This is a genomic window from Microbacterium sp. UBA3486, assembly GCF_002377845.1.
GTDB lineage: Bacteria > Actinomycetota > Actinomycetes > Actinomycetales > Microbacteriaceae > Microbacterium > Microbacterium maritypicum_A.
Genome location: NZ_DFQP01000071.1, coordinates 2612 through 84329, shown reverse-complemented (window position 1 = coordinate 84329; position 81718 = coordinate 2612). Strand labels below are relative to the sequence as shown.

At 65.6% G+C, this 81718-nt stretch carries 89 protein-coding genes and 3 pseudogenes; 50 read left to right on the top strand and 42 right to left on the bottom strand.

Annotation, left to right across the window (positions count from 1 at the left end; genetic code table 11):
- Window positions 1–308 (top strand): substrate-binding domain-containing protein (locus B2869_RS10510; RefSeq protein WP_292766024.1); only part of this gene is annotated, 308 nt, incomplete at its 5' end.
- Window positions 309–323: 15 nt separating this feature from the next.
- On the opposite strand, the gene B2869_RS10505 is transcribed toward B2869_RS10510, so the two are convergent.
- Window positions 324–569, bottom strand: coding sequence for a hypothetical protein (locus B2869_RS10505; RefSeq protein WP_292766021.1), 246 nt, complete (start codon window positions 567–569; stop codon window positions 324–326).
- A 420-nt stretch (window positions 570–989) separates the two neighbouring features.
- On the opposite strand from B2869_RS10505, the gene B2869_RS10500 reads away from it, so the two are divergent.
- The 4 genes from B2869_RS10500 to B2869_RS10485 all read left to right on the top strand — a co-directional run bounded on the left by B2869_RS10500 (window position 990) and on the right by B2869_RS10485 (window position 4924).
- Entirely contained in the window at window positions 990–1766 is a 777-nt protein-coding gene (locus tag B2869_RS10500; protein ID WP_292766018.1) for a Rossmann-like and DUF2520 domain-containing protein, read from the top strand.
- Window positions 1763–2662, top strand: coding sequence for a pantoate--beta-alanine ligase (panC, locus tag B2869_RS10495; RefSeq protein ID WP_292766015.1), 900 nt, complete (start codon window positions 1763–1765; stop codon window positions 2660–2662). Before B2869_RS10500 ends, panC begins: the two co-directional genes overlap by 4 nt.
- Window positions 2659–3528 (top strand): 3-methyl-2-oxobutanoate hydroxymethyltransferase, encoded by an 870-nt coding sequence (gene panB / locus B2869_RS10490; protein ID WP_292766012.1) that lies wholly within the window; start codon window positions 2659–2661, stop codon window positions 3526–3528. Before panC ends, panB begins: the two co-directional genes overlap by 4 nt.
- Before the next feature lie 127 nt (window positions 3529–3655).
- Window positions 3656–4924, top strand: a complete 1269-nt coding sequence (locus tag B2869_RS10485) for a hypothetical protein (RefSeq protein ID WP_292766009.1) — start codon at window positions 3656–3658, stop codon at window positions 4922–4924.
- 82 nt (window positions 4925–5006) lie between these two features.
- Here B2869_RS10485 and B2869_RS10480 read toward each other — a convergent pair whose 3' ends face one another.
- Both B2869_RS10480 and B2869_RS10475 read right to left on the bottom strand, forming a co-directional pair.
- Window positions 5007–6701, bottom strand: a complete 1695-nt coding sequence (locus B2869_RS10480) for a glycosyltransferase family 2 protein (RefSeq protein WP_292766006.1) — start codon at window positions 6699–6701, stop codon at window positions 5007–5009.
- A gap of 143 nt (window positions 6702–6844) precedes the next feature.
- Window positions 6845–7123: a helix-turn-helix domain-containing protein gene (locus tag B2869_RS10475; RefSeq protein ID WP_292766034.1), complete on the bottom strand. Its 279-nt coding sequence runs from the start codon at window positions 7121–7123 to the stop codon at window positions 6845–6847.
- An 88-nt stretch (window positions 7124–7211) separates the two neighbouring features.
- On the opposite strand from B2869_RS10475, the gene map reads away from it, so the two are divergent.
- The 5 genes from map to B2869_RS10450 all read left to right on the top strand — a co-directional run bounded on the left by map (window position 7212) and on the right by B2869_RS10450 (window position 13163).
- On the top strand, window positions 7212–7985 hold the full coding sequence (gene map, locus B2869_RS10470; protein ID WP_292766004.1) for a type I methionyl aminopeptidase: 774 nt from the start codon (window positions 7212–7214) through the stop codon (window positions 7983–7985).
- A 44-nt stretch (window positions 7986–8029) separates the two neighbouring features.
- The gene (locus B2869_RS10465; protein WP_292766001.1) at window positions 8030–8548 is read left to right on the top strand and encodes a hypothetical protein; all 519 of its coding nucleotides are present in this window, start codon (window positions 8030–8032) and stop codon (window positions 8546–8548) included.
- Window positions 8549–8591: 43 nt separating this feature from the next.
- Window positions 8592–9227, top strand: a complete 636-nt coding sequence (locus B2869_RS10460; protein WP_292765998.1) for a PadR family transcriptional regulator — start codon at window positions 8592–8594, stop codon at window positions 9225–9227.
- Window positions 9228–9272: 45 nt separating this feature from the next.
- Window positions 9273–10976 (top strand): ABC1 kinase family protein, encoded by a 1704-nt coding sequence (locus B2869_RS10455; RefSeq protein ID WP_292765995.1) that lies wholly within the window; start codon window positions 9273–9275, stop codon window positions 10974–10976.
- 186 nt (window positions 10977–11162) lie between these two features.
- Window positions 11163–13163, top strand: coding sequence for a BCCT family transporter (locus B2869_RS10450; protein WP_021198427.1), 2001 nt, complete (start codon window positions 11163–11165; stop codon window positions 13161–13163).
- A gap of 26 nt (window positions 13164–13189) precedes the next feature.
- On the opposite strand, the gene B2869_RS10445 is transcribed toward B2869_RS10450, so the two are convergent.
- Window positions 13190–14806 (bottom strand): SDR family oxidoreductase, encoded by a 1617-nt coding sequence (locus B2869_RS10445; protein ID WP_292765991.1) that lies wholly within the window; start codon window positions 14804–14806, stop codon window positions 13190–13192.
- A 158-nt stretch (window positions 14807–14964) separates the two neighbouring features.
- Here B2869_RS10445 and B2869_RS10440 point away from each other — a divergent pair, with 158 nt between their 5' ends.
- The 3 genes from B2869_RS10440 (at window position 14965) to B2869_RS10430 (ending at window position 17208) form a co-directional block, all read left to right on the top strand.
- Window positions 14965–16188, top strand: a complete 1224-nt coding sequence (locus B2869_RS10440; RefSeq protein WP_292765988.1) for an MFS transporter — start codon at window positions 14965–14967, stop codon at window positions 16186–16188.
- Window positions 16189–16390: 202 nt separating this feature from the next.
- On the top strand, window positions 16391–16894 hold the full coding sequence (locus tag B2869_RS10435; RefSeq protein WP_292765985.1) for an SRPBCC domain-containing protein: 504 nt from the start codon (window positions 16391–16393) through the stop codon (window positions 16892–16894).
- Entirely contained in the window at window positions 16891–17208 is a 318-nt protein-coding gene (locus B2869_RS10430; protein ID WP_021198423.1) for an ArsR/SmtB family transcription factor, read from the top strand. Before B2869_RS10435 ends, B2869_RS10430 begins: the two co-directional genes overlap by 4 nt.
- A gap of 4 nt (window positions 17209–17212) precedes the next feature.
- Here the strand turns inward: B2869_RS10430 and B2869_RS10425 are convergent, their stop codons facing one another.
- On the bottom strand, window positions 17213–17767 hold the full coding sequence (locus B2869_RS10425; RefSeq protein WP_021198422.1) for a MarR family winged helix-turn-helix transcriptional regulator: 555 nt from the start codon (window positions 17765–17767) through the stop codon (window positions 17213–17215).
- The gene (locus B2869_RS10420; RefSeq protein ID WP_021198421.1) at window positions 17767–18009 is read right to left on the bottom strand and encodes a hypothetical protein; all 243 of its coding nucleotides are present in this window, start codon (window positions 18007–18009) and stop codon (window positions 17767–17769) included. The genes B2869_RS10425 and B2869_RS10420 overlap by 1 nt, the downstream gene beginning before the upstream one ends.
- Window positions 18010–18137: 128 nt before the next feature.
- Between B2869_RS10420 and B2869_RS10415 the strand changes: the two genes are divergently transcribed.
- A complete protein-coding gene (locus B2869_RS10415) occupies window positions 18138–18581 on the top strand; it encodes a MarR family winged helix-turn-helix transcriptional regulator (protein WP_029260137.1) in 444 nt (147 codons plus the stop codon).
- Between the two features lie 66 nt (window positions 18582–18647).
- Entirely contained in the window at window positions 18648–18974 is a 327-nt protein-coding gene (locus tag B2869_RS10410) for a hypothetical protein (protein WP_021198419.1), read from the top strand.
- Window positions 18975–19129: 155 nt separating this feature from the next.
- Here B2869_RS10410 and B2869_RS10405 read toward each other — a convergent pair whose 3' ends face one another.
- Window positions 19130–19882 (bottom strand): SDR family NAD(P)-dependent oxidoreductase, encoded by a 753-nt coding sequence (locus B2869_RS10405; RefSeq protein WP_029265225.1) that lies wholly within the window; start codon window positions 19880–19882, stop codon window positions 19130–19132.
- A gap of 394 nt (window positions 19883–20276) precedes the next feature.
- On the opposite strand from B2869_RS10405, the gene B2869_RS10400 reads away from it, so the two are divergent.
- Genes B2869_RS10400 through B2869_RS10360 form a run of 9 tightly spaced genes read left to right on the top strand, consistent with a single transcriptional unit; the run spans window position 20277 to window position 28896 of the window.
- Complete coding sequence (locus tag B2869_RS10400; protein WP_292765975.1) at window positions 20277–21128, top strand: GrpB family protein; 852 nt, start codon at window positions 20277–20279, stop codon at window positions 21126–21128.
- The gene (locus tag B2869_RS10395) at window positions 21125–21883 is read left to right on the top strand and encodes an SDR family NAD(P)-dependent oxidoreductase (protein WP_292765973.1); all 759 of its coding nucleotides are present in this window, start codon (window positions 21125–21127) and stop codon (window positions 21881–21883) included. The genes B2869_RS10400 and B2869_RS10395 overlap by 4 nt, the downstream gene beginning before the upstream one ends.
- Entirely contained in the window at window positions 21868–22713 is an 846-nt protein-coding gene (locus B2869_RS10390) for a glycosyltransferase family 8 protein (RefSeq protein ID WP_292765970.1), read from the top strand. Before B2869_RS10395 ends, B2869_RS10390 begins: the two co-directional genes overlap by 16 nt.
- Window positions 22710–23777, top strand: a complete 1068-nt coding sequence (locus B2869_RS10385) for an alkaline phosphatase family protein (RefSeq protein WP_292765967.1) — start codon at window positions 22710–22712, stop codon at window positions 23775–23777. Before B2869_RS10390 ends, B2869_RS10385 begins: the two co-directional genes overlap by 4 nt.
- A complete protein-coding gene (locus B2869_RS10380; protein ID WP_292765964.1) occupies window positions 23774–25078 on the top strand; it encodes a glycosyltransferase family 4 protein in 1305 nt (434 codons plus the stop codon). Before B2869_RS10385 ends, B2869_RS10380 begins: the two co-directional genes overlap by 4 nt.
- Window positions 25079–25083: 5 nt before the next feature.
- A complete protein-coding gene (locus B2869_RS10375; protein WP_292765961.1) occupies window positions 25084–25935 on the top strand; it encodes a TauD/TfdA family dioxygenase in 852 nt (283 codons plus the stop codon).
- Complete coding sequence (locus tag B2869_RS10370; protein WP_292765958.1) at window positions 25932–26714, top strand: hypothetical protein; 783 nt, start codon at window positions 25932–25934, stop codon at window positions 26712–26714. The genes B2869_RS10375 and B2869_RS10370 overlap by 4 nt, the downstream gene beginning before the upstream one ends.
- A gap of 20 nt (window positions 26715–26734) precedes the next feature.
- The gene (locus B2869_RS10365) at window positions 26735–27949 is read left to right on the top strand and encodes an MFS transporter (RefSeq protein ID WP_292765955.1); all 1215 of its coding nucleotides are present in this window, start codon (window positions 26735–26737) and stop codon (window positions 27947–27949) included.
- Entirely contained in the window at window positions 27946–28896 is a 951-nt protein-coding gene (locus tag B2869_RS10360) for an aldo/keto reductase (protein ID WP_292765952.1), read from the top strand. The genes B2869_RS10365 and B2869_RS10360 overlap by 4 nt, the downstream gene beginning before the upstream one ends.
- A gap of 195 nt (window positions 28897–29091) precedes the next feature.
- On the opposite strand, the gene B2869_RS10355 is transcribed toward B2869_RS10360, so the two are convergent.
- Window positions 29092–29475: an alpha/beta fold hydrolase gene (locus tag B2869_RS10355; RefSeq protein ID WP_292765949.1), complete on the bottom strand. Its 384-nt coding sequence runs from the start codon at window positions 29473–29475 to the stop codon at window positions 29092–29094.
- A gap of 57 nt (window positions 29476–29532) precedes the next feature.
- On the opposite strand from B2869_RS10355, the gene B2869_RS10350 reads away from it, so the two are divergent.
- Window positions 29533–29820 (top strand): DoxX family protein, encoded by a 288-nt coding sequence (locus B2869_RS10350; RefSeq protein WP_292765945.1) that lies wholly within the window; start codon window positions 29533–29535, stop codon window positions 29818–29820.
- A gap of 98 nt (window positions 29821–29918) precedes the next feature.
- Here the strand turns inward: B2869_RS10350 and B2869_RS10345 are convergent, their stop codons facing one another.
- The 3 genes from B2869_RS10345 to B2869_RS10335 are packed head-to-tail and all read right to left on the bottom strand — an operon-like array spanning window position 29919 to window position 32222.
- Window positions 29919–31154 (bottom strand): RNA polymerase sigma factor, encoded by a 1236-nt coding sequence (locus B2869_RS10345; RefSeq protein WP_292765942.1) that lies wholly within the window; start codon window positions 31152–31154, stop codon window positions 29919–29921.
- Window positions 31151–31519, bottom strand: coding sequence for a YciI family protein (locus B2869_RS10340; RefSeq protein ID WP_136023887.1), 369 nt, complete (start codon window positions 31517–31519; stop codon window positions 31151–31153). Before B2869_RS10340 ends, B2869_RS10345 begins: the two co-directional genes overlap by 4 nt.
- A gap of 4 nt (window positions 31520–31523) precedes the next feature.
- Window positions 31524–32222, bottom strand: a complete 699-nt coding sequence (locus tag B2869_RS10335; RefSeq protein WP_292765936.1) for a DUF998 domain-containing protein — start codon at window positions 32220–32222, stop codon at window positions 31524–31526.
- Window positions 32223–32390: 168 nt separating this feature from the next.
- Here B2869_RS10335 and B2869_RS10330 point away from each other — a divergent pair, with 168 nt between their 5' ends.
- The 3 genes from B2869_RS10330 to B2869_RS10320 are packed head-to-tail and all read left to right on the top strand — an operon-like array spanning window position 32391 to window position 34106.
- On the top strand, window positions 32391–32870 hold the full coding sequence (locus B2869_RS10330; protein ID WP_292765933.1) for a hypothetical protein: 480 nt from the start codon (window positions 32391–32393) through the stop codon (window positions 32868–32870).
- A gap of 32 nt (window positions 32871–32902) precedes the next feature.
- Window positions 32903–33745: an alpha/beta fold hydrolase gene (locus B2869_RS10325; RefSeq protein ID WP_292765930.1), complete on the top strand. Its 843-nt coding sequence runs from the start codon at window positions 32903–32905 to the stop codon at window positions 33743–33745.
- A 34-nt stretch (window positions 33746–33779) separates the two neighbouring features.
- Complete coding sequence (locus tag B2869_RS10320; RefSeq protein ID WP_318391115.1) at window positions 33780–34106, top strand: ArsR/SmtB family transcription factor; 327 nt, start codon at window positions 33780–33782, stop codon at window positions 34104–34106.
- 177 nt (window positions 34107–34283) lie between these two features.
- On the opposite strand, the gene B2869_RS10315 is transcribed toward B2869_RS10320, so the two are convergent.
- From B2869_RS10315 to B2869_RS10305, 3 genes are all read right to left on the bottom strand, one after another.
- Entirely contained in the window at window positions 34284–34916 is a 633-nt protein-coding gene (locus tag B2869_RS10315; RefSeq protein WP_275093348.1) for a hypothetical protein, read from the bottom strand.
- Window positions 34917–35008: 92 nt separating this feature from the next.
- Window positions 35009–35647 (bottom strand): RES domain-containing protein, encoded by a 639-nt coding sequence (locus B2869_RS10310; RefSeq protein WP_275093349.1) that lies wholly within the window; start codon window positions 35645–35647, stop codon window positions 35009–35011.
- The gene (locus B2869_RS10305; RefSeq protein ID WP_275093350.1) at window positions 35644–36417 is read right to left on the bottom strand and encodes a hypothetical protein; all 774 of its coding nucleotides are present in this window, start codon (window positions 36415–36417) and stop codon (window positions 35644–35646) included. Before B2869_RS10305 ends, B2869_RS10310 begins: the two co-directional genes overlap by 4 nt.
- Window positions 36418–36734: 317 nt before the next feature.
- On the opposite strand from B2869_RS10305, the gene B2869_RS10300 reads away from it, so the two are divergent.
- Window positions 36735–40436, top strand: a complete 3702-nt coding sequence (locus tag B2869_RS10300; protein WP_275093351.1) for a hypothetical protein — start codon at window positions 36735–36737, stop codon at window positions 40434–40436.
- Window positions 40437–40482: 46 nt separating this feature from the next.
- On the opposite strand, the gene B2869_RS10295 is transcribed toward B2869_RS10300, so the two are convergent.
- Complete coding sequence (locus tag B2869_RS10295; RefSeq protein ID WP_275093352.1) at window positions 40483–41133, bottom strand: hypothetical protein; 651 nt, start codon at window positions 41131–41133, stop codon at window positions 40483–40485.
- 638 nt (window positions 41134–41771) lie between these two features.
- Complete coding sequence (locus tag B2869_RS10290) at window positions 41772–41996, bottom strand: low molecular weight phosphatase family protein (protein ID WP_275093820.1); 225 nt, start codon at window positions 41994–41996, stop codon at window positions 41772–41774.
- A gap of 152 nt (window positions 41997–42148) precedes the next feature.
- On the opposite strand from B2869_RS10290, the gene trxB reads away from it, so the two are divergent.
- From trxB to B2869_RS10265, 5 genes are read left to right on the top strand one after another with little or no spacing between them, the layout of a single operon-like run.
- On the top strand, window positions 42149–43126 hold the full coding sequence (trxB, locus tag B2869_RS10285; RefSeq protein WP_275093353.1) for a thioredoxin-disulfide reductase: 978 nt from the start codon (window positions 42149–42151) through the stop codon (window positions 43124–43126).
- The gene (trxA, locus tag B2869_RS10280; protein ID WP_292765925.1) at window positions 43123–43449 is read left to right on the top strand and encodes a thioredoxin; all 327 of its coding nucleotides are present in this window, start codon (window positions 43123–43125) and stop codon (window positions 43447–43449) included. The genes trxB and trxA (B2869_RS10280) overlap by 4 nt, the downstream gene beginning before the upstream one ends.
- The gene (arsB, locus tag B2869_RS10275) at window positions 43446–44540 is read left to right on the top strand and encodes an ACR3 family arsenite efflux transporter (RefSeq protein WP_275093355.1); all 1095 of its coding nucleotides are present in this window, start codon (window positions 43446–43448) and stop codon (window positions 44538–44540) included. The genes trxA (B2869_RS10280) and arsB overlap by 4 nt, the downstream gene beginning before the upstream one ends.
- Before the next feature lie 2 nt (window positions 44541–44542).
- Window positions 44543–45535, top strand: a complete 993-nt coding sequence (locus tag B2869_RS10270) for a metalloregulator ArsR/SmtB family transcription factor (RefSeq protein ID WP_275093356.1) — start codon at window positions 44543–44545, stop codon at window positions 45533–45535.
- Between the two features lie 25 nt (window positions 45536–45560).
- Window positions 45561–45968 carry an arsenate reductase ArsC gene (locus tag B2869_RS10265; protein ID WP_029264080.1) on the top strand — a complete coding sequence of 136 codons (408 nt, stop codon included), beginning with the start codon at window positions 45561–45563 and terminating at the stop codon, window positions 45966–45968.
- Between the two features lie 187 nt (window positions 45969–46155).
- On the opposite strand, the gene B2869_RS10260 is transcribed toward B2869_RS10265, so the two are convergent.
- Genes B2869_RS10260 through B2869_RS10245 form a run of 4 tightly spaced genes read right to left on the bottom strand, consistent with a single transcriptional unit; the run spans window position 46156 to window position 52370 of the window.
- Window positions 46156–48483, bottom strand: coding sequence for a zinc-ribbon domain-containing protein (locus tag B2869_RS10260; RefSeq protein WP_292765916.1), 2328 nt, complete (start codon window positions 48481–48483; stop codon window positions 46156–46158).
- Window positions 48480–49523: a TniB family NTP-binding protein gene (locus tag B2869_RS10255; protein ID WP_275093358.1), complete on the bottom strand. Its 1044-nt coding sequence runs from the start codon at window positions 49521–49523 to the stop codon at window positions 48480–48482. The genes B2869_RS10260 and B2869_RS10255 overlap by 4 nt, the downstream gene beginning before the upstream one ends.
- Window positions 49520–51556: a Mu transposase C-terminal domain-containing protein gene (locus B2869_RS10250; RefSeq protein WP_275093359.1), complete on the bottom strand. Its 2037-nt coding sequence runs from the start codon at window positions 51554–51556 to the stop codon at window positions 49520–49522. The genes B2869_RS10255 and B2869_RS10250 overlap by 4 nt, the downstream gene beginning before the upstream one ends.
- Window positions 51549–52370 (bottom strand): TnsA-like heteromeric transposase endonuclease subunit, encoded by an 822-nt coding sequence (locus B2869_RS10245; protein ID WP_292765913.1) that lies wholly within the window; start codon window positions 52368–52370, stop codon window positions 51549–51551. Before B2869_RS10245 ends, B2869_RS10250 begins: the two co-directional genes overlap by 8 nt.
- A gap of 334 nt (window positions 52371–52704) precedes the next feature.
- Between B2869_RS10245 and B2869_RS10240 the strand changes: the two genes are divergently transcribed.
- Window positions 52705–52866, top strand: coding sequence for a hypothetical protein (locus B2869_RS10240; RefSeq protein ID WP_275093361.1), 162 nt, complete (start codon window positions 52705–52707; stop codon window positions 52864–52866).
- Between the two features lie 81 nt (window positions 52867–52947).
- Here the strand turns inward: B2869_RS10240 and B2869_RS10235 are convergent, their stop codons facing one another.
- From B2869_RS10235 to B2869_RS10205, 7 genes are all read right to left on the bottom strand, one after another.
- Window positions 52948–53154, bottom strand: coding sequence for an ABC transporter ATP-binding protein (locus B2869_RS10235; protein WP_275093362.1), 207 nt, complete (start codon window positions 53152–53154; stop codon window positions 52948–52950).
- A 182-nt stretch (window positions 53155–53336) separates the two neighbouring features.
- Complete coding sequence (locus tag B2869_RS10230; protein WP_275093363.1) at window positions 53337–54203, bottom strand: WD40/YVTN/BNR-like repeat-containing protein; 867 nt, start codon at window positions 54201–54203, stop codon at window positions 53337–53339.
- A gap of 60 nt (window positions 54204–54263) precedes the next feature.
- Window positions 54264–54854 (bottom strand): DUF305 domain-containing protein, encoded by a 591-nt coding sequence (locus B2869_RS10225; protein ID WP_275093364.1) that lies wholly within the window; start codon window positions 54852–54854, stop codon window positions 54264–54266.
- 82 nt (window positions 54855–54936) lie between these two features.
- The gene (locus B2869_RS10220; RefSeq protein ID WP_275093821.1) at window positions 54937–55398 is read right to left on the bottom strand and encodes a DUF6153 family protein; all 462 of its coding nucleotides are present in this window, start codon (window positions 55396–55398) and stop codon (window positions 54937–54939) included.
- Window positions 55399–55449: 51 nt separating this feature from the next.
- A complete protein-coding gene (locus tag B2869_RS10215; protein WP_292765905.1) occupies window positions 55450–57570 on the bottom strand; it encodes a heavy metal translocating P-type ATPase in 2121 nt (706 codons plus the stop codon).
- A 54-nt stretch (window positions 57571–57624) separates the two neighbouring features.
- On the bottom strand, window positions 57625–57948 hold the full coding sequence (locus tag B2869_RS10210) for a heavy-metal-associated domain-containing protein (protein WP_275093366.1): 324 nt from the start codon (window positions 57946–57948) through the stop codon (window positions 57625–57627).
- Between the two features lie 31 nt (window positions 57949–57979).
- Window positions 57980–58261 (bottom strand): metal-sensitive transcriptional regulator, encoded by a 282-nt coding sequence (locus tag B2869_RS10205; RefSeq protein ID WP_275093367.1) that lies wholly within the window; start codon window positions 58259–58261, stop codon window positions 57980–57982.
- Window positions 58262–58547: 286 nt separating this feature from the next.
- On the opposite strand from B2869_RS10205, the gene cmtR reads away from it, so the two are divergent.
- The 4 genes from cmtR to B2869_RS10185 are packed head-to-tail and all read left to right on the top strand — an operon-like array spanning window position 58548 to window position 61967.
- On the top strand, window positions 58548–58907 hold the full coding sequence (cmtR, locus tag B2869_RS10200) for a Cd(II)/Pb(II)-sensing metalloregulatory transcriptional regulator CmtR (RefSeq protein ID WP_036275916.1): 360 nt from the start codon (window positions 58548–58550) through the stop codon (window positions 58905–58907).
- Window positions 58904–60829, top strand: coding sequence for a heavy metal translocating P-type ATPase (locus B2869_RS10195; protein WP_275093822.1), 1926 nt, complete (start codon window positions 58904–58906; stop codon window positions 60827–60829). Before cmtR ends, B2869_RS10195 begins: the two co-directional genes overlap by 4 nt.
- A complete protein-coding gene (locus tag B2869_RS10190; RefSeq protein WP_275093368.1) occupies window positions 60829–61437 on the top strand; it encodes a cadmium resistance transporter in 609 nt (202 codons plus the stop codon). The genes B2869_RS10195 and B2869_RS10190 overlap by 1 nt, the downstream gene beginning before the upstream one ends.
- Entirely contained in the window at window positions 61434–61967 is a 534-nt protein-coding gene (locus tag B2869_RS10185; protein ID WP_141880416.1) for a signal peptidase II, read from the top strand. Before B2869_RS10190 ends, B2869_RS10185 begins: the two co-directional genes overlap by 4 nt.
- Before the next feature lie 41 nt (window positions 61968–62008).
- On the opposite strand, the gene B2869_RS10180 is transcribed toward B2869_RS10185, so the two are convergent.
- Window positions 62009–62914, bottom strand: a complete 906-nt coding sequence (locus tag B2869_RS10180) for a LysR family transcriptional regulator (protein ID WP_016996892.1) — start codon at window positions 62912–62914, stop codon at window positions 62009–62011.
- 87 nt (window positions 62915–63001) lie between these two features.
- On the opposite strand from B2869_RS10180, the gene B2869_RS10175 reads away from it, so the two are divergent.
- Complete coding sequence (locus B2869_RS10175; RefSeq protein WP_196383414.1) at window positions 63002–64063, top strand: YeiH family protein; 1062 nt, start codon at window positions 63002–63004, stop codon at window positions 64061–64063.
- A gap of 246 nt (window positions 64064–64309) precedes the next feature.
- On the opposite strand, the gene B2869_RS10170 is transcribed toward B2869_RS10175, so the two are convergent.
- Complete coding sequence (locus B2869_RS10170; RefSeq protein WP_292765877.1) at window positions 64310–65827, bottom strand: SulP family inorganic anion transporter; 1518 nt, start codon at window positions 65825–65827, stop codon at window positions 64310–64312.
- A gap of 164 nt (window positions 65828–65991) precedes the next feature.
- On the opposite strand from B2869_RS10170, the gene B2869_RS10165 reads away from it, so the two are divergent.
- Entirely contained in the window at window positions 65992–66375 is a 384-nt protein-coding gene (locus tag B2869_RS10165) for a MerR family transcriptional regulator (protein WP_275093370.1), read from the top strand.
- A 106-nt stretch (window positions 66376–66481) separates the two neighbouring features.
- A pseudogene (locus B2869_RS10160) lies at window positions 66482–67501 on the top strand (cytochrome c oxidase subunit I); the annotation flags it as partial.
- 60 nt (window positions 67502–67561) lie between these two features.
- Here the strand turns inward: B2869_RS10160 and lgt are convergent.
- The gene (gene lgt / locus B2869_RS10155; protein ID WP_275093371.1) at window positions 67562–68476 is read right to left on the bottom strand and encodes a prolipoprotein diacylglyceryl transferase; all 915 of its coding nucleotides are present in this window, start codon (window positions 68474–68476) and stop codon (window positions 67562–67564) included.
- Between the two features lie 128 nt (window positions 68477–68604).
- Here lgt and B2869_RS10150 point away from each other — a divergent pair, with 128 nt between their 5' ends.
- Window positions 68605–68910 (top strand): metal-sensitive transcriptional regulator, encoded by a 306-nt coding sequence (locus tag B2869_RS10150; protein WP_373695387.1) that lies wholly within the window; start codon window positions 68605–68607, stop codon window positions 68908–68910.
- Between the two features lie 192 nt (window positions 68911–69102).
- On the opposite strand, the gene B2869_RS10145 is transcribed toward B2869_RS10150, so the two are convergent.
- Together B2869_RS10145 and trxA (B2869_RS10140) are read right to left on the bottom strand one after the other, a co-directional pair.
- Window positions 69103–69405 carry a metal-sensitive transcriptional regulator gene (locus tag B2869_RS10145; protein WP_275093372.1) on the bottom strand — a complete coding sequence of 101 codons (303 nt, stop codon included), beginning with the start codon at window positions 69403–69405 and terminating at the stop codon, window positions 69103–69105.
- Window positions 69402–69776 carry a thioredoxin gene (trxA, locus tag B2869_RS10140; protein WP_275093373.1) on the bottom strand — a complete coding sequence of 125 codons (375 nt, stop codon included), beginning with the start codon at window positions 69774–69776 and terminating at the stop codon, window positions 69402–69404. Before trxA (B2869_RS10140) ends, B2869_RS10145 begins: the two co-directional genes overlap by 4 nt.
- A gap of 199 nt (window positions 69777–69975) precedes the next feature.
- On the opposite strand from trxA (B2869_RS10140), the gene B2869_RS10135 reads away from it, so the two are divergent.
- Window positions 69976–70542: a DUF4395 family protein gene (locus B2869_RS10135; protein WP_275093374.1), complete on the top strand. Its 567-nt coding sequence runs from the start codon at window positions 69976–69978 to the stop codon at window positions 70540–70542.
- 6 nt (window positions 70543–70548) lie between these two features.
- Here B2869_RS10135 and B2869_RS10130 read toward each other — a convergent pair whose 3' ends face one another.
- From B2869_RS10130 to B2869_RS10085, 10 genes and pseudogenes are all read right to left on the bottom strand, one after another.
- Window positions 70549–71301, bottom strand: a complete 753-nt coding sequence (locus B2869_RS10130; RefSeq protein ID WP_275093375.1) for a sulfite exporter TauE/SafE family protein — start codon at window positions 71299–71301, stop codon at window positions 70549–70551.
- A 1-nt stretch (window position 71302) separates the two neighbouring features.
- On the bottom strand, window positions 71303–71647 hold the full coding sequence (locus B2869_RS10125) for a DsrE family protein (RefSeq protein WP_292765870.1): 345 nt from the start codon (window positions 71645–71647) through the stop codon (window positions 71303–71305).
- Window positions 71644–71940, bottom strand: coding sequence for a rhodanese-like domain-containing protein (locus B2869_RS10120; RefSeq protein WP_275093377.1), 297 nt, complete (start codon window positions 71938–71940; stop codon window positions 71644–71646). The genes B2869_RS10125 and B2869_RS10120 overlap by 4 nt, the downstream gene beginning before the upstream one ends.
- Before the next feature lie 30 nt (window positions 71941–71970).
- Window positions 71971–73380, bottom strand: coding sequence for an MBL fold metallo-hydrolase (locus tag B2869_RS10115; RefSeq protein WP_275093378.1), 1410 nt, complete (start codon window positions 73378–73380; stop codon window positions 71971–71973).
- 50 nt (window positions 73381–73430) lie between these two features.
- Window positions 73431–74552, bottom strand: a complete 1122-nt coding sequence (locus tag B2869_RS10110) for a hypothetical protein (RefSeq protein ID WP_275093379.1) — start codon at window positions 74550–74552, stop codon at window positions 73431–73433.
- A gap of 383 nt (window positions 74553–74935) precedes the next feature.
- Window positions 74936–75094, bottom strand: a complete 159-nt coding sequence (locus B2869_RS10105) for a hypothetical protein (RefSeq protein ID WP_292766037.1) — start codon at window positions 75092–75094, stop codon at window positions 74936–74938.
- 27 nt (window positions 75095–75121) lie between these two features.
- Window positions 75122–75577: pseudogene (locus tag B2869_RS10100) on the bottom strand (class I SAM-dependent methyltransferase); the annotation flags it as partial.
- A 56-nt stretch (window positions 75578–75633) separates the two neighbouring features.
- Window positions 75634–75990: a hypothetical protein gene (locus B2869_RS10095; RefSeq protein ID WP_275093381.1), complete on the bottom strand. Its 357-nt coding sequence runs from the start codon at window positions 75988–75990 to the stop codon at window positions 75634–75636.
- Complete coding sequence (locus B2869_RS10090) at window positions 75987–76835, bottom strand: cytochrome c biogenesis CcdA family protein (RefSeq protein WP_275093382.1); 849 nt, start codon at window positions 76833–76835, stop codon at window positions 75987–75989. The genes B2869_RS10095 and B2869_RS10090 overlap by 4 nt, the downstream gene beginning before the upstream one ends.
- 7 nt (window positions 76836–76842) lie before the next feature.
- The gene (locus tag B2869_RS10085; protein ID WP_292765864.1) at window positions 76843–77496 is read right to left on the bottom strand and encodes a DsbA family protein; all 654 of its coding nucleotides are present in this window, start codon (window positions 77494–77496) and stop codon (window positions 76843–76845) included.
- A gap of 175 nt (window positions 77497–77671) precedes the next feature.
- Here B2869_RS10085 and B2869_RS10080 point away from each other — a divergent pair, with 175 nt between their 5' ends.
- From B2869_RS10080 to B2869_RS10055, 6 genes and pseudogenes are all read left to right on the top strand, one after another.
- Window positions 77672–78238, top strand: coding sequence for a hypothetical protein (locus B2869_RS10080; RefSeq protein ID WP_275093383.1), 567 nt, complete (start codon window positions 77672–77674; stop codon window positions 78236–78238).
- Complete coding sequence (locus B2869_RS10075) at window positions 78199–78624, top strand: BlaI/MecI/CopY family transcriptional regulator (RefSeq protein WP_318391114.1); 426 nt, start codon at window positions 78199–78201, stop codon at window positions 78622–78624. The genes B2869_RS10080 and B2869_RS10075 overlap by 40 nt, the downstream gene beginning before the upstream one ends.
- A complete protein-coding gene (locus B2869_RS10070) occupies window positions 78624–79598 on the top strand; it encodes a M56 family metallopeptidase (protein ID WP_275093824.1) in 975 nt (324 codons plus the stop codon). Before B2869_RS10075 ends, B2869_RS10070 begins: the two co-directional genes overlap by 1 nt.
- Before the next feature lie 396 nt (window positions 79599–79994).
- Window positions 79995–80384, top strand: a complete 390-nt coding sequence (locus B2869_RS10065) for an ArsR/SmtB family transcription factor (RefSeq protein ID WP_292765859.1) — start codon at window positions 79995–79997, stop codon at window positions 80382–80384.
- A 2-nt stretch (window positions 80385–80386) separates the two neighbouring features.
- Entirely contained in the window at window positions 80387–81364 is a 978-nt protein-coding gene (locus tag B2869_RS10060) for an SRPBCC family protein (protein WP_292765856.1), read from the top strand.
- 162 nt (window positions 81365–81526) lie between these two features.
- A pseudogene (locus B2869_RS10055) lies at window positions 81527–81718 on the top strand (hypothetical protein); the annotation flags it as partial.

Here is an 81718-nt window from a genome sequence, read left to right as displayed (position 1 = left end):
GCACCGTCGTCGATGCGGCGCTCGCCGCGGGGCCGGCACCGGATGCCCTGGTGTGCGCCAGCGACTCGCTCGCCGTGGGGGCGCTGCTGGCGGTCGCCGCCGCGGGGCTCTCGCTGCCGGTGATCGGCTTCGACAACACGCCGACCGCCGAGGCGCTGGGCTTCTCGAGCGTCGAGCAGCGTCCGGAGGATGTGGCGACGGCGGTCCTCGAACTCCTCATGGGTCCGACGGGCGAGATCGTCGCCCCGCGCACCCTGCAGGCGGGGTCGGCGCACGCACTGATCACCCCCGAGCTCGTCGTGCGCTGAGCGGCGCCCGTGCGTCTATGCCGCGCGGCGCATACGCAGCGTGAAGGCGATCCCGGCCAGGGCGATCACGACGATCCCGTAGCCCACACACACCGTTTCGAGGCCGACGACTCCGACCAGCGAGCCGGCGATGACCGCCGGTACTCCGAACGCGAGGTACGCCAGCAGGTAGATCACGGCGAACGTGTCGGCGCGCTGCGTCGCCGGGATCCGCGGTGCCAGCGATGCCACGACTCCCGAGAACGCCGTGCCGAATCCCATGCCCGTCACGGCAGCCGCGACGAGATAGAACGGCAGGGATCGGCCGGATGCTAACGCTGCGGCGCGACGATCTCGACGCGCTCTTCCCCGGGTTGCTCGACTCGGTGCCGCGCGATTGAGAGGCGTGCGTATGGTGGAACCGTGGAAATCATGTGGTTCACGCTGATCTTTCTCGCGGTGCTCAGTGCCATCTCCATCGTCATGAGGCGAAGGAGCCGGAAGTAGCGATCGCTCTTCCTGCGCCTCTGGGGCCGTCGATCCCACGGAGGGCGAAAAGCCAATCTTCGAGCGAATTGATCGCGCAGATGAACAACCTTCCTCCGTGAAAGTGTTGTCGTTCTGCTCCCCGATTTGGATTGGATGCTGCGCGAGGCGGATACTTCTGGCACCCGAACCGCGTGATCCGGCCGGGGAATCGACATGCACACATCCGCCTCTCTCGCACCAGGGACGACCATCGCCATCGTCGGCGCCGGCCGTCTCGGACGCGTACTCGTGCGGGCTCTGCGGGCGGCGGAGATCGAGGTGCTCGGCCCGATCGGACGCGACGGACGGATCCCGGATGCGGACATCGTGCTCCTGTGCGTCCCTGATGCGGTCATTGCCGAGGCTGCGGCCGTCGCCCGGTCCCACACGCGCTTCCTCGGACATGTCTCCGGCGCGACTGCGCTCACGGATGTGGACTTCAGCCTCCATCCGCTGCAGACCTTCACCGGCGCGGAGGGCCCCGAGGCGTTCCGTGGCATCGGTGCCGCGATCGCCGGCCGCACACCAGAAGCGCGTCACATCGGGGAGCAGCTCGCCGTCGCCCTCGGCGCGCGTCCCTTCGCGGTCGACGACGCGCAGCGCGCGAGCTATCACGCGGCCGCGTCCTACGCCTCGAACTTCATCCTCACCGTGCTCGACGCCGCGGAAGGCCTGGCCTCGGCGGCAGGCATCCCCCACGACGAAGCACGGGCGCTCCTGGCCCCGCTGGTCCGCCGGACGGTCGAGAACTGGGCGACGAACGGCGCGGCACCTGTCCTGACCGGACCCATCGCCCGCGGCGACGAGGCGACGGTCGCGCGTCAACGCGTTGCCGCCGAAGAGCTCGATCTCTCCGATCTGTTCGACGCGCTCGCTGCAGCCACCCGTGCGATCGCCGCACGCCCTGCTGCCACCACCCTCATCACGAAAACCGGGGAGGCATCCGCATGAGAATCCTCCGCACGATCCCCGAGGTCCGGGCCGCGATCCGCGACGCCAGATCCGAGAGCAAGACGGTCGGCCTCGTTCCCACCATGGGCGCCTTCCACGACGGTCATCTCTCCCTCATGCGCACCGCGCGCGAAGGATCTGACCTCGTCGTCGTCTCGCTCTTCGTCAACCCGACCCAGTTCAGCGCCACCGAAGACCTCGGTGCGTATCCGCGCGATGAGGCTCGCGATGCCGCGCTCGCCGAAGCCGAGGGGGTCGACATCCTCTTCGCTCCGGACGCGTCCGAGATCTATCCCGACGGGTTCGCGACGAACATCCACGTCGCAGGTCTCACCGACGTTCTCGACGGCGCGAGCCGTGGGGCGCACCACTTCGACGGCGTCGCCACGGTCGTCACGAAGCTGTTCGGCATCGTCCGTCCCGACACCGCCTACTTCGGGCAGAAGGATGCGCAGCAGGTGCTCGTCGTGCGCCGCGTGGTGCGCGACCTCGATCTCGATGTGCGGATCGTGGCGTGTCCCATCGTGCGGGAGACGGACGGACTCGCCATGAGCTCGCGGAACGTCTACCTCGACTCCGCCGCTCGTGCACAGGCGGTGGCGCTGAACCGCGCCCTCGACGCCGGGCTCGCGATACTCGAGGCGGGTGACCGCGACGCGGGCAGCATCCTCTCCGCCGCGCGCGACGTGCTCGGCGAGGCGGAGATCGACCCCGAGTACCTCGAACTCCGAGACGCCTTGACGCTCCGCCCCCTCGCCCGTGTCGACCGTGACGCCCTTCTCGCGGTCGCCGCGCACGTGGGCGCCGCCCGTCTGATCGACAATCACGTCCTGCGCGTCGCCGATGCCTCGGGCTCCATCGACACGAATCCCACCGATACGGAGACTCGCGCATGAGCGCTCACGCCGATTCCCGCCCCCGCGTCACCCTGGCCGCCCTCGCCGCGAAGAAGGAGGCGCACGAGCCGATCGTCATGGTCACCGCCTACGACCACCCGAGTGCGCAGATCGTCGAGGCCGGCGGCGTCGATGTCGTGCTCGTGGGCGACTCCGCGGCGATGACCGTGCTCGGCTACGACAGCACGGTGCCGGTCACGATCGACGAGATGCTCATGCTGACCGCGGCGGTGAGGCGCGGACTCACTGCTCCGCTGCTCGTCGGCGATCTGCCGTTCGGATCGTACGAGGCCTCCGACGAGATCGCCATCGCGACCGCGCAGCGCTTCGTCAAAGAGGCCGGCTGCGACCTCGTCAAGATCGAACGTGGTGGCACGACCGTCGACCGGGCGCGTGCGCTCGTGCAGGCGGGGATCCCGGTCGTCGGACATGTCGGGCTCACGCCGCAGACCGCCACCGCGCTCGGTGGATACCGTGCTCAGGGGCGCACCGCCGATGCCGCGCTGACCGTGATCGACGACGCCCTCGCGCTGCAGGCGGCCGGGTGCTCGATGCTCGTGGTCGAGGCGGTGCCCTCCGAGGTGACCGCCGCCCTCGTGCCGCTGCTCGACATCCCGGTGATCGGCATCGGCGCCGGTGCGGATGCCGATGGGCAGGTACTCGTCTTCCACGACCTGCTCGGTCTCTACGACGGCGGGGCGGCCAAGTTCGTGAAGCGCTACGCCGATCTGCGCGCTGCCGCGATCACGGGTGTCGAGGCGTATACGGCCGAGGTGCGCGCTGGCGTCTACCCGGCAACGGAGCACGGGTACCGGATGCCGGAGGGCGAGGCGGCGCGTCTCGCGGAACTGCTCGCCGAACGGTAGATCGCGTGGGGCCACGCGGCTGCTCGTCGTTGCGGCTCTCCTGCACAGCCTCCGAGTTCGACGAGTTGTCGACACCTCGTGCTTCCGGGGCGGGGAGTGCAGTCGGTGGCGCTCTAGCGTTGCGCGGATGAACCTCTCAGAGCATGTGCACGTGACGTGGGCACTTCACGTCGGGTTGTCTGTCGCCGATCGTCCTGAACTCACCCGAGTCATCCGCGTGCCACGCGACGCCCCCTCCTACTGGGTCGTGGAGGCGTACCGCCTCAGTCTCGGGCTCGAACCCGACGTCCCGGAGAGCGAGGAGGAATCCGACCCGCCACCCCTTATCGATCTCCTGCCCTGGCGATGTCGCACGCAGCAGGTGTCGATCCCCGGCGTCGCCGAGTCGGTCGACGTGACGATCACCGGTCCGTTCGAGACCCGTATGGGCGATCCGCGGGTCACCGTCGTCGATGCGGGCCCTGCTGACGAGGATGAGCGGGTTCCGGGGGGCTGGCAGACGCGACGACCGCCGTTCCGGGCGGAACATCTGGAGTTCGAGCTCGCACAGCGCTTCGGACTCGTGCAGCCGCGCCTCGACCCGTCGATGGGGGGAGCGGTCGGCGACGCCCTGCGCGACCCCTCACCGCTGGCGTCGCTGTGCGAGTCGTTGAGTCCGGTGCGTCGACTGGCTCTTCTCGCGCACCTCGAAGACACAGGGCTGATCGACGCCGCACCGCCCGATTCGGTGACGGGTGATTCGGTGATGGCTGGTTCGACGACGGTGGAGACCGTGACGGAGGGGGTGCGGGCGCTGATGGCGCAGATCGGTGCCGACGGGGTCGAGCAGGATACGGCGGACGGATGGCTGCCCCGCACGGTCGCAGCCCGCGCCGTCGAGGCCCTCGGCTGGCCGGACGCGGCGACTTCCGGCCGGCCCGACCCCGCGGAGTCCCTGGTGCTGCTCGCACGTCGCACGAAGGCGGTCCGCCGGTTTCGCGGGCGCGTCGTGGTCACTCACCGCGGGCAGGCACTGGCGAAGGGCGGGCTGGGTGCATTCGCGCGGATCGTCGAGGCCGTACGCGCGATCGGAAGAGAGGCGATGTTCCCCAGCGGGCAGCTGCGCACGGTGACCCTGGCGCTGTTGGCCGTCGCCGATGGCTCGGTCGCGACGTTCGATGAGCTTCCCGAGTTCATCGAACGCGGTGAGGCGGCCGTGGCGGAGGGGCGACGAGGCGGAGCACGGGGTTTCGAATGGTCGCTGCGATCGCGTCAGGAGGATGGCGCGGACCGCCGTTTCGGTCACCGAGACGCGGCGGGGCGGGTGATCGAGATCCTGTGCGCACTCTCATCGCCGGGAGCGTTCGGCTCGATCACTCCAGCGATGCGCGTCGTCGCACGAGCGGCTCTGCGGTGACTCCGCTGGTGGCGGGCAGGGCTGGCGGTGGGCAGGCGCGCCGATGCGGGGTGGTGAAGGAGAGTGCCGGAGTGGGGTGGCGTCAGCGGCGCCGCGCGAGTGCTCGGACCCGACGGACCGCGCGTCCGGCGAAGTCCCTGAGGCGACCGCCCGGCCATTCGCGGCGAAGCTCGACCATGCCGTCATCCCTGGCCGCGAGCGTGCAGGTTCGGCCGGCGAGCAGAGGCGACTTTCCCGCGCGAGCGAGAACCGCCGGGGCCGCGACGAGTGGCGTCTCGAAGGTCCATCCCGCGCGCCGGACCTTCACGGTCAGAGCGCCTCCACGCGATTCGTCGTCCGGGCCGAAGACCTTCACAGGGTCGATCGATACGCGGGCGGCGTCGAGGTTGCGGGGGTGGCGGCCTCCGATGCGGCGCTCGGCACCGGTCTCACCGTCGGTGAGGAAGAGGTCGACCCGATCATTGCGAAGCTCGCGGTCGGCGACGAGAAGGGTCTCCGGAAGGCCGTCGATCGTCGAGACGGGAAGCGAGATCAGGCGCGTCACCTTCTTCTTCTTGGAGACGGAGTTCCGGGGGACGGAGTTCTGGGAGACGGATGCCCGGGGGTCCGGGTCCGGGGATTCCGCCACAGGAACCTCGATGACCGTGGTTTCGAAGACGAAGGCATCATGCCCTTCGCTCGTGAGGGTCACCCGGAGCGTCAGGTGCAGGCCGCCTCCACGAGACCAGCGTGCCTCGGTCACCACCGCGCGACAGGTGATCCCGGCCTCGAACTGCGCAAGGGCCAACAGGTCTTCGCGTCGGCCGGCCCGGAGCAGGCCCGCGCGGATCCGGTGCGGCAGGCCGAGACCGGCATCGACGCCCGGCCCGAACTTCTTCTGCACCAGGGGAGTGACGACGTCGAGCAGGCGGTCGCGGTAGTCGTCGGGGTAGCGGGCCATCTGTCGACCGGAGAGCCGCTTCAGGATCTTGCCTCGGAACCAGTGCCGCAGAAGCCGATCGCGTAGCTTTCCAGGCTCGGTGTGCGCCTCGACGAGGTCGAGCACCGTCTCGAGATGGGGGAAGTACGATTCCGGGTCGATGCGAGAAGAGCTCGCGCTGCCCGGTTCTTTGACCCAGGCGTAGCAGGGTTCGCTCGCGAGGATCGAGATCGTCGACGCGGCGAAGTACGCCTGCATCACGAACAGGTGATCCTCGAGGCGCACCTTTCCTTCGGGGAAGCGGATGCCGTTCGCCCGGAGGAAGGAGGTGCGGAACATCTTGTGCGGGGTGAGCATCTCCAGGAGCGGGTCGGTTCCGAGGACCGCGTCGGGGACGTCGTGGCTGAAGATCCGGCTCGGCAGACGACGGCCGATGCCCACCTCCTTGCCCACGATCACATCGGACGAGTGCTGGTCGGCATAATCGCACAGCTTCTCGAGCGCACCGTCGAACAGGTAGTCGTCCTGGTCGACGAACTGCACATACGTTCCGCGAGCAGCGTCGACGCCGTGGTTGCGAGGCATGCCGGGCCAGCCGGAGTGCTCCAGCGACAGCACCCGCACATGGGGGCGGTCGCGGGCGATGGCTGCCAGACGTGCACCGGTGGGCTCGCCCGAGCCGTCGTCGCACAGGAGCACCTCGAGCGAGGCTGTGCCGATGGTCTGTCGATCGAGCGACGCGATGAGGTCGTCGAACGAGGGCCCGGGCCGGTACACCGGGACGATCACGCTCACGCGGATGTTGTCCGCGGATGCCTTGCTCTTCTCCGGCCGATCACTCTGTGACAAACGTCTCACTCCCCCAAGTCGACAATCCCCCGAGCTAAACACGACTTCCTGTGTGCGTCACCGGGCTTGCGCGACGCCCGGGCGTGTGCGCGGTTCACGCGGCACGAGGAAGGGGGATCGAACGACGGGCTGCCGCGACGGAGAGCCGGAGCTCAGGAGGCGATTCGCTGCGCGCCCGAGTCTGCGGAGCGCGAGCCGACCTCGGTCCACACCGCATCCAACGAGAGGCCCAGCACATCGGCCACTGCCGCGATGGTCGAGAAGGCCGGCGTGGCCACGCGGCCGGACTCGATCTTCCGCAGCGTCTCGGGGGAGATGCCGGCATCCAGTGCGACGCCCAGCATCGATCGTTCACCGCGTGCGCGGCGCAGCAACGCTCCCAGACGCTCGCCGCGTTCGACGTCGGCCGGGCTCAGAGGCATGCGGACCATCATGACGCCCATTCTAATACCGGGATAGTATTACCGGGATAGTTATTGGATCAGCGAAGCCGCATCGAACGACACGGAGGAACACCCCATGATCGAGATCCTGAACGCCGAGGAGCTCGTCCGCGCCAGGGCTGCCGGTGCGCTCGTCGGCGACATCCTGCAGGCGCTGAAGACCCGCGCCGAGGTCGGCGTGAACCTGCTCGACCTCGACCGATGGACCCGCGAGATGATCGAGGAGGCCGGCGCCGTATCCTGCTACGTCGACTACGCGCCGTCGTTCGGGCGGGGCCCCTTCGGGCACTACGTCTGCACGGCTGTGAACGACGCCGTTCTGCACGGCATGCCTCACGACTATCGACTCGCCGACGGCGACCTGCTCACGCTCGACCTGGCCCTCACGCTCCGTGGAGTCTCCGCCGATGCCGCCGTCAGCTTCGTGGTCGGCGATAGCCCCGCAGTCGAAGACCTCGCGATGATCGCGACGACCGAGCGCGCGCTCGCCGCAGCCATCGCCGCCGCACGCCCGGGGGCGCGCATCGGCGACCTCTCGTACGCCATCGGCTCGGTCCTGAGTGCCGAGGGCTACCCGATCAACCTCGAGTTCGGAGGTCACGGCATCGGCTCCACCATGCATCAGGATCCGCACGTCGCGAACGATGGGCGTCCGGGCCGCGGCTACAGGCTCCGCCCGGGGCTCCTGCTCGCCCTCGAGCCCTGGGTGATGGCCGACACCGACGAACTCCGCACGGATGCGGACGGGTGGACTCTGCGCAGTGCGACCGGATGCCGCACGGCCCACAGCGAGCACACGATCGCGATCACCGAGCACGGCGCGGAGATCCTCACCCTCCCCTCGCGCTGACCGGCCGTCGCGCTGACGGGGGCCCGGCCCCTACAGTGGGTGCCATGCGCGACGCGGCGTCTCTCGACTGGACTCAGGTGGATCTCGCGAGCCGTCGCGGCGCCTGGGGTCAGCGCATCACGGCCGGCCTGCTGGTCGCGTCGGGAGTGATCGGCTTCGCTCTGAGCTTCCCCTCACTGTCTGCGTGGTGGTGGGAGCTGGCCCTCCTCGGCTTCGGGTGCCTGCTCATGGTGCTGCTGGGCATCGGGCTCTGGATCAACGCGAGAGTGAACGCGGACGAGACCGTCACGCTGAAGGAGTCGGGGGTCCGTGTCGAGCTGCCGGTCGTCGGGGCGTTCGAGACGACCGACGAAGCTGTGCGGTACCAGCTGCAGCTGCGTCTTCCGGAGCCCGAGCAGGGCCGCGAATACCTGGTGCACGCGTGCGGCGACCGCCGATGCGTCGCCGCCGGGCGTGCAGCGCCGAACGCCGAGCTGCCCGTTCTCATCGATGCGAAGACGAAGACATGGGGTGTCATCCACGGGGTCGACGCATCGGAAACTCCCACCCCACCCTCAGAGTGAACGATATATCGTTGAGTATCGTTCACCACAGCAGGAGGTCATCATGAACAACGCATTCCCCTCCAACCCGTTCGGCGGCAACAGCGGCCCCGGGAGCAACGGCGGACCCGGCGGACTCTTCGGCGGATCCGGCTTCGGCACGGGCCCCGGCGGCCCGGCATCCGCGATCTTCGAAGCCATGGACCAGCTCCGCAAGTCGTTCGAGTCCCGCCCCTCCGGCGGCTCGCGCATGGCCCGCGGCGATGTCCGCGCGGCGGTGCTCTCCCTGCTCGGCGAGAAGCCGATGCACGGTTACCAGATCATCAACGAGATCGCCGAGCGCAGCGGCGGCACCTGGAAGCCGAGCGCCGGTTCCGTGTACCCCACGTTGCAGCTGCTCGCCGATGAAGGACTCATCGAGGCCGAAGAGCAGAACGGTCGAAAGACATACTCCCTCACCGAGGCCGGCCGTGCCGTGTCCGAGGAGAACTCCGAGTCCCCTGCTCCGTGGGAGTCGTCGTCCGGCAAGGACGGGCACCGCGACAGCGCCCGTTTCAACGCTCTGCCGAAGGCGGGCGTCGACCTCGCCGCCGCCGCAGCCCAGGTCGGCCGGAGCGGTTCGCCCGAGCAGGTGCAGCAGACGATCGAGGTCCTCGACGAGGCCCGCCGTAGGCTGTACTCGATCCTCGCGCAGGACTGACCGCGCAGTGCGGCATCGAGCGGGGACCTGCGAAGGAGCCACGCGATGACGGATGCTGCGGCACAGGGCGTTCACCGCGCCAGGTACCGCCGCATCCTGTCGTTCGCGGGCCGGGAATTCCTCAAGATCTGGTGGTTCGAGCTCGTCCTCCCGCGTTTCGGGATGAGCAGGATCGCGGAGCGCACCCGTGGCCAGCGGATGCAGACCTTCGCACGGCGCTTCCATGTGCTCGCGGTCGAGCTCGGCGGGCTCATGATCAAGGTCGGCCAGTTCATGTCGTCGCGCCTCGATGTGCTGCCGCCCGAGATCACGAAGGAACTCGAAGGGCTGCAGGACGAGGTCCCACCCGTGCCCACGCCGGCGATCCGCGCTCTCGCCGAAGCCGAACTGGGCATCCCTCTCGAGCGCGCGTATGCCTGGTTCGATGACACGCCGCTCGCCGCCGCCTCGCTCGGGCAGGTGCACCGCGCCAGGCTCTCGGCCCTCGACGCCGCCGACACCGGTCTCGAAGCGGTCGTGGTCAAGGTGCAGCGGCCGGGTATCGACGAGATCGTCGCTGTCGACCTCGCGGCGCTGCGGCGCGTCGCTCGCTGGTTGACCCGCGTGCGCATCGTCGCCGACCGGGTGGACGCCCCGGCGCTCGTCGAGGAGTTCGCCGAGACCAGCCTCGAGGAGATCGACTACCTGCACGAGGCGGCGAGTGCCGAGCGCTTCCGCGAGAACTTCGCCGACGACCCGCGCGTCGATACCCCGGAGATCGTGTGGGAGCGGTCGACCCGTCGGGTGCTCACGCTGTCGGATGTCACGGCCATCAAGATCAACGACACCGACGCCCTCCGCGCGGCCGGCATCGACCCGGCGGAGGTCGCCGCCGCGTTCGCCGAGGTCATGTTCGACCAGGTGTTCACGCACAGCTTCGTGCACGCCGATCCCCACCCGGGCAACATCTTCGTCACTCCGGCGCCGTCGATCGACGGAGAGCCGGGGCCGGGATTCCGCCTCACGTTCATCGACTTCGGCATGATGGCCGAGATCCCGGCGAGTCTCCGCGACGGGCTGCGCACACTCCTGATCGCGGTCGCCGGGCGTGACAGTCGCGGCCTCGTCGCCGCGGCTCAGGAGATCGGCGTGCTGCTGCCCTCCGCCGACACCGCCGAACTCGAACGGGCTCTGAGCACGCTGTTCGCCCGCTTCGGCGGCATGGGCTTCGCCGAGCTGAGCAAGGTCGATCCGCGCGAGTTCCGCGATTTCGCGGAGGAGTTCGGCGACATGGTGCGCTCGCTCCCGCTGCAGCTCCCCGAGAACATGCTGCTGTTGATCCGTGCCGTCTCGCTGACGTCGGGCATGTGCAGCGGGCTCGATCCCGCCTTCAACGTCTGGGATGCCGCCGAACCCTATGCCGGTCGTCTGCTACGCGACGAGAGCGGGAACATCGTGCAGGCCTTCGCGAACCAGGCGATGGGCACGATGGCCACCACGTGGAATCTGCCCGGCCGCATCGACAAGATCATCACGCGCATCGACGACGGCAATGTCACGTTCGACACCTCCCGACTGGAACGCCGCCTCGATCGGCTCGAGGGCATCGCCCGCCGTATCGCGTCGGGAGTGCTCTTCGCGGCGATGCTCATCGGCGGAGCGCTGCTCGTCCCCTCCGTCGCGCCGTTGGGCATCACCCTGATCTGCGTCTCGGTGCTCCCGCTGCTGCACTCGCTGTTCGCCGGGGTCGGCCGCCGCGGCCCTCGATAGTCAGCGGGGCGCTCGGACGCAGTCCGGGAGGACAGGCGATCACGTCGGATCAGGCGCGTTTCGGCGGATCGGCCTGATTCGACGCGATCGCCTGATCTCCCGCGGTGCAGTCCGCCACGCCCGAGGCCGAGCTGCCTCGCGTTCGAGCACCACGGTCGGACACCTCACGTGACAGGATGGGATGCCATGGAGACCCCTGACGAGAAGCCCGACGAACGCTCCGCAGGACACAATCCTCCGCGCCCCCGCACGGATGCCGTCGGTACGGGAGCGAACCGCCTCCCCGCCAAGGCCACCGAGACGGCACGGAAGATCGTCCGCGACATCGCCGCCGTCCCACCCCGCAGCGTGCACCCGGCGCTCGTGCCCGGTGTCTCGGTCGAGGAGACCGGGCGCACCTATCGCACCGACCCGCTCGTGTTCGGCGTCGCGGTCGCCCTCACCCTCGCCTTCATCGCGTGGGGAGTCTTCGCGGGCGACAACCTCGCCGGCACGACCCGCACCGTGCTCGACTGGGTGGTGGAGTACTTCGGCTTCTTCTTCACGACCATCGCCACGGTCATCCTGGTCTTCATGCTGTTCGTCGGCTTCAGCCGCTACGGACGCATCCCGCTCGGTCGTGACGACGAAGAGCCCGAGTTCTCGATGTTCTCGTGGATCTCGATGCTGTTCGCCGCGGGCATGGGGATCGGTCTCGTCTTCTGGGGCGCCGCAGAGCCGCTGAACTTCTTCGAGAACCCGCCGCCCGGCACCGTCGAGGCGAACACCCTCGACGCGATGCACACGGCCCAGACCCAGGTGCTCTACCACTGGGGCCCGCAGGCATGGGCGTTCTACGCGCTCGTCGGCGGCGCCATCGCGTACGGGGCCTTCCGTCGCGGTCGCACCCCGCTCATCTCCTCGATCTTCGCCCCGCTGCTCGGCGAAGGACGCACGACCGGGCCCCTCGGACGCACGATCGACATCTTCTCGATCATCGTGACGCTGTTCGGCACCGCCGCATCGCTCGGACTCGGCGCCCTGCAGATCGGACACGGTGTCGAGATCGTCAGCGGCGCGGGGCCGCTCGGCAACGGCGTGCTGATCGCGGCGATCGCCGTGCTCACCGCCTGCTTCATCGCCTCCGCCGTGTCGGGCGTCTCGAAGGGCATCCGTGCGCTGTCGAACATCAACGCCGTCGTGGCGCTCCTGCTGGCGTTCTTCGTCTTCTTCGTCGGACCGACCCTCCTCATCCTGAACGTGATCCCCTCGGTGGCCGTGCAGTTCATCGGCGACCTTCCGCAGATGATCGGTCGCTCGGCCTCGCAGGGCGAGGCTGCTCAGACGTTCCTGTCGAGCTGGACGATCTTCTACTGGGCCTGGTGGATCTCGTGGTCGCCCTTCGTGGGCATGTTCATCGCAAAGATCTCGCGCGGACGCACACTGCGCCAGTTCGTTTCGGTCGTCATCGTGGTCCCGTCCGCCATCTCGCTCGTCTGGTTCGCGATCTTCGGAACCACGGCGATCCAGCAGCAGATGGGCGGAGCGAACCTCACGGTCGATCCGCCGGAAGAGGTGCTGTTCGGCGTGCTCGAGAACCTCCCGTTCTCGATGATCACCAGCGTCGTGCTCATCCTGCTGATCGCGATCTTCTTCGTCACCGGGGCGGACTCCGCGTCGCTCGTGATGGGCACCCTTTCGCAGCAGGGGAGGCCGGAGCCGGCGCGTTGGGTCGCAGTGGTCTGGGGTGTGCTGGTGGGTGTGATCGCCGCCGTGCTGCTCGTGACCGGCGAGGAGGGGAGCGGTCTGAAGTCTCTGCAGAACGTGACCATCATCGCCGCGCTGCCGTTCGCGATCATCATGGCCTTCATGATGGTCGCGTTCATGAAGGACCTGCGGCGTGATCCTCTGATCCTGCGCGAGCGCTACGCCAAGGCCGCGGTGCGGCACAGCGTCATGGCGGGACTCGAGGAGTACGGCGACGACTTCGCGCTGGTGCCCGTCGCGTACGACCACTCCGAGGACGATCTCGACTGGATCGACGAGTCCACCGTCGACGATTCGCTCGCCGAGGTGTACGAGGCCGCGACCGAGGCCATCGACATCATCCCGCCGGCCGAGGTGGATGCGGTCGTCGACGCGGCGCTGGAGGACGGCCCCGTCTCTCCGGATGCCGCGGTCGATCCGGAGCAGCGTCGCGCGGACTGAAGCGGAGCGGCGCGGAGATCAGGCGATCACGCCGGACCAGGCACCTTCTCCGAGGGTCGGCCGGAATCGGCGGGGTCGCCGGTCGCCGCGACGGATGCCTGCGCCTCTTTCGCCTCTTCGGCAGCGGCCGTGATGCGTGCGGCCATGCCGGCGAAGATGGCGCCGTGGAACGGCAGGACGGCGAGCCAGTACAGCCGACCCGTCAGGCCGCGGGGGAAGAAGATCGCGCGCTGCTCGTAGCGGGCGCCTTCGTCGTCGGGCACGGCACGCAACTCCAGCCACGCCTCGCCCGGCACCTTCATCTCGGCGCGCAGGCGCAGGAGCGATCCGGCATCCGTCGTCTCGACGGCCTCGACGCGCCAGAAGTCGATCGCGTCACCCACGCGGGCGGCGGTGCGGCTCCGGCGTCCGCGGCTGAGGCCCACGCCGCCGACGATGCGGTCCATCCATCCCCGCACCGCCCACAGCAGCGGTGAGGAGTACCAGCCGTTCTCGCCGCCGATGCCGAGGATCACGCGCCACAGCTCCGCCGGGGAGGCGCTCGTGGTGACCGAGCGGGAGTCGGTGAAGACCGTGCGTCCGGCCCATTCCGGATCGCTCGGCAGGGGGTCGCTGGGCGCGCCGGAGACCTCGGAGTCCTGCCAGCTCGTCTCGATCGTGTCTCCCCGGACTCGACCGAGCGCCAGATCGACCGCGCGGCGGTAGGGAGTCAGCCCGCCTGCCGGGCGGGGGATGAGCTCGTCGACCTCGTGGTCCTTCATGATGCACTCGTTCTGCAGTGACGCGACGAGCGGGCGGGCGATCGACCGCGGCACCGGGGTCACCAGATTCACCCAGTGCGATGCGAGGCCGGGGGTCAGCACCGGGAGGGGTGCGATCGCACGCTGCCGGAGCCCGGCCTCGACCGCATAGCCGTTCATCATCTGTCCGTAGCGCAGCACATCGGGGCCTCCGATGTCGACCGCGCGATTCACGTCGGTGTCGACCCGCGCCGCCCCGAGCAGGTAGTGCAGCACGTCGCGCACAGCGATCGGCTGGATGCGGTTGCGCACCCACTTCGGCGCGGGCATATACGGCAGCACGTCGGTGAGATGACGGATCATCTCGAAGGACGCCGAGCCCGATCCGATAACGACGCCCGCTTGCAGCACGAGCGTCGGCACGCCGGATCGCAGGAAGATCTCGCCCACGTGCACGCGCGAGCGCAGGTGCGGTGAGAGCTTCGCGTCGTCCGGATGCAGGCCGCCGAGGTAGACGATCCGGCGCACGCCCGCGCGGGCCGCCGCCTCGGCGACCGTCGTCGCGGCTCGCTCGTCGCTCTCCTCGAAGCCCTTGCCCGCAGACATCGAGTGGATCAGGTAGTACACGACGTCGACGTCGTCCATGGCCGTGGCGACGGCGTCCGCGTCATCCGCCGACCCCTCGACGATCTCGCAGTCCGGACCCCAGGGGAAGGATGCCGCCCGCGCCGCATCCCGTACCAGCGCGCGCACGCGGTATCCGGCGTTCAGCAGGCGCGGGGTCAGCCGCCCTCCGATGTATCCGGTCGCACCGAGGACGAGGGCGCGCGGCGCGGAGCCGTCGTCGCGGGGGATGGCGCGCAGCGTCTCTTCGCGACCGGTGGGCTGGGTGAGTTCGGGCATGTCCTGAGCGTAGGCCGGGCGTCCGACGCGCGGAAAGGGGTTGCGGGGTGCGGCGGCCGTCTGTAGGAGGGCAGCGCGCAGGCGGCCGTCGGCGTCCGTGGAGCCGGGTGCGGATTCCGTGTGGGCAGAGCCCCTCGTCGCCCCGTACGATCGTAGACATGGCTTCAATCGAATCGATTCGACGATCCGTGCCGGATCAGGCGTCCCGGCGCGCCCGCATCGCCGTCTCCGCGCTGTTCCTCACGAACGGGGCCCTGTTCGCGAACATCCTGCCGCGTTACCCGGAGATCAAGTCCGCGCTCGGGTTGGACAACCTCGGCTACGGCTTCGCGATCGCCGCCTTCCCTGCCGGCGCCATCGCTGCCGGGCTCTTCGCGGCGGTGCTGATCCGGCGCTTCGGGTCGTCGCGCATCGCCGTCATCGGCACCGTGCTCACGAGCCTCGGGTTGCTGTCGGCGGCTCTCGCGCCGTCCGGGGTGCTGTTCGCCGTCGCGCTCTTCCTCGGTGGAGCATCCGACGCCATCACCGACGTCGCGCAGAACGCCCATGGCCTGCGGGTGCAGCGGCGCTACGGGCGCTCGATCATCAACGGCTTCCACGCGATCTGGTCGATCGGTGCGGTCCTGGGCGGCGCGATGGCCGCAGTCGCGATCGCGTTGCAGCTGCCGCTCGGTGTGCACCTGGGCATCTCCACGGTCGTCTTCGCCACGGTCGCTCTCGTCGCCCTGCGGTTCTGCCTCCCTGGCCGTGACGACGAGGTCGCCGATGAGGCGGCAGTGGAGCCCGTCGACCTCGCTGGTGCGGTGCGCCGCGGCGTGACCCCGCGCACCGTGATCGCGATCATCGCGCTGACCCTCATCGCGATGGCGGGTGCCGTCGCCGAGGATGCGGGGAACTCGTGGGCGACGCTGTACCTCGCCGATTCGCTCGGGGCTGCCGCGGCGATCGCGCCGCTCGGCTTCATCGCCCTGGTCGGCGCGCAGTTCGTCGGCCGGATCATCGGCGATCCGCTCACGGATCGCTTCGGGCAGCGGTGGGTCGCCAGGGTCGGCGGTCTCATCGCCGCGGCCGGCATGACGCTTGCGCTCGCGTTCCCCACCGTGCCCGGTACGATCCTGGGTTTCGCTGCCGTCGGATTCGGCATCGCCACTCTGATCCCCGCGGCCATGCATGCCGCGGACGAGCTGCCGGGGCTGCGGCCCGGCGTGGGGCTCACGGTCGTCTCGTGGCTGCTGCGCCTCGGTTTCCTGCTGTCCCCGCCGTTCGTGGGATACATCGCCGAGAACGAGAGCCTGCGCGCCGGGCTCCTCGTCGCCCCGGTCGCCGCTCTCGTCGCCGTGTTGCTGGCGGGGTTCCTGGAGAAGCGCCGACCGCGCAGCTGACCTCCGTCTCTGAGATGCGGGTGTCGTTTGGATGTCGGGAGGGCGGGTGCAGGGTGTTCTCGCAGCGATTCGTCCTGCATTCGGGAACACTCCCGCCGCCTGGTGCGGCTGGGGATCTTGCGTGCAACCCGAGGGTTGCACAAGAGGATCGCATGTGCAACTCTAGAGTTGCAGCTGGCTGATCGGCCGGCGAAGCATGCAGGTGACCACGAAAGGACCCATCATGGTGAACATGACCCACAACGAGGCATCCGTCGTCGATGAGGAGACCTTCTCCGTTCGGCGGAGCATCCAGATCGCAGCCCCCGTCGACAAGGTGTGGCGAGCGGTGGCCGAGCCTGAGCACATCTCCCGCTGGTTCGGGCGCACCGCGCTGGAGGGTGCGGGCGTCGGAGCCACCGGCACGATGACCTTCCCCGACTACGACGTGATCCCTTTGCGCGTGGAGGAGTACGACGAACCGCGACGCATCACCTACCGCTGGAACAACGACGATGCGCTCGGGAAGCTGCCGGAGAGCATCGACGAGTCGACCTCGACCGTGTTCACCTTCACCCTCGAAGAGGCCGACGGCGGCACCAGGCTCACGGTCGTGGAGAGCGGATTCGAGCGCACGTCGGATCCGCTCTCGAACCTCGAGTCCCACCGCACCGGCTGGGACCTGGAGCTCGACAAGATGGTCGCACTTGTGGAAGGCGAAGCGTGACCACGGAGACTCTGCTGCCCATGTTCGCGGCGCTCGCGGACGAGACGCGCTGGAGCATCCTGACGGCTCTCGGCGAGGGCGATGCGTCGGCATCCGCCCTCGCCGGGCGCCTTCCGGTGTCTCGGCAGGCGATCGCGAAGCACCTCGCCGTCCTGCAGGAGGTGGGTCTCGTCGAGCCGGTGCCGGTGGGGCGCGAGGTGCGTTTCCGTGTGGTCGGCGCCGAGCTCTCCGCCACGGCCGCGAGGCTCGATGTGATCGGGCGCGAGTGGGACCGCCGCCTCGCCGCGATCAAGCAGATCGCAGAGGGGCTGTAGGGCGTCATTCCGCGGCTTCGGAGCCTTCCTGGTCGCGGATCACGTCGCGAAGCTCCTGGTCGAGGTCGGACGCCTCCTCGATCGCGGCCGTCATCCCGGCGAGGAACCGGGTGACCACGGCACGTTCCTGATCGGAGAGCTCGTCGACGAGGGTCAGCATGCGGCGATGCATCGCGCCGAGGGTGGCGCGCACCTCTTCGTCGCTGCTCACCGTCGGGACCACGACGCCCGCGCGGCGATCGGTGGGGTGCGCCTCTCGGCGGACGTGGCCGCCCTTCTCCAGGCGGTCGATGAGCGTGGTCGTCGATGCGGTCGAGATGTTGAGCATCCTGGCGATGTCGATCGGTCGGACGATCCGCCCGGCGCGCTGTTCCCTGAGCAGGAATCGCAGCGCCATGAGGTCGGTCTCGTTCATGCCCATCGAGGAGCGAGTGCGTGCGCGCATGGCGGTCTCGGCTGCGCGGTAGCGTCGCAGCATGTTGAGCACGTCGACGGTGCTGGCGCTCTCTCCGTCCGGGTACCAGTAGCCCGAACGTGCGTACTCCTGGGAGTCGTTCATCAGGCGACCACCTCTCCGCCGTCTGCGCTGAGCGCCGTCTCGCGTTCGAGCATCTCGACAGCCCCTGTTGCGACCTCGGCGGGGACGACGAGCAGGAACCCGCCCGTGATCGCATCGTTCTCCGCGGTGATGATGCGCGCGATCCGCTCGCGACCGGCTGTGGGGAACTGCTGGTGCAGCTGGTCGAGCAGGTCGGCGTAGCGGACGTATCTCTCATCCTTGAGGTCTATTGGATCGACCATGACGTCCCTTCTCGTCGTGATTCCATCCTCTCACCGTCGGAAGCGCCTGATGATCGCCCATTTTGCTAGACAGTCCAGTAATCAGCTCGTCGAGGTAACATGGGGCGGCGGAGATGGGGAGTGGTGACATGGGGCAGAGGCTGGAGATCGCGACACCGGAACTCGCGCGGGAGGTGGATGCGCTTCGCCGTGCCGACGCGCGGCTCGGGCGCCGGCTCGCTGCGGGGCGCCAGCCGAACGAGACCGATCGTGCCGCCATGCGTCTGATCGCGGAAGCGCCCGCCGATCGTCCGGTGACGCCGCGGGACCTGGCCGGGCATCTGGGCGTGAGCACCGCCGCCGTCACATCGGTGCTCCGTCGACTCGCGGAAAGGGGTCAGGTGGTCGTCTCCACCCATCCCCAGGACGCGCGTTCGAAGATCGTGCGCCCGTCGTTGCGTGACCTGCATTCTCCCGCCGACGAGATCTCGCGGCGGGTCGAGGGGATCGAGAGCGAGTTCACACCCGACCAGCTCGCGGTGATCTCACGGTTCCTGCGACGTCTCACCGAGGAGATCTCGGACCTGACCTGAGCCGACTTCCAATTAGCTAGCTAAACTAGTAATCTATTTTCCGAGAGATAAATCGGAGGAGGAGTCATGGGTCAGCTCAGCTATGCCGGAGAGTCGCAGACGTTCGAGGTCGACGACGAGGTGCTCTCTCACCTCCGTCTCGTGGCGGTCACCAAGCTTCGCCGCGGCGAGTCGTTCCCGCTCACGCTGCGTGTGTCGGACTCGCGCACCGAGACGCTGTGGATGCACGCCTCGATCCCGGTCCGCTTCACGATCGACGCCGACGTGGAGTTGCAGCGGCCGGTGCTGGTCAAGATGATGGCGGCGGCGAGCGGCGCCGGGGGCCTCGACCTCACCGACATCGACTTCACGCCGCTGAGCTCCTCCGCGAGGGTGATGCACGCCGTCGCCTGACGACAAGCTCGCCTCCCTCGCCGATGCACTCCTGGGCAAAGCAGTGCAGCTCGCGGGCGGGGAGGTGCGCGGCCACGCAACCGGGGGGGTTCGCGTCGCCGCTTCTGACGCTCGGCCATCGAGAATCGGGTCCCGATGGCCGAGCGTCGATTCTGTCAGAGCGCGGTGTATCCGCCGTCGACGAGGTGGTAGCTGCCGGTGATGAAGCTCGCCGCATCGCTGGCGAGGAAGGCGATGAGGTTCGCGACCTCGTCGGCCTGGCCCAGGCGTCCGATCGGGTGCTTGCTCACGAGGAAGTCCTTCGCCTCGTCGCCCATGTTCGCGAGCAGCGGGGTGTCGATGAAACCGGGACCCACGGAGTTCACACGCACGCCCTTGGCGGAGTACTCGAGCGCCGCCGACTTGGTCATGCCGACCACGCCGTGCTTGGCGGTGACGTAGGCGGGGGAGCCGGCGAAGCCGACGCTGCCGAGGATCGAGGCGATGTTCACGACCGAGCCGCCGCCGTTCGCGAGGATCGAGGGGATCTGTGCCTTCATGTTGCGGAAGACCGCGTTGAGGTTGATCGCGATGACCTTGTCCCACGCCTCGTCCTCGTACTCGGCCGTCGGAGCGCTGGCGCCGCCGATGCCCGCGTTGTTGACGCCGATGCGCAACGGGGCGAGCGAGTTGGCGAGTTCGATGGAAGAAGCGATCCAGGCCGCATCCGTCGCATCGCCGACTGAGGCCTCTGCCGTGCCGCCGGCCGCGCGGATCTCTTCGACGACCGCGTTCGCATGCTCCGCGTTCAGGTCGTTCACGACGACGGATGCGCCGTTCTTCGCCAGCAGTAGGGCGGTCGAGCGTCCGATTCCACTGCCTGCTCCCGTCACGATCGCCGAGCGGTTCGAGACGTCGTACTGAGCCACGAGTGACTCCACTTCCGGGCGGGCGCGGTGCCGGGAGATCTTCTCGGACGGTCCGTCCTTCACTCCAGCCTACGCCTGAAAATGTGGGGTGGATTCACGTGAATGGACATACGTCTGTCCCCCGAGGTGACGTCGGTCTGTCCACCGAAGAGGGGACAGACAGAAGGCGCGCGACCTATTTACGGTTGTTGAACGCAGGCCAAATTGATGGAGTAAATCTCCGCATGGCACCTGCGGGAAAGTGCGAGTCAGAGTGGCTCGTCGCCGTTCATGGGGGAAATTCTTGACCAGCCCACACTCTTCCGCGACTCAGCGGGGGACGGATCACGTGGCCGCTGGCCTCTCGCCACTTGCGATCGTCGTCGTCGGGGAAGAGGCCGGAACATCGTTGCGCATGCTTGAGAGAGCTGTGCCGAGCCTGGCGCTCACCGTGCTCGGACGCGTCGATAGGGAGGTTCTGTCTGACGCATCCACCAGAGCGCATTTCGTCCTCGGCGTCGGCGACGTGCAACAGCTCGGCTCCGCGCGAGAACTGTGCGATGCCGTCGTCGAGAAGAGCGAGGACGTGTCGCGCTTCAGCGAGCGAGCGAGGGAGTTCGATCGACGTCGGATCGCGCATCTGCTGCCGCCCGACATGGCGCCCGTCATCGAGCCGTGGTCACCTCTCTGGGCGGAGACGGCCACGAGGGTCGGTGCGCGGGTTCTCGCCGCGTTCGACGGGCGACCGGCGAGCGTCGATCACATCGGTTCGACGTCAGTCCCGGGGTTGCCGGCCAAGGAGATCATCGATCTGCAGGTCGCGGTGGCCCACCTGGTGGACTGCGACTCTGTGGACACGCGCTTGAGGGACGCAGGATTCGTGAATGTTCAGGCGGTCGTTCCGGACGCGCCCGGAGTTCGCAGCGATAACGCCCGTGGAGACGGATGGACTGATGCGGACGGGGCGAAACGTATTTACGCGAGTGCCGACGCAGGGCAGAGGGTCATCGTGCACGTTCGCAAGGCCGGCGCAGCGAACTGGAGGTACGCCCTCCTCTTCCGAGACTGGCTGCGTGCGAGTCCCCGGCCATGTGAGGAGTATGCCGCGCTGAAGACGAAGCTCGCCGCTGCTCATGGGGCCGACGCCCATTTCGACGACTACGCCCGCGCGAAGGACCACTGGTTCGACCGTGCGCACGCCGACATGGAGGAGTGGGCTCAGTCGACGGGGTGGAGTCCTGCATCCCTTGCGGAGGTTGAGCGGTGAGTCGTGAGCGGTTCGCCGGGCTGAACATCCTCGTCGTGGGCGGCACGTCGGACATCGGCGCTGCTTGTGCGGTGATCGCTCGCGCAGAGGGGGGTCGCGTCATGGCCACCAGCCGCAATCCGCGAGGTGACGGCGATGTCGTGCAACAGGCCTCGTTCAACGCTCCTCACGTGATCGACCTCGACCTCGACCTTGCCGACGCTGCGGACATCGCCGCCTTCCCCGATCGGTTGCGCACTCACGCGACGCACCTCGATGTCCTGATCATCGCGAGTGGACGTACGGCCGTCGACACGGCAACCGCCGCTGATTCGTTCGACTCGCTCATGTCAGTGAACGCGAAGGGCCCATATCTGCTCATCGAGGCGCTCCGGCCTCTCATGCGTCGAGGAGGAAGCGTGATCTGCGTATCCAGTGCGGTGGCGAGGCGAAGGGGCGTGGGAATGACGGCGTACGCTGCATCGAAAGCCGCACTCGAGGCGATCGTGCGAACACTCGGACTCGAGTTCACCGTCGACGGCGTCAGGGTGAACGCCGTCGCGCCGGGGCCTACTGCCACGTCGGGGCTGATGCGTCCCCTGCACGACGATGACGATCCGCAGCTCAGAGCGGCACGCATCGCGTCATCTCTCCCGCTCGGCAGGTTGGGCCAGCCGAGCGAAGTGGCTCACACCGTGATGTTCCTGGCGAGCGCGGAAGCGAGCAACATCAACGCGCTTACTGTCCTCGTCGATGGCGGATGGGACGCGGCGTGATGGGTTCGGCCCAGCTGAACATCGCTATCTGCCTGGACGAGAACTATCTCGACCCGGCGCGGACGCTTCTCGAGTCTCTGAGGGCGCATCACGGGGCCCACAGACTCGTCATCTGGATGCTCCACGATGGTCTGAGCCAGGGGTCGATCGATGCTGTTGCCGCTCAGTGCGCGGGGTGGGCGAGCGTGCGGTCGGTGCCGGTCGATTTCGATCTCGCGCCCTACTTCGGCGCAGGAGACGACTGGCTGCCGTATCAGAACAAGAGCGTGTTGTTTCGCATCCTGCTCCCGGAACAACTCCGCGCGCACGGGATCCGACGCATCCTCTACCTCGACTGCGACATCATCTGCGTCGGCTCGCTGGAGCCCCTTGTCAGTGCCGACCTGCAGGGAGCAACCGTTGGGGCTGTTTCCGACGCGTTCACGCCGCGCCTCTCGAGCGGGGGTGGAATTCCCGGTCACGTCGTGACGAGAGATGCAGAGTACTTCAACTCCGGCGTTCTGCTGATCGACGTCGAAGCCTGGCACGAACGCAAGACCGAGCAGCGTTGTCTCGAATACCTCCGGTCTGTTCGAGGTGCCCAGCGCTTCTACGATCAGGACGCGTTGAACGTGGCATGCGAAGGGCAGTGGCATCGGTTGAGTGACCGATTCAACACGATGATCACGGATCCGTTCGAGGGAGACCTGGGATCAGCACTCCGGACGGCCCGGCTGCTGCACTTCGTGGGCCCGCACAAGCCTTGGCACGACGACTACTTCCCCGGCAACCGCCGTACCGCCTATGAGCTGTATCGCCACGCGTGGCGCACGCGGGAGGTGCAGGGATGAACCCGGCACCGCTGCTTCTGCGTGACCTCATTCCCGATCTGCTCCGCGAGGAGCGAGCGGGGGCGCTCACGCTATTTCTCGTCGACGGCCTGGGGGAGCTTCAGCTTCAGCGACACGCGGAGCACGCGCCTGTACTCGCGCATCAGGGCACCTCTCGCGAGGTCCGCTCCGTCGAGTACCCGTCGTCTACGCCCGCCTCGGTGGTGTCGTTGCTGACGTCGAGCCCCTCGACCCGGCACGGCGTGATCGGTTGCGAATATCCCGTTGGGGTCGACGGACCGCTTTTTAACCCTCTCCTCAGCACAGCGGAATCGTATGGCCAGGGGACTCTGGACGCCACCACCATCTTCGAACGGTTGCGCGCGGAAGGAGTCGAGTGCCGGTATCTCGTCCCGCAGGAGTACACGGGCTCGGGGTTCACGCAGATGACCAGCGCGGGTGCGCTCGTTCAGGGATACGCATCCGAGGTGCAACTGCTCGATCACCTCGAGACGGCGTTCGGGTTCACCTACGTCTACGTCCCTCACATCGACCGAGCAGGACATCTGAGCGGAGTCGGGTCCGTTGAATGGCTCTCAGCGCTGGCACTGGTCGACGCACTCCTCGGAGAGGTCACAGCCCTCAGCAAAAGACAGGGCCGTGAGCTGTATGTGACGAGCGACCACGGCATGGTCTCTGTCGCTGTCGATTCCCCTTCCCGTCACGACTTGCGGGATTCGCCAGAACTCGCGCAGGGTGTCCGGAGCATGGGCGGCGATCCCAGGGCGCCCCTCCTGTACTGCGAGGCGGGGGCTGCCGGCGACGTTCGTGCCCGCTGGACTGCTCGTTTCGGAGCGGATGCGGTGTGTGGGGCCGATGAGGCCGTGAAGCGCGGGTGGGTAGCCGGGCCGATCGATGCCGTGCGCGATCGCATCGGTGACCTGGTCGTGGCGCTGCCTCCCGACACTGTCGTCTTCGATTCCCGACTCATGGAACGGCCCACCTCGAACCGGGGTTTCCACGGCGGTCTCACGCCCGAAGAGGTGCTTGTGCCGGTGATCCATCTAACCAGGGGAGAACGATGAAGACGACGGTCATCTACGCAACATTCGATGGAGTCACCACGATGCAGCATGGGATCGGTACTCAGGCGCGCGCGTTCGTCAGCGCTCTCGCCGAGATCGAGCTGGCTGGGGAGATCGAGGTCACCGTCGCGTATCCGGAACCCCTCTCCGACTGCGTCGGCTATGTGCGGAGCGCGGACGTCCACGCCGCGACGGTGGAGGCCTGCCGGGCGGCCGGAGTCGGTCTGACACCGCTGCGGTTCGAGAACGCGCGGCTCTGGCAGCAGGGTGCGTGGTTGGAAATCTGTACTTCCCTGGTTCGAGTGATCGGCGAGCTTCGGGAGCAAGGTCGGCGTGTCGTCGTGCTGGCGGTAGATGCGGTTTTCACGCCCTTGTCGACCTTGACTGCAGCCGCCTTCGGACGAGACGAACAGCTCGACCTGGTTCACGTCCTGTACTCCTCGGCTCGCGTCGAGGGGGCGAAGCGCGACCCGATGAGGGAAGCCTGGGAGCAGATCGCTATCACTTCGGTGAACGACCGCGAGGGCAACCACATCGCCGGTATCGGTTCTTCCTTCACCGCGCATCTCCGTGACGCGTACGGGCTCCTCGCCGACCCGATCCCGTTCAGGCAGTCCGTCGCGCTCAGTGATCCAGAACTTGCGCCCTTGGACACGGAGTCTGCGTCTGGAATCCTCCAGCGGGCGCACATACCGCAGGAAAGACCACTTGTGGTCGCGGCAGCGCGATCAGATCCGATCAAGGGCCTTCAGGACATGGCCGATGCGCTCCATCTGGTCGATTCGGACGTGCTCTTCGTCGTGATCGCTGTTCCCTATCACGAGGAAGATCCTCATCTCGCAGCCCTCGCGTCGAAGCTTGAGGCATCCGGGCGCGACTACGTCCTGATCAGCCATTTCGACCGCGCCCTGCTACGGGCTCTCTCCTCGACGGCATTGACGAAAGCGCTGGTCGTCCCCTCCCGCGGCGAGCCCGTGGGAATGGCGCCGCAGGAGGTCGCGCTTTGGGCGCACCGCTTCGGCCCTGTTGTCGTCGCTTCTGACTGCGACGGGCTTGCGGAGCAGATCGACCATGGCGCCGACGGATTCCTCTTCGCCCCTGGCGACGCCGAAGCGATGGCCGCGGCTATCGACCTCGCGGTCACGCTCGATGAGGAGCATCACAGCAGGATGCGGCGACAACTGGCGCAACGCGTAGCGCGCGAACGCGACTTCGTCGAGAACTTGAGCGGTCTCTTCGAGGCCCTCGATATCCGTGGGCGACGACGCTCACCCCGAGAAGATGAGGAGACAATTCGATGACATCGATGACCCAGCTGTCCTTTGCGGAGGCCTGCAATGAGGTGGTTGAGATTTCTGATCCCACGAACTTGAGGGACGCTGAGAAGCACACACTGGAAGATCTCTTCCTCGAGCATGGCATCGCCGTCTTCCGGGGGCCGTTGAGCGATGCAGCGACCGTGATCCACGGGCTTCGGGATGCACTCGACCTGGGAGACCCCTTCTCGCCGCCACTCTATTCAGGTACGGCAGCCGTTCGTGCCGATGGGCTCAGCCAGCTGAACGTCGACTCCGCCTCTGCAGCAGGGGGCGCGCATCCGTCCTTCGGCACGACGGACGGACAGAGGCTTCACACCGACGGCACGTTGCAACCCATCGGGCTCATCCGAACCACGATCCTCTATTGCGAGCAGGCGGCGGCCGACGGAGGTGGAACCTACTTCTTCAACTCCAACGGGGTCTTCTCGCGGCTTCGTCGTGAGGATCCCGACGCTGCCGAGCAGCTTTCGCGTGAGGGCGTCCTCCGACGGATCAGCAACATCGGCGATGATCGCCACATCGCCGACGGCCCGGCGTTCGCGGATTCGGATGAAGCAGGCCTGCAGACCAGGTTTGCGCTCAGCTCCACGGACTACTGGAACATCCCGGACGGTGAGGACGGCCGTGCGCTGCTTCGCGGCCTCTCGTTCCTGCTCGAGGCTCAAACGGAAGGGTCCCCCGACTTCGTCGAGCTCAACTTCGAGCCAGGGATGGGTGTGCTCTTCGCCAACGATCGCCTCTCTCACGGGCGCCGATCGTTCGTCAATCACGCGGGTGCGCCCCGAAGCGTACAGCGGGGGTTGTACACCCGCGTCCCGAAAAGGAGAGCCCGAGCGTGACGTATCACCGGATAGCTGAGATTCCTGACGGGTTCGACTCACCTTTCGCGTACTCGTCGCTGAGCCATGTTCTCTCCCTCTGGCTGTGCGACGCGGACAAGGTGGAGGCGTCGCAGCGGCCCGCGCTCGACGACTTCACCCTCGTCGGGAATCAGCGTCACGCGCTTGTCGCCGTGTCGTACCAGTCGTACCTCGCCGACTACGGGCGCGCTTCTCTCATCTCCCATGAACTGGAGATCGGGCCGGTTGTGGTGCCTCCGGGCTTCGAACCGCCCACGATGGAGGACTTCCTTTCCGGGGCGGACCAGAGGGGCCTCGTCGGGATCTGGCCTTCCGCGGTCTACTGCGATTGCGAGCCTGCGATCGCGGCGGGTCGTGCCATCTACGGGGAACCGAAGTTCCCCGCAGATTTCATGATCGACGTCCCCGCTCCCAACGCGGAAGGCTCGCGATGGCAGGTGGGCGCTACGTCAGAGAACAGTCGTTGCGACCTGGCGATCGAACTCGACGGCGCGTCGGCGTCCCGGCCGGGGCAGCCGATCATCAATTACGGGCGACGAGAGTCCGGCGAGGTCGTCTCGAGTCGTTGGGACATCTTCGTGGGTGGTCGCTGGTGGGACCAGGGGTCGATCTCCGTGGCGCAGTGGGCGGAAACGCTCTCCGAGGGTGGAACGGCGCGACACCCTGAGCTCTCGGGAGGGCAATGCATCCAGGTTCGCGAGCACAGGTCGCCGGTGGTCGCGCAGAGAAGCCGGCCGTTCTTCACGGCAACTTCATGAGGCGCAAGCCTGCGCGAGTCGTGGGTGCAGCCCTTGCGCTGGACAATGTCGGGACGGGGCTCTACCTTCCCGTGGCGGCGCTCTTCCTCATCCAGATCCGGAATCTATCGGTCGCGGATGCCGGAATCGTGCTGGGGGTCGGAACGGCAGTCGGTCTTGCCGTTCCGGCCCTGGCCGGGGTGCTCGTGGATCGGGTCGGCGCCAGGTACGTGCTCTCGGTCGGGCAGGCGTTGCAAGCCGGGGCGATGGCGGGGTACCTGGCCTTGCCGGGGTGGGGAGGCGCTTTGGTGGCGAGCGCGGTCTACGCTGCCGGGACTCAGCTCTTCTACGGCTCGCTCTTCGCGCTCCTGTCGGGCTTGAAGAAGTCTCAGGGCTCGCTCGACAAGAGCTTCGCTGCAATGGACATGCTACGGGCGGCCGCGTTCGGCGGCGGTGCGCTTCTCGGCGCGGGGTTTCTCGCTTTCGGGGGCACGTCGACCGGTTGGTTGCTCGTCGGCAACATGATTCTCTCGGCGTCGGCAGCGCTGATGATTCTGGCCGTTCCGATACCAGGAGCGAATACGGATGCGCGGTCGACGGCCGGGACGCAGGTGCTTCGAGACCGTCCGTTCATGGGACTGATTCTGCTCTGCTTTCTCGTCTCGGTTATCGGTGACTTCTTTCCGCTCGCGTTCCCCGTCGTCGCTGTCGAACAGCTATCCGCTCCGACATGGCTACCGAGCCTGTGTCTGGCGATTCTCACCATTACGGGCAGCACGCTGACATTGTCCGCCGTCCATCTGACGAGGCGTCGCAGCCGGGCTTTCGCTGTGGCGCTCGGCCTCGGAGTGCTGATCGGATGGGTGGGCCTTTCGGTTACGGCTTACTTCGTGTCTTCCGATTACGTCATTCCTCTGTTGCTGACCTCGACCCTCGTGTTCGCTGCCGGCTCCGTTCTCGTCGGAACACGACTGCACGCCGCTGCGCGTGATGCGGCTCCTTCTCAGTCCGTAGGGAGGTATCTCGCCGCGTTCCAGTATGCGTTCAGCCTGGCGGGCCTCACCGCACCTCTTCTGTTGGCGGCGTTCGATATCGGCTATTGGCTGCCATGGTCCCTGCTGGCACTCGCCGCAATAGGAGCTCTGGGACTTCTGCGGCCACTGGGTCGCGTCCTGCCACCTGGCGTGCTCGACGCCGATGTGCGCGGAGCGCAGCGTGCTCTCTCAGATCGAACGGCCAAGGAGGAAACACAATGAAGTATGAACAGCTCGGAAGAAGCGGCTTGCAGGCCTCGCGTCTCGTGCTGGGGACGATGAATTTCGGGACCCACGCGGATGAGCGGGATTCCTTCGAGATCATGGATCGCGCCATCGAAGCGGGGTTCAACTTCTTCGACACGGCAGATGTCTACGGCGGTGCCGCGCATCCGGGACTCACCGAGGAGATCGTGGGTCGTTGGTTGCAGAAGTCCGGTCATCGGGATCGTGTGATTCTCGCGACCAAAGTCTTCGGCAGAATGTCGCCGGACATCAACGACAGGGGTCTCTCGGCGTTCCACATCCGTCGCGCGGTCGAGGCGTCCCTTCGGCGGCTCGGCACGGACCATATCGATCTGTATCAGATGCACCACATCGACCGCAGTGCTCCGTTCGAGGAGATCTGGCAGGCGTTCGATACCCTCATCGGACAGGGCAAGATCACCTACATCGGATCGTCGAACTTTGCGGGTTGGCATATCGCGAGTGCGGCAGAGGCCGCCCGAGAGCGACACATGCTGGGGCCGATCTCGGAGCAATCTCACTACAACCTGCTGACCCGGGCGGTCGAATCGGAAGTCCTTCCGGCGGCACAGCACTATGGGGTCGGAGTCATCGCGTGGTCACCGCTCGCGGGCGGAGCGCTCGCGGGTGGCGACGGAGTTCGGCGCCGGGAGGCGACCGGCGAGAGCGAGCCTCTCGCCCATGCTTTGCGGCAGTGGTTCGAGTTCTGTCGGGCGCTGGGGCGGGAGCCGGGCCACGTCGCACTCGCTTGGCTGCTTCAGCGTCCGGGGGTGCACGGCCCGATCATCGGCCCTCGAACTCCTGCCCAGCTGGACTCTGCCGTGCGTGCGCTCGAGATCGAATTCTCAGAAGCTGAACTCGCGAGGCTCGATGACATCTTCCCGGGTCCGGGAGGGCCCGCGACAGAGTCGTACGCCTGGTAACCGCTGGAGAAGTCGAAGGGTCGAGATCCGGTCGTCGTCCTCGATCTCCAGATCGTGATCGCTCGTCTCGCCCGTTCCGTCCGTCCGGGAACTCCCAGTGCTGTGGGACGTGCGGTGAGGGGAGAGGAGTGCGTCGACGGGGTCGATGCGGTGATCGACGGCCGCGGCACTGTGTTCAGCGATGGGGAGGCGGATTCACCCCGGGGATGCATGCGGCAGTGCGCCTGCGAATGCGGCGATGTCGTCGGCGAGCAGGGCCGGCTCCTCATGCGGTGCGAAATGGCCCCTGCGCGGCATCCGGGTGTAGCGCACGAGGTTGTACGTGCGTTCGATCCAACTCCGCGGCGGCGACGCGAGGTCGTGCGGGAACAGGGTGACGGCAGTCGGCACCTCCACGCGTGCTATGCGTGAGGTCAATCCCGCTGCGTGCTCGTAGTAGGGGCGGAACGACGTGCCGATGGAGTTCGTGAACCAATACGCGGATGCCAGCGTTAGTAGGTAGTCGTCGCTGAAACGGGAGGAGACGTCGCCACCGCAGTCGCTCCACGATCGATGCTTCTCCAGGATCCACGACAGCAATCCGGCAGGGGAGTCTGAGACGGCGGGCGCCAACGTGAGCGGCCGGGTCTGCTGCTGATGCTCCAAGAACGGCTCACGAGCCTGCCCTGGACGAAGGAATACAGCGCCGGCACCGTAAAGTTCATCGGCGTGGTCGAGCTTCTCGGCGGGCTAGGCCTTGTGCTGCCGTGGCTGACCGGTATCACCCCCGCCCTCACACCACTGGCAGCGTCCGGCCTCGTCCTCGTGCAGATCCTGGCGATGGTCCATCACCTCCGCCACAACGAGGCGAAGTCGGTGCCGATCAACATCGTCCTGCTGTTGCTCGCCCTGTTCTTCGCCGTGTTCCGGTTCATCAGCCTCTAGAGGGAGGGTGCCGAGACTCGTGAGTACGACAACAGGCGGAAGCATCGGTCCGCGACTCCTTCGCGGCCGCGCTCGCGGAGTGCTGTACCGAGGCGGCGTCAGCCGCCGAGGGCCTTCCGGGAGAGGTAGCGGGATTCGGGTTCGTTCGTCGTCATCTCGGCGGCGGCGAGAAAGTCCTCTCTCGCCTTCGGATCCCCCTCCGCTTCGCGCAGGTGTGCGCGGATCGCGTGGGCACGGTGCCGGGTCAAGGGATGCTGGAGCAGCCCGTGGTCGCGATCCAGTTCCTCGAGCAGGGCGATGGCCCGCGCGGGTCCGAAGGCGTGTGCCACGGCGACGACTCGTGCGAGCCTGACGGGGCCGCTGGGTTCGACCTGTTCGAGCGCCAGGTAGAGAGCCGCGACCTGTGTCCAGTCGGTCTGCTCGGCGAGGGGCGCGGAGGCATGGATGGCGGCGATCGCGGCCTGCAGCCGGTACGTGCCCACGGTCCCTCGAGACCACGCTGCACGGATGAGGTCTGATCCCTCCCTGATGGATTCCTGGTCCCATCGCGTGCGGTCCTGGTCCTGGAGCGGGATAAGGTCACCGTTCGAGGTGGAGCGCGTCGCGCGTCGCGAATCGATCAGCAGCATGAGGGCGAGAAGGCCCGTCGGCTCCGGATCACCGGGGACGAGTTCGTGAAGGAGCCGCGCGAGTCGGATCGCCTCACCCGTCAGGTCGGTTCGGGTGAGCTCTGTGCCGGTCGTCACGGTGTACCCCTCGTTGAAGACCAGGTACAGCACCCGCATGACCGCGGAGAGGCGGCTGGGGAAGTCGTCATCGGACGTGAACTCGAATCGGGCACCGCTCTTGCGGATCTGCTGCTTCGCGCGGCTGATCCGCACGGCCATCGTCTGCTCCGTCACCCCGTAGGCGTGCGCGATCTCCGCGGTGGTCAACCCGCCCACGGCACGCAGGGTCAACGCGATGCGGGAGGCGGACGACAGGGAGGGATGGCAGCACAGCAACAGGAGGTTCAAGCTGTCGTCGTGTTCGGCCAGGGTCGGGTGCGACGAGGGCGGGTTCGGCTCGGAAGCCACGTACTGCTCTTCGCGGCGACGGTCAGCCGACTCGGCGCGCAGCGTGTCGATCATGCGGCGGTAGGCGACGCGGATCAGCCAGGATCGGGGCTGATCGGGGATCGCGCCCGGACGCCACTGCCGGCTTGCGGCGAGCAGCGCGTCCTGTGTGGCTTCCTCGGCGATGTCGAAGTGACCGAAGCGACGCACCAGAGCCCCGAGGACCTGCGGCGCCTCCGTGCGCAGCAGGTCCTCGATGGCATCAGGCCGGGCAGTCACGCGAAGTCGTCACCCATGATGGGACGGATCTCCATCGGCTCGCCGAGCATGTCGACCATACGTGCGACGATGTCCCGCGCACGCTCCACGCCCGACACCTCGATGACGGCGAACGATGCGAGGACCTCCTTGAGCTCGGCGAACGGACCGTCGGTCATGACGATTCCTCCGTCGACCTTGCGGACGGTCGTCGACATGGCCGGGTGCCCGAGCCCTTCGGTGCTGACGAACTCCCCGCTGGCACGCAACTCGGCTTCGAACTTCTGATACGCGGCGAACGCGGCAAGCGCGTCCTCGGTGGGGGCATCCGCGGTGGCGGCGTCCCAACTGCTGCTCGGCGTGTAGCCGAGAATGAGGAACTTCACGATCTCATCTCCTCGAGTCGGTGGGAGTCCAGGCTAGCGAGGCACGCGACGAACACAGCAGGGAGACCGCCGTCGCGGTGCACCATCCGAAGGCGAAGAGTCCCGTGACCGCCACTTGGATGCTCGCGATGTCGGGAACGACAGGAGCGAGGAGGGCGATCGCCACGATGCCGCTCCCGATCGCTGCGGCCACACGCCGTTCGCGGATGGCGCGGATGAGCGCGACGATGGCTGCCACCGCCAGGGCGGTGAACGCGAGGATCGCCGCCGCCATGTGAACGACAGCAGCCGCCGTGGGCTCGGCCGCGGGGCCGTCGGCGGCCCCGAGCGGGAAGCCGTTCGCGGGGTCTTGCGGGAAGAGACCGGCGGCGATGAACCCCACTCCGCTGATCGCGACGAGGATCGGGATGGCGGCGCGGCCGAGGCCGACGGTCACGGCCCTTCGATGACCGAGCGCCAGACAGATCAGACCCAGTCCCGCCAGGACGAAGGTGAGGATCTGGATCCAGCCGAGGTCTCCCGTGGAGAGCTGGCTGATCGGGTGGAGGCGGATATCGAAGCCGGGACGCGTCAGCATCTGCGCGAGAGCGGAGGCATAGAACAGCGGCCCGGCGGCCGCCCCCGCGAGCAGGAGGCGTCGGGTCGAACGAGGCAGGGTGCGGACCTCGCTGTGTGCAAGGCGTGGGGCTGAGTTCGTGGTCACGGTGTCCTCCTCGGTGGATTGGGTGTTTCTTCACGGGTACGTCGGAGCCATGCGGCAGGTCTTGACATCGTGTCGCCAGCGAGTTCGCGCGCAGGTGTCAATCCGCGGCGCTCGGCTCCGAGGTTTCTGAAGATGCGGCCCGCCAGGCGGCAGACGAAAGGACACCTGATGAACGAGAACCTGCAGAACAACTTCACCGCCGAGCAGATCGACGCGTACGGTCTCGGTGAGGCCCCCACTCCCAGCAGCACCGTGACAGCACTCGACCGGCTCGTCGGCGAATGGACGGTCACGGGTGGCGCGGAAGGCGTCATCCGGTACGAGTGGATGGGCGGACGATTCTTCCTGCTCCAGCACGTCGAGCTCGAACAGTTCGGCCAGACGATCACCGGCATCGAGGTCATCGGCCAGCTGCACCCGTTCGGTGAGCCCGCCGGTACCGACGTCGTCTCCCGGTTCTACGACTCGATGGGCAACACGCTCGACTACGTCTACGAGCTGGAGGGAGACACACTGACCATCTGGGCGGGCTCGAAGGGGAGTCCTGCCTACTTCTCCGGCACGTTCAGTGACGACGATCGTGTGCTCGACGGCGCCTGGGTGTACCCCGGCGACGGCGGCTATCCGTCCACCATGACTCGCCGTTGACCGGGTCACGTTTCGAAGAGAGCGGAACCAGCATGCCGAAGAAGTCCTCCTCCGATCGCTCGCTGCACCAGGTCATCTCTGCGGATGGCACGGAGATCTCGTATGAACGGCACGGGGAGGGGCGGGTCCTCATCCTGGTCGCGCAGGCCCTCTCCGATCTCCGGGACAATCGTCGTCTCGCCGGGCTGCTCGCCGACGGTCACACGGTCGTGAATCACGACCGTCGTGGCCGCGGTGGCAGCGGCGACGCCGGAGCATGGAGCGTGGCTCGCGAGATCGAAGACATCGAGGCGCTCGTCGACGCCCATGGCGGCAGGGCGTCACTTCTCGGCGCCTCATCCGGTGCGGTTCTCGCATTGGATGCCGCCGTCGCTCTTCCCGACAAGGTCGAGGCCGTCATCGCCTTCGAGCCGCCGGTGATCGTGGACGATCGCCGCGCCCCCGTCCCCCGTGACCTCGCCGACCGTCTCGGGAAGCTCGTCGATGAGGGGAGGGGATCAGACGCGGTTCGCGAGTTCACCCGCGTCGCCCTGGGTGCATCCCCGCTCATGATCGGTGCGATGCGCCTCATGATCGGCCCGTGGCGGAACATGGTCGCGATGGCGAGGACGACGGTCTACGACACGCGTCTCTGCGCGGGCCTGCAGGACGGAACGTCTCTCACCGGCGAACGGTGGAGCGGGCTCCTGGCGCCTTCCCTCGTGCTCGTCGGGAGCAAGAGTGAACCGTTCGTGCAGAGTGGCACCCGGGAGCTTTCGTCGCTGATCGGGGCCCGCTCCGAGTCGATCGAAGGGGCGCATCACGCGACGCCGATGATGAAGCCGGCCGCGCTGATCCCGTCCATCGTGTCGTTCCTCGGCGAGGTGCGCTCTTGATCGCCACCGGTGCTGAGCCCGTCGCAAAGGGTCGATGTCCGTGATTCCCGACGGGCTCAGCCCCGGAGACGCGGACAGGGTCTTCCGAGCGCTGGGCGATGCCACACGTCGCGACATCCTCGCACGCACGGTTCTCGAGAAGCAGTCGGTGACGGAGCTCGCGCGCCGCTACGACATGAGTCATACGGCGGTGCAGAAGCATGTCGCCGTGCTTGAACGTGCGGGACTCATCGTCAGGCACGCGCGTGGGCGGGAGCGCGTCGTGCGCGCAGACCGGGAGAGGATCCGGAGTGCGTCTCGGGTTCTTCGTAATCTGGGCGGCTGTCGGAATCGCGATGAAATCGGACTAAATCCGATGTAAAGCGCGAACGGGGTGTTCCCGCCCCTCGTATGCCCCGGTGTTGAGATCATACGGGCGGGGTCTGACATTCACTATCGTTACCCCGCTTGCCCGGAGCTCCTGCGGTTTCGCCCAAACGTCGTGACAGGTGCGGACTCGAAACCGGCCGTTCAACGGCCATCGATGCGCTCCGGTTCATCACCAGTCGCTCTCGTTCTCCGGCTGCGGACCGGCGGCGTACATCTCGGTGATCCCATCGAGCATGCCTCCCAGGAGTTCGAACTCGGTGTCGAGCATGGCGACTAAGTCGACGAAGTCGAGGCTCTCCTGGATGTCGGGCATCTGCCCGGAGTAGCGAAAGGAGGTTCCTGTTCTGTCCGCCTCGTGCAGAAGAAGCAACAGCTCTTTGATCGACTCTCGAAACGGCTCATCCGTTTCCAGGGCGTTGTAGTGACCTATCAACTCGTTCATCAAAGCGTCAAGGTTGTGACCCAGGATGCGAGACGTTCGAAGTCGCTGCTCGATTTTCGCTGTCGCGAGGTCCGGGTTGCCCGACTCATGGAAACGGCGACGCAATGACGCAAATTCTCGGATCATGACCTTCAGTCGGAGTTCGAACGCCTGCCGATAGAGCGTCAAGAATGGTAGAAGCATGGTGTCATCGATCGGCTCCGCTTTGAAAGTCCCCGCAAGGCGCCCGGCAGCCTGCTGGAAGCTCGCCGCGAGGACCGAATCGTCCTGGTACGGATAGCGGAAGATCAAGCGGTCGTACCGGTTGCCGGGAACCTTAAGAAATAGGGACGTGGGCTCGCTCTTGCCGCTCTTGCGCATCCTCGATCGTCGCATCGCGTACGTGGTCGACGCCACTGCTAGAAGTAGAACTGCACAGCCGCATGCGCCCTGGCAGCAGCGACCGTGTACTCCTACTTCTTGATCCGGTAGCCCAGTTTTCTTGCGGCTTGCGCTAGGTAGATGTTCGCACTCGAGGAGTCCAGGCGAGTGTGCACCAACGGAAGTAGAGGGAACGAGTCGTCGGCGCGGGTGAATAGGGTCACCATCGGACCGAAGTCAGTCGAGGACATGTGGTACAGGCCATCGATGGCCGCGCCGAGCTGGTCCTGGATCGCGTTTGCCCAGGTCTGGGTATACCGTTTAGGCCCCATCTGAATCGAGGCTGTCGTGCCGTTGACCACGGGCCAGTTGCTGGTGAGATCCAGCAGCTTCAGTTCGCGCGTCGGTTGCCAGGCAGCGAGGGTGTTCCCACGAGCGTGCCTGTTGATGAGTCGGCGCCTCTGAAATACCTCGCCGAGAGCTGTGGTGGATCCAGCGGCTGTATACATCACGCCGTACTTCGCGTGGTGCTGCTGCGGCTCGGGATGCGGGTCGAACCGCATGGTTTCGACCGGCCCGAAGTGCCGTAGCTCATCCCATGCCTGCGGGTGAGCGCCCTTCGTGGCGAAGACACGCCAGAGGACCCCTTCGTAGGTCTTCAGGTGCTCGCTAGCGTCGAGGTTGAGCTTCGCTGGTGGCGTGGCTGGGACCTTTGCGTGCGCCCGGCTCACGTGATGTCGGCGTCTTCAAGAATCCCCACCACGGGTGCGGGGTCCTTTGCGGCAGCCAGCCACTCGATTGGTGTCATCCATTCGTTGCGATCGTTGGCGTCGTCTGATGGCCGCAATTCATCTTGCGGTGTCGTCATGAAGCCCTCGACGTCGGCCGGATCCCAGTCGGATGGGATCGCTCGGACGAGCAAGGGGAGGTGGGGGATCGTCGAGGCCTTTTCGCCGAGAATGAACTGCCATCGAGGGTAGAGGCGGACCCTTCCGGCCCGGAAGCCGTACAGGGTGTTCTTGCTTTGGCGGTGACGCACACTGGAGGCATCGATGCCGAGTAGCGCTGCGACTTCAGATGCGGTGTACGTGTTGGTTAGGGCGCGCACGTGAGTCTCGCGTTCTAGCTTGGCGAGCCCACCGCTGGTGACGAATGCGGCTGCCTCGGCGAACTCCTCCGGAGTGAAATCGCCGGACTCGATCAGGAAGCTGGCTTCGTGCTCTGTGAGGCCCAGCTCGGTCGATTGACGGTCGGTCATGGCTTCGGCGAGCTGGTCGATGAGTGCGTTGAACACGGACACGTCGACGTTTGACGTCTTCGCCACCTGCGCAAGGCGTTCGACACCGGCTTGTACGTCGGTCTTTGCCGGGGCTTTGGTCGCCACGACGAGCTTCGGTTTCCCGTCGCGGAATCGACCTGTCACAGTGCCGCGGCCCACAGGGATTTCGCGACCGGCGACGCGATTCGAGGCGGCACGGGGGCGACTCTTCTTCGCGGCCATCTGGGCTCCTCGCGTCGTCATCTGATTAGCGCGTACACGCATTATCTTACTCGCGCTCTTGCGTGTATTCATCGTCGGGAAGCGTCAAGGTGTGAGCGGTCACTGCGCTCCCTGGCGAGGACGCGGCGGCGCTGACAGAGGCATATCGCCCGCGCATTCAAAGCGGCGCCCACCCCTTGGCCACCTTGGTCCCTGGCGGGCGACGTCTTCAACGCCCAACAATCAGCGAGAATGTCGCCGGCCTACGCTTGAATGCTTGCGTGGGGAAGAGCAAAAAAACTCGTAGGAACAGTCGGCCTCGATCTCAATGGCGCGCGGTGAGCGCCACGCAACGGGAGCCAGACGCACTCGAACAGGCCTTTTCAGCGTACGATCCGGACGAGCTCTGGACGCTGATTTTCGCCGCCGCCACGTCCCCCGGCAACAGGCATCGGTCGGTGACATTGGGAAGCAGCTTCGCGGCTGCGATACGAGCCTCCGCCGCTCCGGCACCAGACGAATACCGGCCGCTGCCGTCGATCCAAGTACTGTCCGATCTAGCGGCTACAACCTATGGGATCGGCCCGGCGCGTGAAGATTTCATCGCCACCGACCCGACCCGGACTGCCTTCCTCGCCGTGGGCTCTGAGCCGCTGCGCGCAGTGCCTGGCCTCACCGAACGGCCGGTCGCCGACCTCACGCGTGCGCTCAGAATGGCGGAAGCGGTAGACGGTCGGCTTCACAGACGATTTCATTTCGGCATCGAAAACGTGGTGAACGTGGCAATGAAGTACGGCGACTTCTGTGCCCGCCAACTTGCAGACGCATGGGTACCAGCCCCGGACCTCGAGCTCAACGACGAGGTCTTCCTGCCGGACGCGGAGTACGAAGCGACACGGGCCTTCCTCAACCTGAACCCCCTCGACCACATCGAACTCGGTGAGGCTGACAAAAGCGCGTTGGAATGGATGACGAACTCCGCGAGTCTGGCCACGTTCGACGCGGAGAGTCTTTCCAGCCCGTTCGGGAGGTACCTTCGCTTTGCTGACTCGGCGGGTGCACATCGATGGGTGCCGCCACTTTTCATCCCAGAGATCATGGCCCATGCCGTGCGAGAACTGGTGTCTGCGCTCGACCGGGACGGGCAAGCACGACGGGCCCTCCGGAGTTCTTGCCTGAACCAGATCCGCCAGTCCCTATGGCGCTTCTCCAACAGCGTGATCGAAGCTCCTCCCCGCAGTGAAGGCGTCGATTCCCCGCTTCGCGGGATTGACGTTCAGTGGCTGGTGCCGGTGAACCCATCCACATTCATCGCCGTCTCAGTCATCTACGTCCCCGACCTGGGAGCCGCGCCGCCGCCATACATCGGCTCAGTGGAGCTGGCGAAACAGGTGAGGTCGCAATCAGGCCCTGTGCCGGTGCGGATGGCGGGCGGGCGACAAGGAACCATCAGGCCGGGCGCGGAGGTCATTCCGCTGACGGTGTTCGCTGCACCCGGCCACATCGCTGTGCCCCAGGCGGTGGGCGAAGCAAAACTCGCGCTCGAAGACCTGACCTGGATCGCGGATACGGCTACGTCCGACGATGATCTCTACGCATTCGCGCGGGATCTGAGCGCTCCCGATTTCCCTGAGAGTTTCGGCTGGGAGGCGATCAACTACTGGGAGCCATGGAAAGCGAATGGCAAGTCGTTTTTCAAGGGTGGCGTGGTACCCAATGCCGTCTACTTTGAAGCGCACGCGGGCGAGGCCGAGTGGGATCGAGCGGTAGAGCTATCCGATCTCGAAGTGGCGCTCCTCAGGGTCGGGCTTCCCCCGATTCGAGACCTCCGAGCGGCAGAAGTCGCTCCGGGGGCCGTCGCAAACGTCGCGATGATCGCAGGTGACCCCACGTACGACGCCACCCGCGGTGTCAACATCGCGCCGAGTGTTGACGGGTGGTCCCTCGCTCTCACCGAACCTCCCGTTGCCGTGGCACGGGCGAGCCTGGAGGAAGCATCTGCGGACCACCGGCGGTTCTTCTTCGACTTCTGCGGCGGGCTAATCTACGGCTTCGCTGCGCTTGGTGATCGATGGCGTTTCGCGCACCAGGAGATCGATGTGCCCGGATACGTCCTTCACCTCCACGCATCGGAAACGGTCTCGGGTGAACCGTCCGGCGTGGTCACGCCGTACCTCGACCCGCACGCGCGTGCCGTCGACGAACCAGTCAACTTCTTGTGGCGCATCGATGTCGAGGGATTCGCAGACTCGGCGAATGGAGATCCGCACGCGGCGAATCTCCTAACAGCGGATGCAGTGTTCGATCTGCTCCGCGCGGCAGGCATGGATATCGAAACCGCAGCGGCGCTCCGCGACCAGTGGCGCACAGCTAGACCCTTTCTCATCTTGGAGATGAAGCAGGCCCGGACCACTCTCAATCACCTGCCTGATCCGTGGCGTCTACGACCCTCTGATGAGAGCCGCATGGTTGCGGCTTTGGGACGACGACTCCACGATGCCGGCGTTCAACCGGGAGAGTACCGAGCGGACGACGCTAATCGACTTATCCGCGAGCAACTTGCGCCCCTTGCTCTCGAGACCCTGACTGAAGGAATCAAGAGACACGACGTGAGCGAGGTGGTGCTTACGGGGATGGAGCAGCTGGCGAGGGTGATGGACAGTGCCATTCATCAGCAAGACGATCTATCCCGAGTCGCAGCGAATCTCGCGACCGAATGGGATCCGCTCACCCGCACGGCCGAGCTCTCGGCGGAGACACTTCAGCTTCGTCAGTGTAACGAGATCGTGGTGGAGGCTGCCTTGCGCATCCTGGACAATCCGGCGGCGGTGAAGCCGATCACTCCTCAGGCGTGGAGCGGTCTTCTTGCCGCCGCAGATGCGTACCTCACCGCGACCACATTGAGTGAGCGGATGTATCACCAAGTCGCGCCCGCAGTCATCGACCTCAGCCCGATGTACGAGCTCAACGTCGACGATGATCCGCATCCCGACGCATCGGCTTGGGGCCTTCGAAACGACGAACTGAGCCGTGCGGCTGCAAGCGTTCGGCTGCATGGCACTCAAGATGACGACTCGCTGCAACAGGCGAACGAAGGAGACGACGTCGAGGGCGCTTTCCAGCAGGCATGGGGAGCGACGTCGCAGGACATGCTCTTCGCCCTCGCCGCGCTCGCAAACTGGGAGACGTTCGAGCCAGGCAGGACGACTGCCCACGTCACCGCGGCCGAGGCAACAGCTTGGGTCTGTGATGCGCTGGGCTGGGGCGCGAATGAGACTCAGAGAACGCGTGTCGAAGCCGCTATCGGGATGCTCACGAGCACCGCCGTCCAGATGCGAGCCGTGGAGTGGAAGCCCTGGCTAACGCGCACTCGGCGTCACCGGCTCCTCGTGCAACCGCTGGTGCAAGACTCGAATGGACGACTCATTGTCAGTCCCCAGTACTTACTGACCTCCTTTCAGGTCTACTACCGCCACCTCCTCCAAGGCGTTCTTCCCTGGGCGGGAGACGTTCCTCAGCCGGTCAGCAACGCGCTTGCGGAACGCCGTGCGCGCCGCAACATTCGGTTCGAAAGATTTCTCCAAGCTCAGCTAGAGGAACTCGGATACATCACGATCACCCGCGTGAAACCCAACGACCACGCGCGACTCGGCGTTCCGACTCTCACAACCGAAGTTGACCTCGTGTGCGGACGCCCTGGCGATAGCACCATCTGGTTGATCGAAGCGAAGGACCCTGCGTCGGTTCACGGATTCGCTGAGACGGCACGCCAACTGCGCACCTTCTTCCGGGACCAGGTAGGAGGCCGCGGGACCAAGCCCTGCTATGCAACGCAGCTCGCCCGCAAGGAGAGCGAACTAGCGCCCCACGTCGCGAGCATAGCGACGCGTCTCGGACTCGGCGACTCGCCTGACGGCGAGCAGTTCCGCCTCAGCACCCTCTTCGTAACCCGAAACCTCACACCGGCAAGTTACGTCGACGAGCAGTATCCAGTTGAGACGGCGACGGAGTTTCTCGCAGCTCGAGGCCACACTCCTTAGACGACATGTGAACGGCGCCCACTGTGCCGTTGCATTGCCACGATCGCTATCGCCACTTCTGACCCTCGATGATCCGGGCCAGAGCTTCCACATCGCCGCCACGCCTGAACCATTCCACAGGGCTGTGCTGCCCGTCGGTGACCATGGTTGACTGTGGCGTCGCCATCAGAGCAGATACCGACATCCATCCCTTGTCTTTCACGATGTCGATGATCTCGGTTAGGTGCGGCAGGAGTTTCCCCGGCGAGGAGAGGCTGAACTGCCACGACGGAAAACGCCGGGACTGCGCAACATCGACCATATACAACTCGCCACGGTCGGCAGCGGCGAAGAGTGATTCCTCATCCATATTCAAGAAGGCAGCGGCTGCGGATGCGGACATGGTTTGAAGCACGCTTGTCAGAAGAGTGCTCGCTGCACTCACTACAAGACCCCCGCGAGCAACCAGAGTCGATGTCTTCTCGAGCGACTCTGGCGTGAAGGCCTTGGACCAGATGAGATAGCTGATCTCCTGCGGCGTCAGCTCTTCCTGATCCGCGATCGGTCGCTCTGCGAGAAGCTGGTCAGTCAGCGCCCGAACAATGAAGTCCCCGTCGGCGTTCAATCTGGTGACGGCGACAGTGAACGCTGCGATCACATCGGTGGATGGCTGTGCTTGCCATGGGCGGGGCCGTGGCTGGCCATCGGTTTCATCCATGAGCGGCAGCATAGATGAGGCTTTGCCGGAAGGGTAGGCCTCCCTCGGCGTCGACATCGCGGATGCCACAGAGTCGATGTCAGGCGACTAGATCCAGACGTAGTCCTGCTCGATCCAGATGATCCTGCCGCGAATCTGGTCGGAGTCATCATTTTGTCGTTGCCGGAAGCGCCCCACACCGTCTAACGCGGTTGCTGGCCGGTCACCCCGAACAGGACCCCGAGGAATGTCGCGTGCAGCAGCAGGCGGAGTCGGAACTGATGGCGAATACGAGCGGGTGCGCTGCACCCGAGCCCAGCATGCCTAACGCGACACCCGCGACGATCACGGCGACGTACAGAGCGATCTGAGGACGTTCCCACCAGGTGACGAGGTCGTGCACGCTCCCAGCGTGTCGAGTCACATGCACGTGCGCGAATCGGCTGGATCGGAAGCGGATAGGTGGTTTCCGCTCCGGCGAGAACGCCGCAGACAATCGATACAAGACGTTAGCCGACGAGAACAGCTGCCAGACCACGTACCTTCGCGTCGATGGCGTCGCGGAGTTCGCGGACGCCGTCGGCATCCCAGTTGGAGGGGTCGGGGAATGACCACTCGACCAGCTCTCCGTGCACCGCGCCCGGCAGCGGGAGGCCCGGTTACATCAAGACCACGACATCGGACGTGTTGAGATCATCCACTGTCACGGCCCGGGGCGTGGCCGCTGACGTGTCGATTCCGAGCTCGTGCAGCGTTGCCGCGACGGCTGGGTTGATCGTCTCGGAGGGGGTGATTCCCGCACTCGTCGCGACAAGTCGCCCATCGCCGATGTGTGTCAGGAGATGGGCGCCGAGCTGGGAGCGCCCCGCATTGTGCTTGCATATGAACAGAACTGTCTTGGGCAGGGGTATCTGGGGTCCTCTGGTTCATGACTGTCTCGAATGCTCCACCGGCATGATCTGTTCGCCAGGCGAAGAGCAGGTGAACTCCGTCATCAGCGGTTGCACGCAGTATCGACGGATGTCAATATAGACACATGTCGATTCAAGAGGTTGAGCTAGTTATCATCGGGTCCGGGCCTGCGGGCTACACCGCCGCGGTCTACGCCGCGCGTGCAGGTCTTGCTCCTGTGGTCCTCGCCGGTTCTGTGACGGCAGGCGGCGCGCTGATGACCACGACCGAGGTGGAGAACTTCCCCGGTTTCGTCGACGGCGTGCAGGGGCCTGACCTGATGGAGTCGATGCGCGCTCAGGCTGAGCGCTTCGGTGCCCGGATCCTCCTTGACGACGCCGTCCGCGTCGACCTCGACGCGACCATCAAAACGGTCGAGACCGGAGCTGGGGAGACCTTCCTCGCCCGTGCCGTCGTGCTCACGATGGGCTCCGCCTATCGCAAGCTCGGCTTGCCGGACGAGGATCGACTCACCGGTCACGGCGTCTCCTGGTGCGCCACCTGTGACGGCTTCTTCTTCCGTGAGCAGGAGATCGTCGTCGTCGGCGGCGGAGACTCTGCGATGGAGGAGGCACTGTTCCTCACCCGCTTCGCGTCGAAGGTCACCGTCGTGCACCGCCGTGACGAGTTCCGGGCCTCGAAGATCATGGCGCAGCGTGTGCTCGACCATCCCAAGATCGAGGTCGCCTGGAACAGCGAGGTCGCCGGCCTCGTGGGCGCCGAGAAGGTCGAAGCCGTCACGCTACGCGACACCGTCACAGGCGCCGAGCGGACGATCTCGGCCACTGGAGTCTTCGTCGCCATCGGCCATGACCCGCGCTCCGAGATCGTCGCCGGCCTCGTCGATACGGATTCCGACGGCTACGTGCTCGTCGAGCATCCGTCCACGCGCACGAACCTCGCGGGGGTCTTCGCCGCGGGTGATCTGGTCGACCACACCTACCGTCAGGCAATCACCGCCGCAGGCACCGGATGCGCCGCAGCACAAGACGCCCAGCACTACCTCGCGTCGCTCGACGAGACCGCATCGGTACAGACCGAGACCGAGGAGGTCTTCGCATGAGCGCGCCCATCACTGTCACCGATGCCACCTTCCAGGCCGAGGTCATCGACTCCGAGATCCCCGTCGTCGTCGACATTTGGGCCACCTGGTGCGGGCCGTGCAAGCAGGTCGCACCCCTTCTGGATCAGCTTGCCGCCGAGTACGACGGCCGTGTGAAGATCGTCAAGCTCGACGCCGACCAGAACCCTGAGACGGTGACCGCAGTCGGTGTCACGTCCATTCCCACACTCGGGTTCTATACAGGAGGCACGCGGGTCGACACACTCATCGGCGCCCACCCGAAGCCCATCATCGCCACGAAGATGGAGGCTCTCCTCGCATGAGCACCGCCACCGCACCCACTACCGTCCCGACCGCCACGCGTCGTCTGTCGACCCTCGACCGCTGGTTGCCGCTCTGGATCGGTCTCGCCATGGTCGGCGGCATCGTCATCGGTCGCTTCGTCCCCGGAGTCTCCGGTCTCCTAGCCGACCTCGAGGTCGGTGGAATCTCGATTCCCATCGCCCTCGGCCTACTGGTGATGATGTACCCGGTTCTCGCCAAGGTCCGCTACGACAAGGTCGCCGCTGTCACCGGAGACAAGAAGCTGCTCATCTCCTCTTTGGTGCTCAACTGGCTCGTCGGACCAGCGCTCATGTTCGTTCTCGCCTGGGCTCTCCTCCCGGACCTACCTGAGTACCGCACCGGGCTCATCATCGTCGGCCTCGCCCGCTGCATCGCCATGGTCGTGATCTGGAACGACCTCGCATGTGGCGACCGCGAGGCCGCGGCAGTGCTCGTCGCCATCAACTCGGTGTTCCAGGTCTTCGCCTTCTCGCTGCTCGGCTGGTTCTACCTGACGGTTCTCCCGGGCTGGCTCGGCCTCGACTCCCAAGGGCTCGAGATCTCGGTCTGGCAGATCGCGCTGAACGTGCTGATCTTCCTCGGCATACCCCTCGTCGCCGGATTCGCTTCCCGCTTCATCGGGGAGCGGACGAAGGGACGCGACTGGTACGAAGACCGCTTCATCCCGAAGATCGGCCCCTGGGCCCTCTACGGTCTCCTCTTCACCATCGTGCTGCTGTTCGCGCTCCAGGGCGAACAGGTCACCAGCCGCCCCTGGGACGTCGCTCGGATCGCACTCCCGTTGCTGGCGTACTTCGGGATCATGTGGTTTATCGGCCTCTTCACGGGCAAGGCGCTGGGGCTCGGATACGCCCGCTCGTCGACGCTGGCCTTCACTGCAGCGGGCAACAACTTCGAGCTCGCCATCGCCGTCGCCATCGGCACCTTCGGCGCGACCTCCGGCCAGGCCCTTGCCGGGGTCGTCGGCCCGCTCATCGAAGTGCCTGTTCTCGTCGGACTGGTCTATGTCTCGCTCTGGGCAGCCCGACGCTGGTTCCACACCGATCCATTCACCGCTGAAAGGATGTAGACATGAACGCCGTGCTGACCACCCAGGGTGACACCTGCAGTCCCGTCGCCAGCCACGCCATTGGCGTCGATGCGGCCACCTCGGTCGCCTCTACTCTGAAGGCGCTGTCGGATCCGCTCCGTCTTCGGATGCTGTCTGCCATCGCATCCGACCCTCGAGGGGAGTCGTGCGTCTGCGATCTCGCCGAGCTCGCCGAGGTTTCCCAGCCGACGGTCTCTCACCATCTGAAGGTGCTCAAGGACGTCGATGTCCTCACCTCGGAGCGGCGTGGAACCTGGGTCTGGTATCGGATCAACCCGAACCGGCGCAGCGCCGTTACGGCACTGCTGGAATCCTTCGCGCCCGCGACGCTCGCACCGTGGAGTGTCTCTGACGGCCGCGATGAGCCGCGGCCCGACTTCGACGCGCGGGTGACCCATCTCGCAGATGAACTCGCGGCAGAGGTCCCCGAGCTCGACCCCAATGTCGTGCTCACCATCGTCCGCGAGTCCTACACCGCCCTCGCCCGCACCGCGCGAGTCACCTCAGCACTCGTGCCACTGACCGAACGCTTCGCACGTCAGCGACTCGCCGACCTCACACGGGACCGCGACTCTGCTGTGCCCCAGGTGCTCTTCGTCTGTGTCGCCAACGCGGGGCGTTCGCAGCTCGCCGCCGCGCTCGTCAACAAGCTGGCGGGCGGCAAGGTCGTGGCTCGCTCGGCAGGATCGGCTCCTGCCGACGTCATCCATCCTCACGTCCGGTCGATTCTCGCCGAGATCGAAGGTGACGCTGCCGTCGAGCGCTTTCCGAAGCCGCTCACCGATGATGCCGTCCGTGCGGCGGACGTCGTCATCACGATGGGCTGCGGAGATGTCTGCCCGATCATCCCCGGCGTCCGTTACGACGACTGGGCAGTCGGCGATCCTGCTCTCGCATCGCGTGACGGTGTCGAAGCCATCCGTGACGACATCGCCGGCCGCGTGCGCGCGCTCGTCGAAGACCTTCTCCCTTGACCAACCCCTCGCACCAGGAGCAACCATGACTGACACGACCACCAAGCCCTCCGTTCTCTTCGTCTGCGTCCACAACGCCGGACGCTCGCAGATGGCCGCAGGCTTTCTCCGCGATATCGCCGGCGACCGCATCGAAGTCCGCTCCGCCGGCTCCATGCCCGCCGACCAGATCAACCCGACCGCCGTCGAAGCGATGAATGAACTCGGGATCGACATCACCGCCGAGCAGCCCAAGATCCTGACGACCGAGGCCGTGCAGGCCTCCGACGTCGTCATCACGATGGGATGCGGCGACGCTTGCCCGTTCTTCCCCGGCAAGCGCTACGAGGACTGGAAGCTCGACGACCCCGCCGGCCAGGGCATCGACGCTGTGCGCCCCATCCGTGACGACATCAAGGCGCGAATCGAGCAGCTGGTGAGTGAGCTCGTCTAACGAGGGGAACGTGCTCGCCGATCCGGGGTGCTTTCGTCAGTGATCGAATCGGGAGCTCGAGTCTCTCGATCTATCCCGATTCGCTCGCGTCAGCGTCAGCGTCAGACTGTGAGCTAGCGCTGTGTTCGAGGAGGACTCAGCGCCACAGGTCAATAAGCCCAGACGAGGTTCGCATCGGGTCCTGTTGCTACTTGCGACATTCGGGGCAGTGGGCGTGAGGTCTGCGGGTTCTGGTCTGAATCTTGGACGGCCACGAATATCCGCACGCACAGATCCACATGACTTTTCGACCCGACCCGACGGTGACCTCGGTAGGAGAGAGGGTGTTCGCTGGGTCCCATTGCTTGGCGAGGTCGGGGCGCAGAGTCGCAAGGTCGTTCTCGCCAGGGATGGGCAGCTTTCCTGCGCAGTAGGGGCAGCCGTGGCCGCACGTTCGATTCTTGACGGTCGCCGGCCACGAGTGGTTGCGATGGCAGATCCATGACACCTTCACGTGGGATGAGACTGTGACCTGATTCGGTGAGCAGTCGTTGCTGGGATCCCATTGAGCGGCGATGTCTGGCCGAAGCGTTGCGAGGTCGGTTGTACCCGGGATGGCAACGCGGCCGGAGCATGAGGGGCAACCTGAGCCGGCGTGTCGGTTGGCGACTGTCGCTGGCCAGGTGTGACCCTTCACGCAGCTCCATCGGGCTTCGTATTGGCTGCTGACGGTCACTTCGGACGGTGTCCGGTCGTTCGCGCCTGGTTTGTGGTCCCATTCCGAAGCCAAGTGAGGGTCGAGAGTTCCCAGGTCATTGAATCCTGCCAAGACGACGCGATTCGCGCACACGGGGCAGCCCGTCTTGTCCGTCGTGCGGCCCCAGACGGGGAGTTCCCACGTGTGACCCAGCGCGCAACGCCATACTGCGGGGAAATCCGAACCCGCGGTGACCTCGCAAGGAGTCTTGGAGTTCACGTGGTCCCACTGTTCGGCGAGTTGAGGGTGGGTGGTGGCGAGGTCGTTGAAGCCGGCGAGGGTGCGTTGGTTGGAGCAGTACGGGCACCCGTGTCCTGAGCAGCGGTTGCCGACAGCCGCGTCCCAGCTGTGGTCGCAGGGGCCGTGCCACCAGACGACACGGTCTGATCCGGGGGTGACTGTCTCCGGAGTGATGGAACTGTCGTTGCGTTGGTAGTCCCATTCTGTTGCAAGGCCTGGGTGAAGTGTGGCTAAGTCTGTTTCGCCCGGTATCGCCCGGCTACCGGCGCAATAGGGGCAGCCGCTTTCTAACGTGGTGCGGGAGCGCACCTGGGCAGGCCAAGTGTGCTCCCGAGCCGCACACCGCCAGTTGATTTTTCGGGCGGAGGTGACGCTGACGTGATGGGGGTCCCCGCGGTTGGCTCCTAGGGTGGTGTCCCATTCCGCGGCGATGTCTGGCCGCAGGGTGCCGAGGTCGGTATGTCCAGGCCAGAAGTCCATGCCGATGCAGTATGAGCAGTTCGTCTCGGCAAAGCCTCGCACGTGGGGGCTTGCTTCCCAGGAGTGCCCCTCTTCGCATAACCACCAGGCTTTGTGGGAGACATCGACTCCGGACCAGGGGTCTCGGGTGGGCGGGTTGCGATCCCAGTCCCATTCGGAGATGGCTTTCGGGTGTCGGAGGATCCATAGCGGGTAGTTGGCGGTGGCGTCGAGGATGCGGGGGACGTCGACGGTGTCGCGGGCGGCTTCCAGGGGGCGGAACTTCGTGGGGATGGTGTGGCGGCGGAGGGGTCGGAGCCAGAGAATCACCCGTTCGACGAGGATGTCGCTGTTGGCGAGGCCCAACGTTGTGTTGATGTCGAGTCGTAGATCTGCCGCCGTCTGAGTGCGCCATCGTGCGCAGTGCGAACGATTGGACAAGATCTGCAGAACGCGCACCGTCGCGCGGTACAAATGTGCGCGGCGATCGATCTCGCGTACCGCGCTCATCAAGGACGGATTCTGCCTGGTCTCTCCGTTCTGGGCGGAGAGCGTGTCGTTGTCGCGCACCATGGCCCACACTTGACTGTGCAGTTGCGTGGTGACCCGACCAGTAACGACGAGTCGACGGAAGGAGAGTTCCGCTTTCCGAAGCGTGGGATCGAAGGGAACGATCACCTGGGTATCGAGTTCGGTTCCGGGACCGACCCACACCATCTGCCCCGGGTGTCGGAGACAGAAGTTTTCCCGATCGTGGGGAATCTGCTCGATCGTCTCCCCGGCGCTGCATAGGCGGCACAGGAAGCGCTGCGGGTAGGCCCGTGTGGAGTCCGGTTGCGCTAGACGTTTCATGCGGAGGTAATGACCGCCCGGGCGCCCTGCCGTCGCCTCGACCGTCCGAGCGGCCGCTTCATCGTCGATCCAGACGCGGTGGATGTTCGGTTGCGCTCGGCTGGTCAATGCCCTCTCGGCGAAATCGAACGGCACTCCTGCGGCGTGGCATTGCCGCTGCGCGTAGGAGCGTGGCGTCTCAAGATGATGCCACTTGGGTCGTTTCGCCCACGCCTGCGTGCTGATCATGCGGCGTCCACCAAGTCGTCAAGGGTGACGTTGTGTGTGTTGAGCGTGGTGCGCCGGAGAGTGTCGAGAACCCCGAAGAGTCGCTCGCGGGTTACGGTCTCCGAGGTGCGCGATTCGTCGCGCAAGATGGACGCGACTAGGCGGTCCACGATCATCGCGAGAACGGCGAGTTTCCCGTCGGCGGCGTGGACTAGCGTGCCGGCGTTACGGGTGAGAAGGCCGTGGACGTGCCCGCATAGTGGTAGGAAGCTGTCGAAGGTGGCGACCCATTTGATCCATTGTTCGAAGTCCTTCTGGACGGCGGGGTCGATCTTGTCGAGTGTGACGAAGTCGCAGCGTGCGCTGACTTGCAGGCCGTCGCCCGTCTTGAATGCTTGGTCGAGATTGATTCCAACCAGGACGACGGTCGCACAGGACTCATTCTGGAGAGCCTTGATGACACTGGAGGGTTCAGTCCCGCCAAGCTTGTGCGCTTCGTCGATCACCAGCAGCTTCGTGTTATGTCGATGGAGGGCTTCGACGGCAAGCTTCCGCAGCCGGTCGGTGGCAATCTGTTTGGGGAGAACGATCGTGGGGGCGAGAAACTCCACGATCTGGGCAAGGAGAGCTTTCCCGGTCGAGTGTTCGGTCATCTCCACCCAGACGACCGGTGCGTCTCCGTCTCTGAGGTAGTCGGGGTGTTGGGCTGCGTGTCTGCGTTCCACGGATCGAGCCAACAGGAGAGCGAGCTCTGTCTTGCCGTAGAACATCGGCGCGGATATCATCAGCCCGCGCCGCGAGTTCTTCAGCCGAGGGTTGATTCGGATGAGGTCCTCCAGAATGCGAGCGCAGACCGCTTGCTCGCGTGTCTTCACCCTCAACGTCAGCCGGAGAAAATCTTCGCGAGCTTGGTCGTATAGCTCTCGGGCTTCACTGTCCAGATCTGCGTACTGCCGGAAGGTGATCTTCGGCGGCGATGCGGGCTCGGCGTCGAATGCTTCTCGAAGCCCTGCAAGGCTGGTCTTGCGGTCATGGTGGAGGACGAGTGGGGTGATCTTCATGAATCAAGCTCCTCTGCTTGCGCGAGATGTATGTCGGGGGACGTCCAATCGATGGTGCTGATGTCGACGGGTTTGGCCCATTGCCGTAATGGGATCGGTGTCGTTGTCGAGGGGCCTGACTCGCGTTGAGCTTCGACCTTGAGGCGCTGTTGCTCTCGCTTGTGCTGCGTGCGTTTCCGTTTGTCTCCTCGTTCCCGACTTTCGACACGATCAATCCACTCGCGACGGCGGTCGGGATCGTCGATCGCGGCGTCGGGGTATCGGGCAAGAAGTTTCATGTCGATCTCGGCGACCATCGGTGCTGTCTTCTCCCGCAGAGCGATGTCCCAGCACTCGATCCACACACCGGTTTCTGGGTGACGCACCCAGACGGCATTGGCGTTGTAGGGGTCGAAGCTCACTGGGAATTTCCTGGCTTTCGCGGATCCCGGTTCAGCGCCCGTGAGGGAGCGATTGCGCAGATCTTCCAGATGGGGTGAGTCGTAGCGGCGATTGTGGAGTTCGATCCCTGCACGGCCGATCATGCGTCGTTCGGTGGGCAAGAGCGCGAGGTACTCCTCAACTCCGAAAGGCACCGGAACGCCGGGTCCTACAACGAACAGTTCGGCGTACATCTGATTCGGGGTGAAGATGCGCCCTGGATGCCTCACCGACTTCAAGCCACGGTGAGGCCTGTTCAGGTAGATATTCGTTATCCAGCTGTCGAAAATGAGGCGAAGCGAATCCAGGGTGAGCGTGGGGTCGTCTTTGGCGGCCCGATGGGCGACGGAATTCCCCACGAATCCAGCCAGCCATGCGGCGAAGTCTGTCGAGAGCGTGCCGAAGTTGCGTTCAACGTGTGGTTTTACCGTCGGTGTTCTCGAGGGGGCAAGTTCCCTGTGGATTCCGTACGCACTGCAGGCATCTCTGAACGTGCGGGACCGAAAATCTGCTCCACCATCGATAGTGATCGATCGCGGGAAGATCCAAGGGACAGCCAGAGAATCGTCGGTGAGGAAGGGGTTCACCTGCTTCATCAGGTCGGACGGCAACGTGGCTGACCCTGCGAGGGTGGCTGCTCCTGAACCAGGTACGGCTTTGCGCCCGATGACAGCCCGGGCGAGCAGGAGCGCATGGTCGAATCCACCGGGGCTGTCCGCGTGAATCGCCCAAGCGATCGGTACCCGGCTTGCGACATCGAGAAGCACGGTGAGTGTCGGCCGGAACTCACTGTTCTCATCCCAGACGAGAACGTCGAGTTTCGTTGAATCGATCTCGCATCGCTCCCCAAGTTGATAGGCAGCCCCGGAGTAGTACTGACGCTTGGGGCTGTTGTCGGTGTTTCGCCGGGTGGTCGCTTTGTCGAAGCTGTAACGGCCGGCAGCCCGCTCGTTGATGTAGCCCTGGAGGGTGCGAGCCTTGATCTCACATAAAGGATCGCCGGGGTAGGTGGTCTCGAGCGCTCGCCTCACCAAGACAGCGCACCGGCGTTTGCTGCTCGTCGACTTGTCCGTCTGACGATCGAGGAATCGATCGATGATTGTCACCAGCCGTGGATCTGCCCGGCTGATGGCGAGTCGCTGCTCGCCCTTGCGATGCATGCGGGCATTCAGTCCGGCTGCACCGCCTTGCTGGTACGTCTTCCACAGGAGGTGAAAGGTGCTGCGCGCTCGCCCAAGTGAAGTGCCTTTTAGCTCGAGCAGCTTCGCGTCAACGCGTGCGTTCTGAGTTGTCAGCGCAGGGTCATATTGTGCCCGAGGAGCGGAGGCCAACGGATTCATCGGCTTGCCCGTGAACGCCTCAAGGAGATGAGCTTCCATATCGCAAACGTCGGTCGGCCATGCATCCCCGTCCGGCCGAAGAGATACGATGCGATCCCGTTGGGCTGTTCCGGCCTGGAGCAGGAACTCGTCTACGGACATGATCAGGTGTCGGTGGGGTGCGGTCTCAGATCGGAGCTTCACCTCTAGGCCAGGGATGATGTGGACCCAGACCCAGCTCTCTCCGTCAATGTCGAAAGTGTCTCCGAGCTTCAGCTTCTTCTCGTCAGACACCGATCGCGTCCGTTCTCTCCCGATGGGCGCTAGTCAGTAGCGTGTTGCTGTTGAAGACCGCCGAAAGATCGAGCTCGAGCAGCCTGCGCCAGGCGAGGTTGTCAATCCAAGCGCAAGCAAGAGGTGGGCAATCTGGTGATGCCAGCTCGCATAACTCCCGGCGAGTCTTGCCGAGAGTTGCCGCCTCGAGGATCCTGTCTTCGAAGGCAGCAGGCGGCCTGCAGCGGTCATGACGCGACGCCGACAACCATTCGACCACGCGGGTCGCATGAAGGCTGTGGCCGGAAAGCACCTGATAGTGCCAGCCGAGCGTTGCCGAAACTCGCGCCGTCTCATCGAACTGCAGTTGCGCATACTCGTCGATGAGTTCCTCTGGCCTCACGTCCCGAACGGCATAAGAGCCGTCCGACATCTGCAACAGGAAATCCGGCACATGCCAATGACCGGCCATCGGCGAGCGGACGCCGAACACCACGCCAAACGGCTGCGACCACACCCTTTCGACCTGTCCGCCAAAATCGAGCCACATCAGCTCGTCGCGCTCGAACTGAGACTCGCACCAGACGTGACTGCGGGTGCGGGTCCAGAAGTACTCAGATCCCGTGAAGAAGTGGCTGGCGCCCTTCGATACTCGAACCTTCATGGGGTCGATGATCGACCAATCCAAACGGCCGAGACTTCGGTCGACCGGTGCGAACGAGGTGTTGTTCGCATAGCCAGTCTCCGAACGATGATCACGCGGCACCCAGTGCAGCTCCGACTCTTTCGAGAACCGTCGACGAGCGATCATCCGTGCGATCTCAGCTGGCTTCATCATCACTCCCGGAGGGAGGCGGAGTGCCGGTAGGCACATCTTCGTCGCCTGCGCCCAGGATCAGCCCGGTCGGCTTCGACGGGCTTCCGACACACCGGCGCGGACCGGATATCGTTCGATCTGATCACGAGTGGCCCGACGTGAAGCGAAAACCGCATCGTTGGTCGCCCGGCGTCACTCGGGACTCCACCGGCTTCCGTCGCACGGTCTAGGCAACGCAAGGCCAGACTTGAACAAACGATGGGAAAGCTCCCCCACTAGCCTTGGGTGAACAGTACTCGCCGCCGGGTTCCGGGTGAACATTGCCGGCTCCGGCGCTGCGGCAGACATTGAGATGCCGGTCGGCGTTGCCGTCCCGGGCGCTCACGCCCTGGCGGCCGCGGAGACCGTTGCGGACGCCGACCTCGCGAGACTGACCATCCCGCTCCCCAGTGTCGGACCCGTCCCGCACGAGATGCTCGACGGGAACCTCGTCATCGACAAGGTGAACTACTGACCGCCATCGACGGGGTTCTGCAGGCCCTCGCCTCACACAACGAGGGCCTGCACGTGTGCACGTGCAGGCCCTCAGGTTCGATTAGACGCGCTGGCTGATCGTGCCGCCCAGGTTGCGGTTGGCGGTCGATTCGGTGACGAACCGGCCCGACGACGCGGAGCGGTGCACCGTGGTCGAGTTGCTCGTGCCGGAACCGACACGTTCGGTGGTGGTCTTTCCGGGCCAGCGGGCCGCAGCGGCCTTGGAGACGAAACGACCGGTGGATGCAGAGCGACGAACGGTTCCCATCGGAACTCCTTCACTTTCACCGAACTAAGAAGACACCCGCCGAAAACGATCGTTTGCGGCAGCAGCAGTTAGTCGGCGCTTGAGGCGTGCCGCTATGGTTCGCCGAAACCTCGTATCGGCAGACAGTTTCGGCGTGTAGCGGGACAGGTGAGCGTCTTTCGCTGGAGATATCGTCCTCTCGTTTACTTGGCTATTGCCGCCAGGCCGCTGTCATCGAAGACCAAGATGTCACCGTCGTTCGTGGTCGCGAGCGCTTGCGCGGAGCCATGAGTGACGCCGGCTGGAACCCACTCGGCTTTGGATCCTGTGCTGGCCCAGATCTGTCCGCCGCGACCGACACCGACAAGCCGTTTGCCGTCAGGTGACACGGCGAGTAGATAGAGCGCAGGCGCCTCGTTCAGAGGTGTAAAAGTGGTGCCCTCATCAGTGCTGATTTGCACCCCGTCTGGGGTGGCGGCGATCAGTTGCCCTTCACTGTCGATGACGAGGCTGAACGCCAGAATTTCTCCGACCGCCGACCAGGTCTCACCGAGGTCGTCAGTGCGGAGGAGCTCCGCAGAGTCCGAGGCGATCCCGTAGAGGGTGTCGTTCTTCCCGACGGCAAGCACGTGGAAGTCTTTCTCGTCGGTGAATGAGACAGGCGTCCAAGATCTGGCGCTGTCGTCGCTCCGGATGATTCCGAGGTTGGGGGAGCCGAGTTCTGGGGCCGTGGTCGGTCCGGGATGCCCGGACGCGAGGAGAGCATCACCGACAGTGATGAGGCCCATTGCGTCGAAGTCGGTCGTCTCGATACGCGAGCCGACCTCCCCATCCGGTGTGGCCGTGTAGATCCCGTCATGGGCACCCAGGAGGTATCCGTCCTCGGAGGGGTTAGGCACGATCGCGTGGACGTGGCTGATGGACGCGGCGTGGTCGTGCCCGGTGGTGGGCTCGGCGGGTGCCGTGCAGCCGGCCAGCACAATGCTGGCCGCGATCGTTGTGGAGAGCGTGAGTGCCGCTCGGTGTCGCTGTCGAAAAGTGGGCAACGTGAGCTTCTTGAGGGTTCGCATGATGGTGTGCGCAACAGATCACGAGGTGGGGTGCGGGAGCCCCGCACCCCACCCCGGGGATCACAGAGTTGCGAGGATCTCCTTCATGGTGGCGATCTCGTCGGTTTGCGTGTCGATGATCGTCTCAGCGAGTGCGATGGCGTCGCTGTTTTGACCGTTGTCGACTTCTTCTTGTGCCATGTCGACAGCGCCCTCGTGGTGCTGGATCATCTGCTCGAGGAACAGACGCCCTGCATCGGGACCGGTGGCATCTTCGAGGGCCTGCATGTCTTCTTCGGACATCATGCCGTCGCCATGGTCCATGCCACCCATGTTGCCCATGTCCGCGTCCCAGTCTTCGAGCCACTGATCCATCTTCTGGATCTCGGGCTCCTGAGCGGCCTTGATCTCTTCCGCGAGGGCGACGACGCGCTCATCGACACCGTCCTTGCTGAGCAGGAGATCGGACATCTCGATGGCCTGCTCGTGGTGCTCCTTCATCATGCGGGCGAACATGACGTCGTCGGCGTTCGCGTCGGCGGATGCGGAGGAGCCGCTGCCGTGGTCCATGCCGTCCATGCCGTTATCGGAGCCGGTCGTGACGACGCAGCCCGTGAGGGCGAGCAGGGCAGTGAGGGTGAGTGCGGCGATGGCCGCGGGTCGAATCTTCATGAGTGTTCTCCAAGGGTCGGTGATTAGGCCCGGCTATTGCCGGTGCCAGGGGTGCGTGCCCGCAGAGCGGGCTAGCGCGCCATCACGTGCGACTGATGCAGAGAACCGTGAGAGAAGGCGGTGGCGGAAGGGCGTGGGCACGGGCGGGCCAGCGTATGGTCGCGGCCGTAAGTATTGCGATCAGTGTCGCGTGCCGCCAGCCGAGCCCGATCCGCCCAAGCAGGATCGTGCCGACCAGGAGCGCGAGGACGCACGCCATCCACGTCATCGGGTCCCCGCCCCCACACGTCGCGCATCCCGCATCCGCTGTCGGTGAGTCCGGCACGGCGGCGGCTTCGGACGTGTCGTGGTGATGGGCAGATACATCGGCCTGCGTGCTGACAGCGACGGTGTCGTGGTGGCCGGCAGTTGTCGCGTGCGAGTTGAAGGAGTGCATCGCCAGCAGACCGGCGATGACCCCCACGGCGACCGCGAGAACGGCCAAGACGGTATGGGTGAGCGTGCGCGGTCCGCGCACCCGTTGTGCGACGTTGATCAGCGACATACCCACCTCCCGTTCTCCTCAGCCTACGTCCGTCACCCTGACCGTTTCTTGCTACTTACCCGCTACTGCGTCCGGGCGGAGATCCAGCCGGCGCAGCAGCTGCGCGTTGAGCGCGACGACGATGGTCGACAGGGACATCAGCACGGCCCCCACGGACATCGGGAGCACGAACCCGATGGGGGCGAGCACGCCGGCCGCGAGGGGGACGGAGAGCAGGTTGTAGCCGGCGGCCCACCAGAGGTTCTGCTTCATCTTCCGGTAGCTGGCCCGTGACAGTTCGATCACCGACAGGACAGACCGGGGGTCGTCGCTGGCGAGGATGACCCCGGCCGAGGCGATCGCGACGTCCGTTCCCGCGCCGATCGCGATACCGACGTCCGCTTGCGCGAGCGCGGGGGCGTCGTTCACACCGTCTCCGACCATCGCGACCTTGCGGCCCTCGCCCTGCAGTTCTTTCACCTTCGAGGCCTTGTCCTCCGGTCGCACTCCGGCGAAGTACCGGTCGATACCCAGCTCGCCCGCCACGGAGGCGGCCACCGCGTCGGCATCACCGGTGATCATGACGACTTGCACGCCCCGCTCGTGGAGGGCCTCGACGGCATGACGCGACTCTGAGCGGATCTCATCCGCCAATCGCAGTGCGCCCGCGACCTGACCGTCGACGAGGACGTGGAGGATGATCGCACCCTCATTGCGCCACTCATCGGCAACCGCCAGCTCCTGGGCGTTCTCCTGCTCGAGCATGTACGGCCCACCGACCTGCACGATGTGCCCATCGACACGCGCACGGACCCCGACCGCCGGCGAGGACTCGAAGTCGGACGAGGCAGGGACCGTGAGGTTCTTCTCCTTCGCCGCGTTGACGATCGCGCGAGCGAGCGGGTGCTCAGAGTCGGCTTCCGCGGCAGCGGCCCAGGCCAACAGCTGGTCAGAATCGGTGCCGGACACGGGGTCGATCGCGGTGACGGCGGGGGTGCCCTTGGTGAGAGTGCCGGTCTTGTCGAACAAGACGGTGTCGACGGTGCGCATACTCTCCAACGCGAGACGATCCTTGATCAGCACACCCCCACGAGCCGCCCGCTCCGTCGCGATCGACACAACGAGCGGGATCGCCAGGCCCAGAGCGTGCGGGCACGCGATCACCAGCACGGTGATCGTGCGGATCACCGCGGCGTCGGGCATGCCGACAACCGTCCAGACGATCGCGGTGATCGCGGCAGCGCCGAGCGCGAACCAGAACAACCACCCGGCAGCTTTGTCAGCGAGCCGTTGCGCCCGCGACGACGAGCTCTGCGCCTCGGTCACCAGCTTCTGGATACCTGCGAGAGCAGTGTCCTCGCCGATCGCGGTGATCTCCACCCGCACACCGGAGTCGGTCGCGACGGTGCCGGCGATGACCTGGTCGCCGTCGCTGCGGCGAACGGGCCGGGATTCTCCGGTGATCATCGACTCGTCCATGCTGGCCGAGCCCTGCACGATCCGCCCGTCAGCGGGGACCCGCCCGCCGGGGCGCACCACCACCACGTCCCCGACGAGCAGGTCAGCGGGCGCGACAGTGACCGTCGAGTCGCCCTCGACCTTTTCCGCCTCGTCTGGCAGGAGAGCGGCCAGGGAATCCAGCGCTGATGTCGTCTGAGCGAGGGATCGCATCTCGATCCAGTGACCGAGCAGCATGATCACAATCAGCAGCGCCAGCTCCCACCAGAAGTCCAGTTCATGATGCAGCAGGCCCAGGCTCGCGCCCCATGACGCGAGGAATGCGACCGTGATCGCGAGGGCGATCAGCAGCATCATTCCGGGCTTGCGTGCACGGAGCTCACTCACCGCGCCGGTGAGGAACGGGGCCCCGCCCCACACGTACATGACGGTTCCGAGAACCGGGGAGATCCACGCGACCCAGGCGGCGTCTGGCAGTGGGTATCCGAGCAGCATCGAGAACATCGTGGAGAACCCGACCACCGGCACCGCGAGGAGCAGCATGATCCAGAACAGGCGCCGGAACTGCCCCACATGATCCCCGTGGCCGCCATGACCGCCGTGACCCTCATGACCGCCGTGCTCGTGTGGTGCAGCCGGGTCGTGGTTCATTGCCGCGTGGTCATGCTCCATCGCGGCCGCGCTCGCGTGATTGTCGTGCGCGGTGTGATCGGTGTGTTCGTCGTGCTGGCTCATCGGAACTCCTTGCTTAGATGCGCCCGGGGTGAGCCGGAAGCCGTCAGATGCGACTCAGGCGTCGCTGGTCGCGAGGGCGTAGCCGGCCTCTTCCACCGCAGCCTTCACAGCAGCCGAATCAACCGGGGCAGCGCTGTGGATAGTTACCCGGGAGGTGCCACCCGCGTTGAGATCCACGGTGACGGACTCGACGCCGTCGACAGCGCTCAGCTCCTCAGTGACGCTCGATGCACAATGCGAGCACGTCATCCCGTCAACAAGTACCTCGGCTGTCACCGCAGCATCAACAGGCGCAGATTTCTCCGTGTTCGATGGCGCAGCGCAGCATGCGCAACCAGCGTTCGCGTCCTTCAGCCCGAGCTCGATGCGATCAGACATGGTGTTCTCCTTCAACTAGACAGACGTGTGGTCATGAACGAACTAGGCGGGCGATCGCTTCGTTGGCCTCACGGACTTTCTCGGCCGCAACTTCGCCGCCCTCCGCACTCGCTTCGGCGACGCAGTGGCTCAGATGATCACTGAGCAGCGACAACGCCACCGTCTCCAGGGCCTTCGTCGCCGCAGAGACCTGCGTGAGGATGTCGATGCAGTACTTGTCCTCATCAACCATTCGTGCGATCCCGCGCACCTGACCCTCAACACGGCTCAGCCGCTTGCGCAGATCCGCCTTGTTGTCGTCGTAGCCGTTCATACGCACAATGATACCCCCTGGGGGTATGCAACACAATCGAGCGATCTTCATTCCGGAACCGTGGCGCAACCATGAAGCCAGCCCTGCTGCGCTCACCGAAAACGATCGTTTGCGGCGCGGTGAGTGAAGGCACACCAGATCGAATGCCAGAAACGTGCGCCGTAAGCGGGTTTCGGTAGGCGTATTCGGTGGGGTGTGAGCCGGATGTACTTACACCCAGGCCCCAGAGATGTCGCCTGGGGTGAAGCCGTTCCAATAGGTCATCAATCACTGTATAGTTCAGTGTGTGCTGACTATTTCCTCACGCCTCGATGTCATGAACCGGCTCGGCCGGGCCATGGCCGATCCCACGCGTTCCCGAATCCTAATGTCTCTGCTCGGTGGACCGAGCTACCCGGCTGTGCTCTCTCGTGAGCTGGAGCTGACGCGTTCGAACGTGTCGAACCATCTCACCTGCCTGCGTGACTGCGGGATTGTCGTTGCCGAGCCGGAGGGTCGCCAGACTCGTTACGAGATCGCCGACCCGCATCTTACGGCTGCGCTCGTCGCGCTCGTGGACGTGACGCTGGCGGTCGATGAGCACGCGCCGTGCGTGGACTCTGCGTGCACGGTGGCTGGCTGCTGTGGGACGGGGGCGGACGCGTGAGCGCGGCGTGTGGCTGCGAGCACGAGCCTGCCCAGCCTGCCACTGCGGCGGAGGATGAGACCGAAGAGGTTGTGCGGCCCTGGTGGAGGGACCGTGGGATCATGGTGCCGGTCTTCTCCGGTGTCGCATTCCTGGCCGGTCTGATCCTTGAATGGTCCGGCCTCGAGATCCCGGCGCTGGTGTTGTTCTGGGCCGGTCTGCTCCTCGGTGCGTCGACGTTCACGCCCGGCGCGATCCGGAAACTGTTCAAGGGCAAGCTCGGTATCGGGCTGCTGATGACGATCAGCGCGATCGGCGCGGTCATCCTCGGCTACGTGGAGGAGGCTGCGGCTCTGGCGTTCTTGTACTCGATTGCTGAGGCGCTCGAGGACAAAGCGATGGACCGTGCCCGGGGCGGGCTGAGGGCGCTGCTGAAGCTCGTGCCGGAGACAGCGACCGTGCTGCAGAACGGCGTCTCTGCGCAGGTGCCCGCGAGAGAGCTGACGGTCGGCCAGGTCATGGTGGTCCGTCCCGGCGAGCGGATCGCAACCGACGGGATCGTCCGTTCTGGCCGCTCCAGCCTGGACACCTCGGCGATCACCGGGGAGTCGATCCCCGTCGAGGTCGAGCCCAGCGATGCGGTGTCGGCCGGTGCGATCAACAGCGCCGGCGCGCTGGAGGTCGAAACGACCGCTGCGGGCACCGACAACTCGCTCACCACGATCGTGGAGCTGGTCGAGAAGGCGCAGACCGAGAAGGGCGAGCGTGCACGTCTCGCGGACAAGATCGCCCGCCCGCTCGTGCCCGGTGTGCTGATCCTCGCAGCGCTCGTCGCGATCATCGGGTCGCTGCTGGGAGATCCAGAGGTATGGATAACCCGCGCGCTCGTTGTGCTGGTCGCGGCGTCTCCGTGTGCACTGGCAATTTCGGTGCCGCTGACGGTCGTCGCCGCGATCGGTGCGGCAAGTAAGTTCGGCGTGATCATCAAGTCTGGCGCTGTCTTCGAGCGCTTCGGCACAGTACGTCACGTCGCCGTCGACAAGACCGGCACCCTTACCCGCAACGAGCCCGCCGTCACCGCCGTGCTCACCACCAATGGTGTGACGGAGGCTCAGGCGCTGGCCTGGGCGGCCGCGTTGGAGCAGCACAGCACGCATCCTCTCGCCGCCGCGATCACCGCCGCCGCTCCGGGCACTCCGGCAGCTGCAGACGTGACCGAGCAGGCCGGCCATGGCATTGACGGCACCGCGGACGGATCGAAAATCACTGTCGGAAGTCCTCGTTGGCTTGACGCTGGCGAGCTCGGCAACCGGGTCGTAGCTCTCGAGGAGCAGGGCATGACCGTCGTGATCGTCCACTGTGACGGGTCACCGGTCGCCGCGATCGGCGTTCGTGACGAGTTGCGCACTGAAGTCCCCGAGGTCGTCCGGACACTCACAGGTCAGGGCGTTGGTGTGACGATGCTCACCGGCGACAACGCCCGCACGGCTCATGCGCTGGCTGCGCAGGCCGGGATCAGTGACGTGCGCGCCGAGCTGCGCCCTGAGGACAAGGCGACCGCGATTCGAGAGCTGTCGAAGGCGGGGCCGGTCGCAATGATCGGCGACGGCATCAACGATGCCCCAGCCCTTGCTGGTGCGGACGTCGGTATCGCTATGGGCGCCACGGGCTCCGATGCGGCGATCGAATCCGCGGATGTGGCCTTCACCGGTCACGATCTCCGCCTCATCCCACGGGCGTTTGACCACGCCCGCCGGGGCCGCCGGATCATCAACCAGAACATCATCCTGTCGCTGCTGATCATCACCGCACTGCTTCCGCTCGCACTCTTCGGGGTGCTTGGGCTCGCGGCCGTCGTCATGGTGCACGAGGTCGCAGAGGTCATCGTGATCCTCAACGGCCTACGTGCCGCCCGCACCCGCACACCACGGGTGGCCAGCTGATGCTCGCCACCATCGGGTCAGCGATCGGCCTGTTCGCCGCGACCAACATCGACGACGTTGTCGTCCTCACCGTGCTGTTCCTCGCCTCCAGCCGAGGAAAACCCCGGCCATGGCAGATCGTTGCAGGTCAATACCTCGGCTTCATCACCCTCGTCGTAATCAGTGTGATCGCTGCGCTCGGCCTCACCATCGTCCCGGACGAATGGGTCGGCTTCCTCGGCCTGATCCCGCTCGGCATCGGCATCTGGACGCTCATTCGCGGCCTGCGCCGTAACAGCGATGACGATGATGACGACTCGAAGATCACCGCGGTCGGACTATGGGGGGTCGCGGGAATCACGATCGCCAACGGTGCGGACAACATCTCCCTGTACACGCCGATCTTCCGCACCAGCACGCCAGGCGACGTCGCCGTCATGATCGTCGTGTTCCTCATCCTCGTCGCCGTATGGTGCGCCGCCGGGCGGCTGATCGGCACCAACAAGGCCGTCACCGAGGGACTGGAGCGCGTCGAGCACTGGCTCGTACCGGCCGTGTTCATCGGTCTTGGGCTGTTCATCCTGATCGAATCCGGCGTCATCGTCCGCTTGATCGAGGTCCTCGCATGACATCGTCCGAGGCAGAATCTCAGCCGTCTGTTGCGCGACAGCTGCCGTCCGCGCGGCGTTGGCAGCTCACCGGCGGAGCGCTCCTGATCGCGCTGGTCGTCGTTCTGATCGATCAGGGGACGAAAGCGTGGGCCGAAGCGACCCTCACCGAGCGCGAGCGCATCCCGCTGATCGGTGACCTGCTTGGCCTGCAACTCGCGTACAACCCCGGTGCGGCATTCTCGTTCGGGGAGGGCTTCACCTGGGTGTTCGCGTTGCTCGCTGTCGCAGCCACCGTCACAGCGATCGTGTTCGCGTTCCGGATTCGCCGCCTGGGGTGGGCGGTCATCGTCGGCGCGCTCGGTGGAGCTGCCGCCTCACATGCAGGCGACCGCCTCTTCCGGGATCCGGGATTCGCCCAGGGGCACGTCGTTGACTTCCTCGCCTACGGGAACTGGTTCATCGGGAACATTGCCGACATCGTGATCTTCGCTGCCGCGATCGCCGGAGGGTTCCTTATGATCCGTGGCGGTGATGAGTCCAAAGACTGACCCCGATGCTTCACGGCGACAGACCGCGCCGAAATCGATCGTTACCGGTCAGTTCGGGCGATGACATCCAGGAAGTCCCGTACATGAGGCGGCGGAGCCGTCCCCGCCCAGATGGCGGTGAGCGGGCGGGTGATCTGGAGATTGTTGATCCGAACTCGGACGAGTCGGCCGGCACGGGTGTCCTCGGACACTGCGAGGGAGCTCAGCGCGCCGGGGGCGATGCCGGCCATAATCGCGCTGCGAACGCCGAGCGTGGTCGTCAGCACGGCTGCGGGCTCGGCTGCGAGTGGAAAGCCCGCCACGGCGAGGGCGTTCTCGAGCGCTCGTCGGGTGCCGCTGCCGGTCTCGCGGAGCACCAACCCAGTGGCCGCCAGTTCACGAACGGACACCTGGCGGGTCTTCGCCCACCGGTGACCGTGCTGCACAACGACTTCGATGGTGTCGTAAGCAACAGTGACTGACCGGAGGCCGGCGGGAACGACAGGGGTCTCGATGAGCCCGAGGTCTGCGGTTCCCTCGCGTATGGCCTCGACGACCGTGCTGCTGTTGGCGGCTGTGAGCTGAACGACCGGGCCGTCATCGCCGTGAGAGATGCGCCACCGGGCGATCCATTCCGGTAGGAGGTGTTCTGCGATCGTGAGGCTCGCGGCGATGCGCATCATCTTCCCGCGATCCGTGCGGAGCGAATCGACAGCATCCGAGAACTCATCGGCCGCCGTCAGCAGCGTTGTTCCCCAGCCGACAATCAGCTCGCCCGCCGGAGTCAATCGCGAACCCCGTGCAGAACGCACCAGGAGTCGCACGCGCAAATCTTTTTCCAGTTTCCGGATGCGCAGAGACACCGCCTGCTGACTCACGCCCAACTGCGTGCTTGCCGCCGACATGCTGCTTTCCTTCACGACGAGCGCCAAGGCTCGCAGTGCCTCCAAGTCCGGCCCGTTGCGCATCTTCCGCCTCCCAAGCACAAGCATAACTTGTATGGCGGACGGTATCTGCCTCTACTCGCACGAGCGGTCCGAGGAAATGATGGATGCATGACCCATGCCCAGGACGTTGCGACCGCCCGACCGGAACACACGCTGCTTGCCCGAGTCCGCGCGCTGCTGCCCGGGCTTGTCCTCTGCCTCGCCGCGGCCGGAGCATCGTACGGGGTCAGCCTGCTGCTGCCGGGAGTCAGCCCGCTCATTATCGCGATCGTGCTTGGCGTACTCCTGGCCAACGTCGTCCGGCTGCCAGCGGCAGCCTCCGACGGCATAGACTTCTCCGCGAAAAAGCTCCTGCGCGCCGGCATCGTCTTCCTCGGACTCCAACTGGTACTGACAGACATCCTCGAACTCGGAGCCCCGATGCTGGTCGTCATCGTGTGCATTGTCGCCGGCGGACTGTTCGGCACCGTTCTCCTGGGGAAGCTGCTACGGGTTCCATCCGGGCTCTCGCTGCTAATCGCCTGCGGATTCTCCATCTGCGGCGCGGCAGCCGTGGCGGGCGCGGCAGGGGTCACCGATCCGGACGACGAGGCCGAGGAAGACACCATCACCGCGGTCGCCCTCGTGGTGATCTTCGGAACGCTGATGATTCCCCTCGTCCCACTGATCACGGACCTGCTTGGCCTGGGCTCCGAGACGGCCGGGATGTGGGCAGGGGGTTCCATCCATGAAATCGCGCAAGTCGTCGCCGCTGGAGGCATCATCGGTGGCGGAGCGCTCACGGTCGCGGTCATCGTCAAACTCGCCCGAGTGCTGCTGCTCGCCCCTGTCGTGGCCATCCTTAGCATCCGGCAGCGCCGTCTCAGCCGTACGGCAGGCGAACCCAGTCAACAGAGGTCGAGTTCGAAGCTGCCGCCCATCGTCCCGCTGTTCATCATCGGGTTCATCGCCATGGTGCTCCTGCGTTCCTTTATCCCTCTGCCGGACTTCGTGCTGACGACCGGCGGGCTGCTGCAGACAGGGTTGCTGGCTGCAGCGATGTTCGGACTCGGCTGCGGCGTCAAGATTCGGAACCTCATCAAGGTGGGCCTCAAGCCCTTCGCCCTCGCCGCGCTCTCCACCCTCCTCGTCGCCACCATCGCCTATTGCGGAGTCACCCTCGCCGGCTGAACATGGCCGGCACCAGGGCGTCACTACGCGCCGCAAACGATCGTTTCCGGCGTGATTTCGTATTCTGTTCTGCGAGGGGTGCCGCAAACGTGCACCGGAAGCCGGTTTCGACAGACAGTTTCGGCGCGCTGGAGGACCAAGTCTCGCTCGATGCCGAGCTTGAGGTCCGAGGATCGGTTGCTCTTCAGTGGATAACGGAGAAGGGGCGGCCTTGAGGCCGCCCCTTCTTTCTGCATGAATCGTGACTCAGTGGCCGGCGCCGAGGTTGCCGGTGAGGCGGCCGTGGAAGGCTGCTGCGGTGTCGTTGAGTCCTTCGATGGTGACGTTCCTTCCGTGGTTCTCGTACTTGGTGACGATCGCGTCGAGGGCCGCGACGGTGGAGGCGTCCCAGACGTGTGAACGGCTCATGTCGATGATCACGGTGTCGGGGTCGTCGGCGTACTCGAACTGGGTGGTGAGGTCGTTGCTGGAGGCGAAGAAGAGTTCTCCGTCGACGGCGTAATGCGCTTTGGCGCCGTCGTCGCTGAGGGTGCGGGTGACACTGACGAAGTGGGCGACCCGTCGAGCGAACATGATCATCGCGGCGATGACTCCGAGGATGACGCCGACGGCGAGGTTGTGGGTCCAGACTGTGGCGATGACGGTGATGAGCATGACCGCCGTCTCACTCTTCGGCATGCGCTTGAGCGTGCTCAGGCGGATGCTGTGCCAGTCGAAGGTCGCGATCGAGACGAGGATCATGACGGCGACGAGTGCTGCCATGGGGATGATCGCCACCACGTCACCGAGCGCGAGCACGAGGACCAGCAGAAAGACACCGGCGAGGAAGGTCGAGATCCGGGTGCGTGCACCGGAGGCTTTGACGTTGATCATCGTCTGGCCGATCATTGCGCAGCCACCCATGCCGCCGAACGCGCCGGAGAGAACGTTCGCAGCTCCCTGGCCGAGCGCTTCGCGGGTCTTGCGGGAGTGGGTGTCGGTGATGTCGTCGACGAGCTTCGCGGTCATGAGCGACTCGAGCAGGCCGACCACGGCCATAGCCAGCGCGTAGGGAGCGATGATCTGCAGCGTCTCGAAGGTGAGCGGCACGTTCGGGATGAACAGCTCGGGAAGGCTCTCGGGGAGTTTTCCCTGATCGCCGACGTTCGGGACATTCCAGGCGAAGACCACGACTGCCGCGGTGAGCAGCACGATGGCGACGAGTGGCGCCGGGATGACCTTCGTGATCCGCGGCATGAGATACATCACCAGCAGACCCACCGCGACGAGCGGGTAGACCAGCCAAGGAACCCCGATCAACTGCGGGAACTGCGAGGTGAAGATCAGGATCGCCAGAGCGTTCACGAATCCGACCATCACCGAGCGCGGGATGAACCGCATGAGCTTCGCGACGCCGAGCAACGCGAGGACGATCTGGATGAGACCGCCGAGGAGCACCGTGGCGATGAAGTAGTCCATGCCGTACTCGCGGGCCACCGGCGCGATGACGAGCGCGATCGCTCCGGTGGCGGCGGTGATCATGGCAGGGCGTCCGCCGAGGAAGGCGATCGCGACGGCCATGATGAAGGATGAGAACAGGCCGACGCGGGGGTCGACGCCCGCGATGATCGAGAACGCGATCGCCTCGGGAATCAAAGCGAGTGCGACGACGAGGCCGGCGAGGACTTCCCGGGTGAGCAGGCGCGGGCTGCGCAGCGCCTGCATGACGGCGGGTTCGATGCGGTAACGCGCCGCGGAGTCGCGGGCGGGGGTGACGGCAGTCATGTGCCCTCCGGAGTGTTGGGCTCTCTCGTGAGAGCGCGGGAAACGATGAGGAGCGCAGCAGTGCGCAGGCGCCGGTCAGGCCGACGCGGGAAGATGAGGGGAGCAGGCGCGAGAACCGCGCCGCATCTAGACTCTAACGTTACGTGAGTGTTTTGGGGAATGCAATGGAAGACGAACACCCGAACGTCAAGACGATGCGGATAGGCGAGGTGGCCGAGCGCACAGCGCTCTCGTTCCGCTCGCTTCGACACTGGGACGACGTGGGGCTCGTGCAACCGTCCGCACGCACGGAGGGTGGGTTCCGGCTCTACACCGAGAAGGACGTCGAACGCATCCTCATCATCCGCAGGATGAAGCCGCTGGGATACACCCTCGACGAGATGCGTGAACTCCTCGACGTCGTCGACGCCCTCACCGTCGACCCGAGCGATGTCGCGCTGCGCGCCCGGATCGACGACATCCGCGACGGCGCCGACCAGCGTCGTCAGAAGCTCACGGAGCAGCTCGCCATGGCCGACGAGTTCGTGCAACTGCTCGGACAGCTCTAGAGCGACGGATCGACCTGGTTCGAGGCCTCACGCGCGCAACGAAGGGCATGCCGAAAGTGATGGTTCCGGCGCAGCGATCCACGCCCAGCTGTGTCGAAGTCCAACGTTCCCGGTGATCGCGGCCGCTCTCTCCGCCGCAGCGGCCGATCGAGTCCTCGGTGCGCACATCTTCGACCCGGCGAACGGTGGGGTCCTGCTGTGGCAGCACCTGTTCTGGTTNNACCCCGAGGTGTACATCATCGCGTTGCCGTTCTTCGGCGTCGTGTCCGAGATCTTCCCGGTGTTCAGCCGTAAGCCGATCTTCGGGTACAAGACCTTGGTCTATGCGACGATCGCGATCGCGGCCCTGTCCGTGGCGGTGTGGGCGCACCACATGTACGTCACCGGATCCGTGCTGCTGCCCTTCTTCGCACTCATGTCGATGCTCATCGCGGTGCCGACGGGTGTGAAGATCTTCAACTGGATCGGAACGATGTGGCGAGGGTCCGTGACCTTCGAGACTCCGATGGTGTTCGCCCTCGGATTCTTGGTCTCTTTCGTCTTCGGTGGTCTGACGGGTGTCATTCTGGCGGCCCCGCCGCTCGATTTCCACGTCTCTGACACCTACTTCGTGGTCGCGCACTTCCACTACGTGGTGTTCGGCACCGTGGTGTTCGCGATGTTCGCGGGCTTCTACTTCTGGTGGCCGAAGTGGACGGGACGCATGCTCAACGAGCGTCTCGGATACGTGCACTTCTGGATGCTGTTCATCGGCTTCCACATGACCTTCCTCATCCAGCACTGGCTGGGCGTCGACGGCATGGTGCGACGCTACGCGGACTACTCCGCCGCAGACGGCTGGACCTGGCAAAACCAGGTCTCCACCATTGGCGCGATGATCCTCGGTGCGTCGATGATCCCGTTCTTCCTGAATGTATGGATCACGGCCCGCCGGGCGCCGAAGGTCACGGTGAACGACCCGTGGGGTTACGGTTCATCGCTGGAGTGGGCGACGTCGTGCCCGCCGCCGCGTCACAACTTCACGTCGATCCCGCGCATCCGCAGCGAGCGGCCCGCCTTCGACCTGAACCACCCTGAGGCGGCGGAGTTCGCCACCACGGCACCTGGCGAACAACAGCGCCAGTAGGCCACGCTCACGGTGCCGCCGAGCTGTTGCTAATCCCTCGGAGCGGCCCAGAACCGCTGGTCAGCTGGCTTCGCGTTCCTCCACACTCGCGTTGCTGACTGACCGGCGAGGTGACGGAGTCGATTCGCCGGAATCGGTTTCTCGCGCAAGTCGGTAGATGCTCGTCTCGAGCTCGCGATGACGGATCGACTGGATCACGAACAGCGCCACGCCGAGTGCGACGGCGACGAACGACGCCCAGACGTTGGCGGGAATGCCCCAGAAGCCGTCGCTGGTCGGGTCGATGCGGATGGCTTCCAACCAGCTGCGGCCGAGGCCGTACCAGATGAGATAGAGCGCGAACGTGCGACCCCATCGGAGGGCGATTCTGCGCTCGAGGAGCAGGATGATCGCGACACCGGCGAGGTTCCAGAGAATCTCGTAGAGGAACAGCGGATGGAAGAGAGTCCCGTCGGCGAGACCTTCGGGGAATTTCGCGTTCGTGGATTCGATCTCGAGTCCCCAGGGCAGGACAGTCGGGAGGCCGAAGAGTTCGTGGTTGAAGTAGTTGCCGATACGGCCGATCGCTTGAGCGATGAGCAGGCCGGGTGCCAGTGCGTCGGCGAACGACCAGAGGCGGATTCCGGCTCGTCGGCAGCCGATCCACGCGCCGAGCGCGCCGCCGATCAAGGACCCGTAGAGGGCGTTGCCACCATCCCAGATCGCGAAGATGTCTGCGAGATTCGCACCGGGATAGAAGTAGTCGCCGACGTGGGTGAAGACATGGTAGAACCGGGCGCCGATGATCCCCAGCGGCACCGCCCACAAGGCGATATCGATGACCACGCCCGGCTCCGCGCCTCGACGGGCGAGTCGACGCTGGGTGAGGATCACCGCCACGATCATTCCCGTGATGATGCACAGGGCATAGGTGTGGATGGTGAGGGGGCCGATGGCGAACTGGGCCCAGTTCGGATCAGGGCTGGGGATACTCATGCGCACACCGCGCAACTATAGTCCCCGAGAGTCCGCATACCCACCTGGGTATGCGGACTCGTGGGATACTGAAAGGGCGTCGTCCATCAGGGACGTGAGAAGCAAGGGGTGCCCGAATGATCGAGACCATGGAAGCCAGCGTTTCCGAGGACACCGTCATGCCCGAGGAGGCCGGAGCCGCTCGAGCTGCGCAGCAGCGGAAAATCGTCAACCGTCTGCGTCGTGCTCAGGGACAGCTCGCTGCGGTGATCACCGCCGTGGAGTCTGGTGGTGAATGCCGCGACATCGTCATTCAGCTCGCCGCAGTATCGAAGGCGCTGGATCGTGCCGGGTATGCGATCGTCGCATCCGCGATGCGCAATTGCGTGGCCGACCCGGAGAGCGAGTCGCTGACACCGGACGAGTTGGAGAAGCTGTTCCTCACCCTCGCGTGAACGACCGCGCCTACCGGTTGAACAGTCGGGCGAAGAACCCCGTCGACGGTTCGTTGGCGTGTCCGTCGCAGCGCTGCGACCGAGGGATGCCGCGCATCACCTGATCGACGTGCTGGCCGCACCCCTTCCACGTCGCCTTGCCGCACTTCTTGCAGGTCACTTGGTAGCACATGGGGTCTCCTTCAATCGTTGCTACGAGAGCATCAGGAAGAGCTTTTCGATCTCTTCCGTGGTCATATCGGTCGGTTCCTTGTCCGCGTCATCCACGGAGAGGCACTCTTTCAAAGCGTCGGCGACGATCACGAAGCCCGCACGGTTCAACGCGCTCGTCACCGCTGCCAGCTGGATGACGACATCCCGACACCCCGCGTCGGCTTCGACCGCGGCGATCACCGCGTCCAGTTGCCCCCGCGCGCGTCGCAAGCGGTGCACCACGCGCCGCTGAGCGCCAGAGTCCGCTCTGCCGGCCGGAAGCGGGTCGGTGAGGACTGTCATTCCGATCCGCCCGCGGAGGACTCGTCCAGCTGCCGACGCACATCATCCATATCCAGCCCGCGGACGGCAGTGATGACCTGGTCGAGTTGAGCCTCGTTGAGCGCCCCTGGTTGCGAGAAAACGATGATCCCGCTGCGGAACACCATCAGGGTAGGAATCGAGCGGATGTTGAACGCGGCTGCGAGCTCCTGTTCGGCTTCGGTATCCACCTTGCCGAACGTGATGTCCGGGTGCGCGCTCGATGCGGATTCGAACACGGGCGCGAAGGCGCGGCACGGGCCGCACCAGGCGGCCCAGAAGTCGAGAATCACGATATCGGTGCCCTCGATCACTTCGCGCAGTGCAGTGCCGGTCACCGTTGTGGTGCTCATTCGGTCACGCTGCCGTGTCGAGGTGACCGGGGCAGCGCTGTTCCACGGGAACCCCGTGGAGCGCTTCTTCCACGTGCTGCCCGCAGCCCTCCCATGTGGCCTTGCCGCACACGTCGCACGTCACTCTCGCGCACATCTCTGTCTCCTTCTTTCGGGATCATCGACAATCGTACTATACCCCCCAGGGTATTATGTCTTCATGCCCTCCTCCTCTGAGATGCCTGAACGCCCGACGATCGGACAGTGGGTGACCGGAGTGGATGTGCCGGTTGTGAACGAGCGTGCCGTCCGAGCATCGGCCGGCATCCTGTTCCTTGGCGGCTTTGCTGCGTGGATGTGGGCGTTGGCGACCGGGGACTTGCAGCCGATGCGCGCCTTCGGCATGGTCTTCGCGGTGGAGATGCTGATCCGGCTCGTCGTCGGAACGGCATACACCCCGACTCTGCTGCTGGGCACTCTGCTCACCCGTGCGCAACGTCCGGAATGGGTTGAGGCTCGCTCGAAGGTGCTGGCGTGGAGCCTCGGATTGGGTATGGCATTGGTGGGATGCGTCAGTCTCGGCTGGCTTGGGCTTCCCGCGGTGGTCGCTCAGGCGATCTGTGGCGGATGCCTGCTTCTCCTGTATCTGGAGACGGCGTTCGGGTTCTGCGCGGGGTGCGCTCTGGCGCGACGCTTTTCGCGCCGCAAGCCGGAGCTGTGCGCCGGGGACACGTGCACCTATACGCCCCCGCCGCGGGGCTCGAAGCATTCAGTGCTGACGGACTGACGGCATTCAGGTCAGAGGGATGATGGTCGTGACGAGGGTGACGACCGCGATGACGAGCACGAGCACGGCGAAGCCGATCTGCAGTCCCTTGCCCGGGAGCTTGGCCGCCAGACGTGCACCCAAGAGCGATGCGATCATCGCGGGGATGGTGAAGGCCACGGTGAGGGGAACGTCGATGCCGCCGATGCTTGCGTGTGCGGCGGCACCGGCCAGCGAGTTCGCGACCGTCACGACGAGCGAGGTACCGATCGCGAGCTTCATCGGGAGGTGCAAGAGGAGGGCCAGCGCGGGAACGATGACGAACCCCCCGCCGACGCCCAACAGACCCGTGAGCATGCCCACGCCCAAACCGATCAGGATCGCGTGGATGAGCCAGCGCGGCTGTCGTTCTCCCTGGGATGCATTGTCGGGGATCGGTCGGAGCATCCGCACGCCCGCGACGAGCATGAGCGCGCCGAATCCGATCAAGAGCAGCGATTGCGGGAGCAGGGCGTTCACGGCGGTACCCACGAGTGCTGCCGGAATGCCCGCCGCGCTCACGGCCGCCGCGACCGGCCAATCAACGCCGCCGCGAAGGCGCGGCACTACTGCGGTGGATGCGGAGGCGATCGCCATGACGAGAGATGCGGTCATGGCGTCGGCGACCGGGACTCCGACCAGGCCGACGAGCGCGGGCACGGAGATGATTCCGCCGCCGGCGCCGACCAGTCCCATGACGGCGCCCACGACGACGCCGAGGGCGATGACGAGGAAGATCACCTCAGACGCGCACGTAGGCGGCGCCCGTCCATTGCTGCTCCGCAAGGTGGATGACGGCCGATGGCACGACGGTGACGCCCTCCGTCAGCTGGTCCTGCTCGATACGTTCACGTTCCATGCTGTTGCCGCATGCCGCGACGTCGATCATGCCTCGGAGAGTGTCGGCGAGGTCCTCGTCGAAACCTGCGCCGCTGACAAGTCCCGCAACGGCCGGCCCCTGCACCACCACGCGGATGCGTGCTTCCGGAAGTCCGTGGCTCGCATTGCGAGCAACTCGCAGTGCGCCGGTGATCACCCCGGGGTCAGAGCCGAAGGCGTGGATCAGAAGCATGTGCTGCTCGCTCACGATTGCACCGACCGGCCCGACTCGATCCAGGCCGACGTGCCCCCAGCGACGTTCACTGCCCGGATGCCGGCGGACGCCAGCGCCTCACACGCTCTGGCGCTTCGACGCCCGGATTGGCAGATCACATAGACGGCACCCGTCGTGTCTATCTCGGCACTGTGATCTCTCACCTCGCCGAGAGGGATGTTGCGGGCACCCGGCACGTGGCCGTCCCCGTACTCATCCGGTTCGCGCACATCGATGACGACTGCGGAAGGGATGGCGGCAAGCTCGTCTACAGAGATCTCGTTCATGTTCACGCTTCTTTCACGACTGATGGAGGATCAGGAGGCTACGGGTGTCTCCACCGGCTGGCCGGCGCGCACCCACCCGAGGTAGCTGCCTTCGAGCTCGACGACCGGGATCCCCGCTCGACGCAGCGCCTGGCTGGCGACGATGTTGCGGGCACCGCTCTGACAATAGGTGACGATCGTCCGATCCGCGGGAAGCTCATCACTGTCCCACAGCACCCGCCCGGCCCCGATCCGGGTCGCACCGGGGACATGCCCGTCGGCATACTCGCTCGCCTGTCGGACATCGAGAACAAACGCGTCCTCGAGGTTTGCCACCGACTCTGGAGCGATCGTGTCCGAGGGCACCGTGGGAAGGTCGCCGAGCGAGGTGACGAACCCCGCGTACGAGTCGATCCCGACCCGGATGAGGTGATCGCGAACTTCGATGGCCTGCGGCCCGTCGTGGACGAAGAGCAGCAGTGGGCGCTTTTCGCGTTCGGGATCCACCGCCCACGCGCCCCATGCCGCCGTCTTACCCACGGCCGGGATCGCCAATGCGCCCGGCACGGAGCCCGCCCTCACGGCGTCAGGGGTGCGGGTGTCGACGAATACGACGTCATCGGCATCGACGGCACCCGCCGCGCGGTTCGCGTCGAGTTCGACCAGGTCGGAGAGCGGTCCGAGGACCGAGGGGCCATCCCGATTCTCCCGCTTCATCCGCGCGAAGTATGCATGCGCATCAGGCTGCCCATCCAGAAGCTCTGCGACGAATCCGTCCCTGTCGCCGGCGGCAAGATACGGCCCCCACCAGGCGTGAAGCCGTTCGTAGCCCACGGTCGTCGACGCAATGGCGCCGAGCGCCTTCCCGCACGCACTTCCCGCACCGTGCGCAGGATGAACCTGCACGTGATCAGGAAGTGCGAGGAAGACCGTGCGCAGGCTGTCGAACAGATCCAGCGCACCCTGGAATCGGGTGTCCACCCCGCCGGCGGCTTCGTCCAGGAGATCGGGTCGCCCGAGATCACCGACGAAGACGAAGTCACCGGACAGCACATATCCCGGTTCGTCAGCGAACGCACCGTCGGTGACCAGGAAGACAAGGTGTTCAGGGGTGTGCCCGGGCGTATGCCGTGCCTGCACCCGGATGTTCCCCACCGTGATGATGTCTTCGTCGTGCAGGCGGTTCGCGGGGAAGCCATACTCCCAGTCGGCCCCACCCTCGCCGGAGACGAAGATATCAGCGCCGGTTGCGTGCGCCAGTTCGCGCGTCCCGGAGAGGTAGTCCGCGTGAATGTGGGTCTCCGTCACGGCTGTGATGCGCAGCCCGTGCTTCTTCACCGCATCGAGATAGATCCCGATATCCCGTCGCGGATCGACCACGACGGCGTCCCCCGTGGCCTGGCAGCCGATCAGATAGCTGGCCTGAGCGAGATCCTCATCATAGAAGCGTTCCAACAGCATGACATTCCCTTCGAAAACCTCACCCCAGCATACCCCCAGGGGTATGCCTGTCAAGGTGGCGGTGCAAGCGCGAACTCGGTCGCCTGCGTCGTCGCCATGAGAACGGCACCCGAGCGCAGCGCGAGTGCGGGCGCGGGGCCGGGGTCATCGACGAATGCTGCGGCATCGACATCCCGTCTGATGTATCCGCTCGAGGCGGTGAACCAGACGCTGTCCGTGGTGGCCGACACGGGCTGACTGGCTGACGGAACCTCCTGCTGCCAGAGCTCTCCCAGAGACGGAGAGACTGCGATCACAGTCCGCCTGGTTGGTGTGTCTGTGGTGAAGAAGACCGTGTCCTCAGCTGGCGTGGAGAGGGTTCTCGCAGCAGGTGTGCCAGGGAGAGTCGCAAGGAGTGTGCCGTCGTCGAAGCGGTGGACCGTGAACTGGACGCCGTCGGCCGTCGGCCACTCGAGGACGAGCACGTCGCCCGCAGGGATCGTCGAGTCTGCCGCGACGCGCGCCGGACCACTTGTCCCGGGCGGTGCTTCGGGCTCGGACTTCCACAGCAGAGGAGCTCCGTCAGCTGCCGCATCCCGCACGGCCACTCCCGTCGGCGTGTTCGAGGCCAGGAGTCCTCCGCGCGCGTACGCCGGTCGTTCGGTGTCGGGCAGATCAATCGCCTCGCCTGTGCGCGGTGAGAGTGCCGTCCCCGATGCCGGCTCATCGGTCAGAGCGCCACCCAGCATCTCGACTGTGATCAGGCCGAGGTCGGACATCCCACCGTTCACGCTCACCGGCCCCCACGCCACGGCCCCGTCGTCGCGAAACGCCGTCGCCGTGGTCTCTGTGGCGATGACACCGTCGTGCAAGGCTGCGTCGGAATCGAGGATGACGAGCAGGTCTTCCCCATCGACTCGCGTGACAGCGAACCCCGTGCAGGCAGGGTTCGTGCGTGCTTCCCACTGCTGTTCTCCGTCTGTCACGACGAAGGTGAGTTCCGCTGACTGTGGGCTCGGATAGCGGACGGCCACAAGACCATCGCCGAACCGGGTGGGGGACCGATCGAACACGACGGTGTCACTCGCGGCCGTGACCTCCCCGGCGGACGCTCCCAGCGGCTCGCTCGTGCATCCCGTCAACACCAGCACGGCGGCGACTGCTACGCAGGTCCAAGTCAGGCGGCGGTTCATCGCTGATCCCTGCCGTGTCGACCGTGCGGTGATCCCTGCTGCAGATTCTCGACAGAAGTTGCCACCCTGCGGTTCATGATGTGCGCTACTCTCAGCTATATACCCACGGGGGTATGGAATCGGAGGGGTGTCATGCCTGTTATCGCTTTTCTTGGATCGACCGCTGGCCGCTGGGTGCGGGGCATCCTCGGTGTTGCTCTGAGCGCGGTCGGTGTGATCGCGGGCCAGTGGTGGCTGCTTCTGCTTGCCCCGGGTCTGCTCTTCCTCGCGTCAGCTGTGTTCGATTTCTGCCTGCTCGGACCGTTGGCGAAACTGCCGATGCGGGGCCCTGCATTCCGTGCGGCATGTGCTCGACCTCGTAACGCGTAGACGACTCCTCTCGATCAGCTCGGGCGGCGCACCAGGACGACACTGTCGATGAGCGTCGCTCGGCGCCCATCCGGCCCGATCGCCTCGCGCTCGTGGAGTTCGCAGCGGTCGACGTGCCAACCGTCGGGGAGCTCCATGGTCGCGAGATCGCTTTCCGGGGTCGGGAAGCTCACAGAGGAAGCGGATGCGGCGTCTGCCCAGGGAGGCGGCGCTGCGTGAGCCACGACAAGAAGCGAGCCGCCCGGCGCCACGAAGTCCTTGCTGCGTCTCACGATGTCCGACCTCGGGATCTTCACCGGCCAGGAGTGAAGAAACGCCGATGTGACGAAATCGAACGTCTGCGTGGTCGTCCACTCGCTCAAGTCGGCTGCGACGAAACTGACAGCGTTGGCGCCCAGGCCGACACTCGCCGCGGCGGTGCGAGCTCTCTCCGCGGCAGTGTCAGAGAGGTCTACGCCCACCGTCAGCCACCCGCGGGATGCCAACCACACGGCATCGCCGCCTTCGCCGCAGCCGAGATCGAGAGCTGATCCGGGTTCCAGGGACTCGGCGACCTCTCGGACGACCGTATTCACACGCCCTGACCACACGGCTTCCGAACTCGCGTATCGGGCCTCCCAGAACGTCTGTGCGTCAGAAGAATCTGCGTCCGTCATGGTTGGCTCGCTTTCTGTGATCGTGCGATGTCTGGGGCGTTGCGGAGGCCGCGGTGTCACGTGATCCCGAGAAGGACCGGTGTGAACAGTGCCGCGATCCACACCGCGAGGACGAGGAGCGCAATGAAGAGCGCCCTCCGCACCCCCTTCCGGTGAGCAGTGTCGCCCCACAGGTGGGATCGGGTTTCTTGCCGCATCGCTCGATTCGCTTCGCGGCGAATCACTGGGTCGTTCATGTCGAGGTGGCCTGACCGCGCGTGCGCGGCGATCGCCTCCGATCCGGAGTCGTCGTGAGGGTCGTTCGTCTCGGGGATTTTTCGAGCCATCGTCTCCTCCTTCGTCTCCGACGGGCCGTGCGACCAGGCAATCTTGATATACCCCATGGGGTACATGGAGCTGGTGTTGTCGGTCATTTCGGATCCCTTGTGGGGGCGGGGAGACGCTTACGGCGACGGCTCCACAGGGCGAGGATGAGGGCAGCGATGATGAGGATGAGAGTGATGTCGACGAGCGGGTTCGCCAACATGCTCGCGTTCGCCTGCAACCAGGCTTGAGCCTCGACGGGAACGAGTTCAGGTGCACCTACCAGGCCGTTCGTCACCCAGAAGAGGATGCCGACGCCGGTGACGAGCAGGCCGGTGATCACTGACGTCGTGTGCCACTCGCGACCGAGAAATGTGAAGGTGCGGCCGCGAAGCGCCTGTCTCCCGCGAGTCCCGAGCTTCTGCCACAGTGCGGCGATCAGCAGCAGCGGAACGACCATCCCCGCGCCGTAGACAGCCAGGAGCGCTCCGGCGGCCACGGCGTTGCCGCGGGTCGCCGCCAGGGTCAGAACGGCGCCCAGAATCGGGCCGGCGCAGAAGCCGGCGATGCCGCTGGCTGCGCCGAGGATCGCGGTCTTCGCGATGCCCGATTTGGAAGCGGCGCGAGCGTGGAGATCTGCACCTGCGGGGAGGAGGCGGGCAGGGTCGAATCCGAAGCCTAGAGTCTGTGCGATACCCAGGGCGACAAGCACCACAGATGACACGAGAACGACCACCTGACGATGCGATACGAAGAGCGCTCCCAGTGCTCCGGCCCCGACCCCCAGCGGGACGAGAATGACGAGCAGGCCTCCGTAGAAGATTGCACCGTGGAGTGCGAGTCGAGAACCGGTGCCGATCGTCGACGCGAAGAAGGCGGGCATCAGCAGTGCCGCACACGGGCTCAGGAGCGCAAGCACTCCTCCGACGAACGCGGCAACGAATCCGATCTCCACGGCGGCCTCAGCGCGCCGATTCCAGTGCGGCTTGGAACGCGTCTTCGAAAACCTCGGTCGGCTGCGCGCCGATGATCGGCTTTCCCCCCAGCACGAACATCGGCGTCGACGTCGCGCCCAACTCGAGCCCGAAATTCTGATTCTTCGCAATCACCTCCGCTGTCGCAGGGGCGTTCAGATCAGCCGCGAACTTCTCCGTGTCCAAGCCCACGTCGCCGGCGAGAGCGATGAGCGCCTCTTCGCTGAGGTTGGCCTCTGTGCGGTGGTGTCCGTCTGCGAAGAGAGCGTGGTGATACTCCCAGAACGATCCCTGCAGGGCGGCTGCATAGGAGGCGCGTGCGGCGCGCTCGGAGGCAGGGCCGAAGACGTTGACATCCCTCACTTCGATCCGCAGGTCGCCATTTTCCGCGTGTTCCATCATCGCCGGCAATGTGTTCTCGCTCCACAGTGCACAGAACGGGCACTGATAGTCGGAGAACATTACCAGGACCACGGGAGCATCAGCTGGACCAGCTGCGAGGAGATCGCTCTCGTCACGGCTCTCCGCCGCAGAAAGGTCAGGCCCCGCCGGGTTCTCCACCACGGTGGGGCCACTCGACTCCTCGGAACCACTCTCAGAAGGAGTGACAAGCGAGAGCACGAGCGCGATGAGGATGCCCACGAGGGCAAGAACCCCCACCGGCACCACCCAGGCTGGCCACGGCCGGGGCGTCTGTGCGTTCGTCATGTGTGGACCTCCTGGTCGCAGGCTGAGTGGGCAGTCGACTATCCAACATAGTCGACTATGCAAGATAGTCGACTATGCAAGATAGTCGACCTCGTGTGATGATGGTTCCATGCAGCGCGCCGTCAGTGACTTCTTCCGGGGGCAGCGGGAGAGCCTGACACTCGCTGCGCAGGCGCTTCGAGGCTGGGGGCCGCGGCAGGTCCTGGCCTCGGTAATCACGGCGGTACCGGTCGTTCTCGTGATCGGGTTCGTCACCGTTCTGATTCCCAACGATGTGTTCGCTCGCGATATCCCGCCGGTGTGGTGGAACTGGCCTGTCCTGCTTCTCACGGCGGCCATGTCGGGGATGCTCGTTGGCACGTACGTGAAGGGTGACTCATCGGCCGGTGCAGCGAATCCCGCTCTAGAAGAGGCCGCTGCTGATCGCAGCGATCGTCGGAGTGGACGACTCGGTGTGGCCGGCGGACTGCTGACGTGGTTCGCGGTGGGATGCCCGGTCTGCAACAAGCTTGCGCTTCTCGCGTTGGGGTATTCGGGAGCCATTGCATGGTTCGCGCCCTTTCAGCCTGTGCTTGCCGTCGTTGCGCTCGTCGCGACGGGAATTGCGCTCGTTGCGCGGCTGCGCGGTCAGGTGGCATGCCCGGTATCGCGACGTCGGGCACGGGTGGCGGCATGAGAAGTCCAGCAGATGGACCCCGCGAGGTGTTGCGGCTCGGTGCGCTCGAGTCGCAGGTGATGGATGTGCTCTGGGAGCGCGGCCCGGCCACAGTCCGAGATGTCATCGACGGACTCCCCACTGACCCTGCGTACACCACGATCGCGACCGTGCTGGGGAACCTTGATCGGAAGGGTCTGCTGGTCATCACAAGACAAGACCGGTCGACTCGATATGCCGCCCGCGTGAGCAGGCAGGAGCATGCAGCGGGCCTCATCGAGCAGGTACTGGCAGGGACGCACGACCGCGTGTCATCAATCCTGCAGTTCGTCGATTCACTGCCCGAGAATGAGCTCGACCTTCTCCGTGATTACCTGGATCGCCGCGACGAGGCTGGACGGCCGTGATGCCGCTGACCGTCGCCGTTCTTCTCCTCGTGGGAGGAGCGGCCTTCGCGGTGTTCGGCCCGTGGCTGTTGCGTCGAGCTGCACCGGCGCTGGTTCGAATCCCTCGTATAGCGATCGGACTGATCGTCGGCGGGATGCTCGTCTGGATCGGATCCGTGCTGGCCATCGGCCCAGTGCTTGCCTGGGCCGGGTCCGGACCTGTGGTGCTTTCCGGGCAGGCTGCGGATGTCTGTCAGCGTTGCTTGGCAGCGGCGAATCCCTTCCTCGACTCAACGACGAGCTCGCTCGTTCCGACGATTCTCTTCCTCGTCATACCAGCGGTCGTCGCGTTGTCCTTGGGTATAGCCACGAGCGCACGGATGCTACGGAATGCGCGTAAAGCGCGTGCCACCGCCGAAGCGGTTCGATCCGGATCGGTTCGTACCCGTCTCGACGGGCATGAGGTCTCCGTCATCGATAGCGAGAGAGTCTTCGCCCTCACATTCGCCTTGCGTGATGGCGGCATCGTCCTCTCCACGGGCGCCATCCGCTCACTCGACCACAACGAACTCGCCGCCGTCCTGGAACACGAACATGCTCACCTGCGGCAGCGCCACCACCTGATCTCTTCACTGGTCGACGGCATCGCTGCCCACCTGCGATGGGTACCCCTCGTCGCAGCAGTCGCCGAAGCAATCCCTCACTATCTCGAGATCGCGGCCGACAACCACGCGCGACAGGCCGTCGGAACCCCCGCTCTCGTAGGGGCCCTACTCAAAATGGCGAAGCCCTCTCCTGATACAGCCCTCGCCTCTCACCCGGCTGCGCTGCATGCGACCGGTCCGGAACGGATCAGGCAACTTGTGCGGCCAGGGGTCGGACTGTCCGGCGCAGTCCCACTGATCGCGATCGCGGCGTACCTGTTTGCCTTGGGCATAGTCTCCATTGCCATTCAGCTCCCCTACGCGTCAGCTGCGATCACCGGTTGCTCCTGATGGAGTAACTAGGTCGATCCTTGACGATGGGTGAGTGACGGTCTGAGGCTAAGAAGCGGCCCCGCCAGTTGAAGGCAGTGCGTCGATGTCACGGTTTCCCCCGGGGTTGACTGTGGCCTTCGGGAATCAGCCTGACGACCAGAGCCATCCCCTTTGATCTGAACGACTTCAAGGTCAATCCGAGGGGAGGCGGAGCGCGTCGGTAAACGCATTGCCATCGCGTGCGCCAACAGGCGCACCACCGCCGGCGTCAAGCTCCCGTCAATCCACTATTAGATCGGACTCAGTCCGATTCAACCTCGGGTAATCCGATGTAAAGCGGCCAGTCCGATTCAAAGACGCAAATCACAGCGGCCCCCTTGACACACCCGCTCCGCGGGCATAACGTACAACCAAATGGTTGCACAAAGAGAACTGAGCGAAGCGGAGGTCGACCGTGTCTTCCACGCACTGGCGACGTCGACCCGGCGCGACATCCTGCGCCGGACGATCGAGCGTGAGCAGTCGGTCTCGACCCTCGCCTCCGAATACGAGATGTCGTTCGCCGCGGTGCAGAAGCACGTCGCCGTGCTCGACGCCGCAAACCTCATCGTCAAGCGCGCCGAGGGACGCGAGCGGCTCGTCCGCGCGAACCCCGAGATGATCGCCCGCGCCAGGGCGCTCCTCGCCCGATACGAAGAGCTGTGGCGGTCGCGCATCGCCCGGCTCGACGACCTGCTGGCCGAGACGCCTCGGCCCAGCTCATCCGACACCAGCGACACCACGAAGAACGAACAAGGAGACTGAACATGCCTGTCACCGACGTCACCACCGATGCTGAGAACCTGACCATGACCGTGGTCGCCGATTTCGCGGCCCCCATCGACCGCGTCTGGAGCGCGTACTCCGACCCGCGTCAGCTCGAGCGGTTCTGGGGTCCTCCCGGATGGCCGGCCACCTTCACCGCCTGGGACCACACCGTCGGAGGGCGTGCCGTCTACTCGATGAACGGTCCGCGCGGCGAGAAGTCGTCGGGTGCGTGGGAATTCGTATCGATCGACGCGCCGAACGGCTTCGAGGTCATCGACTCGTTCGTCGATGAGGAGGGAAAGCCGCTCGACGGATTCCCCGCACAGCGGATGTCGTTCTCGTTCGAGCCCACCGCCGAGGGCACCCGTATGGTGACCACGAGCCATTTCGACTCCGTCGACGCGCTCGAGCAGGTCGTCGAGATGGGCCAGGTCGAAGGCATCAAGATGGCGATGGCGCAGCTCGACACGGTGCTGCAGGATCTCCGCGAGTACGCGCAGGGCAAGGGCACACGGGTGGAGCTGCTCGACGACACCCACGTGCGCATCACCCGCCTGGTCGAGGGGCCGCGGGAGCTGGTCTGGCGCGCGCACTTCGAGCCCGAGCTCATCCGCAAGTGGATGCTCGGACCCGACGGCTGGGAGATGACGGAGTGCGTGGCCGCCACCGAGGTGGGCCAGTCGTACCGGAACTCCTGGGCGCCGGTCGGCGACACCGAGGGGCAGCCGTTCGGCTTCGAGGGTGAGGCGCTGCTGATCGACGCCCCGCGCCGGGCGGTCAGCACTGAGCGGATGCAGGGCATGCCCACCGAGACGCTCAACGATCTGAACCTGTATGAGGAGGACGGCGCGACTCTCGTCACGCTGCTCATCGAGTATCCCGACAAGGAGACGCGCGACATGATCCTCGCCACCGGCATGGCCGACGGCATGGAGTCGTCGTTCGCCCGCCTGGAGCGGGAGCTGCTCTCCGTCTGACGCTGCATCTGCGCGCAAGCAGTCGCCGTTTCAGGCGTTCACGCCGGGTCAGGCCGATCTCCCCCCGAGACGGCCTGACCCGGCGTTTCGGCCTGACCTGGCGAGGCCGAGCATCGAGGCGCCACACCTCCACGCAGGTGTTCGGGATAAGGTGGCGACACGATGAGGATCACGCGCCGCACTCTGCTCCTCGGCGCCGGAGCCGGTGTCGCTTCGGTGCTTCTCGCCTCCTGCACCCCGGAACCGGCACCCACGCCGACGCCCACTCGCACGCGCGAGCCCGAGCCTCCGCCCGGTGTCCCGGCGGCAGCCGGCAGCATCCGCAGCACCTGGACCACCGATCCGTTCGCGCTC

Excerpts from the sequence above, each read along its gene's own strand:
- B2869_RS10505 (WP_292766021.1), bottom strand. The coding sequence starts at position 569 with ATGGGATTCGGCACGGCGTTCTCGGGAGTCGTGGCATCGCTGGCACCG.
- B2869_RS10500 (WP_292766018.1), top strand. The coding sequence starts at position 990 with ATGCACACATCCGCCTCTCTCGCACCAGGGACGACCATCGCCATCGTC.
- panC (WP_292766015.1), top strand. The coding sequence starts at position 1,763 with ATGAGAATCCTCCGCACGATCCCCGAGGTCCGGGCCGCGATCCGCGAC.
- panB (WP_292766012.1), top strand. The coding sequence starts at position 2,659 with ATGAGCGCTCACGCCGATTCCCGCCCCCGCGTCACCCTGGCCGCCCTC.
- B2869_RS10485 (WP_292766009.1), top strand. The coding sequence starts at position 3,656 with ATGAACCTCTCAGAGCATGTGCACGTGACGTGGGCACTTCACGTCGGG.
- B2869_RS10475 (WP_292766034.1), bottom strand. The coding sequence starts at position 7,123 with ATGGTCCGCATGCCTCTGAGCCCGGCCGACGTCGAACGCGGCGAGCGT.
- map (WP_292766004.1), top strand. The coding sequence starts at position 7,212 with ATGATCGAGATCCTGAACGCCGAGGAGCTCGTCCGCGCCAGGGCTGCC.
- B2869_RS10465 (WP_292766001.1), top strand. The coding sequence starts at position 8,030 with ATGCGCGACGCGGCGTCTCTCGACTGGACTCAGGTGGATCTCGCGAGC.
- B2869_RS10460 (WP_292765998.1), top strand. The coding sequence starts at position 8,592 with ATGAACAACGCATTCCCCTCCAACCCGTTCGGCGGCAACAGCGGCCCC.
- B2869_RS10455 (WP_292765995.1), top strand. The coding sequence starts at position 9,273 with ATGACGGATGCTGCGGCACAGGGCGTTCACCGCGCCAGGTACCGCCGC.
- B2869_RS10450 (WP_021198427.1), top strand. The coding sequence starts at position 11,163 with ATGGAGACCCCTGACGAGAAGCCCGACGAACGCTCCGCAGGACACAAT.
- B2869_RS10445 (WP_292765991.1), bottom strand. The coding sequence starts at position 14,806 with ATGCCCGAACTCACCCAGCCCACCGGTCGCGAAGAGACGCTGCGCGCC.
- B2869_RS10440 (WP_292765988.1), top strand. The coding sequence starts at position 14,965 with ATGGCTTCAATCGAATCGATTCGACGATCCGTGCCGGATCAGGCGTCC.
- B2869_RS10425 (WP_021198422.1), bottom strand. The coding sequence starts at position 17,767 with ATGAACGACTCCCAGGAGTACGCACGTTCGGGCTACTGGTACCCGGAC.
- B2869_RS10420 (WP_021198421.1), bottom strand. The coding sequence starts at position 18,009 with ATGGTCGATCCAATAGACCTCAAGGATGAGAGATACGTCCGCTACGCC.
- B2869_RS10415 (WP_029260137.1), top strand. The coding sequence starts at position 18,138 with ATGGGGCAGAGGCTGGAGATCGCGACACCGGAACTCGCGCGGGAGGTG.
- B2869_RS10410 (WP_021198419.1), top strand. The coding sequence starts at position 18,648 with ATGGGTCAGCTCAGCTATGCCGGAGAGTCGCAGACGTTCGAGGTCGAC.
- B2869_RS10400 (WP_292765975.1), top strand. The coding sequence starts at position 20,277 with ATGCTTGAGAGAGCTGTGCCGAGCCTGGCGCTCACCGTGCTCGGACGC.
- B2869_RS10390 (WP_292765970.1), top strand. The coding sequence starts at position 21,868 with ATGGGACGCGGCGTGATGGGTTCGGCCCAGCTGAACATCGCTATCTGC.
- B2869_RS10385 (WP_292765967.1), top strand. The coding sequence starts at position 22,710 with ATGAACCCGGCACCGCTGCTTCTGCGTGACCTCATTCCCGATCTGCTC.
- B2869_RS10380 (WP_292765964.1), top strand. The coding sequence starts at position 23,774 with ATGAAGACGACGGTCATCTACGCAACATTCGATGGAGTCACCACGATG.
- B2869_RS10375 (WP_292765961.1), top strand. The coding sequence starts at position 25,084 with ATGACCCAGCTGTCCTTTGCGGAGGCCTGCAATGAGGTGGTTGAGATT.
- B2869_RS10360 (WP_292765952.1), top strand. The coding sequence starts at position 27,946 with ATGAAGTATGAACAGCTCGGAAGAAGCGGCTTGCAGGCCTCGCGTCTC.
- B2869_RS10350 (WP_292765945.1), top strand. The coding sequence starts at position 29,533 with ATGCTCCAAGAACGGCTCACGAGCCTGCCCTGGACGAAGGAATACAGC.
- B2869_RS10330 (WP_292765933.1), top strand. The coding sequence starts at position 32,391 with ATGAACGAGAACCTGCAGAACAACTTCACCGCCGAGCAGATCGACGCG.
- B2869_RS10325 (WP_292765930.1), top strand. The coding sequence starts at position 32,903 with ATGCCGAAGAAGTCCTCCTCCGATCGCTCGCTGCACCAGGTCATCTCT.
- B2869_RS10320 (WP_318391115.1), top strand. The coding sequence starts at position 33,780 with ATGTCCGTGATTCCCGACGGGCTCAGCCCCGGAGACGCGGACAGGGTC.
- B2869_RS10315 (WP_275093348.1), bottom strand. The coding sequence starts at position 34,916 with ATGCGCAAGAGCGGCAAGAGCGAGCCCACGTCCCTATTTCTTAAGGTT.
- B2869_RS10305 (WP_275093350.1), bottom strand. The coding sequence starts at position 36,417 with ATGGCCGCGAAGAAGAGTCGCCCCCGTGCCGCCTCGAATCGCGTCGCC.
- B2869_RS10295 (WP_275093352.1), bottom strand. The coding sequence starts at position 41,133 with ATGGATGAAACCGATGGCCAGCCACGGCCCCGCCCATGGCAAGCACAG.
- trxB (WP_275093353.1), top strand. The coding sequence starts at position 42,149 with ATGTCGATTCAAGAGGTTGAGCTAGTTATCATCGGGTCCGGGCCTGCG.
- trxA (WP_292765925.1), top strand. The coding sequence starts at position 43,123 with ATGAGCGCGCCCATCACTGTCACCGATGCCACCTTCCAGGCCGAGGTC.
- arsB (WP_275093355.1), top strand. The coding sequence starts at position 43,446 with ATGAGCACCGCCACCGCACCCACTACCGTCCCGACCGCCACGCGTCGT.
- B2869_RS10270 (WP_275093356.1), top strand. The coding sequence starts at position 44,543 with ATGAACGCCGTGCTGACCACCCAGGGTGACACCTGCAGTCCCGTCGCC.
- B2869_RS10265 (WP_029264080.1), top strand. The coding sequence starts at position 45,561 with ATGACTGACACGACCACCAAGCCCTCCGTTCTCTTCGTCTGCGTCCAC.
- B2869_RS10260 (WP_292765916.1), bottom strand. The coding sequence starts at position 48,483 with ATGATCAGCACGCAGGCGTGGGCGAAACGACCCAAGTGGCATCATCTT.
- B2869_RS10255 (WP_275093358.1), bottom strand. The coding sequence starts at position 49,523 with ATGAAGATCACCCCACTCGTCCTCCACCATGACCGCAAGACCAGCCTT.
- B2869_RS10245 (WP_292765913.1), bottom strand. The coding sequence starts at position 52,370 with ATGAAGCCAGCTGAGATCGCACGGATGATCGCTCGTCGACGGTTCTCG.
- B2869_RS10240 (WP_275093361.1), top strand. The coding sequence starts at position 52,705 with ATGCCGGTCGGCGTTGCCGTCCCGGGCGCTCACGCCCTGGCGGCCGCG.
- B2869_RS10235 (WP_275093362.1), bottom strand. The coding sequence starts at position 53,154 with ATGGGAACCGTTCGTCGCTCTGCATCCACCGGTCGTTTCGTCTCCAAG.
- B2869_RS10230 (WP_275093363.1), bottom strand. The coding sequence starts at position 54,203 with ATGCGAACCCTCAAGAAGCTCACGTTGCCCACTTTTCGACAGCGACAC.
- B2869_RS10225 (WP_275093364.1), bottom strand. The coding sequence starts at position 54,854 with ATGAAGATTCGACCCGCGGCCATCGCCGCACTCACCCTCACTGCCCTG.
- B2869_RS10220 (WP_275093821.1), bottom strand. The coding sequence starts at position 55,398 with ATGTCGCTGATCAACGTCGCACAACGGGTGCGCGGACCGCGCACGCTC.
- B2869_RS10215 (WP_292765905.1), bottom strand. The coding sequence starts at position 57,570 with ATGAGCCAGCACGACGAACACACCGATCACACCGCGCACGACAATCAC.
- B2869_RS10210 (WP_275093366.1), bottom strand. The coding sequence starts at position 57,948 with ATGTCTGATCGCATCGAGCTCGGGCTGAAGGACGCGAACGCTGGTTGC.
- B2869_RS10205 (WP_275093367.1), bottom strand. The coding sequence starts at position 58,261 with ATGAACGGCTACGACGACAACAAGGCGGATCTGCGCAAGCGGCTGAGC.
- B2869_RS10190 (WP_275093368.1), top strand. The coding sequence starts at position 60,829 with ATGCTCGCCACCATCGGGTCAGCGATCGGCCTGTTCGCCGCGACCAAC.
- B2869_RS10185 (WP_141880416.1), top strand. The coding sequence starts at position 61,434 with ATGACATCGTCCGAGGCAGAATCTCAGCCGTCTGTTGCGCGACAGCTG.
- B2869_RS10180 (WP_016996892.1), bottom strand. The coding sequence starts at position 62,914 with ATGCGCAACGGGCCGGACTTGGAGGCACTGCGAGCCTTGGCGCTCGTC.
- B2869_RS10175 (WP_196383414.1), top strand. The coding sequence starts at position 63,002 with ATGACCCATGCCCAGGACGTTGCGACCGCCCGACCGGAACACACGCTG.
- B2869_RS10170 (WP_292765877.1), bottom strand. The coding sequence starts at position 65,827 with ATGACTGCCGTCACCCCCGCCCGCGACTCCGCGGCGCGTTACCGCATC.
- B2869_RS10165 (WP_275093370.1), top strand. The coding sequence starts at position 65,992 with ATGGAAGACGAACACCCGAACGTCAAGACGATGCGGATAGGCGAGGTG.
- lgt (WP_275093371.1), bottom strand. The coding sequence starts at position 68,476 with ATGAGTATCCCCAGCCCTGATCCGAACTGGGCCCAGTTCGCCATCGGC.
- B2869_RS10150 (WP_373695387.1), top strand. The coding sequence starts at position 68,605 with ATGGAAGCCAGCGTTTCCGAGGACACCGTCATGCCCGAGGAGGCCGGA.
- B2869_RS10145 (WP_275093372.1), bottom strand. The coding sequence starts at position 69,405 with ATGACAGTCCTCACCGACCCGCTTCCGGCCGGCAGAGCGGACTCTGGC.
- trxA (WP_275093373.1), bottom strand. The coding sequence starts at position 69,776 with ATGAGCACCACAACGGTGACCGGCACTGCACTGCGCGAAGTGATCGAG.
- B2869_RS10135 (WP_275093374.1), top strand. The coding sequence starts at position 69,976 with ATGCCCTCCTCCTCTGAGATGCCTGAACGCCCGACGATCGGACAGTGG.
- B2869_RS10120 (WP_275093377.1), bottom strand. The coding sequence starts at position 71,940 with ATGAACGAGATCTCTGTAGACGAGCTTGCCGCCATCCCTTCCGCAGTC.
- B2869_RS10115 (WP_275093378.1), bottom strand. The coding sequence starts at position 73,380 with ATGCTGTTGGAACGCTTCTATGATGAGGATCTCGCTCAGGCCAGCTAT.
- B2869_RS10110 (WP_275093379.1), bottom strand. The coding sequence starts at position 74,552 with ATGAACCGCCGCCTGACTTGGACCTGCGTAGCAGTCGCCGCCGTGCTG.
- B2869_RS10095 (WP_275093381.1), bottom strand. The coding sequence starts at position 75,990 with ATGACCGACAACACCAGCTCCATGTACCCCATGGGGTATATCAAGATT.
- B2869_RS10080 (WP_275093383.1), top strand. The coding sequence starts at position 77,672 with ATGCAGCGCGCCGTCAGTGACTTCTTCCGGGGGCAGCGGGAGAGCCTG.
- B2869_RS10075 (WP_318391114.1), top strand. The coding sequence starts at position 78,199 with ATGCCCGGTATCGCGACGTCGGGCACGGGTGGCGGCATGAGAAGTCCA.
- B2869_RS10070 (WP_275093824.1), top strand. The coding sequence starts at position 78,624 with ATGCCGCTGACCGTCGCCGTTCTTCTCCTCGTGGGAGGAGCGGCCTTC.
- B2869_RS10065 (WP_292765859.1), top strand. The coding sequence starts at position 79,995 with ATGGTTGCACAAAGAGAACTGAGCGAAGCGGAGGTCGACCGTGTCTTC.
- B2869_RS10060 (WP_292765856.1), top strand. The coding sequence starts at position 80,387 with ATGCCTGTCACCGACGTCACCACCGATGCTGAGAACCTGACCATGACC.